General features: G+C 66.8%; 92 protein-coding genes (1 of these 92 running past the window's edge). 39 read left to right on the plus strand and 53 right to left on the minus strand.

All coding sequences use genetic code 11. The annotated features are described in order from the left end of the window. Positions 1 to 93, plus strand: the end of a protein-coding gene (locus tag ACZLZY_RS16455; RefSeq protein ID WP_472935285.1) for an aminotransferase class V-fold PLP-dependent enzyme. 1,083 nt of this gene lie to the left of the window's left edge; the window shows 93 of its 1,176 coding nt (coding positions 1,084–1,176); the start codon falls outside the window, past its left edge; its stop codon occupies positions 91 to 93. Positions 94 to 111: 18 nt separating this feature from the next. On the opposite strand, the gene ACZLZY_RS16460 is transcribed toward ACZLZY_RS16455, so the two are convergent. Beyond that, the gene (locus ACZLZY_RS16460; protein ID WP_472935286.1) at positions 112 to 390 is read right to left on the minus strand and encodes a hypothetical protein; all 279 of its coding nucleotides are present in this window, start codon (positions 388 to 390) and stop codon (positions 112 to 114) included. Positions 391 to 897: 507 nt separating this feature from the next. Between ACZLZY_RS16460 and ACZLZY_RS16465 the strand changes: the two genes are divergently transcribed. Together ACZLZY_RS16465 and ACZLZY_RS16470 are read left to right on the plus strand one after the other, a co-directional pair. Then, the gene (locus ACZLZY_RS16465) at positions 898 to 1,632 is read left to right on the plus strand and encodes a hypothetical protein (protein WP_472935287.1); all 735 of its coding nucleotides are present in this window, start codon (positions 898 to 900) and stop codon (positions 1,630 to 1,632) included. Positions 1,633 to 1,943: 311 nt separating this feature from the next. Beyond that, positions 1,944 to 3,509, plus strand: coding sequence for an amino acid permease (locus ACZLZY_RS16470; RefSeq protein WP_472935288.1), 1,566 nt, complete (start codon positions 1,944 to 1,946; stop codon positions 3,507 to 3,509). A gap of 99 nt (positions 3,510 to 3,608) precedes the next feature. On the opposite strand, the gene ACZLZY_RS16475 is transcribed toward ACZLZY_RS16470, so the two are convergent. Genes ACZLZY_RS16475 through ACZLZY_RS16490 form a run of 4 tightly spaced genes read right to left on the minus strand, consistent with a single transcriptional unit; the run spans position 3,609 to position 8,780 of the window. Then, complete coding sequence (locus ACZLZY_RS16475) at positions 3,609 to 4,211, minus strand: sarcosine oxidase subunit gamma (RefSeq protein WP_472935289.1); 603 nt, start codon at positions 4,209 to 4,211, stop codon at positions 3,609 to 3,611. Next, the gene (locus ACZLZY_RS16480) at positions 4,204 to 7,188 is read right to left on the minus strand and encodes a sarcosine oxidase subunit alpha family protein (protein ID WP_472935290.1); all 2,985 of its coding nucleotides are present in this window, start codon (positions 7,186 to 7,188) and stop codon (positions 4,204 to 4,206) included. The genes ACZLZY_RS16475 and ACZLZY_RS16480 overlap by 8 nt, the downstream gene beginning before the upstream one ends. After that, positions 7,185 to 7,469 (minus strand): sarcosine oxidase subunit delta, encoded by a 285-nt coding sequence (locus ACZLZY_RS16485; protein ID WP_472935291.1) that lies wholly within the window; start codon positions 7,467 to 7,469, stop codon positions 7,185 to 7,187. The genes ACZLZY_RS16480 and ACZLZY_RS16485 overlap by 4 nt, the downstream gene beginning before the upstream one ends. A 57-nt stretch (positions 7,470 to 7,526) precedes the next feature. Next, positions 7,527 to 8,780, minus strand: a complete 1,254-nt coding sequence (locus ACZLZY_RS16490; RefSeq protein WP_472935292.1) for a sarcosine oxidase subunit beta family protein — start codon at positions 8,778 to 8,780, stop codon at positions 7,527 to 7,529. Positions 8,781 to 8,932: 152 nt separating this feature from the next. On the opposite strand from ACZLZY_RS16490, the gene ACZLZY_RS16495 reads away from it, so the two are divergent. Next, positions 8,933 to 9,874, plus strand: a complete 942-nt coding sequence (locus ACZLZY_RS16495; protein ID WP_472935293.1) for a GlxA family transcriptional regulator — start codon at positions 8,933 to 8,935, stop codon at positions 9,872 to 9,874. After that, positions 9,871 to 10,749: a LysR family transcriptional regulator gene (locus ACZLZY_RS16500; protein WP_472935294.1), complete on the plus strand. Its 879-nt coding sequence runs from the start codon at positions 9,871 to 9,873 to the stop codon at positions 10,747 to 10,749. The genes ACZLZY_RS16495 and ACZLZY_RS16500 overlap by 4 nt, the downstream gene beginning before the upstream one ends. A gap of 30 nt (positions 10,750 to 10,779) precedes the next feature. Here ACZLZY_RS16500 and ACZLZY_RS16505 read toward each other — a convergent pair whose 3' ends face one another. Then, entirely contained in the window at positions 10,780 to 11,937 is a 1,158-nt protein-coding gene (locus ACZLZY_RS16505) for a TDT family transporter (protein ID WP_472935295.1), read from the minus strand. Between the two features lie 100 nt (positions 11,938 to 12,037). After that, positions 12,038 to 12,895, minus strand: coding sequence for a phosphate/phosphite/phosphonate ABC transporter substrate-binding protein (locus ACZLZY_RS16510; RefSeq protein ID WP_472935296.1), 858 nt, complete (start codon positions 12,893 to 12,895; stop codon positions 12,038 to 12,040). A gap of 307 nt (positions 12,896 to 13,202) precedes the next feature. On the opposite strand from ACZLZY_RS16510, the gene ACZLZY_RS16515 reads away from it, so the two are divergent. Further along, a complete protein-coding gene (locus ACZLZY_RS16515; RefSeq protein ID WP_472935297.1) occupies positions 13,203 to 14,132 on the plus strand; it encodes a fatty acid desaturase in 930 nt (309 codons plus the stop codon). On the opposite strand, the gene ACZLZY_RS16520 is transcribed toward ACZLZY_RS16515, so the two are convergent. Then, a complete protein-coding gene (locus tag ACZLZY_RS16520; protein WP_472935298.1) occupies positions 14,133 to 14,993 on the minus strand; it encodes a helix-turn-helix domain-containing protein in 861 nt (286 codons plus the stop codon). Between the two features lie 276 nt (positions 14,994 to 15,269). Between ACZLZY_RS16520 and ACZLZY_RS16525 the strand changes: the two genes are divergently transcribed. Continuing rightward, positions 15,270 to 16,823 carry an HAL/PAL/TAL family ammonia-lyase gene (locus tag ACZLZY_RS16525; protein WP_472935299.1) on the plus strand — a complete coding sequence of 518 codons (1,554 nt, stop codon included), beginning with the start codon at positions 15,270 to 15,272 and terminating at the stop codon, positions 16,821 to 16,823. A gap of 10 nt (positions 16,824 to 16,833) precedes the next feature. Here ACZLZY_RS16525 and hutC read toward each other — a convergent pair whose 3' ends face one another. The 6 genes from hutC to ACZLZY_RS16555 form a co-directional block, all read right to left on the minus strand. Beyond that, positions 16,834 to 17,577, minus strand: a complete 744-nt coding sequence (hutC, locus tag ACZLZY_RS16530) for a histidine utilization transcriptional repressor HutC (protein WP_472935377.1) — start codon at positions 17,575 to 17,577, stop codon at positions 16,834 to 16,836. Positions 17,578 to 17,647: 70 nt separating this feature from the next. Next, a complete protein-coding gene (locus ACZLZY_RS16535) occupies positions 17,648 to 18,439 on the minus strand; it encodes an amino acid ABC transporter ATP-binding protein (RefSeq protein ID WP_472935378.1) in 792 nt (263 codons plus the stop codon). Positions 18,440 to 18,465: 26 nt separating this feature from the next. Next, positions 18,466 to 19,134, minus strand: a complete 669-nt coding sequence (locus ACZLZY_RS16540; protein WP_472935300.1) for an amino acid ABC transporter permease — start codon at positions 19,132 to 19,134, stop codon at positions 18,466 to 18,468. After that, positions 19,131 to 19,772 (minus strand): amino acid ABC transporter permease, encoded by a 642-nt coding sequence (locus tag ACZLZY_RS16545; RefSeq protein ID WP_472935301.1) that lies wholly within the window; start codon positions 19,770 to 19,772, stop codon positions 19,131 to 19,133. Before ACZLZY_RS16545 ends, ACZLZY_RS16540 begins: the two co-directional genes overlap by 4 nt. 76 nt (positions 19,773 to 19,848) lie before the next feature. Further along, complete coding sequence (locus ACZLZY_RS16550; protein ID WP_472935379.1) at positions 19,849 to 20,664, minus strand: transporter substrate-binding domain-containing protein; 816 nt, start codon at positions 20,662 to 20,664, stop codon at positions 19,849 to 19,851. 364 nt (positions 20,665 to 21,028) lie between these two features. Further along, positions 21,029 to 22,390 (minus strand): formimidoylglutamate deiminase, encoded by a 1,362-nt coding sequence (locus ACZLZY_RS16555; RefSeq protein WP_472935302.1) that lies wholly within the window; start codon positions 22,388 to 22,390, stop codon positions 21,029 to 21,031. A 93-nt stretch (positions 22,391 to 22,483) separates the two neighbouring features. Here ACZLZY_RS16555 and hutI point away from each other — a divergent pair, with 93 nt between their 5' ends. The 8 genes from hutI (at position 22,484) to secD (ending at position 31,545) form a co-directional block, all read left to right on the plus strand. Next, the gene (gene hutI / locus ACZLZY_RS16560) at positions 22,484 to 23,710 is read left to right on the plus strand and encodes an imidazolonepropionase (RefSeq protein ID WP_472935303.1); all 1,227 of its coding nucleotides are present in this window, start codon (positions 22,484 to 22,486) and stop codon (positions 23,708 to 23,710) included. After that, positions 23,707 to 25,248: a histidine ammonia-lyase gene (gene hutH, locus ACZLZY_RS16565; RefSeq protein ID WP_472935304.1), complete on the plus strand. Its 1,542-nt coding sequence runs from the start codon at positions 23,707 to 23,709 to the stop codon at positions 25,246 to 25,248. Before hutI ends, hutH begins: the two co-directional genes overlap by 4 nt. 41 nt (positions 25,249 to 25,289) lie before the next feature. Then, positions 25,290 to 26,969, plus strand: a complete 1,680-nt coding sequence (gene hutU, locus ACZLZY_RS16570) for a urocanate hydratase (protein WP_472935305.1) — start codon at positions 25,290 to 25,292, stop codon at positions 26,967 to 26,969. A gap of 17 nt (positions 26,970 to 26,986) precedes the next feature. After that, a complete protein-coding gene (locus ACZLZY_RS16575) occupies positions 26,987 to 27,562 on the plus strand; it encodes a HutD/Ves family protein (RefSeq protein WP_472935306.1) in 576 nt (191 codons plus the stop codon). A gap of 115 nt (positions 27,563 to 27,677) precedes the next feature. Further along, positions 27,678 to 27,947 carry a hypothetical protein gene (locus tag ACZLZY_RS16580; RefSeq protein WP_472935307.1) on the plus strand — a complete coding sequence of 90 codons (270 nt, stop codon included), beginning with the start codon at positions 27,678 to 27,680 and terminating at the stop codon, positions 27,945 to 27,947. 2 nt (positions 27,948 to 27,949) lie between these two features. Beyond that, positions 27,950 to 28,345, plus strand: coding sequence for a type II toxin-antitoxin system death-on-curing family toxin (locus ACZLZY_RS16585; protein ID WP_472935308.1), 396 nt, complete (start codon positions 27,950 to 27,952; stop codon positions 28,343 to 28,345). A 228-nt stretch (positions 28,346 to 28,573) separates the two neighbouring features. After that, positions 28,574 to 28,897 (plus strand): hypothetical protein, encoded by a 324-nt coding sequence (locus tag ACZLZY_RS16590; protein WP_472935309.1) that lies wholly within the window; start codon positions 28,574 to 28,576, stop codon positions 28,895 to 28,897. A 113-nt stretch (positions 28,898 to 29,010) separates the two neighbouring features. Continuing rightward, a complete protein-coding gene (gene secD, locus ACZLZY_RS16595) occupies positions 29,011 to 31,545 on the plus strand; it encodes a protein translocase subunit SecD (protein WP_472935310.1) in 2,535 nt (844 codons plus the stop codon). A 100-nt stretch (positions 31,546 to 31,645) separates the two neighbouring features. Here secD and ACZLZY_RS16600 read toward each other — a convergent pair whose 3' ends face one another. The 5 genes from ACZLZY_RS16600 to ACZLZY_RS16620 all read right to left on the minus strand — a co-directional run bounded on the left by ACZLZY_RS16600 (position 31,646) and on the right by ACZLZY_RS16620 (position 35,560). Beyond that, a complete protein-coding gene (locus ACZLZY_RS16600) occupies positions 31,646 to 32,077 on the minus strand; it encodes a GNAT family N-acetyltransferase (protein WP_472935311.1) in 432 nt (143 codons plus the stop codon). A 5-nt stretch (positions 32,078 to 32,082) separates the two neighbouring features. Further along, positions 32,083 to 33,141 (minus strand): NAD(P)-dependent alcohol dehydrogenase, encoded by a 1,059-nt coding sequence (locus tag ACZLZY_RS16605; RefSeq protein WP_472935312.1) that lies wholly within the window; start codon positions 33,139 to 33,141, stop codon positions 32,083 to 32,085. Positions 33,142 to 33,231: 90 nt separating this feature from the next. Beyond that, on the minus strand, positions 33,232 to 34,359 hold the full coding sequence (gene ribB / locus ACZLZY_RS16610) for a 3,4-dihydroxy-2-butanone-4-phosphate synthase (RefSeq protein WP_472935313.1): 1,128 nt from the start codon (positions 34,357 to 34,359) through the stop codon (positions 33,232 to 33,234). Between the two features lie 93 nt (positions 34,360 to 34,452). Further along, a complete protein-coding gene (gene queF, locus ACZLZY_RS16615; RefSeq protein ID WP_472935314.1) occupies positions 34,453 to 34,902 on the minus strand; it encodes a preQ(1) synthase in 450 nt (149 codons plus the stop codon). 22 nt (positions 34,903 to 34,924) lie between these two features. Continuing rightward, positions 34,925 to 35,560 carry a YjbE family putative metal transport protein gene (locus tag ACZLZY_RS16620; RefSeq protein WP_472935315.1) on the minus strand — a complete coding sequence of 212 codons (636 nt, stop codon included), beginning with the start codon at positions 35,558 to 35,560 and terminating at the stop codon, positions 34,925 to 34,927. Between the two features lie 174 nt (positions 35,561 to 35,734). Between ACZLZY_RS16620 and ACZLZY_RS16625 the strand changes: the two genes are divergently transcribed. The 6 genes from ACZLZY_RS16625 (at position 35,735) to ACZLZY_RS16650 (ending at position 42,716) form a co-directional block, all read left to right on the plus strand. Continuing rightward, positions 35,735 to 36,616, plus strand: coding sequence for a LysR family transcriptional regulator (locus tag ACZLZY_RS16625; protein WP_472935316.1), 882 nt, complete (start codon positions 35,735 to 35,737; stop codon positions 36,614 to 36,616). Between the two features lie 98 nt (positions 36,617 to 36,714). Next, positions 36,715 to 37,188, plus strand: coding sequence for a formate dehydrogenase subunit gamma (locus tag ACZLZY_RS16630; protein WP_472935317.1), 474 nt, complete (start codon positions 36,715 to 36,717; stop codon positions 37,186 to 37,188). Next, positions 37,185 to 38,738, plus strand: coding sequence for a formate dehydrogenase beta subunit (locus tag ACZLZY_RS16635; RefSeq protein WP_472935318.1), 1,554 nt, complete (start codon positions 37,185 to 37,187; stop codon positions 38,736 to 38,738). Before ACZLZY_RS16630 ends, ACZLZY_RS16635 begins: the two co-directional genes overlap by 4 nt. Before the next feature lie 49 nt (positions 38,739 to 38,787). Next, entirely contained in the window at positions 38,788 to 41,634 is a 2,847-nt protein-coding gene (gene fdhF / locus ACZLZY_RS16640; protein ID WP_472935319.1) for a formate dehydrogenase subunit alpha, read from the plus strand. 1 nt (position 41,635) lies between these two features. Next, the gene (gene fdhD, locus ACZLZY_RS16645) at positions 41,636 to 42,481 is read left to right on the plus strand and encodes a formate dehydrogenase accessory sulfurtransferase FdhD (RefSeq protein ID WP_472935320.1); all 846 of its coding nucleotides are present in this window, start codon (positions 41,636 to 41,638) and stop codon (positions 42,479 to 42,481) included. After that, a complete protein-coding gene (locus tag ACZLZY_RS16650) occupies positions 42,471 to 42,716 on the plus strand; it encodes a formate dehydrogenase subunit delta (protein ID WP_472935321.1) in 246 nt (81 codons plus the stop codon). Before fdhD ends, ACZLZY_RS16650 begins: the two co-directional genes overlap by 11 nt. 222 nt (positions 42,717 to 42,938) lie before the next feature. Here the strand turns inward: ACZLZY_RS16650 and ACZLZY_RS16655 are convergent, their stop codons facing one another. The 7 genes from ACZLZY_RS16655 to gph form a co-directional block, all read right to left on the minus strand. Continuing rightward, positions 42,939 to 43,169 carry a helix-turn-helix domain-containing protein gene (locus tag ACZLZY_RS16655; protein ID WP_472935322.1) on the minus strand — a complete coding sequence of 77 codons (231 nt, stop codon included), beginning with the start codon at positions 43,167 to 43,169 and terminating at the stop codon, positions 42,939 to 42,941. A 92-nt stretch (positions 43,170 to 43,261) separates the two neighbouring features. Further along, a complete protein-coding gene (locus ACZLZY_RS16660) occupies positions 43,262 to 43,450 on the minus strand; it encodes a hypothetical protein (protein WP_472935323.1) in 189 nt (62 codons plus the stop codon). Then, entirely contained in the window at positions 43,447 to 44,148 is a 702-nt protein-coding gene (locus tag ACZLZY_RS16665) for an acyl-homoserine-lactone synthase (RefSeq protein WP_472935324.1), read from the minus strand. Before ACZLZY_RS16665 ends, ACZLZY_RS16660 begins: the two co-directional genes overlap by 4 nt. Before the next feature lie 295 nt (positions 44,149 to 44,443). Next, positions 44,444 to 45,166, minus strand: a complete 723-nt coding sequence (locus ACZLZY_RS16670; RefSeq protein WP_472935325.1) for a helix-turn-helix transcriptional regulator — start codon at positions 45,164 to 45,166, stop codon at positions 44,444 to 44,446. A gap of 280 nt (positions 45,167 to 45,446) precedes the next feature. Then, entirely contained in the window at positions 45,447 to 45,689 is a 243-nt protein-coding gene (locus ACZLZY_RS16675) for a DUF2188 domain-containing protein (protein ID WP_472935326.1), read from the minus strand. Positions 45,690 to 45,805: 116 nt separating this feature from the next. Beyond that, positions 45,806 to 46,510, minus strand: a complete 705-nt coding sequence (locus ACZLZY_RS16680; RefSeq protein WP_472935327.1) for an HAD-IA family hydrolase — start codon at positions 46,508 to 46,510, stop codon at positions 45,806 to 45,808. Continuing rightward, entirely contained in the window at positions 46,507 to 47,214 is a 708-nt protein-coding gene (gph, locus tag ACZLZY_RS16685; RefSeq protein ID WP_472935328.1) for a phosphoglycolate phosphatase, read from the minus strand. Before gph ends, ACZLZY_RS16680 begins: the two co-directional genes overlap by 4 nt. A gap of 171 nt (positions 47,215 to 47,385) precedes the next feature. Between gph and ACZLZY_RS16690 the strand changes: the two genes are divergently transcribed. Continuing rightward, positions 47,386 to 48,222 carry a transglutaminase-like domain-containing protein gene (locus tag ACZLZY_RS16690; protein WP_472935329.1) on the plus strand — a complete coding sequence of 279 codons (837 nt, stop codon included), beginning with the start codon at positions 47,386 to 47,388 and terminating at the stop codon, positions 48,220 to 48,222. A 30-nt stretch (positions 48,223 to 48,252) separates the two neighbouring features. Here ACZLZY_RS16690 and ACZLZY_RS16695 read toward each other — a convergent pair whose 3' ends face one another. Beyond that, positions 48,253 to 48,768, minus strand: a complete 516-nt coding sequence (locus tag ACZLZY_RS16695) for a MaoC family dehydratase (RefSeq protein WP_472935330.1) — start codon at positions 48,766 to 48,768, stop codon at positions 48,253 to 48,255. A gap of 2 nt (positions 48,769 to 48,770) precedes the next feature. After that, positions 48,771 to 49,589, minus strand: coding sequence for an SDR family oxidoreductase (locus tag ACZLZY_RS16700; RefSeq protein ID WP_472935331.1), 819 nt, complete (start codon positions 49,587 to 49,589; stop codon positions 48,771 to 48,773). Between the two features lie 114 nt (positions 49,590 to 49,703). On the opposite strand from ACZLZY_RS16700, the gene ACZLZY_RS16705 reads away from it, so the two are divergent. After that, on the plus strand, positions 49,704 to 50,426 hold the full coding sequence (locus tag ACZLZY_RS16705) for a TetR/AcrR family transcriptional regulator (protein WP_472935332.1): 723 nt from the start codon (positions 49,704 to 49,706) through the stop codon (positions 50,424 to 50,426). Between the two features lie 96 nt (positions 50,427 to 50,522). Here the strand turns inward: ACZLZY_RS16705 and mntR are convergent, their stop codons facing one another. Continuing rightward, a complete protein-coding gene (mntR, locus tag ACZLZY_RS16710) occupies positions 50,523 to 50,960 on the minus strand; it encodes a manganese-binding transcriptional regulator MntR (protein ID WP_472935333.1) in 438 nt (145 codons plus the stop codon). A gap of 201 nt (positions 50,961 to 51,161) precedes the next feature. Between mntR and ACZLZY_RS16715 the strand changes: the two genes are divergently transcribed. Beyond that, on the plus strand, positions 51,162 to 52,502 hold the full coding sequence (locus tag ACZLZY_RS16715) for an Nramp family divalent metal transporter (protein ID WP_472935334.1): 1,341 nt from the start codon (positions 51,162 to 51,164) through the stop codon (positions 52,500 to 52,502). 34 nt (positions 52,503 to 52,536) lie between these two features. Here ACZLZY_RS16715 and ACZLZY_RS16720 read toward each other — a convergent pair whose 3' ends face one another. Beyond that, positions 52,537 to 53,736 (minus strand): DUF2778 domain-containing protein, encoded by a 1,200-nt coding sequence (locus tag ACZLZY_RS16720; RefSeq protein ID WP_472935335.1) that lies wholly within the window; start codon positions 53,734 to 53,736, stop codon positions 52,537 to 52,539. Continuing rightward, positions 53,733 to 53,990, minus strand: a complete 258-nt coding sequence (locus ACZLZY_RS16725; protein WP_472935336.1) for a hypothetical protein — start codon at positions 53,988 to 53,990, stop codon at positions 53,733 to 53,735. Before ACZLZY_RS16725 ends, ACZLZY_RS16720 begins: the two co-directional genes overlap by 4 nt. A gap of 211 nt (positions 53,991 to 54,201) precedes the next feature. On the opposite strand from ACZLZY_RS16725, the gene ACZLZY_RS16730 reads away from it, so the two are divergent. Further along, positions 54,202 to 54,489: a hypothetical protein gene (locus tag ACZLZY_RS16730; RefSeq protein ID WP_472935337.1), complete on the plus strand. Its 288-nt coding sequence runs from the start codon at positions 54,202 to 54,204 to the stop codon at positions 54,487 to 54,489. A 109-nt stretch (positions 54,490 to 54,598) separates the two neighbouring features. Here ACZLZY_RS16730 and ACZLZY_RS16735 read toward each other — a convergent pair whose 3' ends face one another. Both ACZLZY_RS16735 and ACZLZY_RS16740 read right to left on the minus strand, forming a co-directional pair. Further along, a complete protein-coding gene (locus ACZLZY_RS16735) occupies positions 54,599 to 54,823 on the minus strand; it encodes a hypothetical protein (RefSeq protein WP_472935338.1) in 225 nt (74 codons plus the stop codon). A 183-nt stretch (positions 54,824 to 55,006) separates the two neighbouring features. Next, entirely contained in the window at positions 55,007 to 56,254 is a 1,248-nt protein-coding gene (locus ACZLZY_RS16740) for an enolase C-terminal domain-like protein (protein WP_472935339.1), read from the minus strand. A gap of 222 nt (positions 56,255 to 56,476) precedes the next feature. Here ACZLZY_RS16740 and ACZLZY_RS16745 point away from each other — a divergent pair, with 222 nt between their 5' ends. The 3 genes from ACZLZY_RS16745 to ACZLZY_RS16755 all read left to right on the plus strand — a co-directional run bounded on the left by ACZLZY_RS16745 (position 56,477) and on the right by ACZLZY_RS16755 (position 59,480). Next, positions 56,477 to 57,217, plus strand: a complete 741-nt coding sequence (locus tag ACZLZY_RS16745) for a GntR family transcriptional regulator (protein ID WP_472935340.1) — start codon at positions 56,477 to 56,479, stop codon at positions 57,215 to 57,217. Between the two features lie 647 nt (positions 57,218 to 57,864). Beyond that, positions 57,865 to 58,716 carry an ABC transporter permease gene (locus tag ACZLZY_RS16750; protein ID WP_472935341.1) on the plus strand — a complete coding sequence of 284 codons (852 nt, stop codon included), beginning with the start codon at positions 57,865 to 57,867 and terminating at the stop codon, positions 58,714 to 58,716. Between the two features lie 2 nt (positions 58,717 to 58,718). After that, positions 58,719 to 59,480 carry an ABC transporter ATP-binding protein gene (locus ACZLZY_RS16755; RefSeq protein ID WP_472935342.1) on the plus strand — a complete coding sequence of 254 codons (762 nt, stop codon included), beginning with the start codon at positions 58,719 to 58,721 and terminating at the stop codon, positions 59,478 to 59,480. A 124-nt stretch (positions 59,481 to 59,604) separates the two neighbouring features. Here ACZLZY_RS16755 and ACZLZY_RS16760 read toward each other — a convergent pair whose 3' ends face one another. Further along, entirely contained in the window at positions 59,605 to 60,675 is a 1,071-nt protein-coding gene (locus ACZLZY_RS16760) for a glycosyltransferase family 2 protein (protein ID WP_472935343.1), read from the minus strand. Positions 60,676 to 60,706: 31 nt separating this feature from the next. Here ACZLZY_RS16760 and ACZLZY_RS16765 point away from each other — a divergent pair, with 31 nt between their 5' ends. After that, positions 60,707 to 61,159: a hypothetical protein gene (locus ACZLZY_RS16765; RefSeq protein ID WP_472935344.1), complete on the plus strand. Its 453-nt coding sequence runs from the start codon at positions 60,707 to 60,709 to the stop codon at positions 61,157 to 61,159. Between the two features lie 11 nt (positions 61,160 to 61,170). Here ACZLZY_RS16765 and ACZLZY_RS16770 read toward each other — a convergent pair whose 3' ends face one another. The 4 genes from ACZLZY_RS16770 to ACZLZY_RS16785 form a co-directional block, all read right to left on the minus strand. After that, entirely contained in the window at positions 61,171 to 62,346 is a 1,176-nt protein-coding gene (locus ACZLZY_RS16770; protein WP_472935345.1) for a glycosyltransferase family 4 protein, read from the minus strand. Then, positions 62,336 to 64,981, minus strand: a complete 2,646-nt coding sequence (locus ACZLZY_RS16775; protein WP_472935346.1) for a sulfotransferase family protein — start codon at positions 64,979 to 64,981, stop codon at positions 62,336 to 62,338. Before ACZLZY_RS16775 ends, ACZLZY_RS16770 begins: the two co-directional genes overlap by 11 nt. Before the next feature lie 102 nt (positions 64,982 to 65,083). Then, positions 65,084 to 65,803 carry a class I SAM-dependent methyltransferase gene (locus ACZLZY_RS16780; protein ID WP_472935347.1) on the minus strand — a complete coding sequence of 240 codons (720 nt, stop codon included), beginning with the start codon at positions 65,801 to 65,803 and terminating at the stop codon, positions 65,084 to 65,086. Positions 65,804 to 65,872: 69 nt separating this feature from the next. Next, positions 65,873 to 66,373: a hypothetical protein gene (locus ACZLZY_RS16785; protein ID WP_472935348.1), complete on the minus strand. Its 501-nt coding sequence runs from the start codon at positions 66,371 to 66,373 to the stop codon at positions 65,873 to 65,875. Between the two features lie 300 nt (positions 66,374 to 66,673). Here ACZLZY_RS16785 and ACZLZY_RS16790 point away from each other — a divergent pair, with 300 nt between their 5' ends. Next, on the plus strand, positions 66,674 to 66,889 hold the full coding sequence (locus tag ACZLZY_RS16790) for a hypothetical protein (protein WP_472935349.1): 216 nt from the start codon (positions 66,674 to 66,676) through the stop codon (positions 66,887 to 66,889). A gap of 125 nt (positions 66,890 to 67,014) precedes the next feature. Here the strand turns inward: ACZLZY_RS16790 and ACZLZY_RS16795 are convergent, their stop codons facing one another. Beyond that, on the minus strand, positions 67,015 to 68,070 hold the full coding sequence (locus tag ACZLZY_RS16795) for an acyltransferase family protein (protein ID WP_472935350.1): 1,056 nt from the start codon (positions 68,068 to 68,070) through the stop codon (positions 67,015 to 67,017). A gap of 443 nt (positions 68,071 to 68,513) precedes the next feature. On the opposite strand from ACZLZY_RS16795, the gene ACZLZY_RS16800 reads away from it, so the two are divergent. Further along, complete coding sequence (locus ACZLZY_RS16800; RefSeq protein WP_472935351.1) at positions 68,514 to 69,893, plus strand: O-antigen ligase family protein; 1,380 nt, start codon at positions 68,514 to 68,516, stop codon at positions 69,891 to 69,893. A gap of 31 nt (positions 69,894 to 69,924) precedes the next feature. Here ACZLZY_RS16800 and ACZLZY_RS16805 read toward each other — a convergent pair whose 3' ends face one another. After that, positions 69,925 to 71,352 carry a right-handed parallel beta-helix repeat-containing protein gene (locus tag ACZLZY_RS16805; protein ID WP_472935352.1) on the minus strand — a complete coding sequence of 476 codons (1,428 nt, stop codon included), beginning with the start codon at positions 71,350 to 71,352 and terminating at the stop codon, positions 69,925 to 69,927. 372 nt (positions 71,353 to 71,724) lie between these two features. Here ACZLZY_RS16805 and ACZLZY_RS16810 point away from each other — a divergent pair, with 372 nt between their 5' ends. Next, complete coding sequence (locus tag ACZLZY_RS16810) at positions 71,725 to 73,080, plus strand: glycosyltransferase family 4 protein (protein ID WP_472935353.1); 1,356 nt, start codon at positions 71,725 to 71,727, stop codon at positions 73,078 to 73,080. Between the two features lie 108 nt (positions 73,081 to 73,188). Here ACZLZY_RS16810 and ACZLZY_RS16815 read toward each other — a convergent pair whose 3' ends face one another. From ACZLZY_RS16815 to ACZLZY_RS16835, 5 genes are read right to left on the minus strand one after another with little or no spacing between them, the layout of a single operon-like run. Continuing rightward, positions 73,189 to 74,001, minus strand: a complete 813-nt coding sequence (locus ACZLZY_RS16815; RefSeq protein WP_472935354.1) for a glycosyltransferase family 2 protein — start codon at positions 73,999 to 74,001, stop codon at positions 73,189 to 73,191. Between the two features lie 41 nt (positions 74,002 to 74,042). Continuing rightward, on the minus strand, positions 74,043 to 75,371 hold the full coding sequence (locus ACZLZY_RS16820) for an oligosaccharide flippase family protein (protein ID WP_472935355.1): 1,329 nt from the start codon (positions 75,369 to 75,371) through the stop codon (positions 74,043 to 74,045). After that, a complete protein-coding gene (locus ACZLZY_RS16825; RefSeq protein WP_472935356.1) occupies positions 75,368 to 76,645 on the minus strand; it encodes a glycosyltransferase family 4 protein in 1,278 nt (425 codons plus the stop codon). The genes ACZLZY_RS16820 and ACZLZY_RS16825 overlap by 4 nt, the downstream gene beginning before the upstream one ends. After that, entirely contained in the window at positions 76,642 to 77,598 is a 957-nt protein-coding gene (locus ACZLZY_RS16830; RefSeq protein WP_472935357.1) for an NAD-dependent epimerase/dehydratase family protein, read from the minus strand. Before ACZLZY_RS16830 ends, ACZLZY_RS16825 begins: the two co-directional genes overlap by 4 nt. A 59-nt stretch (positions 77,599 to 77,657) precedes the next feature. Continuing rightward, positions 77,658 to 79,904, minus strand: a complete 2,247-nt coding sequence (locus ACZLZY_RS16835; protein WP_472935358.1) for a GumC family protein — start codon at positions 79,902 to 79,904, stop codon at positions 77,658 to 77,660. 874 nt (positions 79,905 to 80,778) lie between these two features. Between ACZLZY_RS16835 and ACZLZY_RS16840 the strand changes: the two genes are divergently transcribed. Next, entirely contained in the window at positions 80,779 to 82,005 is a 1,227-nt protein-coding gene (locus ACZLZY_RS16840) for a GNAT family N-acetyltransferase (protein WP_472935359.1), read from the plus strand. Positions 82,006 to 82,071: 66 nt separating this feature from the next. Here the strand turns inward: ACZLZY_RS16840 and ACZLZY_RS16845 are convergent, their stop codons facing one another. From ACZLZY_RS16845 to ACZLZY_RS16860, 4 genes are all read right to left on the minus strand, one after another. Beyond that, positions 82,072 to 83,388: an HlyD family type I secretion periplasmic adaptor subunit gene (locus ACZLZY_RS16845; RefSeq protein WP_472935360.1), complete on the minus strand. Its 1,317-nt coding sequence runs from the start codon at positions 83,386 to 83,388 to the stop codon at positions 82,072 to 82,074. A 90-nt stretch (positions 83,389 to 83,478) separates the two neighbouring features. Continuing rightward, positions 83,479 to 85,251 carry a type I secretion system permease/ATPase gene (locus ACZLZY_RS16850; RefSeq protein ID WP_472935361.1) on the minus strand — a complete coding sequence of 591 codons (1,773 nt, stop codon included), beginning with the start codon at positions 85,249 to 85,251 and terminating at the stop codon, positions 83,479 to 83,481. 121 nt (positions 85,252 to 85,372) lie between these two features. Further along, positions 85,373 to 86,809, minus strand: a complete 1,437-nt coding sequence (locus ACZLZY_RS16855) for a mannose-1-phosphate guanylyltransferase/mannose-6-phosphate isomerase (RefSeq protein ID WP_472935362.1) — start codon at positions 86,807 to 86,809, stop codon at positions 85,373 to 85,375. A gap of 46 nt (positions 86,810 to 86,855) precedes the next feature. Further along, entirely contained in the window at positions 86,856 to 88,262 is a 1,407-nt protein-coding gene (locus tag ACZLZY_RS16860; protein WP_472935363.1) for a polysaccharide biosynthesis/export family protein, read from the minus strand. A gap of 337 nt (positions 88,263 to 88,599) precedes the next feature. On the opposite strand from ACZLZY_RS16860, the gene ACZLZY_RS16865 reads away from it, so the two are divergent. Then, a complete protein-coding gene (locus tag ACZLZY_RS16865; protein WP_472935364.1) occupies positions 88,600 to 89,934 on the plus strand; it encodes a GNAT family N-acetyltransferase in 1,335 nt (444 codons plus the stop codon). Next, a complete protein-coding gene (locus ACZLZY_RS16870; protein ID WP_472935365.1) occupies positions 89,931 to 91,214 on the plus strand; it encodes a GNAT family N-acetyltransferase in 1,284 nt (427 codons plus the stop codon). The genes ACZLZY_RS16865 and ACZLZY_RS16870 overlap by 4 nt, the downstream gene beginning before the upstream one ends. Before the next feature lie 105 nt (positions 91,215 to 91,319). Here the strand turns inward: ACZLZY_RS16870 and ACZLZY_RS16875 are convergent, their stop codons facing one another. The 3 genes from ACZLZY_RS16875 to ACZLZY_RS16885 all read right to left on the minus strand — a co-directional run bounded on the left by ACZLZY_RS16875 (position 91,320) and on the right by ACZLZY_RS16885 (position 94,666). After that, the gene (locus tag ACZLZY_RS16875) at positions 91,320 to 92,705 is read right to left on the minus strand and encodes a UDP-glucose dehydrogenase family protein (protein ID WP_472935367.1); all 1,386 of its coding nucleotides are present in this window, start codon (positions 92,703 to 92,705) and stop codon (positions 91,320 to 91,322) included. Positions 92,706 to 92,758: 53 nt separating this feature from the next. Further along, positions 92,759 to 93,526 carry a sugar transferase gene (locus tag ACZLZY_RS16880; RefSeq protein WP_472935368.1) on the minus strand — a complete coding sequence of 256 codons (768 nt, stop codon included), beginning with the start codon at positions 93,524 to 93,526 and terminating at the stop codon, positions 92,759 to 92,761. Positions 93,527 to 93,649: 123 nt separating this feature from the next. Then, complete coding sequence (locus tag ACZLZY_RS16885; protein WP_472935369.1) at positions 93,650 to 94,666, minus strand: NAD-dependent epimerase/dehydratase family protein; 1,017 nt, start codon at positions 94,664 to 94,666, stop codon at positions 93,650 to 93,652. A gap of 337 nt (positions 94,667 to 95,003) precedes the next feature. Between ACZLZY_RS16885 and ACZLZY_RS16890 the strand changes: the two genes are divergently transcribed. The 4 genes from ACZLZY_RS16890 to ACZLZY_RS16905 all read left to right on the plus strand — a co-directional run bounded on the left by ACZLZY_RS16890 (position 95,004) and on the right by ACZLZY_RS16905 (position 100,089). Further along, complete coding sequence (locus ACZLZY_RS16890) at positions 95,004 to 96,005, plus strand: UDP-glucuronic acid decarboxylase family protein (RefSeq protein ID WP_472935370.1); 1,002 nt, start codon at positions 95,004 to 95,006, stop codon at positions 96,003 to 96,005. A gap of 88 nt (positions 96,006 to 96,093) precedes the next feature. Continuing rightward, complete coding sequence (locus tag ACZLZY_RS16895) at positions 96,094 to 96,849, plus strand: WecB/TagA/CpsF family glycosyltransferase (protein WP_472935371.1); 756 nt, start codon at positions 96,094 to 96,096, stop codon at positions 96,847 to 96,849. A 182-nt stretch (positions 96,850 to 97,031) separates the two neighbouring features. Further along, positions 97,032 to 98,039: a LuxR C-terminal-related transcriptional regulator gene (locus ACZLZY_RS16900; protein ID WP_472935372.1), complete on the plus strand. Its 1,008-nt coding sequence runs from the start codon at positions 97,032 to 97,034 to the stop codon at positions 98,037 to 98,039. A gap of 592 nt (positions 98,040 to 98,631) precedes the next feature. After that, the gene (locus ACZLZY_RS16905) at positions 98,632 to 100,089 is read left to right on the plus strand and encodes a phosphomannomutase (RefSeq protein ID WP_472935373.1); all 1,458 of its coding nucleotides are present in this window, start codon (positions 98,632 to 98,634) and stop codon (positions 100,087 to 100,089) included. A 45-nt stretch (positions 100,090 to 100,134) separates the two neighbouring features. Here ACZLZY_RS16905 and ACZLZY_RS16910 read toward each other — a convergent pair whose 3' ends face one another. After that, positions 100,135 to 101,907, minus strand: coding sequence for a right-handed parallel beta-helix repeat-containing protein (locus ACZLZY_RS16910; protein ID WP_472935374.1), 1,773 nt, complete (start codon positions 101,905 to 101,907; stop codon positions 100,135 to 100,137). Between the last annotated feature and the right edge of the window lie 1,207 nt (positions 101,908 to 103,114).

The raw sequence follows: 103,114 nt of genomic DNA on the forward strand, positions 1-103,114 counted from the left end.
GGGCTGCCGAACCTCGTGCGGGCATCGCCGCACTATTACAACGACGCGGCCGAGATCGCGGCGCTCGTCGATGTGGTGCGCGGCCTGCGCTGATGCAGGCGCGCGTCGCGTTTACTTTACGAGGGTGAGCTTCGGGCCGTGCGCGCGGTTGCGGAAGGTGACGCGGACAGCATCCGGCGTCACCGTCTCGATATCGGCGAGGTGGTAGCCGAGCTTCTGGCCGAGCGCGCGGGCTTGGTCGACATTGTCGGCGCCGATCTGGCGGGCGAAATCCCGCAGGCCCTGCACCATCATCGCACCGAGCATGCCAATCTCGACGCCGGCGGCGAACTTCTCGTCCTGGCCCGGAAACCGGATCCGCAGGCTCTCTTCCAGATGTATGGTCCTCACGACTGAAATCTCCGATTCGCTCGGCCTTCAAGGTCGCCTTTCATGGTTAAGATCCGGTAAATCGCGGCCATCTCAGCATCCGGTCGAAGCGGCGGCGCAGGTTTTTTTCCGGCGGTGAGATGCCGGCTATTAATTTTATGTTACCGTCTTTCAACGGTGCCGAATCACCCTTGCCCACTTAGTTTTTGCCGCTCGTTTCGGCATGTCGGGCGACTTGTGGCGGGCCGGCGACAGGCGGGCGCCGACCGGGAATCCACTGGTTCGGCGATCGCGGACGGCGACGGCCTTGGGCGGGGACCTCACCAACGGGCCGCGCGCTCCGAGGGCAGGCAGGCAGTATCCCGCGTAGCATGACCCGGCGTTCCGGCCATCTTTACCGCTGATCGTTTCCCGTCCGGGCGTCCGGGAAGGGTCAGTCCAGCCGGTTGGGGGTATCGACGTTTTGAAAGTGCAGCAGGCGGGCGTCGACGACGCCGCGCCATTTCTCAACCCCACGAGGATTCTGCCATGTCCCCATCCGATACCCCCCCCAGCCAGATGCTGACCGCCTTCTTTGGCAGCCGCATGGACGCCGAGATCGCCATTGCCCGGATCGTCGACGCGGGCGTTGCCCGCGATGAGATCATGCTGGTCGAAGGCACCGACACGCGCAGCGAGCGACACCGCAAGGGCTTTTTCGAGATGCTCGGCGACCTGTTCGTGCCGCATGACGAGCGCGAGGCCATTGCAGAGGAGGGACAGCGGACCGGCTATATCGTCACGGTGCCGGCGCGCGCTGCCGGCCTCGGCCGGGTCCGCGACATTCTCGGCGAGCGCGGTGCGCTCGAGACGCCCGCCAGCGTCGACAGATGGCGTGGCGTTGGGGCGAGCGACCGGCGGACGGTGCCAGGCACGGCCCGGCAGGACCGTCATTCGCCGGGAGAAAGCCGCGTCGACCGCTCGGCGCTGTTCGTGCCGGCGCCGAGCCCCGGCCCATCCGGTACCGGTCGCGCCAGCCTCGTCGCCGACCGGGCCGGGCGGCGGCGGGGTCGCTCGGCCTCGGCGCGGCCGGGTGGCACCAGCTTCGACGACTTCGTGGCGCAGGACCCCGTGAACCGGGCAGAGGAGGAGGCTCTCGGCTATCGCACGGTGGAGGCGGACGCCCCAGCCCCCGAGCGGCTTGCGGATCCCTACCAGGTCGAACTCGACGACGAGCGCCAAGCCGAGATCGAACCGCGCCGTGCCGGCGAACGCGAGAGCTAGAGGAGCCAATCCGGCCTCTCTCGCGGCAGGCATGCTAAGTGCCTGCCGCAGGCAACAAGCCTCCCGGAATGACTGACGGCGGAAGCATTCGGTCAAATGTCACCGGTTCACGCTGATGACATTAAAGGCAGCGAGTCCAACTGCCGATTAAATCGCCTCGTAACCGCGGATGGCCCCGGTAGATCGCTTGGATTCCCCTGATAACTCTGATTTGATCCAATTCGGGCGAAAAAGTGGCAACAGGAGCGTCTCCGAAAAGGGGTTCTCCGCGGCCTTGCCCGGTTGTTTCACTCCTTCAAAGGCAGGGCAGCATGGCGGATATCGTGGAACCGAGGGGCTACTCCGACAAGGAGAAGCACTCCGACATGCAGGTCCTGCATTCGATGGGCTATGCGCAGGAACTGGAGCGCCGGATGGGCGGCTTCTCCAACTTCGCGATCTCCTTCTCGATCATCTGCATCCTGTCGGGCGGCATCAACTCGCTAGCGCAAGCGACCTCGGGCGCCGGCGGTGCGGCGATCGGCATCGGCTGGCCGCTCGGCTGCCTGATCTCGGCCGTCTTCGCCATCGCGATGGCACAGATTGCCTCGGCCTATCCGACAGCCGGCGGCCTCTACCACTGGGGCTCGATCCTTGGAAATCGCTTCATCGGCTGGCTGACCGCCTGGTTCAACCTGCTGGGCCTCGTCACCGTGCTCGGCGCCATCAATGTCGGCACCTACTACTTCTTCTTCGGCTCTTTCGGCCCGATGCTCGGCATGGAAGACACGATCGGCACGCGGATCGGCTTCATCGTGGTGATCACCAGCCTGCAGGCGGTGATCAACCATGTCGGCATCGGCCTGACCGCGAAACTGACCGACTTTTCCGGCTCGCTGATCTTCGTTACGGCCATCGCGCTGTCGCTGGCCTGCCTTGCCTTTGCGCCATCCTACGACGTGGCCCGGTTGTTCACCTTCCACAACTACTCCGGTGCGGCCGGCGGCAATGTCTGGCCGGAGGTCTCGACCGGCTGGGCATTCCTCCTTGGCCTCCTGCTGCCGATCTACACCATCACCGGCTACGACGCCTCGGCCCACACCTCCGAGGAAACCCGCGATGCCGCCCGCTCGGTGCCGCGCGGCATGATCTCGGCCGTCCTCTGGTCGAGCCTTGCCGGCTACATCATGCTCTGCTCCTTCGTGCTGCTCATCCCCGACATGGATGCGGCGGCCGCGCAGGGCTGGAACGTGTTCTTCTGGGCAATGGACACCCAGGTGCCCGCCGCCATCCGCAACGTGCTCTACGCCGCGATCTTCCTCTCGCAGTTCCTCTGCGGCCTCGCCACGGTGACCTCGGTGTCGCGGATGATCTTCGCCTTCTCGCGCGATGGCGGCTTGCCGGCCTCGCGGGCGCTGGCCAAGGTCAATCCACGCTTCCGCACGCCGGTCGCGGCTATCTGGGCCGGATCGATCGCCTCCGTGCTGTTCGTCTGGGGCACCTCGCTAATCAGTTTCGGCGAGGCGTCGGCCTATGCGATCGTCGTTTCCTGCACGGTGATCTTCCTGTTCTTCTCCTTCGCCATCCCGATCGCCTGCGGCCTGTTCGCCTACGGCACGGCCAAATGGCCGGCGATGGGCCCCTGGAGCATCGGCCGCGGCGCCTTCATGGCGGTCGCGGTGCTGTCGATCCTCGCGATGGCGCTGATCTTCGTCCTCGGCGTCCAGCCGCCGAACGGCAATGCCCTTTACATCACCCTCGGCTTCCTCGTCGTCGCCGCCGTGGTCTGGTTCGCCTTCGAGCAGAAGCGCTTTGCCGGCCCGCCGATCGGCGCCGAAATCGAGAAGCGTCGCGCGACGATCATCGCGGCGGAAAAGGCCGTCGGCGAGACGCACTGACGAGCGGCCTCGCGCCGGGACTGACGTGAAACGAAAACACCCGGGGCCGCGAGGTCCCGGGTGTTTTCTTGTGTGTGTGGGGAGAGGCGCTCGGCCCGGTCAGTCGATCGGGCTGGCGACGGCGAGGCCGAATTCGGCCGCGCTCGCTTCCAGCCAGTGCCAGAAGCTCGCGGCATAGCTGCGGGAGACCGCGACGTCGAAGGTCGGGGCGGCGTCGACTTGCCAGAGCACGCTACCGACATGGCCGGCGAGCGTCACCGCCGCGTCGCCGGGCCGGAAGGCCGAAGGGTGCAGGTCGATCGGCACGCCTTTGGCGAGCGTGGCACGCAGACTGGGTCCCGCGAGCCGCAGCACGGCATAGCCGGAGGACTGGTCGGCGACGGCGGCGATCCCATCGAGTTCTGCGGCGAGGCTGCGGGCGAAACGCCAGCCACCGCCCGGCTGGACGGCGAGCCAACTGCGCGGGCCCGTGCCGACGAGGGCGAGGTCTTTCCCGCCGGAGACCACGGGGCCGTCGGACAACGCCAGGCCATGGGCCGAGGCGAGGGTGTCGGCAAAACCCTGGCGGGCATCGCGCCGCAGCGTGACGGTGGCCAGGCCGAGGCCGAGCCGCTCGGCGGCGGTGACGCCGGCGGTGCCGCCCGGCGGGGTCGGCCGCGCGAGGGCGGAGAAGGCCGAGACGGGGTCGAGCGGCTCAAGCATGGTGGCGCGTCCCTTCGGGGTCAACGAAGTGCGGCGAGCAGATCTCGATCTCGACCTCGGTCCGGCGCAGGAGATCGACGGCGCGCATCCGCTCGCCGATCCGCTCCGGCCCGCGCTTGAGAAGGCCGAGGCCGATCCATTGTCCGAGTGCCGGCGAGAAGGCGGTGGAGGTGACGTAGCCGTCGTCGTTGGCGGTCGTCGGCGCCGCCCCGGTCCGCACGAAATGGACGCCACCCGACACCTTCTGAGCGGGATCGATCGGTCGGAAGCCGACGAGGCGCAGGCGATCCTCGGCGACGAGGCCTTCGCGCGCGGCGAGCCGCTTGCCGATGAAATCCTTCTTCGCCGACATCATCCGGCCGAAACCGAGATCGCCGGTGGTCGTGGTGCCGGAAAGCTCGTTGCCGGAGACGTGCCCCTTCTCGACGCGGAGCATGCCGAGCGCCTCTGTGCCGTAGGGCATGGCGCCGAAAGGCTTGCCGGCCTGCAGGAGACGGCGCGAGAGGGCGTCGCCGTAGTTCGCGGGGACGGCGACCTCGTAGGCGAGCTCGCCGGAGAACGAGATGCGGAACAGCCGGACCGGCACGCCGGCCCAGTCGAAGCCGGCGACCGCCATAAAGGGGAAGGCAGCGTTGGAGAGATCCACGGCGTCGCCGAACAGCTGCTCCAGCAGGGCGCGGGATTTCGGACCGGCGACGGCCATCGCCGCCCAGGCATCGGTGACCGAGGCAAGCTGCACGTCGAGATCCGGCCACAGCACGTCGGACGCGAAGGTCATGTGCTTCATGATCCGCGCCGCATTGGCGGTGGTGGTCGAGACGAGGAAGTGCTCGGCGCCGAGCCTTGCGGTGGTGCCGTCATCGAGCACGAAGCCGTCCTCGCGCAGCATGACGCCGTAGCGCGCCCTGCCGACGGGAAGGACCGCAAAGCCGTTGATGTAGAGGCGGTCGAGGAAAATGGCGGCGTCGGGGCCCTGGACGTCGATCTTGCCGAGGGTCGAGACGTCGGTGATGCCGACGGCCGCGCGCACGTTCCGCGCCTCCCGCGTCACCGTCTCCAGCCAGTCTTTTTCGCCAGTCCGCGCGAACCATTGCGGCCGCAGCCAGAGACCGGCCTCGACCAAGCTGGCGCCTTGCTCGGCGGCATGGGCGTGGCCGGGCGTGATGCGCGTCGGCTTGAACGACCGGCCGCGGGCGTGACCGGCGAAGGCGGCGATCGCCACCGGCGCATAGGGCGGCCGCGCCACGGTGGTGCCGACCTCGGGGATCGGGCGCCCGGCAAGCTCGGCCATGATGGCGTGGCCGTTGACATTGGACAGCCGTCCCTGATCGGTCGCCATGCCGAGCGTCGTGTAGCGCTTGAGCAGCTCGACCGAGCGAAATCCTTCGCGGTGGGCGAGGGCGATGTCGTCGGTGGTGACGTCGTGCTGGAAGTCGACGAAGGCCTTGCCCCGGCCTGCGACGTGCCAGAAGGCGGTGAGCGCGGTGGGTTCGTCGGCCGCCGTCGGGGCATCGCCGGGATCGGCGCCGAAGCCGAGGCTCCGGGCAGCGTCGACGCCGGCGGCATGTCCTTCGTTCAGGCCGCGCCCGAGCGACATCGTGCCGTTGGCAGCGCCGGCGACGGCCATCCCCGTCGGCAGGGCGGCACCGGGCACGAAGGCGGCGATGGCGTCCGACCAGGCGGGGCGGCCGCCGAGATGGGTCGAGAGGGCGAGCGTCGGGTTCCAGCCGCCGCTGACGGCGAGGAGATCGCTCGGGATGCGCCGCGTCATGCCGTCGGCGCCCGTAATGGCGATCTCGCCGAGCGCCTTGCCGCCGTGCGTCGCCGTCACGCGGCCGCCAAGGACGATCCGCGCGCCGAGGCGGCTCGCCCGCTCGACCAGCGCCGGGTCGACCGCGCCGCGGACGTCGACGATCGCTTCCACCGTGGCGCCGGCCTCAGCAAGGTCGAAGGCGGTGCGCCAGCCGTCGTCACCATTGGTGAAGACCGAGGCCTGTCGGCCCGGGACGACCCCGAAGCGCTGGAGATAGATCCGCACCGCCGATGCCAGCATGACGCCCGGCCGGTCATTGCCGGCAAACACCAGCGGCCGCTCGACGGCGCCGGCCGCGAGCACCGTGCGCCGGGCGACGATCTGCCAGAGCCGCTGCCGCGGCTGGCCGGCGGCGGGGACGGGAAGGTGGTCCGAGACCTTTTCGATGGCGCCGAAAGTGCCGCCGTCATAGGCGCCGAACACCGCAGTGCGCGGCATCAGCGTGACGTTCGGCAGCGCCTGCAACTCTACCACCGCACGGCGCGCGAAGGCTGCGGCGGACAGGCCGTCCACCGCGTCGCGCTCGGCGAGAAGGCGGCCGCCGAGGACGAAATCCTCCTCGCAGAGGATCGTGCGGGCACCGGCGCGGCCGGCGGCGAGCGCCGCGGCAAGGCCCGCCGGGCCGGCGCCGATGACCAGCACGTCGGCGAAGGCGAAGGCCTTCTCGTAGGTGTCGGGATCGGCGAGCCCGCTCAAGCGGCCGAGCCCCGCCGCGCGGCGGATCGCCGGCTCGTAGAGCTTCTCCCACAGGGCGGCCGGCCATTTGAACGTCTTGTAGTAGAAGCCGGCCACCAGCAGCGGCGAGACAAGGCCGTTGACCGCGCCGACGTCGAAAGCGAGCGATGGCCAGCGGTTCTGGCTGCGGGCGACGAGGCCGTCGTAGAGCTCGATCGTCGTCGCCTTGCAGTTCGGCTCGCGGCGCGCGCCCTCGCGCAGCTCGACCAGCGCGTTCGGCTCCTCCGGTCCCGCGGTCATCACGCCGCGCGGCCGGTGGTACTTGAACGAGCGGCCGACATGTTTGACCCCGGCACGCAGGAGCGCGGAGGCCAGCGTATCACCGGCATAACCGCAATAGGGCTTGCCATCGAAGGTGAGGCCGAGTGGCCGGCTGCTGTCGATGAGGCCGGTCGTGATAAGCCGGCTTATCTCCTGTGTGCCGCTCATGCCGATGTTCCCCGTCGCGCGAGTTCGACAGCGAAAATCTCATGCGTCCGGGTATCGCGCTCGACGGCGAGCCAGGCCCGGCAGCCGGCCTCGTGGTACCATAGGCCGCGGTGCCGGCCGGCGGGATTGGCACGGTGGTAGACCCGCGCCGCCTCATTCGCGCCAGCGTCCCCGGCGGCCGGGCTGGCGTCGGCAAGGCCGGTTCCGGTGGCCTCGGCATCGCCGAGGAAACTGAACTCGCGCAAATCGCGCGGGCCGCAATAGGGACAGTCTATGCGCATGTCAGGACTCCCCGGGAACAGGAAAGGCGGGGCGGGGCCGTGTCGCGGCGCGCCGGGTCAATGCAGGTTCGCTTGGGCGCCTTGGCCCTTCTCGTCGATGGTGTAGCCGCGCTCGAAGCGGTCGAGGCGGTAGGCGGTTGCGACGGGATGCGGCGCGCCGGTCGCGATCAGCTGCGCGAAGCAGTGCCCGGATGCGGGCGTCGCCTTGAAGCCGCCATAGCACCAGCCGGCATTGAGATAGAGGCCCTCGACCGGCGCCTTGTCGATGATCGGCGAGCCGTCCATCGTCATGTCCATGATGCCGCCCCAGGAGCGCAGCATGCGCACCCGGCCGATCGCCGGCATCAGCGCCATGCCGCCCTCGCAGACGTCCTCGACGGTCGGCAGGTTGCCGCGCTGGGCGTAGGAATTGTAGCCGTCGATGTCGCCGCCGAAGACGAGGCCGCCTTTGTCCGACTGCGAGATGTAGAAGTGTCCGGCGCCGAACGTCACGACGGTGTCGATGAACGGCTTGATCGCCTCGGAGACGAAAGCCTGCAGCACGTGGCTCTCGATCGGCAGGCGCAGGCCGGCCATCTCGGCGACGCGCGAGGAGTTGCCTGCGACCACCATGCCGACCTTCCCGGCGCGGATCGCGCCGCGGCTGGTCTCGACGCCGGTGACCGCGCCGGCGGCGTTGCGGATGAAGCCGGTGACCTCGCAGTTCTCGATGATGTCGACGCCGCAGTCGGAGGCGGCGCGCGCATAGCCCCAGACCACCGCGTCGTGCCGGGCGGTGCCGCCGCGGCGCTGGGCAAGGCCGCCTTTGATCGGGAAGCGCGCATCGTCGAAGGCGAGGAAGGGCAGTTCGCGCTGGAGGTCGCGGCGTTCCAGAAGCTCGGCGTCGATCCCCTCCATCATCATCGCATTGCCGCGCCGGATGTAGGCGTCGCGCTGCGCGTCGGAGTGGAAGAGGTTGATGACGCCGCGCTGCGAGACCATGGCGTTGTAGTCGAGGTCCTGCTCCAGCCCCTCCCAGAGCTTCATCGACAGCTCGTAGAAGGCGGAATTGCCGGGCAACATGTAGTTGGAGCGGATGATGGTGGTGTTGCGCCCGGCATTGCCGGAGCCGATCCAGCCCTTCTCGAGGACGGCGACGCGGGTGATCCCGTGGTTCCGCGCGAGATAATGCGCGGTGGCGAGGCCGTGGCCGCCGCCGCCGACGATGATGACGTCGTATTCCGCTTGCGGTGCCGCCTTTCGCCAGGCCGGCTGCCAGCGGCGATGGCCGCTCAGCGCATTCAACGCCAGCGAGAAGATGGAATAGCGCATGAGCCCCCGAAGAACGTGCTTGTGCTGACTGGCATCATGCGGCACTCCGGCACGGGATCTTGTCTAGGGGCGCCGGTTTTTTGATCCAGAAGGACATCAAAGCGAATGAAGCGCAGTGCGCTGCGGCGGTATCGGCGCCGGCGGAAGAGCGGGTGACGCTGCTGCTCGTGCCGGGCTTCGCCTTGATGTCTTATGCCGCGGCACTGGAGCCGCTGCGCGCGGCCAACACGCTGGCGAAGCGGGACCTCTACCGCTGGCGGCACGTCTCGATCGATGGGAAGCCGGTCGCGGCCTCGAACGGCATGGAATTTTCCGTCGATGGCGGCCTCGATCCGCGCGAGGATGCTGGCATGGTCCTGGTCTGCGCCGGCGGAAATCCAACGGTCTACGACGAACCCGCGGCCTTTGCCTGGCTGCGGGCGATGGCCCGCCGCGGCGCCACCGTCGGCGGCGTTTCGGGCGGACCGTACATTCTTGCCAATGCGGGCCTTCTCGACGGCCGGCGGGCGACGGTGCACTGGGAGCACGCGCCGTCGTTTCGCGAGGCGTTTCCGGCGGTGCAGCTGGTCGCCTCGCTTTACGCGATCGACGGGCGGCGGATGACCTCTGCCGGGGGCGTCGCGGCGCTCGACATGATGCATGCGGTGATCGCCGCGGCACACGGGCCGGCGTTGGCGCGGGCGGTGAGCGACTGGTTCCTCCAGGCGCATGTGCGTCCGGGGAGCGGCGACCAGCGGCTGGGGCCTCGCGCCCGGCTCGGCATCGTCAACCGCAAGCTGGAGGACCTGGTCGTCCAGATGGAGGCGGCGCTGGAGCAGCCGCATTCGCGTGCCGCGCTGGCGGCCTCGGCCGGCCTCTCGCTGCGCCAGCTCGACCGGCTGTTCCAGGCGCATCTCGGTACCAGCCCCGAGCGCTTCTACCTCGGCCTGCGGCTCGACCGGGCGCGCGACCTCTTGCGCCAGACCAGCCTGCCGGTGACCGAGGTGGGGCTGGCGACCGGTTTCGCCAGCGCAAGCCATTTCTCCCGCAGCTACCGCGACCGTTTCGGCGTGTCGCCGCGCGGCGAACGGACACCGGACAGGAGCACGCCATGACGCTGGAGCAGCTGCGGATCTTCGTCGCGGTCGCCGAACTCGAGCACGTGACCGAGGCGTCGAAACGTCTGAACCTCACGCAATCGGCGACGTCGAGCGCGGTGGCGGCGCTGGAGGAGCGGCACGACGTGAAACTGTTCGACCGGATCGGCCGGCGGATCGCACTGACCGAGGCCGGTCGTTTGTTCCTCGCCGAAGCGCGCGCGGTGCTGGCACGGGCGGAGGAGGCGGCGCTGGTGCTCGACGACCTCACCGGCCTGCGCCGCGGACAGCTGGCGCTCGCCGCCAGCCAGACGGTGGCGAACTATGTCCTGCCGGCGGTGATGCACCGCTTTCGCCAGCGGCATTCGGGCATTGTGGCGACCCTCGTCATCGCCAATACAAGCCGGGTCTGCGCCGCGGTCGCGGAGGGCGAAGCCGATCTCGGCTTCATCGAGGATGCCGTGGAATCGCCGGAGCTGCAGCTGCAGCGCGTGGCGGTGGACCGGCTGGCGCTGGTGGTGGCGGCAGGCCACCGGCTCGCTCAGCACTCCTTGGTGGAGCCCAGCGATCTCGCCGGCGAGGACTTCGTCATGCGCGAGCGGGGCTCGGGCACCCGCGCCATCCTCGAGGCGGCGCTGGCGGGCTGGGGTGTTCCGCCGGTCACCGTCGCGCTGGAGCTGCCGTCGAACGAGGCGGTACGGGCGGCGGTGGAGGCGGGGGCGGGCATCAGCCTGCTCTCCAGCCTCGTCGTCTCCGCGCAGGTGCGGGCGGGGACGCTGGTGGTGCTGCCGATCGCACTGCCCGAGCGCGGCTTCCACGCGGTCCGCCCGGTGCGGCGGCACCAGAGCAGGGCGGCGACGGCTTTTCTCGCCGCAGTCACGGAAAGCGGCTGAGACTGTGCTCCCCGGCACGCGGCCGGTCGATTACGGCGTAGCCGCAAGGCAAGGCGCCTGGAACAGATCACCGCGCCAGGCACCACGGAGGGTGCGGGCCGCGACGATGAGCCAGATCGCGGAGAGGAGGCAGACCAGGAGGACGCCGAAACCGTGCAGAGCGGGGATCGGCAGGAGGGCGGCGAGCTTCAGGCTCGCGAGCGTGTAAACGCCGAGCGGGAAGACATAGCCCCACCAGCCGAGATTGAACGGCACGCCTTCGCCGAAATGGCGGGCGCTGACGAGCAGCGCGATCGCCAGCCACCAGAGGCCGTAGCCCCAGAGCAGCAGCCCACCGATCAGGCCGATGCTCTCGGCGACGGGGCCGGCGGCAGCGAGCGGCGCCGAGCCGCTGGCGGCGAAGATCGCGGGTGCCGCGCCGCCCAGCAGCATCAGCGCGAGCGCCCCGGTGCCGATCGGCCCCATGGCCAGCCAGCTCGACGCGGCCATCGCCGTCGGCGGCAGCTTGTGCACCGCCATCCGCAAGAGCAGCACCACCAGGATGCTGAGGGCGATCGGCACCGACAGCGCCCAGAGCACGTAGCCGGCCGCCAGCACTGCGAGCGCTGCCTGCGGATCGGTGAGATGCGGGGCAAGGAGGCCAGCGGAGGCCGCAGCGACCTCCGACGCCACCACCGGCAGCAGCCAGACCGCGGTCATCTGCTCGACCGAATGGATCTGGCGGGTGAACATCAGAAAGGGCACGGCGATGCCGACGACGACGGCGAGGGCGGCATCCACCCACCACAGCGCATGCGCGACAGTCACCGCGACGGCGCCGAAATGCGGCACGGCGAAGACGAGGATGCCGTTGATCACCGTCGCCAGCGCCATCGGGATGCAGCCGAGATACATCGATACGATGGAATGCCCGAAGATGCGCCTGGCCTCGGCCGTGAACAGGATCCAGCGGGCGGCATAGAGGCCGCAGGCGACGAGGAAGAGCAGCGTCGCGGCGATCCAAAGCCCTTCGCCGAGGACTGGCATCAGCGGATGGAGACCGCCGAGCTGTGCCAGCGCCAGACCGAGAATGCCGGTTCCCATCGGGACCGCGAACCAGTTGGGCGTGAACTGGCGGACGATCTCGAGCGGACGGTCGATCCCGGCGAGAAAGCCGGAGCGGGGTGAGATGGACAAGGGGACGGACATGGACGGCTCTCCTGGCGTGCGAGAAAAACCTATCGTCGGACCTTTGATCTATCCAATGGATTGATCAGCTCTCATCGTTCGTCTCAGTCGATTGATTTGCTCACGCCGGCCTGTCGTAGCCGGCAACCCGTGCTTCGGTGTCCCAGCTGAGCGTTTGGGCAAAGGCCGCCTGGTCGACGGCCGCGAAGCCGTCGAGGCAGAGCGGCTGCGCGAGTTCGGTGAACCAGGGGCGGGCCGCGGCCTCGACGAGGGCGGCGCGAAGGGCGGCGATGGCGGCGGCGTCTGCCCCCGCGGCGGCGACGAAGGCCGGCATCGGGGCGGTCTCGGTGGAGGCGATGACGCGGATGCCGTCGAGCCGCGCGGGATCGGCGCGGCGAATGAGAAGGTGCCAGTAGGCGTCGAGCGGGCCGACGTCGATCGTGCCGTCGAGCACGGCGTCGAGCACACCGCGCGGGGTGACCAGCGGTCCGACCGAGCCGGCATAGAGCGCCGGGCGCGCCGGCGTGCGGTAGGCGAGAAGGTGGTGGCGCACGGCGTTGAAGCCGGAATGCGAGTGCTCGACCGTCCAGCCGATGCGGGTGCCGAAGCTGTCCTCCAGCGTGCGGAAGGGGGCGTCGCGCCGGACGATCAGGTCGGTGCGGTAGACCGCGCGCCCGGCGGCCCAAGGCGCCGAGGGCACGGGCGCGGCGATCGGCACCACCGGCGACAGGCCGAGGGCGATGGGGTAGCCGCACATCAGCGCGCAGCCGAGATCGGGACGGGCCCAGAGCACGTCCATCGGCGCCGGCGCCGGATAGGGGGTGTAGGCGAGTGGCACGCCGGCATCCTTGGCGACGTGCTCCAGCAGCGCGCGCCAGGCGTCCTCGATGGCGGGCGTTGCCGCATACATCCGTGCATTGGCAATCGCGGCGGCGGGAGGACAGGCGGGTGCTGGGGTAGTCGGGGCACTGACGGTCATAGACGGGTTCCCGGTGCGATCTAGGTTATGGACCATCCAGCGCGTCCGGAAGAAACGGAAGAGCCGCGACCCGCAGCCGTTTCCGTCAGCGGCAAGTCCGCTCCAGTGCTGCCTTGCGCGGCGCTGACGCGCCAGAGCGGGAGGAAGTCTGAATACCCAATGCCGTATAGTGAACCATACATGTGGCTACTAATCGAGAGAACTGATGCCTGATCGCTCATAACGTCGCGATATGTCGCCGTATCATCGTTGCGTCGCTGCTCCTTGCACTGCACCCTGACATCGACCTCACGGGAAAGTGTGATTCATGGGTGGAACGATTCGGATGGGAAGAGCGGCGCCGCGGCGCGGGGTGGAGTGGCCGACGGTGGCGTTGGCGGCCTTTATCTACGGTGGTTTCTTCACCCTGACATTCTTCCACGCGTCGATGCCGCTCTTCGTCTTTGCGCCGCTCTGCGCCTGGCTGGTGGCTTGGCACTCCTCCCTGCAGCACGAGATCCTGCACGGCCACCCCACCCGGTCGCGGACCATCAACCGGATGCTGGCGGTGATCCCGCTCTCTCTGTGGATGCCCTACGAGACCTACCGGCTGGCGCATCTGCGCCATCACTGCGACGACCGGCTGACCGATCCGCTGGACGATCCGGAATCGCGCTACGTCACCGCCGAGGATTTTGCGACGCTCGGCCCGTTCGGCCGCTATCTCCTGAAGCTGCAGAAGACGCTGCTCGGCCGGCTGGTGATCGGCCCGGTCTGGGCGGTCGGCCATTTCTTTGCAGATGAAGCGGTGAAGCTGCGCCAGGGCGACAAGGTGGCGGCGCGGGCCTGGGGGGAGCATCTCATCGGCGTCGCGGCGGTCGTGTTCTGGCTGGTCGAGGTCTGCAAACTTCCGATCGGCGTCTATCTCGGTCTTGTCCTCTATCCCGCGATCTCGCTCCTCCTGATCCGCTCCTTTGCCGAGCACAAGGCGGCGGATGGCGTTGCCGAGCGCACGGCGATCGTCGAGAATTCCTGGATTCTCGGGCCGCTCTTCCTGTTCAATAACCTGCACGCCGTGCACCATGAGCGGCCGGCCATGCCCTGGTACGAAATACCCGCCTGGTACCGCACGAACCGCGACCGGCTGATCCGCGAGAACGGCGGCCACGTCTATGACGGCTATGTCGACGTCGCCCGCCGCTTCCTTCTCAGCGGGCATGACAGCGTCGTGCATCCGCGCGCGCTGCGGGCGGCCTAGCTATTTTACCTCGCCGATCAACTCGGTCAGGAAGGCGGTGATCTGGTGTGGCTGGACGACGGCCAGCCGGATCAGCTCGTCGAAGCGCCGGCCGAACAGGCGGACGTGATCAACCGAGTTGAGGACGAGGTAGCTGTTGCCGAGAAAAAGCGCGACACGCTTCGCCCCGAACACCGTGAACGGGCTCGAATAGACCTCGCTCAGCGTGTAGCAGTAGATCCGAAGGCTCGGGTAGAACTCGGCATAGAGTGCGATGAGGTGCTCGAGCTGCGCACGGCGCATCGCCCGCGGCAGGCCGTCCCATTTGCCCTGGCCGGTGGCGAGCGTCGCGAAGGCCTGGACCGAGGTGCAGACCTCCAGCTCGCTGTCCGGCCGCCGCATCACCGACAGCCGCGCGTCGACCGCCTCCACTGCATTGTCGGGCGTGCCGAAACTCTTGCTGCGGTATTCGTAGCGCAGCACGTCCTCGGTCTTCAGAAAGTCCGGAAAGGTCTCGGGCACCGTGCGGATGCGCAGGCCCTCGGCCTCGCGCAGCCAGAGCACGAACTGTTCGTCGATCGGGCCGCGGGTGTGCGGCTCGATCTGCAGCATGGCCTCGATGATCTCGGCGCCCACTTCCTCGCGTTGGGTGAGGCCGAGCAGCCAGTCGACCGAGATGCGGCAGGCCGAGGCGATGGCGATCAGCGTGTCGGCCCGCGGCAGGCGCGGGCTGTCGGCCGTCAGCAGTTGCGACAGCGTCGAGCGGTCGACGCCGGTGAAACGCGAAAAGGCGGCTTGGTTCAAGCCGGAGCGCGCGATCACCTGCTGAAGGCGCTGGCGGAAGAGATCGGACGTCGCCGGCTTGTCGGCAGGTGAGATCATGGTTCGAATCCACAACAGATGTTCGTTTGAACAGCATAGCAAGGGATTGCGAAACGAGACAGGCACAGCCGTTCCCGAGAGCCTTCTTGGCTTGAACTCCGGGCCGGTGTGCGGATGTTGCAGGGCCCCGCCGACTGGTCGTATGCCTGCCGGCAGCGCGGCGGTGATCGCCAGGGCCAGCCGGTTCCGGCCGATAAGCCAAAGCGGGCTCGCCGTGCTGCGGAGGACCGCTTCGGCCAGGCCGGCGACGCGGGACAGCCGACAGGGAGCAGCGGCATGAGCATCTTCACCATCGGCGACGGACCGGTCGACCTTGCCTTCCTCGCGCGGGCCTCCGCGCCGGAAGCGCGGCTGGCGCTCGATCCGGCGGCGCGGGCGCGGGTGGCGGCGGCACGGGCGATCGTCGACCGCTATGCCGAAGGCGACGAGCCGATCTACGGCCTCAACACCGGCCTTGGCGGCAATCTCGGCTTCCGCCTGTCGCGCGAGGAGATCGATGCCTTCCAGGTCCAGGTAGTGCGCGGCCGCTGCATCGGCATGGGCGAGCCTTTCGGGGAGACCGTCTCGCGGGCGATGTTCCTCTGCCGCATCATCGGCCTCACCACCGGCGGCGCCGGCATCTCTCCGGCGGTGCTCGATGCGGTGATGGCGATGTACGATGCCGGGCTGACGCCGGTGATCCCCGGCCGCGGCTCGATCGGCGGCGGCGATCTTGGCCTATGCGCCCACATGGCTGCGGCGGTGATCGGCCTCGGCGAATTCTGGGTCGGCGGCATCCGTACGCCCGCCACTGACGCGCTGGCGGCCGCGGGACTCGCGCCAGCCGTGCTCGGGCCGAAGGACGGGCTCGGCCTCCTCAACAGCAGCGCGCCGGCCGCCGCCTACGGCGGGGCGGTTCTGCGCGATCTTGCCGACGTCGTGCTCCTGTCCAGCGTCACTGCCGGGCTGTCGTTCGAGGGCTATGCCGGCAATCCCGCGATCTTCGACCCCCGGCTCGCCGCCGCCCGTCCGGCAGCGGGACAAGCGCGGGCAGCCGCGGTGTTCCGGGCGATCCTCGCCGGCAGCGCTCTCGGCGAACCCGGCGCCGCACGCAAGATCCAGGACGCGCTGAGCTTTCGCGTGCTGTCGCAGATCACCGGGCCGATGCTGGCGAGCCTCAAGACGGCGGTCATCGCCGTCGAGACCGAGATCAACGGCGCACCGGACAACCCGCTGGTGCTGGTCGAGGAAGGGCTGATTCTCTCGTCGGGGAATTTCCACACGCCGTCGATCGCGCTCGCCTTCGATACGGCGGCGATCGCGATGACGCATTTGGCGACCGCCAGCTTCTATCGCACGACCAAGCTCATGAACCCGGCGCTGTCGGGCCTGCCGAAATACCTGTCGCCGGTCGGCGGGGCATCGAACGGGCTGAACTCGCTGCAGAAGACGGCGGCCGCCCTCCACGCCGAGATCCGCCTGAAGGCCATGCCCGCCAGCCTCGATGCGCTGCCGGTGTCGGAGGGCGTCGAGGACCACGCGCCGCACACCCACCTCGCCATCCGCAAGCTGGAAGAGCAGCTGGTGCTGTTCCGCCTGCTGATGGCAATCGAGGCACTGACGGCGGCGCAGGCCGTCGACCTCCGCGGTTTGCCGCAGCTGGCGCCGGCGACGCAGGCACTGTTCGCGGCAATCCGGGACGTGGTGCCGGTGATGACGGAGGACCGGGGGCCCGGACGCGATGCCGAGGCGGTCGCCGCGGTGCTGAGCGAGCCGGCGCTGCTGGTCGCGCTCTGCGCCGCAATCCGGCCGGGCGCCGGCGGCGCGCTGGCGGTGCTCGCCGGCAGCTGACGCGGCCGGTTCAAGCCTGCGACGGCGCGAAACGGGCGAGCACCTCGTGGCCGTCGCCGGGATAGGTCAGGCGGACGAAGGTGACGGGCCTGTCGGTGCGCCAGGTCCGGCGCTCGATCGACAGGCACGGCGTGCCGACGGCGATGCCGAGCGCCTCGGCCGCCGCCTTGTCGGCCCCGATGGCGCGGATCTTGTGCTCGGCCATGGTCCACGGCACTTCCGCGACCAGCCAGGCGCCGGGCGAAAGCGTGGTGAAATCGGCCGCAGCCGCGTCCGGCACGACGTCGAGATTGATCAGCCGGTCCTCGACGCAGAACGGCTGATCGGCGGCGAAATGGCGGCAGACGATATCCAGCATTTCCGCCGGCGCCCGCAACTCCAGCCGGGACGCATCGAGCCGGGTGCTGGGGCGGCGGTGCGCGTGGGTGATCTCGAAGCGGTAGGGAAGGCCAAGCGCCTCGACCTCCTTGCCGATGTCGATGATCTCCAGCACCGCGGAGTAGGATTGCGGCCGCCGCACAAAGCTGCCGGCCTTGCGCCGCCGCTCGATCAGCCCGGCGGCGGCGAGCTGCGTCATCACCTTGTTGACGGTCATCCGCGAGCAGCCGTAGTGGACGGCAAGGTCCTGCTCGAACGGGATCTGCCGGCCGGGCGGCCATTCCGCCGAGAGGATCCGGCCCTCGATATCGGCGAGAATGCGCTGGTGCAGCGATTCCGGCTTCGGTTTGTCGGCGGTGACCTCGGCGGCGGTCATGTCGATGCTGCGGCGTCCATGGCGCATTCCTTCCTCGGCACTGTCCTGTCGGGCTCGCTGGAGACGCGCCTCACAGGAGCGTCGCCGCGCCCCTGTCCAGATAGGTTTCGAGGAACTGCTGGAGGCGGGGATGCTGCGGCTTGGAGAACACGTCCTGCGGCGTGCCGTTGAGGAGGAGCTTGCCGTGGTCGAGGAAGGCGATGCGCTGCCCGACGGAAGCGGCAAAGCCGATCTCGTGCGTGACGACGACCATGGTCATCCCGTCCGCGGCGAGCGCCCGCATGACGTTCAACACCTCGCCGGTGAGCTCGGGGTCGAGCGAGGAGGTCGGCTCGTCGAAGAGGAGGATGCGCGGCTGCAGCGTCAGCGCGCGGGCGATGGCGACGCGCTGCTGCTGGCCGCCGGAGAGCTGCGAGGGGAGATGATGGGCGCGGTTTTCGAGGCCGACCTTCCTCAGCTGCTCCATGCCGCGCTCCTCTGCATCCCGGCGGGCCATTTTCTGCACCGTCACCAGGGCCTCGCAGACATTGCCGAGCGCTGTCATGTGCGGCCAGAGATTGAACTGCTGAAACACCATGCCGATCTGCGAGCGCACCGAGCGCACGTTCTGCGCCGGCAGCTTCACCCGCTTGCCCCCCGTCCCTTCGGAGAAGCCCAGCGGCTGGCCGTGCACGGTGATGAAGCCGGACGTCGCCTCCTCGAGGAAGGCGATGCAGCGCAGGAGCGTGCTCTTGCCGGAGCCGGACGGGCCGATCAGGCAGGTCGTCGCGCCCTCGGCTATCTCGAGGTCGATGCCATGCAGCACCTCGGTCTCGCCATAGCGCTTGCTGAGGTTCGCGACGGAGACGGCGGGACCGGCCACGGCACCGGCGGCGGAAGGGGCGGGGGTCATGAATGCGCGAACCTGAATTTGGACAGTCGGCTTTCCGCCAGCCGCCCGAGGGCGCCGGTGATCTCGACAAGGGCCCAGTAGAAGAGGGCGAGCAGGAACAGCGCCTCGACGAAGGCATATTGCTGCGAGCCGATGGCGGAGATCACCATGGTCATCTCCGGGACGGTGATGATCGAGAGGACCGCGGTCTCCTTGATCAGGATGATGGCAAGGTTCACCAGCTGCGGCAGGACGAGCACCGTCATCTCCGGCACCAGGATGCGGCGCAGGATCTGCATCTGGCTGAGGCCGACGCATTCGGCCGCCTCGACATGGCCTTTCGGCACCGCCTTGAAGCCGGCGCGGAAGATTTCGCTGAAATAGGCGGCGCCGTAGACGGTGAGGCCGAGCAGGCCGCAGGGGATCGGGTCGAGCGAGATGCCGATGAAAGGCCCGCCGAAATAGAGCAGGAACAGCTGCACCAGGAAGGGCGTGCCGCGGAACACGTCGACATAGGCCTTCAGCAGCCAGTCGAGCGGCCGCGGCCCGAAACGGCGCAGCGCCGCCACGACGAAGCCGAGCATCAGGCCGAGAAAGGTGGAGACGAGCCAGAGGCCGATGGTGACCGAAAGGCCGGCAAGGATCGCCGGCATCTCTTGGCCGATCAAGGCGACGTCGAGGGTCATGCGCGCTCCGTCCGCAGGCGGCGTTCGAGAGCCAGGCCGCCCGAGGAGACCACCCAGTTGATCAGGAAGTAGAAGGCGCCGGCGACGGCGTAATAGAGCAGCGGCTTGTAGGTGCTGGCGGAGAGGTTCTGCGCCATGCGCGTCAGCTCGATTACGCCGACCACCGAGATCAGCGAGGACGCCTTGAGGATCAGGATCGCCTCGTTGACGAGGGCCGGCAGCGTCAGGCGGATGGCGATCGGGGCGCGGATGCGGCGCAGCTGCTGCGCCGGCGACAGGCCGACCATTTCGGCCGCCTCGAGCAGGCCCCGCGGCACGCTGTTGAAGCCGCCGCGCAGGTTCTCGGCTTGATAGGCGGCGGTGCAGAGCGACATGCCGACGATCGCCGCGACGACGCTCGGCACGGAAAGGCCGAGCAGCGGGAGAAGATTGTAGATCAGCAGCAGCTGCACCAGCATCGGCACGCCGCGGAAGAAGCTGATGAAGACAGTCGCGGGCACACTGAGCCAGCGGCTGGCGGAGAGCTTCGCTGCACAGACGCCGATGCCGATCACCAGGCCGATGGCGATCGAGACGAAGCTGATGACGACGGTGTAGCCGGCGGCCCAGAGCATCAGCTCGAACAGTTTTGCGGGCATGCGCCTACGACCCTCTCGCTCGGTCGGTCAGAAAAAAGGGCCGCACGGGAAAGCCCGCGCGGCCCTGCAGCGATGATCAGAGGGCGGGAGTGGGTACTTCGTTCGGCGTGTCGAACGCGGTGCCGAACCACTTCTCCTGGGCGGTCTTCATCCGGCCGTCGCCCTTGATCTTGACCAGCGCGGCCTGCACTGCGTCGAGGAGGGCCGCGTCTTCCGGCTTCTTGGTGCCGATGAAGCCGAAATAGGTCTTGGTGCCGAAGGAGGGCAGGACGACCTCGAACGTGTCGGGCTTCTGGCTCGCGACATAGGCAATGTTCGGCAGCGAGTTGGCAACGGCGGCGATGCGGCCGGTGGCGAGATCGGCATAGGCCTCGTTGAAGCCGACATATTCGCGCGTCTCGACGCCGCCGGGCAGCGTCGCGCCGAAGGTCTTGACCTGCTCCAGCTGCGAGGTCGCCTTGCCGGCGCCGACCAGCTTGCCGGCGATGTCTTCCGGCTTCATCACCGCCGTGTTGCCCTTCTGCTTCAGCAGCGCGACGGTCGCCTCGGCGATCGGCGACAGGAAGCGGAAGGTCTCCGAGCGCTTCTTGGTGATGGTGGCGGGGCCCGCGACCATGTCGAACTGGCCGGCCTCGAGTGCCGGGAAGACGCCGTCCCACGGCAGCTCAACCCATTCGATCTTGACGCCGAGCTCCTTGCCGATCTCCTCGAACAGGTCGACGTTGAGGCCGGCATGCTCGCCCGCCTCGTCGATGAAGTCGAACGGCGCGAAGGCGGTCTCGGTGCCGACCTTCATCACGCCAGCGGCCTTGACCCGCGCCAGCGCATCCTCGGCCTGTGCCGAGACCGCCGGCAGCGAGAGGGCCAGCGACAGGCCGAGCACGGCTTTCATCAGGAAGCGTTTGTTCATGGCGGTCTCCGGTGTTGCGCGGACCGCACAGCGGCCAGGCGATCGGGCGAAGGGATGGGTTGATTAAGCCTAGACATAACAAGCGGGGCTGACCGGCGATGTCAATCATTGAGCAGATGGAAAAACGCGAAAAATTTCATCAGCGGTTTGGGGTGGCCAAGGCTCCTCGGACCATTCTCGGCTTTTCAGTTTCGTCATCCTCGCGCTTTTGCGCGGGGACCCATGGCTTCGCTTTCGTAGTCTGGTCCCGCTTAATTTGATGCGGCGGCATGGATCCTCGGGGCTAAAGCCCCGTGGATGACGAAATCCAACGCAGCTTTATGAGAACCTTTGAGGTTCGCATCGATCAGTGCCGCGCCGCCAGCGCTTGCGTCGTCGCCTTGAAGCGGCGGTAGATCGCGTTGCGGTCGCGGTGGCGGCCGCCCTCGACCTGCTGGATGCCGGCGACCCAGACGGCGTCGACGGCGGGGCGCGAGGCGCCGAAGATCCAGGCGTCTAGGATCTGGTCGCCTTGCCGGCCGAGGAGGGCGGGATGGTCGGCATCGAGGGCGACGAGGTCGGCGGCGGCCCCGACGCGAAGGCCCGCCGGGCCGGCGCCGAGCGCCGTTGCTCCGCCGGCGAGAGCTACGTCGAAGAGCGCCCGGCCGGTGGAGCCGCCCGGCGCGGCAAGGACGTTGCGGCGGCGCTGATCGAGCCGGAGGGAATATTCCAGCTGGCGCAGCTCGTCGGCGACGCCGATCAGCACGTTGGAATCCGAGCCGACACCGTACCGGCCGCCGGCGGCGAGAAAGTCGCTGGCGCGGAATGTGCCGTCGCCGAGATTGGCCTCGGTGACCGGGCAGAGGCCGGCGACAGCCCCCGTCGCGGCCATGCCGCGGGCCTCGGCCTCGGTCATGTGCGTGGCGTGGATGAGGCACCAGCGACGGTCGATGCTGGCGTGGGCGAGCAGCCATTCGACCGGGCGCTGGCCGGACCAGGCGAGGCAGTCCTCGACCTCCTTCTCTTGCTCGGCGATGTGGATGTGGAAGGGATCGTTCGGGCGAAGGCGGGCGACGTCGTCCAGCTCCTCGGGCGTGACGGCGCGCAGGCTGTGCGCGGCGACGCCCAGCACCGACGTCGGCAAGGATTTCAGCGCCGCGGTGCAGCCGTCGAGTAGGCGGGCGAAGCCATCGAGGCCGTTGACGAAGCGGCGCTGGCCCTCGTTCGGCGCGGCGCCGCCGAAACCGGAATGGGCGTAGAAGACCGGCAGCAGGGTCAGGCCGATGCCGGTGGCGGACGCGGCCGCGGCGATCGACGACGCCATCTCGGCGATGTCGGCATAGGGGCGGCCGTCGGTGTCGTGGTGGAGGTAGTGGAACTCGCCGACGCGGGCAAAGCCCGCCTCCAGCATCTCGACATAGAGCTGGGCGGCGACGGCCGCGACGTCGTCCGGCGTCATCGACAGCGCGAAGCGGTACATCGTCTCGCGCCAACTCCAGAAGCTGTCGACGCCCGGGCCACGGCTTTCGGCAAGCCCCGCCATCCCGCGCTGGAAGGCGTGGCTGTGGAGGTTCGGCATGGCCGGCACGAGGATGGAATGGCGCGCGTCGCCGGCTTCGGGCGCGGTGCCGACGGTGACGGCGGTGATGCGGCCATCGGCGATCACGAGGCGGACATCGGCTTTCCAGCCCTCGGGGAGAAGGGCATGCTCGGCATGGATCGTCGTCATCGAAGGTCCTTTCCCGCGGCGTCGCGGCTTGCGTGCAGGCATAATATGTCTATACATGATCGCAGGCGAGACATTTTTGAGCGAGTGTTCCCCATGCCGAACGATCAGGCAAATGCGGCCTCCCGGCGCCGCCTCTGGCGCAATGCCCGGCTGGCGACGATGGCGGGGCAAGGCCTCGGCCTCGTCGAGGACGGCGCGCTGGCGACCGAGGGCGAGCGCATCCTCTACGCCGGGCCGGCGGCGGTCCTGCCGGCTGACATGGTCGAGGGTGCCGAGGTCGTCGACGCCGAGGGGCGCTGGATCACGCCGGGCCTGATCGACTGCCACACCCACCTAGTCTATGCCGGCGACCGCGCGCGCGAGTTCGAGCAGCGGCTGGCCGGCGCGAGCTACGAGGAAGTGGCGCGGGCCGGGGGCGGCATCGTCTCCTCGGTGAAGGCGGTGCGCGCGGCGTCCGAGGACGAGATCGTCCGGCAGTCGTTGCGCCGGCTAGATGCGCTTCTGGCGGAAGGCGTCACCACCGCCGAGGTGAAGTCCGGCTACGGCCTTGATCTTGCGAACGAGCAGAAGCTCTTGCGAGCGGCGCGAAGGCTCGGGCAGGAGCGGCCGGTCGACATCCGCACCACCTTCCTCGGCGCGCACGCGCTGCCGCACGAGGCGGGAGGCGACAAGGCGGCCTATATCGATGCCGTCTGCGCCATGCTGCCGGCGATCGCGGCCGAGGGCCTCGCCGATGCCGTCGACGGATTCTGCGAGGGCATCGCGTTCTCGCCCGAGGAAATGGAGAGGGTCTTCACCGCCGCAACGGCGCTCGACCTGCCGGTCAAGCTGCATGCCGACCAGCTGTCCAACCTCCACGGTGCGGCGCTCGCCGCCCGCTTCAAGGCGCTGTCGGCCGATCACCTCGAATATACCGACGACGCCGGCGCCATCGCCATGGCCGCGGCCGGCACCGTCGCGGTGCTGCTGCCCGGCGCCTACTACTTCATCCGCGAGACGAAGTTGCCCCCGCTCGGCCTGTTCCGCCAGCACGGCGTTGCGATCGCGCTGGCGACGGACAGCAATCCCGGCACCTCGCCGCTGACCTCGCTGCTCCTGACGATGAATCTCGCCGCCACGCTGTTCCGCATGACCGTCGAAGAGTGCCTTGCCGGCGTCACCCGCGAAGCCGCCAAGGCGCTGGGGCTGCAGCACGAGACCGGCACGCTGGAGGCCGGCAAGCGCGCCGACTTCTGCCTCTGGGACATCGAGCGGCCGGCCGAGCTCGTCTACCGCATGGGCTTCAACCCGCTTCATCAACGCATCTGGAGAGGCCAGTGACCGACATCGTTCTGAAGCCCGGTGCCGCAACCCTCGACGACTGGCGGGCGATCTACCGCGGCGCCGTGCCGCGGCTCGACCCGGCCTGCATGCCCGCGGTTGAAGCTTCGGCCGCCGCGGTGGCGCGGATCCTCGCCCGCGGCGAGCCGGTCTATGGCATCAATACCGGTTTCGGAAAGCTCGCCAGCGTGCGCATCGGCGATCACGAGCTCGAAACGCTCCAACGCAACATCGTGCTGTCTCATGCCGCCGGCATCGGCGCGGCGATGCCGGTGCCGATCGCCCGGCTGATGATGGCGCTGAAGCTCGCCTCGCTGGCGCAAGGGGCGTCCGGCGTCCAGCCGGCGACGATCGCGCTCCTCGAGGCGCTGCTGGTCAAGGGCCTGACGCCGGTGGTGCCGTGCCAGGGCTCGGTCGGTGCCTCCGGCGACCTTGCGCCGCTCTCGCACATGACGGCGGCGATGATCGGCGTCGGCTCCTTCATCGTCGGCGGCGTGGAGGTCGAGGCGATTAAGGCGCTCGCCGAAGCCGGTCTGAAGCCGCTGGTGCTCGGCGCCAAGGAGGGGCTGGCGCTGCTCAACGGCACGCAGTTCTCCACCGCCAACGCGCTGGCCGGCCTGTTCGCGGCGGAACTCCTGTTCCGCTCGGCGCTGGTCACCGGGGCGCTGTCGACCGATGCCGCGCGCGGCTCCGACACGCCGTTCGACCCGCGCATCCACGCCTTGCGCGGCCACCGCGGGCAGATCGAGACGGCGGCGACGCTGCGCGCCCTGATGGACGGCTCGGCGATCCGCGCGGCGCACCGTACCGACGATCCGCGGGTGCAGGATCCTTATTGCCTGCGCTGCCAGCCGCAGGTGATGGGCGCCGCGCTCGACGTTCTCAGGCAGGCCGCGACGATGCTGGCGATCGAGGCGAACGGCGTCTCCGACAACCCGCTGATCTTCGCCGACACCGACGAGGCGCTGTCCGGCGGCAATTTCCACGCCGAGCCGGTGGCCTTTGCCGCCGACATGATCGCGCTCGCCATCTGCGAGATCGGCTCGATCGCCGAGCGGCGCATCGCCATGCTGGTCGACCCCGCGCTGTCGGGCCTGCCGGCCTTCCTGACGCCGAAGCCCGGCCTCAACTCCGGCTTCATGATCCCGCAGGTCACCGCCGCGGCGCTGGTCTCGGAGAACAAGCAGCAGGCCTACCCCGCCAGCGTCGACTCGATCCCGACCTCCGCCAACCAGGAGGACCACGTCTCGATGGCCGCGCACGGCGCGCGACGGCTGCCGGGCATGGCGGAGAACGCGTTCGGCGTCATCGCCATCGAGCTGCTCGCCGCCGCGCAAGGCTGCGACCTCGGCGGCACGCTGACGTCGAGCGTTCCGCTGGAGGCGGCGCGCGCGCTGATCCGGGCGCGGGTGCCGCGGCTCGACGACGACCGGCATTTCCACCCCGACATTGCGGCGGCCCTCGACATCGTGCGCAGCGGCGCGCTGGCCGAGGCCGTCGCGCCGATGGCGCTGCCTTCCGTCGACCCGCGCGCCTGATCGCACCACCGTTCCGCCCGCCTGAGCCCAAGGATCGCCCGATGACCCGCATCGACAACACCCGCACCATCCGCGCCGACCACGGCAGCACGCTCACCGCCAAGAGCTGGCTGACCGAGGCGCCGCTGCGCATGCTGATGAACAATCTCGATCCCGACGTCGCCGAGAACCCGCAGGAGCTCGTCGTCTACGGCGGCATCGGCCGGGCGGCACGAACCTGGGATGATTTCGACAGGATCGTCGCGGCGCTGCGGGCGCTGGAGGCGGACGAGACGCTGCTCGTCCAGTCCGGCAAGCCGGTCGGCGTGTTCCGCACCCATGCGGATGCGCCCCGCGTCCTGATCGCCAATTCCAACCTCGTGCCGCAATGGGCGACCTGGGACCATTTTAACGAGCTGGATCAGAAGGGGCTGGCCATGTACGGCCAGATGACCGCCGGCTCCTGGATCTACATCGGCACGCAGGGCATCGTGCAAGGCACCTACGAGACCTTCGTCGAGGCCGGCCGACAGCACTATGGCGGCAGCCTGAAGGGCAAATGGATCCTCACCGGCGGCCTCGGCGGCATGGGCGGCGCGCAGCCGCTCGCCGCCGTCATGGCCGGCGCCTGCTGCTTGGCCGTCGAGTGCGACGAGACCCGCATCGATTTCCGCCTGCGCACCCGATACGTCGACGCGAAGGCCCAGACGCTCGACGAGGCGCTGGCGATGATCGACCAGTGGACGAAGGCCGGCGAGGCGAAGTCGGTCGGGCTCGTTGGCAATGCGGCGGAAATCTTCCCGGAGCTGGTCAAGCGGATGAAGCAAGGCGGCCCGCGCCCCGACATCGTCACCGACCAGACCTCGGCGCACGATCCGCGCAACGGCTACCTGCCGGTCGGCTGGACGGTCGAGCATGCGAAGGCGGCGCGCGAAAGCGATCCGAAGTCGGTGGAGGTGGCCGCGCGCGCCTCGATGCGGACCCATGTCGAGGCGATGGTCGCCTTCTGGGACGCGGGCGTCCCGACGCTCGATTACGGCAACAATATCCGCCAGGTCGCCAAGGACGAGGGCTTGGAAAACGCCTTCGCCTTTCCGGGCTTCGTGCCGGCCTATATCCGCCCGTTGTTCTGCCGCGGCATCGGCCCGTTCCGCTGGGCGGCTCTCTCCGGCGATCCGGAGGACATTTACAAGACCGACGCCAAGGTGAAGGAGCTGCTGCCTGACAATGCGCACCTCCACCGCTGGCTCGACATGGCGCGCGAGCGCATCGCCTTCCAGGGCCTGCCGGCGCGGATCTGCTGGGTCGGCCTCGGCGACCGCCACAAGCTCGGCCTCGCCTTCAACGAGATGGTGCGCTCGGGCGAGCTGAAGGCGCCGGTGGTCATCGGCCGCGATCACCTCGACTCCGGCTCGGTCGCCTCGCCGAACCGCGAAACCGAGGCGATGAAGGACGGCTCGGATGCCGTCTCCGACTGGCCGCTGCTGAATGCGCTGCTCAACACCGCCTCGGGGGCCACCTGGGTGTCGCTGCACCATGGCGGCGGCGTCGGCATGGGGTTCTCGCAGCATTCGGGCATGGTGATCGTCGCCGACGGCACCGACGACGCGGCGCGCCGCCTCGAGCGCGTTCTGTGGAACGACCCGGCGACGGGCGTCATGCGCCATGCCGATGCCGGCTACGAGACCGCGCTCGATTGCGCCCGCGAGATGCAGCTGAACCTGCCGGGCATCCTCGGCTGAGCGGGGAGGGCGCGGGCATGCGGCATCTGAAGGCCGGCGGGCATCGTGTGATGCCGTGGAAGAACGGCCTCGGCTCAACCACCGAGATCGCCGTGTATCCGCCGGGCGCCGGCATCGAGGATTTTGGCTGGCGGGTGAGCATGGCCCGCGTCGCCGCGGACGGTCCGTTCTCGGGCTTTCCCGGCATCGACCGGACGCTCAGCCTCCTTGAGGGAGACGGCCTGATGCTTTTCGTCGGCGATGCGCCCGGCCAGTCGCTGACGCAGGACTCGGCGCCCTTCGCCTTTCCCGCCGACGTACCGACCTCGGCCGACCTCCTGGGCGGGCCGATTACCGATCTCAACGTGATGACGCGGCGGGGCGTCTTCCGGCACAGTGTCGAGCGGCTGGTGGTGGAAGGCGAGCGGGTGGTCTCGGCGGCCTCTGCGATTGTGCTGGTCTATACCACCGCCCAGCTGCATCTGTCGGCGAGCGGGACCGAAATGGATCTTTCTGACGGCGACGCGGTGCTGATCGAGGGCGGAAGGCAGCTGACGCTTGCCGCTGCCGCAAGCGCAACCGTCTACATCATCGGCATCGCGGAGGCTGGCTAAGCGCTTTCGGCCGAAGCTGTGACGGGGCATTACGGGGTCACCCTTGGCTGGGGCAAAATTGGACACCACGTAACCAGAGGCCCTATGTTCGCGGTACCGGCCGAAGGGGCACGACATGAGCAGCCGCAAAACAGGCAACACTCCCGCTCTCCAGAGCTCGAAGACATGCGGCATCAGCGCGACCGAGTCCGCCAGCGCCCGTGGAGGGGCAGACGTCTCCGCTGCAAAGGTCACCGTGGACCCGGCAGCGGTATCCGACAAGACCGCTCTCGCCTTAAACGGAAACGCACGTCAACCGACCATCGCCGACCGACAGGCTGCCCTAGAGGTCGCGAAGCGGATCATGCAAGAGAATGAAGATGTCCTCGCCGCCCTTGCCAAGTAGATTTGGCCACCGGCTTCGTCTTCCTTGATATCCGAACCATCATTGACATCCACGACATCGAGAGCCGTCATCGCGGAACGGTTGAGGGCATCCGCGATATCGGCCTGCTGGAGTCTGCGGTCGCCCGCGCGCAGGCGCACGCAACCTATGCCGAAGTGGTCACGCCCTTCTCCATTTCCGCAAGCCTCGCATATGGCATTGCAAGAAATCATCCTTTCATCGATGGCAACAAACGGACCAGCTTTACCGCAGCGCTGACCGTTCTGGCTTTAAATGGCTACGAATTGCGCTGCTCTGTTGATATGAAGATCAGCATGTGGCGACGTTTGGCCAAAGGGGGCGTCCGCGAAGACACGCTCGCCGAATGGCTGGAGAAGCATTGCAGCGAAGCGTCTTAAGGTGGCGCTCCCATCCATGCCTACGGAGCCTTCCGCATCGTTCTTCTGCCAGTGCCCAAAAAGCGCCGCCGTGATCGTGACGTGCAAAGCGCCTTAACCTTTGCTATAGGCCGGAAAACCCGATCAACCGGCAAGATGCCGTCAGGACCGATGCCCCCATTCGCCGCTCTCAGGGAACTTCGAAGGGGTCGCGCCGCGCGCGGCGCTGGTTCGCTGTGGCTGTTGGCCTTGCTGCTCCTGCTGCAGTGGAGCGTTCCGGGGCTCGCGCAATCCATTGAACAGCGTGCCGGGCAAGGTGAAACCTTCGGCGGTTTCGCGGCCCAGCCGCTGGCCAAGCTGCGCGATGCCGGCAAGCTGGCGGGCACGGAGCTGCGGGCCAAGGACGGCAAGCAGCAGACTGCGCCGGCTGGCGGGGATCCGGCTTTCGTTTCCGCTCCTGGCGCCTCGCTCTGTGCTTTGGCCTCCGCGACCGTACCGGCGGCCGCCGAGCAGATCGCGCCCGGCCGCATCGCGCGCCTCGCCTTCGAGGCCCGGGCACCGCCCGCCGCCTGAGACTTTGCGCAGCGCGACCGCTGCGACCTGCCGCGCGATGCGGCAATTCCATTCTCCCGCTTTTCTCCGCCATGCCGCCAAAGTCGGCAGGCGTTTCATGTCTGGACCCTGCCATGCGCACATCCCGCTGGGTGCTCGCGATCTACGCGATCCTCATCTTTATCGGCGTCCTCGCGGCGATGCCGAACCTCTTCTCGAAGGAGCAGCTCGCCTCTTTCCCGAGCTGGCTGCCGAAGCACGGCGTCAATCTCGGCCTTGACCTGTCCGGCGGCTCGCACCTCGTGCTGGAGGTGGACGCCGCGGGCCTCAAGGCCGACCGCCTGCGCGCCATGCAGGACAGCGTGCGCTCGGCGCTGCGCGACGCCAAGATCCCCATTCGCTCCGTGCGCAACGACGGCAGTGCGGTCATTGCGACGCTGGTGAACGCCGACGACGTCGAGAAGGCCCGGCCGCTGATCACGGCGCTGTCGACTCCCCTGTCGAGCAGCGGCTTCGGCGGGACCAATTCCGACATCGCGGTCACCAACACGGCGGACCAGTTCCGCATCGAGCTGACCCAGGCAGGCCTTGCCGACAAGACAAACCTTGCGATCCAGCAGAGCCTCGAGATCGTCCGCCAGCGCATCGATCAGGTCGGCGTCTCCGAGCCGACGATCCAGCGCGTCGGCGCCGACCGCATCCTCGTCCAGTTGCCGGGCGTCCAGGACCCGGCGCGGCTGCGCGAACTGCTCGGCTCGACCGCGCAGATGAGCTTCCACATGCTGGCCGAAGACGGCAACCAGAACGCCCCCGGCGTCACCATGCTGCCCGACCAGGACGGCAGCCGCAGCTATCCGATCGAGGACCGCGTCGCTTTGTCCGGCGAGCGGCTGACGGATGCCCGTCCCGGCTTCAACCAGCAGTCCAACGAGCCGATCGTCTCCTTCACCTTCGACAGCGCCGGCGCGCGCCAGTTCGCCGACATCACCCGCGCCAATGTCGGCCGGCCCTTTGCCATCGTGCTCGACGGCAAGGTGCTGAGCGCCCCCGTCATCCGCGAGCCGATCACCGGCGGCCAGGGACAGATCAGCGGCAACTTCACCGTCGAGCAGTCGACCGTGCTCTCGGCGCTCTTGCGCGCCGGCGCGTTGCCGGCACCGCTGACGGTGATCGAGGAGCGCACCGTTGGTGCCGATCTCGGCGCCGACGCGATCGAGCGCGGCGTGCTGTCCGGCTTGGTCGGCTTCGGCCTCGTCTTCATGTTCATGTTCGTGCTCTACGGGCGCTGGGGCCTTCTGGCCAACCTCGCGCTCGCGCTTAACGTCATCCTGACCTTCGGCGCGCTCAGCATCCTCGGCGCCACGCTGACGCTGCCCGGCATTGCCGGCATCGTGCTCGGCATCGGCCTGGCGGTCGACGCCAACGTCCTCATCAACGAGCGCATCCGCGAGGAGAACCGCAAGGGGCTCAGCGTCTATGCGGCGATGGATGCGGGCTTCAATAAGGCCTATTCGACCATCGTCGATTCCAACGTCACCGCGCTGATCGCCACCGCCCTCCTGTTCTACTTCGGCTCGGGCCCGGTCCGCGGCTTTGCCGTCACCATGTTCCTCGGCATCGCCATCTCGATGTTCACGGCCGTTGCCATCGTGCGCGTCGTCATGGTGCTGATCGTGCGGCGCTGGAAGCTGAAGGCGATCCGCATCGAGCCGCTTTTCGGCATCAAGCTTATCCCGGAAGGCACCAAGATCCGCTTCATGCGCGGCCGCTTCATCGGCATCGGCGTCTCCGTGCTGCTGTCGGTCGCCTCGATCATCCTGTTCTTTACGCCGGGCCTCAATTACGGCGTCGACTTCAAGGGCGGCATCCAAATGGAGGTCCGCACTGCGGGGCCGACCGACATGGCCAAGCTGCGTTCGGGCCTCGAGGGCCTCGGGCTCGGCGAGATCGGCCTGCAGCAGTTCGGCGAGGCCAACACCGTGCTGCTGCGCGCCGAGCGCCAGCCCGGCGAGGAAGAAGCGCAGAACCAGGCGGTCGCCAAGATCCGCACCGAGGTCGTGAAGATCGACAGCACGGCGACGATCGAGCGCACCGAGGTGGTGGGCCCGAAGGTCTCGGGCGAACTCGCGCGGGCCGGCTGGATCTCCAGCATCCTCGCCAGTCTCGCGATGATGTTCTACATCTGGTACCGGTTTGAATGGCCGTTCGCGGTCGGCGCCATTGCGACGCTGATCCTCGACGTAACCAAGACCATCGGCTTCTTCGCGTTGACGGGCATTGACTTCAACCTCACCGCCATCGCCGCGCTGCTGACGCTGATCGGCTACTCCGTCAACGATAAGGTGGTCGTCTACGACCGCATGCGAGAAAACATGCGGCTCTACAAGGCGATGCCGATGCGCGACATGATCGACAAGTCGATCAACGAGACGCTGGCACGCTCGATCTATACCTCCATCACCGCCTTCCTCGCCATGCTGCCGCTGGCGATCTGGGGCGGCAGCGCGGTCGAGAGCTTTGCCGTGCCGATGGTGTTCGGCATCGCGGTCGCGGCGCTCTCCTCGGTGTTCATCGCGGCGCCGATCCTGCTCTTCCTCGGCGACTGGCGCACCAAGCACCGCAAGGCGCATCCGGTGACAACCGTCGGAACGCCGGCCGCCAGCGCCTGAGGCGATTGGCGATAACCGACATGCAAAAGGCCCGCTTGGTGCGAACCAAGCGGGCCTTTTGCTTTTCAGGACGGGCCGGTACGGCGCGTTGGCGAAGGTGTCAGTAAGTCTTCATCGCCAAGTGTGGCAGGCCGCCGTCGAGGAACTCGATGCCATAGGCGGTGAAGCCGAACTTTTCGTAGAGGGCGATTTTGTCGGCCTGGGCGTCAAGGTGGAAGCGGGTGATGCCGGCGGCGCGGCGCTCGTCCATGGCGGCGGAGATCATCTGCCGGGCGACGCTGCGGCCTCGCCAGCCGGCGTGGACGACGATCCGCCCGAGCTTCGTGTGCTCGGGCGACGCGATCACCCGCAACGTGCCGACGACCTCGCCGGCCCCGACGGCGACCCAGTGGGCGGCCGTCAGGTCGTGCGCATCGAACTCCTCCTCCTCGGGGATCTTCTGCTCGCCGACGAACACCGCCCGCCGGAGGGCGAAGCCGAGATTGCAGAGGCTGCTGAACACCGGGACGGGGAAAACGACGACGCCGGCCATCCCGGTTACTTCCCGGGCAGGCCCATGGTGATCTGCATCTTCACCTCGCCCGCGGGGGCGCTGGCGGCAAGTTCGAAGGCTTCGACGCTGTTCTCGAAGGCGAAGGTGCGGGTGATTAGCGGCGCGACGTCGATCGTGCCGGAGGCGAGCATGGCGACGCAGCGCGGGAAGACGTGGGCGTAGCGGAAGACGTGCTCGACGCGGGCCTCCTTCAGCATGGCCGCTGCCACGTCGTAGGCCGCAGGCTTCAGCGGAATGCCGACAAGGACGACGACGCCGCCGGGGCAGAGCGCCTCGAAGATCGAGGTGATCGCGCGCTCGTTGCCGGAGCACTCGTAGATCGCATCTGCCCCCCAGCCCTCGGTCGCGGCCTTCACGGCCTCGGCAAGGTTTTCGCGCGTGACGTTGACGGTGGAGACGGCGCCGAGGCCGCGGGCGATCTCGAGCTTGGTGTCGTCGACGTCGGAGACGATGACGTGGGCAGCGCCGCCGGCGAGCGCCGCCAGCACGGTGACGAGGCCGATCGGGCCGGCGCCGATGACGACGGCGATATGGCCAGGCGCGGCGCACGCCTTGGTGACGGCGTGGACGCCGACGGCGAGCGGCTCGACCATCGCCGCCGCGGCGAAGGAGACGCTGTCCGGCAGCTTGAAGGTGAAGGCCTCGGGATGGACGACGCTCGAGCGCAGCACGCCGTGCACCGGCGGCGTCGCCCAAAACTGCACCGCCGGGTCGAGGTTGTAGAGACCGAGACGCGTCGCCTTCGAGGTCGGGTTCGGAATGCCCGGCTCCATGCAGACGCGGTCGCCGACCTTCAAGCTCGTCACCGCGGCGCCAACCTCGCTGACGACGCCGGACGCCTCATGGCCGAGGATCATCGGTTCGCGCACGACGAAGGAGCCGATGGCGCCGTGGGTGTAGTAGTGGACGTCCGAGCCGCAGATGCCGACGGTGTGGATGGAAATGCGCACGTCTTCCGGCCCGAGCGGCTGGTCGATCGGGAAGTCGCGCAGCGAGAGCTTGTGCTGCTCTTCGAGGACGAGGGCGCGGGTATCTGCGGTCATGAGGCCGTTCCTTTGCTGTGCCGCGCGCGCATCGCAGCGCGGGTCGATGTCACGGCCGGTCTCCTCCCAGCCGAAGTACTGCTCGCCGCTTCAGTCCTCGACGAGGATGGTGCCGGCGACCTCGATGCCGAAGCCGGTGAGGCCGACATAGGAGCGCTCCTGCGTCGCCAGCACCGAGATCGAACGGACGTCGAGATCGCGCAGGATCTGCGCGCCCATTCCGACCTCCCGCCAGCGCTGCAGGCGCGTCCGCGCGCTGGCGTGCCGTTCGCCGTCGGTCGGTGCCTCGACATCGTCGGCCGCCCCGATGGTGGAGGCCTCGAAGTCGTCGACATTGGGCTGGCGCAGCAGCATCAGGACGCCCTTGCCGTGCGCCTTGATGGTCTCGACGGCGACGTCGACCCAGTTGCGCGTGCTGTCGCTGCGGCCGAAAAGGTCGACGATCGGCTGCTCGCGGTGGATGCGGGTCGGCACCTTCTCGTGGCCGCGGACATCGCCGAAGACGGCGACGACATGCTGCATGGCATCGAAGGGCGTCTCGTAGATCCGTACCTTTCCTTCCATGCCGCCGATCGTCATCGTCTCCTCGCCGACGCAAGACACGAAGGACTCGCGCCGGATGCGGTAGGAGATGAGGTCCTCGATCGAGATGATCTTGAGGCCATGCTCGCGGGCGAAGGGGATGAGCTCGCCGAGCCGCTTCACCGTACCGTCGTCATTGACCACCTCGGCCAGCACGCCCACCGGGTCGAGCCCGGCGAGTTCGGCAAGGTCGCAGCCGGCCTCGGTATGGCCGGAGCGGGTGAGGACGCCGCCGGCGCGGGCGATCAGTGGGAAGATGTGGCCGGGGCGAAGGAAGTCGCCGCCGCTGCAGTTGCTGTTGGCCAGCGCCCGCACGGTGTTGGTGCGCTCCTCGGCGGAGATGCCGGTGGTCATGCCGATCTTGTAGTCGACCGACACGGTGAAGGCGGTGCGCATCGGGTCGAGATTGTTGGCGACCATCGGCGGCAGGTTGAGCGCGTCGGCGCGGGCACCGGTCATCGGCACGCAGATGATGCCGCTGGTGTGGCGCACCATGAAGGCCATCTTCTCCGGCGTCGCCTTGGCGGCGGCCATGATCAGGTCGCCCTCGTTCTCGCGGTCGGTATCGTCGACCACCACGACCAGTTCGCCGGCGGCGATCGCGGCGATCGCGTCTTCGATGCTGTCGAGTTCCATTGCCTTCACTCCTGCTGCCATGCCCGCCTTCGGCCTAGCTCGTAAGCTTTGCCGGCGCTCCGATCAACGTCCGTGGTGCGGCCGACGCGCGGTTTATCCGCGGCCGCGGTAGGTCGGCACGCCCTGGTCCGGCAGGAACACGCCCTCCGGCGGGGCGCCGGTCTGCCAGAACACGTCGATCGGAATGCCGCCGCGTGGATACCAGTAGCCCCCGATCCGCAGCCAGAGCGGCTGCGTCACCTCGACGATGCGCCGCGCCACCTCGACCGTGCAGGATTCGTGGAAGGCGCCATGGTTGCGGAAGCTCGTCAGGAAGAGTTTCAGCGACTTCGATTCGACGAGCCTTTCGTCCGGCGCATAGTCGATGACGAGGTGGGCAAAATCCGGCTGGCCGGTGACCGGGCAGAGCGAGGTGAACTCCGGGCAGGTGAAGCGCACGATGGTCGGCGGCCCGTCGATCCTGTCGTAGGGCACGGTCTCGAGAACGGCTTCGTCGGGAGAGGCGGCGGGGCGGGCATCCGCGCCGAGCTGGGAAAGGGTCATGTCGGGACTTTCACGGGACAGTTCAGTTCGGGAGGGGGAGGGCGGGCAGGATGCCGGCATCGGCCACCTCGAAATAGCCGTTCCAGATCATCTGGACGGCGACGAAGACGATCACCGCAAGGCCAAGCCAGGCGATGATGCGGTAGCGGTGCAGCAGCCGCGCGATGAGGGTGGCGGCAGCTCCCATCAGCACGACCGAGATCAGGAGGCCGACGACCAGCACCTCGGCATGGTCGCGCGCCGCGCCGGCGACGGCGAGAACATTGTCGAGCGACATCGAGAGGTCGGCGAGTATGATCTGGAACAGCGCCTGGCCGAAACTCTTGTGCGGGGCCTTCGCGTCAAGCGACAGTGCGTCGGGGTCTTGGTTGCCCTCGCGGATCTCGCGGAACATCTTGTAGCAGACGTAGAGCAGCAGCAGGCCGCCCGCGAGCGTCAGCCCGACGATGTCGAGAAGCTGCACCGCGACGAGCGCCAGCGCGATGCGCAGCACCACGGCGGCAGCGATGCCCCAGAAGATGACGCGGGCGCGAATCGCGGGATCGACACCGGCAGCCGCCATGCCGACGACGATGGCGTTGTCGCCGGCGAGCGCCACGTCGATCAGCAGCACCTGGAGAAGCGCCGCGAATTCGGCCGCCCAGAATGTTTCGGTCATGCGGTCTCGCGGTCGGGAAAGGGGGATGGCGCATCCTGCGCGATGCGCCGGCAGGCGACAAGCCGAAGCCGCGCCCTTCCTAGCGCCTCGAAATGCCGACGGGAAGCCATGGCATCACCGGGAGCCGCCGGAGCGACGCCATGACCACGCAAGGGGCGTGGTCTAGGGTAAGGCATGATCGACAAACTCGAATACTTCATCGCCCTGGCCGCCGAGCGCCATTTCGGCCGCGCGGCCGAGCGGCTTGGGGTGACGCAGCCGACGCTGTCGGCCGGCATCAAGCAGCTGGAGGAGCAACTCGGCGTGACGCTCGCCAACCGTGGTTCGCGCTTCCAGGGCATTACCGACGAGGGCGACCGGGTGCTGGTCTGGGCGCGGCGGATCGTCGAGGATGTCAGGACCATGCAGGAGGAACTGCGGGCCCTGCGGTCTGGCATCTCCGGCCATATGCGGATCGCCGTCATTCCGACGGCGCTGGCGGTGGTGTCACGGCTGACGACGCCGTTCTTCGAGAAGCATCCGGGCGTCACCTTCGAGATCGTCTCGCGCACCTCGAGCGAGATCATCACCGGCATCGAGAATTTCGAGATCGACCTCGGCATCACCTATCTCGAGGACGACAGGCTCGACCGCATCGACTGCCAGCCGCTCTACGCCGAGCGCTACTGCCTGGTGACGACAGCGGGCAACCCCTTCGCCGACCAGGCCAGTGTCACCTGGGCGGAAGCGGCGTCGATCCCGCTGTGCCTCCTGTCCAACACGATGCAGAACCGTAAGATCCTCAACCGCCTGCTCGGCGCTGCCGGCGTTCCCTTCGCGACCGTCCTCGAATCCAATTCGATGATCGCGCTGATCGCGCATGTGCGCACCGGCAAGTTCGCGACGATCATGCCGTTCCGCTCGGCCGAGATCCTCGGCCTCGCCGAACCGGTGCGGGCGATCCCGATCGGGACGCCGGATGTCAGCTATTCCATCGGCCTTGTCGCCGCCCGCCGAGATCCCCGTCCGCCGCTGTTGGCGGCCTTCTGGGACGAAGCCAGCTGGGCAGCGCTCTGACGATAGAGAAGTCCTATCGAGGAACGGGGTTCCACCATTGATTTTGGCGTAAGAAAAGCTTTTCCTGTTTGAAACCGTTCTAAGGGAGGCGACGACCGGTGACCTATCATGCGGCGTTCAGCGCCGAGGACTGCAGCGAGATCATCAACGAGCTGAAAAGCCTGGAGGGGCCGCTGCTGCCGATCCTCCACGCCCTGCAGGAACGCTACGGCCATGTCGACGAGGCGATGGTCCGACTGATTTCCGCAGGCCTCAACCTGTCGCGCGCCGAGGTCTACGGCGTCCTCTCCTTCTACCACGACTACCGCCAGGAGCCGCACGGCCGACACGTGTTGAAGGTCTGCCGGGCCGAAGCCTGTCAGTCCAAGGGCAGCGATGCTTTAGCCGCGTCGATCGAGGCAGCGCTCGGTATCAAGTTCGGCGAGACCACCAGTGACCGCCAGGTGACGCTCGAGGCCGTCTATTGCCTCGGCCTCTGCGCCACCGCCCCGTCGGCCATGCTCGACGGACGGCTGATCGGCCGCCTGTCGCAGAAGAAGGTCGACGCCATCGTCGACGAGGTACGCCTATGACCCGGGTTTTCATTCCGCTGGACTCCTTCGCCGTCGCCTGCGGTGCCGACGAGATCGCTGATGAGCTGACGCTGGCTGCTTCGCGCGGTGGTCACGACGTCGCTATCACACGCAACGGATCGCGCGGCATGGCCTGGCTGGAGCCGATGCTGGAGGTCGAGACGGATGAGGGGCGCATCGCCTACGGCCCGATCGAGCCGGGCGAGATCGCCGAGCTCCTGTCCGCCGGCTTCCTGACCGGCGGTGCGCATGCCAAGCGGCTCGGCCCGACCGAGAAAATCCCTTTCCTTGCCAAGCAGACCCGCCTGACCTTCAAGCGCTGCGGCATCACCGATCCGCTGTCGCTCGACGACTACCGCGCGCATGGCGGCTTCGACGGCTTGACGCGCGCCCTGGCGATGACGCCGCAGGCGATCGTGCAGGAAGTGACCGATTCCGGCCTGCGCGGCCGCGGCGGCGCAGGCTTTCCGACCGGCATCAAGTGGAAGACGGTGCTGGAGACCGAGGACGACCGCAAGTACATCGTCGTCAATGCCGACGAGGGCGACAGCGGCACCTTCGCCGACCGGATGATCATGGAAGGCGACCCGTTCTGCCTGATCGAGGGCATGGCGATCGCCGGCCTCGCGACCAAGGCGACCAAGGGCTACATCTACACCCGCTCGGAATATCCGGTGGCGATCCGCGTCGTCGAGGCGGCGATCGCCAAGGCCTATGAGGCCGGCATCATCGGCGCGTCGGTGATGGGGTCCGACCATGTCTTCGACATCGAGATGCGGGTCGGCGCCGGCGCCTATGTCTGTGGCGAGGAGACGGCGCTCTTGGAAAGCCTCGAGGGCAAGCGCGGCCAGGTCCGTGCCAAGCCACCGCTGCCGGCGCACAAGGGTCTGTTCGGCAAGCCGACGGTGATCAACAACATCATCTCGATCACCTCGGTGCCGGTGATCATGGCCGAGGGTGCCGAGCAGTACAAGAATTTCGGCATCGGCCGTTCGCGCGGCACGATCCCGATCCAGATCGGCGGCAATGCGAAATACGGCGGCGTCTACGAGACGGCCTTTGGCCTGACGCTCGGCGAGATCGTCGACGGCATCGCCGGCGGCACCGCCTCGGGCCGTCCGGTGCGGGCGGTGCAGGTGGGCGGGCCGCTCGGCGCCTATTTCCCGCGCGAACTGTTCGACACGCCGTTCGACTACGAGGCCTTCGCCGCGCGCGACGGGCTGATCGGCCATGCCGGCATCGTCGTCTTCGACGACAGCGTCGACATGCTGAAGCAGGCGCGCTTCGCCTTCGAGTTCTGCGCGGTGGAATCCTGCGGCAAGTGCACGCCTTGCCGGATCGGCGCGGTGCGCGGTCGCGAGACCATGGACAAGATCATCGAAGGGCAGAACCCGGCGGACAACCTGACGCTGGTCGAGGACCTCTGCAATACCATGAAGTTCGGTTCGCTCTGCGCACTCGGCGGCTTCACGCCATATCCCGTCATGAGCGCCATCACCCATTTCCCCGAAGATTTCCACGGGACCCCGATGCGCGAGGCGGCGGAATGACCGCCCTTCGCGCGACCATCGCGTTTTCCGGATCGACAGGAGCCCGGCCATGAGCCTCGTCCACGAAATCGACTACGGTACCCCGAAATCCAAGGCGGAGAAGGAAGTCTCCGTCACCATCGACGGCTTCGAGATCAAGGTGCCGGAAGGCACGTCGATCATGCGGGCAGCGATGGATGCCGGCATCCAGGTACCGAAACTCTGCGCCACCGATATGCTCGACAGCTTCGGCTCCTGCCGCGTCTGCGTCGTCGAGATCCAGGGCCGCAACGGCACGCCGGCCTCCTGCACGACGCCGGTGATGGAGGGCATGAAGGTCTCCACCCAGACCGAGCGGCTGAAGCGCATCCGCAAGGGCGTGATGGAGCTCTACATCTCCGACCACCCGCTGGACTGCCTGACCTGCGCGGCCAATGGCGACTGCGAACTGCAGGACATGGCCGGCGCCGTTGGCCTGCGCGACGTGCGCTACGGCTATGAGGGCGAGAACCACCTGAAGAAGGAGAAGGACCAGTCCAACCCCTACTTCCAGTTCGACCCCGCCAAATGCATCGTCTGCTCGCGCTGCGTCCGCGCCTGCGAGGAGGTGCAAGGCACCTTCGCGCTGACGATCGAGGGCAGGGGCTTCGGCAGCCAGGTCTCCGCCGGCCTGATGTCGGACAATTTCTTCTCTTCGGAATGCGTCTCCTGCGGCGCCTGCGTGCAGGCTTGCCCGACCGCGACGCTGGAAGAGAAGTCGGTGATCCAGATCGGCTTGCCCGAGCACTCGGTGGTGACGACCTGCGCCTATTGCGGCGTTGGCTGCTCGTTCAAGGCGGAAATGCGCGGCGAAGAACTCGTCCGCATGGTCCCCTCCAAGGACGGCAAGGCCAACCGAGGCCATAGCTGCGTCAAGGGTCGCTTCGCGGTCGGCTACGCCACCCACAAAGACCGCATCCTGAAGCCGATGATCCGCCCGACCTACAAGGACGAGTGGCAGGAGGTTTCCTGGGACGAGGCGCTGACCTTTGCAGCGACCAAGATCAAGGACATCCAGCGCCGCTATGGCCGCGGCTCGGTCGGCGCGATCTCGTCGTCGCGCTGCACCAATGAGGAGGTCTACCTCGTTCAGAAGCTGGTGCGCGCGGGCTTCGGCAACAACAACATCGACACCTGCGCCCGCGTCTGCCATTCGCCGACCGGCTACGGCCTGTCGACCACGTTCGGTACCTCTGCCGGCACGCAGGACTTCGACAGCGTCGAGGACAGCGACGTCATCCTGGTGATCGGCGCCAACCCGACCGACGGCCATCCGGTCTTCGCGTCACGCATGAAGAAGCGGCTGCGCGAGGGCGCCAAGCTCATCGTCATCGATCCCCGCCGCATCGACCTCGTGCGCACCCCGCACATCGAGGCCGAGTATCATCTGCCGCTGAAGCCTGGCACCAACGTCGCGATGATGACGGCGATCGCCCATGTCATCGTCACCGAGGGGCTGATGGCCGAGGCTTTCATCCGCGAGCGCTGCGACTGGGACGAGTTCCAGGAGTGGGCGTCCTTCGTCGCCGAGGACCGGCATTCGCCGGAGGCTGTCGCCGGCGTCACCGGCGTCGACGCCGAGCTGGTCCGCAAGGCGGCACGGCTCTACGCCACCGGCGGTAATGGCGCGATCTATTACGGCCTCGGCGTCACCGAGCACAGCCAAGGCTCGACGACGGTCATGTCGATCGCCAACCTTGCCATGGCCACCGGCAACATCGGCCGGCGCGGCGTCGGCGTGAACCCGCTGCGCGGCCAGAACAACGTGCAGGGCGCCTGCGACATGGGCTCGTTCCCGCATGAGTTCACCGGCTACCGCCACGTCTCCAGCGACGAGGTGCGCGAGACCTTCGAGAGCCTGTGGAAGGTGAAGATCGACCACGAGCCGGGCCTGCGCATCCCCAACATGTTCGACGCCGCCGTCGACGGCACGTTCAAGGGCCTCTACGTCCAGGGCGAGGACATCCTGCAGTCCGACCCGGACACCAAGCACGTGTCGGCCGGCCTCGACGCGCTGGAGCTCCTGATCGTCCAGGACCTCTTCCTGAACGAGACGGCGAACTACGCCAACGTCTTCCTGCCGGGCTCGTCCTTCCTCGAGAAGGACGGAACCTTCACCAATGCCGAGCGCCGCATCAACCGCGTGCGCAAGGTGATGTCGCCGAAGGCCGGCTATGCCGACTGGGAGGTGACGCAGCTGCTCGCGCAGGCGATCGGCATGGAGATGAACTACACCCATCCGAGCCAGATTATGGACGAGATCGCCTCGGTGACCCCGACCTTCAAGAACGTCAGCTATGCGCTCCTGGAGGAGAAGGGCTCGGTGCAGTGGCCGTGCAATGAGGATCATCCGGAGGGCACGCCGACAATGCACATCGGCGAGTTCATGCGCGGCAAGGGCAAGTTCGTCATCACCGAATATGTCGCGACCGACGAGCGCACCGGGCCGCGTTTCCCGCTGCTGCTGACGACGGGGCGCATCCTGTCGCAGTACAATGTGGGTGCCCAGACGCGGCGGACCGACAACGTCGTCTGGCACGACCAGGATCTCCTCGAGATCCACCCGCACGATGCCGAGATGCGCGGCGTGCGGGACGGCGACTGGGTGAAGCTCGACAGCCGCGCCGGCTCGACATCGCTGCGAGCCAAGGTCACGGACCGCGTCGCCGTCGGCGTCGTCTACACGACCTTCCATCACCCGATGACCCAGGTGAACGTCATCACCACGGACTTCTCGGACTGGGCGACCAACTGCCCGGAATACAAGGTGACCGCGGTGCAGATCTCGCCGTCCAACGGCCCGACCGAGTGGCAGGAGGAATACCGCGAGCTGACCGAGGAAAGCCGCCGCATCGCCGTGCTCGACGCGGCGGAATAAGATGGCGCCGACAATTCCCGCGGCGTCCGCGCCGCGGGTGGCAACTATCTCGTACCGGGGCGGTGCGTTCGTCTCGGGCGAGCGGGCCGTGCCGGCGGAGGTGGCGATTGCCATCTCGATCGACGGCTCGACCCATGCCGTAATGATGGCGACGCCTGATCACGTCGAAGAGCTCGGCCTTGGCCTCGCGCTGAACGAGCGGATCGTGGCATCGCGCGCCGAGATCGAGCGCATTGAGGTTGTCGAGACCGAACTCGGTCTCGACTGCCAGATCCGCCTCTCCGACGCGCGCGGCGCGACCTACACCGCCCGGCGGCGGCAGATGACGGGGCCCGTCGGCTGCGGCCTCTGTGGCGTCGAGTCGCTGGAACTCGCCGCGCCCGCCTTGCCGGTCGTGACCGCCGATACGGTTTTCGGCCCTGCCGAAATTGTCGCCGGGATGGAAGCGATGGCACGGCTGCAGACGCTCGGGCGGGAGACCCGGGCCGTTCATGCGGCAGCGTTTCATGACCCGTCCGGCCGGACGGTGACCCGCGAGGACGTCGGCCGCCACAATGCGCTGGACAAGGTTGCCGGCGCGCTGGCGATGTCGGGAGTCAACCCGGCCGAGGGCTTCCTCACCATCACCAGCCGCGTCTCGGTCGAGCTGATCCAGAAGGCGGCGATCATGGGCGTCGGTCTCATCGCCGCGGTCTCGGTGCCCACGGCGCTGGCGATCCGCGAGGCCGAAGCCGCCGGCGTGACGCTCGTCGCTATCGCGCGCGGCGACGAGTTCGAGATCTTCACCCACCCCATCCGCGTTTCCGGCGCCAGCGCCGCAGCCCCGAGAGCCAGCCATGCAGCGTGACAAACTCATCCACATGGCGAACCAGATCGCCGCCTTCTGCGAGACCAATCCGCGTGGCGCCCGCCAGACCGCGGATGTCGCCGACCACATCAACAAGTTCTGGGAGCCGCGCATGCGGCGCAAGCTGCTGGAGCGGCTGGAGGGCGGCGAGACCGAGGGCGTCCACCCGCTGGTGCTGGACGCGGTCGCCCATATCCGCCGGCCGCCGCCGATCGAGATCCTGCCGGAGGCATAAGGCCCAAAGGTCTCTCAGTATCGTGAAGGGCGGAGGCGTCTGCGTCCGTCCCTATGCCATTTGAGGGGACGCAAGTCCCGTGCGCGTTTGGAGAGATTGAGCGGGCTTTGCCGATAAAATCGATCAGAGGATCGATTGCTGCCCGTTCCCCACTGCTCTGGCAGCATCGGCAGAGGGGCGGCTTGCCCCGCAACAGCGGGATCAATCCACACCGCCTGAGGATCAGGGGTCGACCTGCTCCAGGCCTTCGAAGAACCAGCCGGGCGCGACCGAGAACTGCACGGCAATCCAGTAGAGCCGGCTCGCGCTGATGCGGTTGGCGCCGGTCTCGTATTTTTGGATCTGCTGGTAGCTCACGCCGATGCGCTCGCCCAGCTCTTCCTGCGTCTGGTTGCAGAGGATCCGCATGTATCTGACGCGGCGTCCCACATGAACATCGATGACATCAGGCACTACACGCAAAGGGCCTTACCTCCGAGGACTTCACTCTGAGGTAAACCGCTTTCGTCCCAGACTCAACGCCAATTTGCGGACACGCTTTCGAATTAGTTGTGCGGCAAGGCAGACAACAACTCACTCTGCATGACCCGGGCTTTTTCCGCAGCCGCAGGCAGGCCCAGCCGTCGGGCTTCTCGCGCGATATAGGCGGAGAAATGCACCAGCGCTGCAACGTCGGCAGCATAGCGATCGTCGTCATTGTCGGCGATCTGGCAATGGTTCTTCGAGGGGGTCATGACAAGACTTTCGGGAGCCCATCGATCCTCGATCTGACGGGCGGTTGGAGCGGAATGCGCGGCTGCGTAAGAGCGGTCACAAAGTCGCGATGCGGACCGAAGTGAAGGATCTGGTTGCCCTCGATACCGGCGGCGCGACGGGCTGCCGAGAGGGCACGCGGCGTCACGTCGAACATCGCCGCGATGCAGGACTGCCCGTTGACGTCCTGCGGCAGCCCAAGCGGCGAAACCTGCCAGCCGAAATCGGTCCAGCGCGGTAGCCAGTAGGTTTCCTGAATGCCCCCGAGCCGGGAGACGCCGGCATCGAGGCAGTATTCCATGACGGCACAGCACATCGAACTGGCGACGCTCCGACGGCCGCGACCACGCGCTGTAGGGACGACGAACATGCGGGTCCATTCGGCCTCGGTCGGACCGGACGGCATCGGCTTGGCGACGAGATGGGGAAACACCTCCCCAAGAAGAGTCGGTGTGGAGAAGGGACGCAGCCGGCTGCCCGCCACGAATTCTGCATCGCGGAAGGCGAGCAGATAGGTTGCGTCGTCGGTATCGAACTGGTCGGTCTCGAGACCCGTCGGCTTCGGCGGCATCCAGTGTTTCTCCTCGACATAGATTCGGTACCGCCACTGGAAGAACACCTCCATCTCGTCTTCGTAGGCGGTCCGGTTGGCGGCGGTCACAACATGCACTTGCAGCATCGACACCTCCCAGGTTGGGAGGAGGTTAGTGAGTGACTGACTTCGGTCCCATCCGCGCAACGGAGGGGATTGACGCTGCGGCCGGATGACTTCAGCGGACGTCGCTATCGGCCGCCTTCGCCAGTGGCATCGTGTCCCGCGCCCGTAAGCCGGCTATCAAATAGATCGGCCTTCTCAAACGGATGGCGTCTTTGAAATCTCTTTCAGCACTATTGGCCAGCGGCCCTTAACCCCGACTGGCAGTTTGGAACCGGAGTGATCCATGCTTGACGCGGGCGTTCGCGCCCCGGCGGTGTCAGGGGCGGATTTCGCCGCGGCGGATGCCCTCGGAAACGGCATGGGCGAGCGTCGCGACATCGAGCTTGGCGCGAATGCTGCTGAAATAGCCGCGGACGGTGTGCTGGCCGAGCCCAAGAATGACCGAGATGTCCCAGCTGGACTTGCCGGCGGCAGCCCACGTGAGGCACTCGCGTTCGCGCTTGGACAGGATGGGCTTGGCGTCGCGCGGCGGATCCAGCAGCTGGCGTACCGCATCGGCGGCAAAGATGCCCATGAGCTGCAGCGCCGAGAGGTCCCGCGGCGAGGCGCTCGAGGTTTCCGACGAAGCGAAGGCGACCGCCGTCTGCCAGTGCCGGGCGGAGTACATCGGCACCACGTACCCATCGACAAAGCCGTTCTCACGCGCCTCGCCGTTGACCTGAAGGGCGCCTTTGGACTGCGCAAGCGGTGCTGGAACGTCGCGCCAGAGGTAGGGTCGCGTGGTCTTCAGCGACCATTGCGCGACGCCGTCGATGGCGAAGTAGTTGGACTCGGTATAGCGGTCGTACCACTCTTCCGGCCACGCGTTGATCATCACTAGTGGCGCCAGATCTTCCATTTTCATGGGCAGGCCGGTGATGAGGAAATGCTCGAATCCGAGCGCCGCGCTCTCGGCTTGGAGGTTCGCCAGAATCTCCTTCGGGTCCGTCAGTTCCCGGGTCTTATCGATGAATTCGAACGCTGCCAGCTCGACGCACATTGCGAAAGGGGCTCCACTACATACCGTGATGGCGCCGGCAGACGGCACTATCCCTCATGACGTAAGGTCAAAACAGACCTTTTTGAAAGTAGGTCGGTATGTGTCACGGTAAATAATTACGGGCCAGCCAAATTCGGCAAATTCACGGCAAAATGGCGGCTTCGCTGTGGCAAATGACGTGCCCTATTGCGGTGGTTGTAGCCTCGCCCAAGAATCTGTTCGGCATAACAAGCGCCTGTAGCGCCGCGGGCAGGACGCCTGCCCGCGGCGGCTGCCACCCTCAGTTGTCGGTGACGTGGGTCTGTGGGCGATCAGTGCCGTCGGCAACCTCCTCGTGCCATTTGCCGGCCTTGTCCTGGTAGACAATGCCGTCGGTCTCGCCCGAAAGGCCCTGGCGCGCGGCGGCATCCTTCGCAGCTTCCAGCGCATGGTCGTGCGTCGGGAACGTTTCGGAGAAAACGTCGTCGACCTTGTAGGCCCAGCCGCCATCGTGCTGCACGATTTTATAGTCCAGTTCGCTCATGTCGCTTCCTCTGTTCGGGGCAGCCGATCAACCGATCGGCCGTCTTGTCCTGTCGCAAAAACGTCCGGCTGTCCGGCCCGTTCCCGCCGCGGGGCGTCTGCCGCAAGAGGCGCAGTCTAGTCCTTCCGGGCGCCGCCGTCGTCCCCGAGGAGCGCGAATATCGCGGCCTGGCCGGTGAGGTCGTCCAGGACCAGATCGGCGTCGGTGAAATCCTCGTCGGCGGTATAGAGGGCCGGCGTCACGATGCAGCGCAGCCCTGCTGCCTTGGCGGCGCGAAGGCCGTTGCTGGAATCCTCGAAAGCGAGGCAAGCGGAAGCCGGCAGGCCGAGTTCGCGCAGCGCCAGTTCGTAGACGTCGGGCGCCGGCTTCTTGGCGGGCACCATGTCGCCGCAGGCGATCACCTCGAAGATGCCGCTCTCGCCGGGAAAGACCGCTTGGAGCAGCGCATCGACGTTGTCGCGGGTGGTGGTGGTAGCGATCGCCAGCCGCACGCCGCGGCGCCGAGCCTCGGCGATTAAAGCGGCGACGCCCGGCTTCAGGGCGAGCGCGCCGTCCCGCACCGCCTGGGTATAGACCTCTGTCTTCGTGCGGTGCAGGTGCTCGACCAGTTCGTCGAGCGGCGTTGCCGGCGTGATCTCCTCCTCGTCGACGAAGGCCCGCATCCGCTCCTTGCCGCCGGAGACTTTCAGCAGTTCCTTGTAGCGGTAGGTATCCCAGTGCCAGGAGAGGTTCGCTTTGCCGAAAGCTTCGTTGAAGGCGTTACGGTGAAGCTCCTCGCTCTCCACCAGCGTGCCGTCGACGTCGAAGATCAAGGCGGTCATGCCTTGGACCCGGATGACCCGGCGTGTGCGCTCAGCGTCTCCAGCGCGCCCGGCAGATCGTCGAGCCGGGCGATGACGAGATCAGCCCCGAGCCCGTCGGCGCCAACCTTGGTGTAGCCGCCCCGCACCGCCACGACCAGCATGCCAGCGGCCTTGGCGGCCATGACGTCGTTCTCGCTGTCGCCGACGAAGACGGCCTCCGACGGTTCGATCGAGAGCAGCTGGCAAGCGTGCAGGATGAGGCCGGGCGCCGGCTTGGTCGCGGGGCCCGCATCGCCGCCGACGACGACGTCCATCAAGTCGGCGAGGCCGAAATGGGTCAGGATGTCATGCGTCTCGGCGCCGGGCTTGTTGGTGACGACGCCGACCTTGACGCCCCCGGCGGAGAGGTCGCGCGTGGTGTCGCTGGCGCCGGGATTCAGCGTCGTCAGCTCGGTAGAGCGCGGGGTGTAGATCGAGCGGAAGCGCTCGACGATCCGCTCGCGCGTCGCCGGGTCGAGGTCCTTGCCGAGACCGGCATAGGCACGCTCGATCAGCTTGTGCACGCCGGCACCGATCATGCCGGTCACCGCCTCCAGCGTGTAGGGCGGCTCGCCATAGCTCTCCAGCGTCTGATTGAGCGCGGCGTGGAGGTCGGGGGCGGAATCGATCAGCGTTCCGTCGAGGTCGAACAGCACGGCTTTCGGCCAGGTCAAAGGGGGCATGGGGCGAAATCCTTTCCATGGGCGCGCCTTCATCCGCGCGCCACACCGGCCGGTGAAACTGCCGGCGGATCGCTTGCCGGCCCAGGGCCATCTTTACACGATTGCGCGCTGCACCTAAGGCCGTCAATGTCATCGCGATGCTGCACTGCCCTCGAACGCCGGAACCATCCCATGAAATTCAAGGTCGGCTGCTATCTCGCCTACGAGGCGCACGAGCGGTGTCTTTTCACCTTCAACGTCCAGGCCTTCGAGGCTGAGAATCAGCGGGTGATCGAGGAGACGCTGACCGTCTCGCCGTCATCGCTCCTCGAGCACTATGTCATGCCGGAAACCGGCAATCGCTGCGTGCGCTTCGAGGCCGGGCCAGGTCCGCTGTCGGTGCGCTACGACGCGCTGGTCGAACTGACGCCGCTGCGCGCCACCGCGACGCCGATCCGCGAGATCGACATCGAGAAACTGCCGCCCGCGGTTCTCGCCTATCTCTACCCGAGCCGCTACTGCGAGGCGGACCGGCTGGCGCATTTCGCCAATGTCGAGTTCGGCGCGATGGACCGCGGGCATGACCGCGTCACCGGCATCTGCAACTGGATCTACGCGCATCTCGGCTACGTCGCGGGCTCCAGCGACGAGCACACATCGGCGCTCGACAGCTTGGTTGACCGGGCCGGCGTCTGCCGCGACTTCGCCCATCTCGGCATTGCGCTCTGCCGCGCGCTCGGCATTCCCGCACGGTACGTCAGCGTCTACGCCTGGCGCCTGCAGCCGCCGGATTTCCACGCGGTGTTCGAGGCCTATCTCGGCGGCCGCTGGTACTTGTTCGACCCGACAAGGCAAGCGGCGATCGAGGGCCTGGTACGCATCGGCGTCGGCCGGGACGCGGCCGAGGTCGCGTTTTCCAACTATACCGGCATGGTGTCGCCGACCGACATGTCGGTGCGGATCGAGGCGCTCGACGGCCCAGACTGGTACGTGCCGACGACGGATGCGATCAGCGTGTCCGCCGTCTGAGTCGCGCACTGGCCTCGGCCGTCTTCGGCGTCAGTCGGCTGCGTCCGGATCGAGCACGGCGAGCGTGATCCAGTGCGCGACGAGCGCCGGCTTCAGCGCGCCTTCGATCTCGACCGTCGCGCTCCAGGCCGACTGCACGGAGACCGCGCGCTCGGTCAGCCCGACCAGCTGGAATTTGCCGCGGACCCGGGCGCCGGATTTGACCGGGTTCATGAAGCGGACGCGGTCGAATCCGTAATTGATGCCCATGCGCGTCTTGCGCACGCCCGGCAACGCTCCGAAGGCGAGGACCGACAGCAGCGACAGGGTCAGAAAGCCATGCGCGATGGTGCCACCGAACGGCGTCTCGGCCAGCGCGCGGGCGGGGTCGACGTGGATGAACTGGTGGTCGAGCGTCGCATCGGCGAAGGTGTCGATCATCGACTGGTCGACCGTCAGCCAGTCCGAGACGAACTCCTCGCCGTCGACGAGGGCCCGGTAGTCCTCCAGCGGGATCAGCTTGCGGCGGATGGCCTCGGCCTCTGCGGCCCGTTCTGCTTCTGACAAGTTTAGCTTTCCTCGAACAATCCGCGCCCGGTCTGGACGCCGATCCCGCCGTCGAGCGGCAGGATCGCACCGGTCATATACGCGCCCGAGCGCCCACAAAGAAACAGCACAAGCGCAGCGATATCGTCGGGCGTCCCGAGCCGGCCGAGCGGCACATTGCCGCCGACGGCCGCAGCCTTCTCGGCGGTGCCGGTGGCAAACGCCGTCATCCGGCTCTGGAAGACACCGGGCGCGATGGCGTTGACGGTGATGGACCGGCCGGCGAGTTCCTTGGCGAGGATTTTCGTCAGGTGGTGCACCGCCGCCTTGGAGGCCGCATAGGAATAGGCGCCGTCGCCAAGCGGGGCGGCGCCCATGACCGAGCCGATGTTGACGATGCGGGCGGGATCGCCGGCGGAGGCGGAAGCCTCCAGCTGCGGCAACAGGCGCTGTGTCAGCGTGAACAGGCCGGCGACGTTGACGTCCATGACCTTCGACCAGGCGGCATGCGGGAACGCGCCGAGCGGCGCGCCCCACGAGACGCCGGCATTGTTGACGAGGATGTCGAGACGGTCGCTCGCCGCGCCGACTGCTTTAGCGAGGGCGTCGACGCCCGCCTCGGTCGCGACGTCGCCCGGCAGCGTCTCGACACGGCCGGGAAGGCCGGCGGCGTTGATCTCGGCGGCGGCGGCCTCGCAGACCTCGCGCTTGCGCGAGGCGATCAGCACCCGCGCGCCCGCGGCCGCCAGGCCTTCGGAGATCATCCGGCCGATGCCGGTGCCGCCGCCGGTGACGAGGGCGGTCTTGCCCTCGACCGAAAACAATCGCTGGAGGATCTGCATCCGCGTCTCCCTTGCCCCTCATCGCCGTCCCTCAACGCGAGGCGGCCTTTCCGAAATTGACAGCATACCGCTCCGTATGTCCAGCTGGAGCGGACCCCTTCAGGAGCACGTGCGATGGCGGATCAACCGGCTTCTTCCCCTGGCTCCGTAGACAGCCAGCAGCGTTTGGGCTCTGCACGGCATAGTCGTTTCATCGAGGGGCGGCGCGAGACGGTCAGCGATAGCGGGGCGGTCTCACGCGACGCGCTTCTCACGGCCGCCGCGTCGACATTTCGCGAGGACGGCTTCGAGCGGACGTCGATCGATGCCTTGGCGCGCCGGATGGGAGCGACAAAAGGACTCGTCTACCACCACTACCGGTCCAAGGACGATCTGTACGGCGACGTCTGCCGGCGCGGGTTCGCCCTCGCCTTTGCGACCGTCTTGCCCGCAGCGAGCGCACGCGACCGGGCCGTCAGCCGGCTGCGCCGGATGATCGAGGCGCATGTCGGCGCGGTGTTGGAGCACGCGGCCGTGCAGCAGGCGATGCTGCACGGCTATGGCAGGCGGGGCAGTGCTCTCGCCGGAAACCCAGCGGTGACGACAGAATTAGACGCCGAGCGCGCCCGCTATGTCGCGCTGTTCGGCAAGACGCTGGCGGCAGCGGTCGCCGAGGGCGACCTCGTTTCCCCGATCGCCGCTCCATTGGCGCTCGGCGCGCTGATGGCCGTGATCGATGCGCCCGTGTTCTGGCCGGCGAACGCATCCGGTGCACCGAAGCATCCCGCCCGCGACCTCGCTTTGTTTGCGCTGCGCGGTGCAGGGGCGGGGGCTGGCATCATCGAAGAGGAATTCTGACACGCCGCGAAGCCGCGTCGACGACGCCTGACGGCAGGGGTGCCCTGTTCGTCCCGAGGGCCGGACTGCCCAGCGCTTGTCCGTCAGCCGGGGCCGCTAGCGCCCAAGGTGGCGGCGGAAGGCGGCGAGCGTTTCCGGCCCGACATGGTGCTCGATACCCTCGGCGTCGAGTTCGGCAGCCTCCGCGCTGACGCCGAGCGCGATCAGGAAATCATGGACAAGATGATGGCGCGTGCGGGCCTCGGCGGCGATCGCCTTGCCCTTCTCGGTGAGGAAGATCGCGCGGTAAGGCTCGCTCGCGGCCAGGCCGTCGCGCACCAGCCGCTGCACCGTGCGCGCGACCGTGCCGGGCGACACGCCGAAGCATTCGGCGAGATCCGCCGCGCGGGCCTCGCCGTGCCGGACGATGAGATCGTCGATCATCTCGACATAGTCCTCGGCCAGCTCGGACTGGTGCGCCTCGCGAACCCTTGCGAAACGCGCGGCGAGGCGGGTCACGGCGACATTGCGCACTGGTTCGTCCTCGCCCGCCATCCGTGGTCCTCTCCCGCGTTTCCTGCTCCTGCATAAGCGGACAGTACCCGAGACGCAAAGTTTGTCACTGGACAAACTTCAATGCCGGTGCATAGATATTCGCAAATGAGCCTTCCTTTCTCCCAGCCATGGGGTCGTCGCCATGGTGTCGGGCGGGCGAAGGGGGCGCGCGCCGCGGGCCATGCTGGAAGGATGATCGCCATGACGTCGAATGCCGAGGTTGCCAACCCGAGGGGCTGGCGCCACGATCGCGGCGACGGATCGCTGGCGGACGTCCACCGCAGCGTGAAGATCGACCCGCGGGCGCCGAACTGGCGCAAGGCGGCAAGCTTCCTCGGCCCCGGCTATCTCGTCGCCGTCGGCTACATGGATCCCGGCAACTGGGCGACGTCGATCGCCGGCGGCTCGCGCTTCGGCTACACGCTGCTGGTCGTGGCGCTCGTCTCCAACATCATGGCGATCGTCCTTCAGTCGCTGTGCGCCCGGCTTGCCATCGCCTCGGGCCGCGACCTGGCACAGGCTTGCCGCGACGCCTATCCCCGGCCGGTCACCTACGTGCTCTGGGCGATGGCCGAGGTTGCGATCATCGCCACTGACATCGCCGAGGTCATCGGCACGGCGATCGGCCTCAACCTCATCTTCGGCATTCCGCTGGAGATCGGCGTCCTTATCACCGCGGTCGACGTGTTCCTGATCCTCTATCTGCAGAAGGTCGGCTTCCGCTGGGTCGAGGCGCTGATCATCACGCTGCTCGGCGTCATCGCCGTCTGCTTCGCCGTGCAGATCGCCATGGCCGATCCGAACTGGGGCGACGTCATCCGCGGTTTTGCGCCGACGACCGAGATCGTCACCAATCCGGAAATGCTCTACCTTGCGCTCGGCATTCTCGGCGCGACGGTGATGCCGCATAACCTCTATCTGCATTCGGGCATCGTGCAGACCCGCGAGATCGGCACGACGATCCCGGATAAGCGCCAGGCGTTGAAATACGCGACGATCGACAGCACCGTCGCGCTGATGTTCGCGCTGCTGATCAACGCCGCGATCCTGATCCTGGCGGCGGCGACCTTCTACGCCAGCGGCCGCACCGAGATCGCCGAGATCGGCGAGGCGCACAGCCTGCTCGCGCCGCTGCTCGGCCTTGCCATCGCGCCGACCCTCTTCGGCGTCGCGCTGCTCTGCTGCGGCATCAACTCGACGGTGACGGCGACGATCGCCGGGCAGATCGTCATGGAAGGGTTTCTGCGCATCAAGCTGGCGCCGTGGCTGCGCCGGCTGATCACCCGCGGAATCGCCATCGTGCCGGCGGCCGGCGTGACCATCTGGTACGGCAATTCCGGCACCGGCAAGCTTCTGGTGCTGACGCAGGTGGTGCTGAGCCTGCAGCTCTCCTTCGCCGTCTTCCCGCTGGTGATGTTCACCTCCAACCGCGCCAAGATGGGCGCGCTGGTGGCGCCGCTCTGGCTGGTGGTCTCGGCCTTCGCCATCGCGATCGTGATCGCGCTGCTCAACATCAAGCTGCTGGTCGACTTCGTGCTGTAGCGACAGGCGCGTACGGGGGCGCCTGTCGCTTCCGTCAGCTCTTCCTGGAGAACAGGCTGGCGATCAGCGATTTCGGCCGGGCGAGGCGGGAGGAGCGCATGCTCGAGACCACTACCAGCCGCTTCACGTCGCCGCGCTTGAAAGCGGCAAGGAAGCGCTTGTAGTCCTTGAAGGAAACGCAGCCGTTGGAATCGCCGCCCTTGCCCAGCATGTAGGTATGGGCAAGCAGGCCATCGCGGTTGTGGATCTTCTGCTGGCCGCCGATCGGGTTCAGGCGGATCGCCTCGACGCCGTGAAACAGGCTCTCGCGCATCTTCAGATCATAGGTGTGGGGCGGGGTCGGTCCGCGGTTCTTCTGGTGCACTTGGCTCGGGTCGTCGCGCATCCGGCCGAGGCCCGAATGCGCTTCGAGCTTCTCGCCATTCGGCAGATACACCGTCGCTGCCGAGATGTCGTAGACCGCGACGCCGCGGCCGAGGCCTTGCATCGGCGCCGTCTCCTCGACGTCCGGCACGGCCTCGATACCGGCATCGGGCCGGGCGTAGGCGAGGACGTTCGGGCTTGGCAGTCCGCGGCGGCGGGGCGGGATCGGCAGGATCCGCTCGGGTCGTGCCGCCGGCAGTGGGATCGCGGCATCGTCGATCGCCTGCGTCAGCGCCGCGACCGCCGATTCCGGCTTCAGCTCCGGCAGCTGCGTCTCGACATGGTCCTCGACGACTTCCGGCCGCAGCGGCGCCTTGACGGCGGTCGAGAGGCTGGCGAGGACGACAGGGGATTCTGCGGCGAGGGCTGCCACCCGGACCGGGGCCGGCAGCGGAACGGCGACGGGCGCGACGAAGGAGGCTGCCGCCGCCGCGTCGAGGGCGGCGAGGTGCGACAGTGGCAGCGGCGACGTCGGCGCCGCGGGGCGTGGGATCGCCGCCGTCAGGGTCGTCAGCCGCTGGCTCCTGATGGCCGCCTCCTGATGATGCGGTCGGGCGGCCGGGTGTGGCGTGACGACGGCGACCTTCGGGGTGTGGACGCGCGCCTCCTTGGCCGCCACAGGGACGGTCGGCAGCGACGGTGCGACCCAGGCGGCCGTCGGCACGGCGGGCGATCGGTGCGGGGCGGGGGCGGCGAGGATGGCCGCAACGACGGCGGTGCCGCCGCCGAACGTGCCGATCAGCGCGCAGGAGCGCAGAAGGGATTTCCGGGCGCTTGGCTTGCGGACGGGTTGGGCTGCGTGTCGTGTCATCTGGGGCGCCGGCTTCTGCTCGCGAGAGCGGGATGATGTGCGAGAACCCGCTGGGGAACGCCGGAGCTGACTTCAGTCATCGCACCCTCAGCATGGCTGCTTATGGTTACCAAAGTCCTTTCGCCGCGCGATTTCAGGCCGTTGGTAATTTCGATCGCCCGCATGCCTTGTCGGCGGCGGGCGTCCGATACGCCGAGGATGGGATCGAAGAAAGGCAGACGTCGGTCGGAAATACGGCCGGCGATCAGCGCCATAAGGCAAGCCGCGGCGTGAGCCGGCGACGCTGGAAGGGGACGTGCGCGTCGGTGAGGGCCGTCGGCGGACCCAGGTTAAATCGCACGGGATCTCGGGCGGCGAATGAGCCGGCCGACACCTCTATTCTGGGAGAGGCGAGAGCTTCCCCTAGGTCAGTCCGGTGCAAGCCATTTCTGGCAGGGTCAATGCGGGAACTTTGCGGTGGAGCAGATGAGCAGCATCGAATCCTTTCTCACCCCGGCCACGGCCGCAGCGAAATACGTGTCGATGCTCGACACCAACCAGGATCTGGTGGTTGCACCGGAAGAGCTGGTCCTGCCACAGGAGCCGGTCGCTCCCGACGCGGTCCAGGAGCGACCGACGCTCTCTTCCGCCGAGACCTTGACCGATCCGGTCGCGGCCGCTCTTCTCAGCGTGCACGCGGCCGAAGATCCAGCAGCGCCGGTGGCGGACGCCAGGGCGGCCTACCGCTCCGATGAGCGATCTGCCACCAATTAACGCCCCTCGCTGACGACCAAACGCGTTCCGTCGTCATGCGGGCTGCGAGCTGAAGTGAAGTCGGCGAGCCGCGTGCGACCGGCGGATGAAACCAACCGGTCCGTCCGGACTAGTCCCGAGGCTTCAGCGGGGTGATGCCGCCTTCGTCATTGTCGGGGATCGCGCCGGCCTCGCTGTCGGCGACCGCGTTGGCAAGCGCCTCGGGGTGATAATCCGGATCGGGCGAGCCCTTGCTGCCAACCAGCGTGTCGGCGGTGCGGGGCATGCCGCCTTCTGCCGGTACCCTGTCGTTCTCGGCGGAAGAGTTTCTGGAAAAGATGTGGGGGGTGGCCATCAAATGTCCTTTGTGAAGGGGCGGGCGAGGGCAGTTTTAGCGCCCGAAGTGTCCCGATGCGCCGCAAGCCGTTTGGCCGACGTCGCGGAAGGCTAACCCCGGGCGCCGACTGCTGTTCCCTCAGCCCCTTCCGTCCGGTCTTCCGCCTGGTTCTGCCTGCCGGCGACCGCGGCCCGCTTCGCCTCAGCCCAGGCCGAGGTCGGGGCTCATCGCCACGCGGTGATCGGCGAAATCGGAATTGGGCAGCAGTGGATACCAGCCGGGCCGGCCGGGATCGCGGTCGTAGGGATAGCCGCCGAGCGAGCGGTAGAGCTCGGCATAGGTGCCGAGCTTCTCGCGGTCGAGCGTAACGCCGAGCCCAGGACCTTCCGGCACCGCGATGGCGCCGTCCTTGTAAGCCATCTTGCCGCCGACGATGACGTCGTCCTTCAGGTGGTGATAGTGCGCATCGGCGGTAAAGACGAGGTTCGGCAGGACGGCGCCGAGATGCAGCATGGAGGCAAGCTGGATCCCGAGTTCGCCGGACGAGTGGACGGCGATGCCGAGGCCGAAAGTGTCGCAGATCTGGCCGGCACGGATGCAGGCGCGGATGCCGCCCCAGAAGGTCGTATCGAGCAGGATGACGTCGACGGCGGGATCGCGGACATTGGTCGCCAGCTGCTCGAAGTCGACGACGATGGTGTTGGTGGCCAGCGGGATCGACAGCTTCTCGCGCAGCCGGCGCATGCCGGCAAAGCCCCAGGTCGGGTCTTCGAAATAATCGTTCCGCAGGCCCTCGATGGCCTGGCCGAAGCGGAGCGCCTGCTCGACCGACAGCGCTGCGTTCGGGTCGTAGCGCAGCGTGTCCTCGGGAAACTCCGCGGCGAGGGCCCGGTAGCATTCCAGCTCGTAGTCGGGATGGAACACGCCGGCCTTCAGCTTGTGGGCGGTGAAGCCATGCTCCGCCTTCAGCTGATGGGCGTGCGCCAGCAGCTGCTCGACCGTCCGAACCTCGCCCTCGCCGGTGCGCCGGTCGGGATAGCGGAAGAACAGATAGCTGGCGAAGCCGACGGTCTCGCGTACCCGGCCCCCAAGGAGTTGGTAGACGGGCACGCCGAGCTTCTTGCCCATGATGTCGAGGCAAGCAAACTCCAGCGCGGCATGCAGCTGCGTCCGGTTGTTGTAGAGCGAGGCCGTCGGGTTGCAGATGGCATAGCGCATGCGGTTGAGATCGAAGGGATCGTGGCCGACGAGGTAGGATTTCAGCCCGGCAAAGGCGAGCGCCGCGCTCTCGCCGCCACCGCCCATTTCGCCAAGGCCGGTGATCCCCTCATCCGTGTCGACCTCGACGATGGTCCGCACGAACCGCCCCCAATGGGTGCCGTTGCTGTGCCGCAGCGCGGCCTCGAGCGGGACCGTGATCGTCGTTGCCCTGATGTCGGTAATCTTCACGCCACGCTCCCCGGCTTGCTGTCTCCAGCTGCCATGGTAGCATGGTAGGAGGGAATAGCGTAGCCGTCGCGAGCATCCTATCGGTGTCGATCGGTCCGCATTGACCATTGCACCCGGCAAGTCGACAGGCTTTCGCTGTCTTATTCGCGAAAGACGCTTTCCCCTTTCGCCCGTCAAATTCTAGGGTTCCTGCGTCATGCCGGACAAGCCGAGGGACTGTTGATGACCACCAGGAATGTCCAGCGGCGGCCGGAAACGTCAGGGGGGCCGGTCTTGCCGAACTGGGCGAGCGAGCCGGTCAATCCGAGGCTTCCCATCGCGCCGCAGATCTACGAGCGGCTGCGACGGTCGATCACCACGTTGGCGATCCTTCCCTCGGAAGCCTTGAGCGAGAAGGATCTGGCCGAGCACTTCAGCGTCAGCCGGACGCCGATCCGCGAGGCGCTGATCCGGCTGGCCGACGAGGGGCTGATCGACATCCTTCCGCAGCGCGGCAGCTTCGTCGCCCCGATCCGGCTCGGCGATGTCGAGGAAGCACAGTTCATCCGCGAGGCGCTCGAGGTCTGCGTGATCCGCCGCCTGACGGGTAGGGCTTCCGCAGCCTTCCTCGACGCCGGGCGGCGAAACCTTGCCGATCAGGCCGGGGCAGTGGCGCAAGGCGACCGCGAGCGGTTTCTCGCGCTCGATGAGGATTTTCACCGGAGCTTTTGCGAGGAGGCCGGGCTTCCCCGCAGCTGGCGCGTGGTGCAGTCGGTGAAATTGCAGATGGACCGGGTGCGCTACCTCAGCCTTCCGGATGACGGGCACCTGCAGCACCTCCACCAGCAGCACACCTCCATCCTGAATGCTGTGGAAGAGGGCGCCGCCGACACGGCCGCCGCCGGCATGACCGCGCATCTCCAGGAAGTCCTCCGGACGGTTCGTCGCTTGAACGAGACCCGGCCGGACCTTTTCGGCTGCTGATGCGAAGCCGAGGGTCTCAGCGACCGCGCATGAGGTAGGTGGATACGGACCGAAGGGGCTGCGTCAAGCGCCATGACTAGGAGTGATGGAGCGCCACGATGTCGCGGTCCCGGGCGTCGAGCTCCCGCGCTAGGTCGTCACGGGCCGCGAGCGAGCCTTGAAGTTCGCTTGTCGCTGCCGCAAGCCTCGACCGCATCTCCGCCAGTTCTGCGTCCCGGCGAGATTTCTCTTCCAGCGTGCTCGTCAGACCCCCCCCGGCGCGGGCGCGCTCCGCCTTTGCGTTTCGAGCTCCTCCAGAAGAGCCGCATGCTGCCGGCTGGAAACCGTCTGCTCGTCGAGGATGGTCTCCATCAGTTGGAGGCGCGAGCGTTTGCCGGGGAGGCTGTCCGGAGTGCTCGTCCGGGACGGTGAGGATCGGCCTGCCGTTCTCTGCGCCGGCCGCATCGAGATCTGTCATGGCCCACAGGAACGAAAAGGAGGCGAGCCGGTGCGGAAGGGCGGCCGCCGGAACGCGATCGCCTTTCTGCCGTAAGGCGAGCCCGCAGGCGTCGGTGCGGCCGTCTCGGCGGGGCCGCAAGCGTCGCCTTGCTACCGCCCAAGCGTCGGAGTATCCAGCAGCCCAATATGAACTGGATACCCGTCACATCATGATGACATCCCCGAACATGGTTGCAGACGCTTCCTCGCCGGCCGCCAGCGGCGTTTCGCGATCCGACCGCCTCGTCGCGGCCTATGAGGATATCCGCAATGGCCTCGGGCTCTACGAGCTCTGGCTGTTTCTCGGCTGGCGCGACACCAAGAAGCACTACAGCCGCTCGGTGCTGGGGCCGCTCTGGCTGACGCTTTCCATGGGTATCATGGTGGCGGCGCTCGGCGTCCTCTACTCCACCATCTTCAAGATGGACATCAGCACCTATCTGCCGTTCCTCGCGATCGGTTTCATCATGTGGGGGCTGATCGGGAACTCCATCACGGCGGCTTGCAACGTCTTCTCCAGCGCGGCACCGTCGATCCGGCAGATCAAGCTGCCGTACAGCGTCTACATCTTCCAGTTCGTCTGGATGCAGTTCGTCACTTTCGGGCACAACTTCATCATCTACATCCTCGTTGCACTGTTCTTCGGGATCTGGCCGACACTGACGACTCTGCTGCTGTTCCCCGCTCTGCTATTGATCCTCCTGAACTGCGTCTTCGTCGCGATGATCCTCGGGCCGCTCTGCGCCCGCTTCCGCGACATCCCGATGATCATCGCAAGCATCATCCAGGTGACCTTCTTCATGACGCCGATCCTGTGGAGCGCCAGCCAGGTGCCCGAGCGGGCGATCTTCGTCGGCGCCAACCCGTTCTACCACTTCATCGAGATCGCGCGTGATCCGCTGCTCGGCGGAACGGGCACGCTCGGCAACTGGCTGACCTGCCTCGGGATCACCCTCGGCATGGGCACCATCGCCTTCCTGTTTTTTGCCCGCTACCGCGCGCGCATCGCCTATTGGGCTTGAACATGGCTTCTATCCAGCTCGACGCCGTCTCGGTCGACATTCCGATCTTCAACATCAGCGACCGGTCGCTGAAGAACAACATCATCTCGGCGGCGACCGGCGGTCAGATCCGGCCGCGCGCCGGCGCGACCGGGCGGGCGATCGTGCGTGCCATCGATGCGCTGACACTTAACCTGGAGCACGGCGAGCGCCTCGGCCTTCTCGGCCATAACGGCGCCGGCAAGTCGACGCTGCTGCGCGTCCTGGCGGGCATCTACGAGCCCACTAGCGGACGCCTGAAGATCAGCGGTTCCGTCGCCTCGATGTTCGACCTCGGTTTTGGCTTCGATCCCGACGCGACCGGCTGGGACAACATCGTCCTGCGGGGCATGCTGCTTGGCTATTCCCGACGCGAAATCGACCGGTTGTCGAGCGATATCGGCGAAGCCTCGGGGCTCGGCGAATTCCTGGACATGCCGCTGCGCACCTATTCGACCGGCATGTCGACGCGCCTCGCCTTCGCGGTGTCGACCTCCATCACGCCGGAAATCCTCCTGATCGACGAGGGCATCGGCGCCGGCGACGCGGCATTCCACGCGCACGCGAAGGAGCGTCTGAAGACGTTCATCGGCGAGGCCGGCCTCCTCGTCATGGCCTCGCACTCCAACGGTCTCTTGCGGCAATGGTGCAGCACGGGCCTCTGGATGGAGCATGGCCGGGTGCGGATGCACGGCGCGATCGAGGACGTGATCGCGGCGTACGAGGCATCCGTCGCGCAAGGCTAACCGCTAGCCCGGGTCTCTCCGGGCCGAAACTGTGACGCGAGCGGTTCATGCATCGCGCACTGCCCTTGCAGACAGAGGCAGCCCCCGGGTGCTGTTGCTGACGCTGCCATGCGAGGTGGGCGGTCTACCGAAAGGACCGACCGAGTCTGCGGCCGACGTGCCGAGCCCTGCTTAGCAGGGGATAGAGCTCGTAGAGACGCTGCCAGCGCGGGCTGGTAAGCAGGCGCATCCGCATTCTTGCACGCGCCTTGAACAGCCGCGAAACGGTCGGCGTCGCGCAGACGATGTCGGTGTATTTCTGGGCAATCGCAATGTACTCGTCGCGGTAGGTCGCGAACTTGCCGCTGCTCGCGCCGACCGCGGCAATCGCCTCGCTGATGAACTGATGGTTGAATCGCGGGATCAGCGCATCGCGCATGTAGAAGCGTTCCTTGACGTCATCGTCCGGAAAGGCGGCGGCGAGCTTCTCGAAATAGCGCAGGCGCGAGCGCGCCATGCGGATGCCGTAGGACGTGCTCTCCGTGTGAATGCACCAGACGGTAACGGGCTTGGCGGTGAAGTGGTTGGTGAAACCCGCCCGGAAAATGCGCAGGAAGAGGTCGTCGTCCTCATAGCCCATGAACTGCACGTCGAACCCGCCGACGGCTTCGAAGGCCTTGCGCGAGATCAGGGAGGCGGAGGGAAGGACGAACATGTCCCGCGACAGCAGTTCGAAAATGTTCGCCTTCGGGTTCTTCGAATTGCGGGCGACGATGCTGGTGCGGACGATCTCGCCATTGCCCTCGGCCTCGAACAGTTCGCCGTAGACCCAGCCAAAATGCGGCTCGTTCTCCGGCATCGCTTCCACAAGGCTCTCGATGTGGTTCCGCAGATAGAAGTCGTCTTGGTCGAGGAAGCAGATGTAGTCGGCGCTGCTGGCGGCAACGCCGGCATTGCGGGCCGAGCCTTGTCCGCCATTCTGCTTGTGGAGAACCCGAAACCCCATGTCGGCGGCGATCTCGTCCAGACGCTCGGCCTCCGCCGGGCTCGAGCCATCATCGACGACGATGAATTCCGCCGGCGGGACCGTCTGCTCGAGGACGCTTCGCACCGAGCGCTCGATGAAGCTCGAGCCGTTGTAATAGGGAATGATGACGGCGACGCGGGTCTTATCCAGACGTTCCTGCCGTCTGTCGGCTTGGTAGGCGCTTTGCATCTCTTAGGCTTCCGCTTGTCCAAAGTCCGCGATGCTGCTGTTCAGCGGCGCGAACGACAATGTTGGCTGGGCCCAGATTGCTTCGTCGGACATCAAAGTCCGCAGGCCGGATTGGATTACAAAAGCATCTTATATCACTAAGAAAGCCATAATGTGCCAGCCCGCCTTCCGGGTAAACTACGTGGTTGTCGATGCCTTGATCCGCCCTTGCGAAAATTCATCTTACCGTTTGTTGCGCAACGGAAGAGAGGCGAAATGTCGGCGCATATACAATGCGTTGGCGGGAAACGAGCGTCAGGAAGAATGGCCCCAAACGCCGTTATTTGCTTTCTTCCAAAGGCAGCAGGCCGGTGTCCGCGAAAGGCCCGTACACACCGCTATGCTGTCCATGTCCCTGCCGCCAAAAGGATCGGCTGAACCCGGCGAGCAGGGCGCCGCCTGCCACCGCTGGTGCCCGGGAAAAAGCAACAGGGGGATCCGGTGAATGCGCTCTTTCTAGATCGCCAGCGCTCTGCGGATGGCCTCGCCCTGCTGGTGCCAGCCGTAGCGTAGATCCGCATCGGCGACCGCGCGTTCGGCCATGTCCCGGTAGAGCTGAGGGTGGGTCTCGAGATCCTCGATCGTCGCCGTGATCATCTCTTCCCACTGGTGGGCTGCGGCAAGGCGGGCGTTGTCGCCATGCCGGATCGCGCTCGCGAAGGTGAAGGTCGGCGTCGCAACGGTCGCGGTTCCGGTGATCGCCGCCTCGAAGTATTTCAGTTCGGACTTGCAGTTGGTGAACCGGTTGTCCTGCAAGGGGGCGATGTTGATCTCGGTCGAGCCGATCAGCCGCTGCAGGTTGACGTAGTCATGAAACGGCTCACGGTCGATGCGGCCGAGATGATCGAGCAGCGGTCCTGCCGGCTCGAGATAGCCGACCATGCGGATGCGCACCTGCGGAAACCGCTTGAGAAGCTTCGCCAGCGCGCTCTCGACGAGGGCGAAGTCCTTGATGTGCGTTGGTGATCCGCTGAAATAGCCGACATGCAGGTGCTCGTCCCGGGCATAGCCCGAGGCCTGCTTCGCGGCCCAGATGGCGCGCGAATAGTCGAGCTGTGCCTGGTTGATGAAGTTCGGGACGATCGCGGTCTCGACTCCGGCAAAGTCGGTGATGCGGGCGGCGAGGAACGGATTGGTCGTGATCGCGCGGTCGCACATGCGCAAAGTCGCCCCGATGCGCCCGATATAGGCGAACCAGAAATCCCATTCCTGCTCCGTCGTGCCTTTCTGCGCGAGCGAGTCCATCACGAGATGCGCGTAGCCGGTGTCGAAGACGAGGTCATCGACGTCGAATACGACGGGAATGCCCCGGCGTTTGGCGCGAAGCACGAAGCGGTTGACGTCCTGGCAATAGCGGGCCCGGCAGATCACGACGATGTCGGCGCTGTCGGCCACCTTGTCGAGCAGCGCATTATCGTCATCGACGAAGAAGGCCGCGGCCGATGCCTCCGGCCAGGTCGCGTCGATCACTTCGATCATGTTGTGGATGCGGTACCGGAACGTGCTGTTGTCCGGCCGTTCGTAGAGATAGGCGATGCGAAGATCGGTGCGCAGCAGCGAGAGCAGCCGCGTCTCGCCCGACAGGAACCAGGGGTCCTGATGCTCGACCGGCGCCGGCAGATCAACGAACATGGGCGGCGCTCTCGGCGAGGCGGTCGAAGACCGGGGCGAAGGAGGCGGCCCAGTCGCGGCCGATGCCGCTGTTGGAGAGGGCTGCTCCGCGTCCGTCGTCGTCGAGCGCCTGCGCCACGCCTTCGCGCAGTCCCTCGACCAGGGCCTCCAGCTCGCTGTCGACGCAGACGATCGAGCGGCTGTAGCCGGAGAGGTCGGTTTTGACGCCGAAGCGGTTGGTCACCGCGACACCGCCGCAGGCGGCAACGTCAAGCGGCGGATAGCTCGGATGCGGCGTAAACATCAGCGTCAGCGCCAGATCGACCGAGCGCACGAAGGCGGCGTAGTCCTCCCACGCCATGTTCTGCAGAAGGATCGGCTCGATGCCGCCGGCGAGCTGCATCGGCTGGAGATCCTTGCCGACGAAATGGATGTTCCAGAGTGCGGGGTCGAGAATGCCGCGCTCGATCGCCGTCTCGATGACGGCAACGCCCCGGTCGTAGAGATTCCGCGCATTGTAGGGGCGGGCATAGAAGAGGAAGTTGCGCTTGCCGTCGGCATCCGAGTCCGGCGAAGGAAAATAGATCCGGGATGGGAAGGACGGCTCGAAGAACGGCGTCGCCTCGTCGATCACGCCGTCCTCGACCAGATGGCGGTGCAGCAGCCCGGAATTGATCACTTTGGCAATCGACCGGTCGCCTAGCGTTTCGGCGCAGGCGAGATAGTCGTCGCCGAAGGGATAAAACATGCGCTCATCCTCCTGGAGGATGTAGAGGATCTGCGCATCGGCGACCGACTGGCGCGTCGCACGGGTCGTCCACCAGGAGGTCGTGACGAAGATTTCGTCCGCATTCGTCTCGATCCGGCTGTCCGCGTCGGAGATGTCCGCGAAGACGAACTCGATGTTGTCAGTCCATTCAATGCCGTGCGCCCGGAACACCGCCGCGACGTTCTCAGCGGCCGGGGCCTGGGTGCGGGTGACGATCCGCAGGCGCCGTCCGTTGCGCTTGGCGAAGAGGGCGGTGAAGATCAGCGCCGTCGCAACGCCGCCGAACAGGCTGCCCTCGTTGATGCTGTCGGTGACCATCGAAACGCGCGGCTGCAGCGTCGGCACCTCGAACAGGCCGAGCGCGGGCAGCGAGTTGGTGGCCCGCCGCGGGCCGGCCGGGGTGGAGGGCAGCGGCGGGGCGGCTGTGGCTCCCACCGCGGAATGCCCGTCGAAGCCGGCGGGACGCTGCTCGCGTTCCCGCAGGAAACGCAGACGTGCTGGCATGCGCCAAGGTGTCACCAGCCACCAGCCTGCCTTGGCGAGCCGCCGGATCTGCCCGCGCATCGACAGCGGCAAGGCGCTGGCGGCACGGCGGAACGGGCCGGTCAGGCGCCAGGCCGTGGACCCTTCGAGGGCGTTGAGGGCGACCGCATGCGCATGCGCCTCCTGCCGCAGCCGGAACGCGTCGGCCTCGAGTTCGGCGGTGCGTCGCTCGAACAAGGCGGCGCGGTCGGCAGCCTGCTGAGCCGTCGGACGGAGCACCTGCAGCTCGCGCTCGACCTTGTCCATGGCCTGGCGGTAGCTGCGCTGCTCGCTCGCCATCAGCTGGCGGTGCGTCGCCTCCGCCTTCTCGGCGGCCTGCGACGCCTTGGCGTGATCCTCGGCGCGCTGGCTTTCCGCAGCCTGCCTCTCCTTGTGGATCTCGGCGAAATAGTCGGCGTTCTGCGCGCGGACGACGCGTTCGATCTCCTCCAGGAGGGCGGTGCGCTCACGGCTGTCTTGGAGCGCCTTGAACTCCCAGGCGACATAGGGGGCGAACACCTCCGAGGCCGCCGCGAGCGTTCCGGCGATGCGGTCGAGCTCCGCCATGGCCTCGCTGTCGTCGCGGTTGACGGAGAGCGCCTGGAAGGCATCCCAGGCATCGGCGACCAGCGCATCGAAGCGCGTCGAGCGGCCGATCTGGGCGGTGACGGCGTGATGGCGCAGGTCGGATGTCAGGAAGCCGTCGATCACGGCCTCGATGCGGCCGCGCTCTTTCGGGAAGCTGATGCCAAGTTCCAGCGCCAGACGGTCCGCCGTGCCGCGCCAGTCTTCGAGCAGTGCGTCGTAGGAGACGAAGCTGCGGGAGAGCGCGCGCGTTTCCCGCTCGGCATTCAGCATGTGCGCCAGCCAGAGAAGCAGGCTCTTGGCGCGCGGGAAGCCGTCGCGCCGCGACAGCGAACCGGCCACCTCCAGCGGATGGCGCAAGGCGATGATCGCGCGCGGTTCAGTTTCAGTCTTCTCCAATGCCGCCTTCCACAGAGGAACGAAGCGGCACATGCGCGGGTCCTTGACCGAGAACAGGGCCGTGGTGGCGAGAAGCTCGGTGCGGACAATTGCTGCGAGTTCAGCAACGAAACCCTGTCCCGCTTCCGTGTCCACGAAACCGTTGGAGAGCGGCATCGGGTCGTCCCAGCGAGAACCGAGATAGTCCAGCAAGCGGTTGTGGAAGGCATTGACGGACTTGTTCTCGAACAGGCCCTTCTCGTTGTAGCTCTCGGCGGCCAAAAGCTCGCCGGCGGCGGGAAGGCCCAGTTCATCGAGGACGCCGGTCAGCGCCGATGTTCCGCTGCGGTGCATGCCGAGCACCAGAATGCCGACTGACTGACCGACCTTATCCACCATCATCATCGCTTCCCTTGTGACGGGGACGCCATAGCAAGCCCTGCCTGAACTGTCATCCGATAGACGGCACGCGCCCTATACGGGGGGCCCGCGCCAGACGAGACTTCACGTGGCGCGGAAGCGCGCGATCTTCTGTCCGCGCGGATGCTGCCAGTCGAAGACACCTTCGATCGCCCAGCCAAGCCCGATCGCCGCAAAGTCGAGGTCGCCGCGGTAATAGTGGAAGGGATCCTGGTAGCCGAAAGTCGTCACCTCGGCCTTGGTCAGCTCGCCCTCCCAATGGATGGCCTCCCCACCCGAGGGGACCTGGGTAAAAGGGGCGTTCAGCGCGTGCCCGTCCGGAACGGTGAAGAACGTCGCGTGGAAGATGCCGCCCAGGCGCATGCGGGGGCGCAGGTTGGCAAGACAAAGCCGGAGATGGTTGATCGGCAGATGGCTGAACAGCGACTGCGCCAAGGCGTGGTCGAAAACCGTGTCCCCGAAGGGGATCTGAAACGCGTCGGCCACTGCAAGGTTTTCCCGCGGCAACCGAGCCTCGAGACCGAGCGGGACGATCTCCTTGGCGTATCCTTCTTCGAGCAGGGCCGGCATCAGGTCGATGCCGAAATAATGGCCGGGGTCGAGGAAAGGCACGAGCTTCACCCCGGCGCGCAGGCTGCCGCAGCCGATATCCAGGAGGAAATCGCTGGGTGAAAGTCCCTGCGCCACGAGGTAAGCGCGCTGGTGCTCACCCATTTCCTCCCAAAGCCCACCGATGATCTGCCGGTGCCCATCAGCTTGGCCCATCACCTTCGACAGATCGGCCTCGTAGGGATTGAGCGTCATGATCTAAACGTCCTCTGCCCTTGCGAGCACCCGGTCGTCTTCAGCGCGCCGACGGAGCTGCCCCGGCGATCAGGCAACGATATGGCCGGTGTTCGATACGATCGCTCCCCCGGGAACCAGGGCCATGTTGAACCACCGGCTGACTTCGGCATTCGTCTGCAACGGACGAGCCGCGGCAATGCGGTTGCGCATCGAAAGAACAGTACCAAGCGTGCCCGAGGCGTAGGCGGCATCGATCTGCGCGGCCAATCCATTCAGGATCCGTCCGGCATAGGCTGCTCCGGCATTGTTCGCCGTCTTGGCTTCCAGGCGAAGCGCATCGAGCAGAGGCTGGTGATTGCTGGCAAGGGCTGTGCCGCCAGTCAGAATGCTTCTTGCCTCCGGGCTCTGATGCGGCATGACGTTTTCGGCAAACCGGTTCAGTCTGGCGACCTCCTCGTCCGCGCGCGCGGGATCGATGATCTCGATCGATCGCAGCGCCTCCGAGGCCTTCGTCACCAGGGATGCCCAAAGCGGGCGCCCGTTCTCGATCATGGTGTCATGCGCATTCTGTCGATCGGCAGGGCTCAAGGATGTCTCCAGATTTCTATTTGCATGTGACGGTCGCGCGCTTTGGTAGGTGCCGTCAAGTTCGGGAGGGATACCGCTAGTCGCAGAATTTCCGCGGTCGCGCCGGCAGGGCGCGACCGCGGAGCCGATCTAATTTTGGGCTCCACCGCCGAACCAGGTTCGCGAAGCGATGGCCAGCCGCATGACCGCCGAGCCCCAGGCGGGAGCGAAGGAGGTAAGCCCTATCCCATCTCGCAGAAAGCGAGCGCGTTCCGCCATACTCGGGGCATGCCAAGGCTCACTCCCGGACAGCGTTATTGGATGACAGGGCTGCGCGATCAGCCCGGTTTCGATCGGATCTTCGAGCCGAGCGCGCACACGGCGCTGTCCTGCGTGCGCCGAGGGTGGACGGAGTATCGTCTGGGGGTCGACGGCAAGGGGCATTGGGAGCTGACGGCCGAGGGCGTCGCGGCATTGATGATCGTCGCCATAAAGCCGAGGCGGCGGCGACGGTCCCCGAAGGCCGTGAGCGTCTGATCTGGCATAGCTTGCGGGACCGTGGAGCGTTCCGCTTCACCGCTCCTGCACGGTGACTGTGCCCGTGACTCCTACCATTCTCAACCAGAACGCGGCGTACGAGGACGGCGACGGGCGTCGGCTTGTCAGGTGGCGGGCACCAGGCCAGCCGCCGCCTTGCGCTGTCCGCGCAGCCGGCGGTCCAGCGGGCGCTCCAGCTTGACGAAGAAGACCCAGCCGACGGCCAGGGCGACGAGACAGCCTGCGATCCGGACCGCGACGTCGGCGTCCGCGGGGAGATCGAGGCGGCCAAAGACTTTTCCAAGCGCCGAGAGCACGAACCAGTGGCAGAGGTAGATGCTGTAGGAGGCCTCGCCGATGCTTGCGATGATCCGGTTGACGGTGCCGGTTCGGGCGAGAAGGGGGCGGAGGGCCAGCATGGCGGCGACGAAACCGCCTGCGGCCAGGCTGCGCGGCAACACCACCGCATCGTGGTTTTCGGCGATGGCGAGCCCGGTTACCGCCAGGCCGGTGAAAACGAGAAGCGCCGGGCCAGCGGCTCTCAGCCCGGCATTCGGGGCGCTGTGCAGCAGCCAGCCCAAGCCGAAGGCGAACATATAGGGGGTCAGGATGTGGGTCAGGACCGGACTGGCCCTCAGCGCATCCGGCAGGCACACGCCGAGGAGCCCGAGCAGCGCCAGGAAGACGCCGAAGTGCGCCCGCGCCCGGGGCGCCCGCGACATGGCCGTGGCGATGAAGGCGACGACGATGAGGTAGAAGACGATCTCGTATTCGAGCGTCCACCCGACCGTCAGGATCGGATAGCCTTGCTGGGGCCAGAGCAACAACGATCCGGCAATGCTGCCGGCGGAAAGGCTGAACCCGCCGAGATGCCAGTCCGGATTGACGAGGTAGACGCCGATCACCAGGAGGGTGAAGGCCCAGTAGAGCGGAAAAATCCGCCGGATGCGGCCGATGAGGAACGGTTTCGGGCCGGGGATGGACTGGCTGATGAAGCTCATCAGGAAGCCGGAGACGACGAAGAAGACCTCGACGCCGATGCCGCCGAGCGGCCGGTAGGCGGAGGTCTGGATCGAGAACGCCGAAAAGCCCTTGGCAACGAGGTCCGAGTGCCAGACCATGACCTCGGTCGCCGCCAGTGCCCGCAGCCATTGAATGGCCTCGTTCCGGTCCGCCCGCATCAGCCGGCGCCACCCGCGGGGACGCGGCAGGATGGTGTCGCCGCAACCCTTAGCGGGTTGAACGCCGCCCGGTACGGGAACTCAACAAACGCCATCGACCAGCCTTTCCGACAACCGCGATCCCGGCCGGCGCTCTGAGCTCGGTCGCGGGCCTTGATCAGCCTAGCAGCTGCCGTCCCGGGCATGGGGGACGCAAGCGGACTACCCCCGCAAAGCGTTTCTCCGTGCCGAGGCCGCAGCCTAGAACATGCACGGTCCGGCCGCTTTATCGCTGGCGCCAACGTTGCTCCGGAAGGCGTACTTCTCCTCCCCGCGGTGAATCCGGCGCACGACGGTGTCAGATCTGGAAGGGAGGCCCGGCGCGCTCAGCGCCGCGAAGGCGGGGCGCCGGAACTGGCGGAACTGGCGGAGCAAGGCCCCGGCACGGGGCGGAAAGGCATGGCATGAGCGTCAGCACGCCCGCCGCATTCGGCCAGCCGGCATCGACGGGTCTGCGCGATCGCTATCTCGGTGCCTTGCTCCTGGCCATCGCCGCCTACGCTTTCACCGGCAAGGGTTTCGCCTATGCGGGCATCCCGCCGCTCTTCCCCGCTGAAGTGCTGCTGCTGTTCGGACTGGTCACGCTGTTCTGGCCGACGCCCTCGGCCGCCGTCCTGTCCGCCCTTCCGCTGCAGATCCTGCTGGTGATGATCGGCTGGACCTTGCTGCGGACGGTTCCCTTCGTCGGCACCTACGGCATCGACGCCCTGCGCGACAGCGTGATCGTCGTCTACGGCCTCTTCGCCTTCGTCGTCGCCAATCTGATCCTCGAGAACCCGGCGCGGATTGACCGGGCGGTCCACCATGCCGGCCGCTTCTTCACGGTGTTCGGGGCCATTGCCTTCGTCCTCTACATTGTGCCGAAACAGCTCAGCCACGTCATCCCGGCCTGGCCGCGGTCCGGCGCGCCGATGATGCTGCTGCGCGCTGGCGAGGTGGCCGTGCACGTGGCCGGCGCAGCAGTGTTCGCGCTGGTGGGTTTGAAGCGATTCCCGACCTGGTGGGTCGTGCTTCTGGTGTCCGGCATCCTCGTCGTCTCCGCCCAGAGCCGCGGCGGCATGCTCGCCATCGCCGTTCCCCTGATGCTTGCCACAGCCTTGTCCGGACGGTTCAAGCCAGCTGTTATGACGATCTCAGCGGCCATCCCGATCATCGCCGTGCTCTATCTCTCCAATTTCGAGGTACAGCTGCCGCCGGACTACCGCACGATGCGCGTCGGCCAGCTGATGGAGAATGTGACCAGCATCTTCACCTCTTCCTCGAACAGCGATCTCGACGGCACGAAGGTCTGGCGGATGCGCTGGTGGCAGGCGATCACCGACTACACCGTCCACGGCGACTATTTCTGGAGCGGCAAGGGTTTTGGAGTTAACCTCGCGATTTCCGACGGCTTCGTCGTCGGCGATGGCGACGGGCCGCCGCTGCGCAGTCCGCACAGCGCCCACATGACCATCCTCGCCCGGAGCGGCGTGCCAGGCATTGCGCTGTGGGTGACGGTCAATCTCAGCTGGATGGCGATGATGCTCGCCACCATCTACCGCGCCCGGTTAAATGGCGACCGGGACTGGTCGAACCTCCTGATCTTCGTCCTCTGCTATCTCGTGGCCGGGCTCGTCAATGCGAGCTTCGACGTCGCGCTCGAGGGGCCGATGATGGGGGTGATCTTCTGGGTCCTGTTCGGCACCGGCGTCGGGCTCTGCATGACCTATCGCCGGCTGGCGCAGGCCCGCGAAAAAGCCTGGTGGCGCCAGCACGCCGACTCGCTCGGCCGGTTCGGCGGCTGACCACCCGGCGACCCGGTGCTCGGGCCGCGGGTCACCAGGTGCTGGTGTCCGGTAGATCGTTGCTGAGGCTGGAGCCGGCGTCCTGTCCGGTGTCGCGCCGGTAGGCCTGCCAGCCATCGCCGCTTGGAAAGTCTCCCCACCACCAGTGGTTTCCATCGGCCATGAAATAGCGGTTGGCGGCAAAGCTGTTGCCGCCGCGCAGGAGGCCGGGCTCGTCGTGATCGGCAGCGCCCCCCGTCCGCCCCTCGCCGCTGCGGGAGACGAGGACGTTGTCCCGCACGAGGTTGCTGATGGTGCGGTAGGGGCCGAAAGCGCCGATGCCGCGGTCCTGCTGGATCAGCGAAATGCCGTTGAGGCCGCCGGTCATGTCGATGCGGTTGCCGGTGATCTCGACGTTCTGGGAATTCTGGATCTGGATCGCGGCGCCCCACATCCAGTTTCCGCGCGCCGCCGCGCCGTTGCCGATGAAGACGTTGTCGCGGATCACCGCGTCGTAGGAGATCTCGTGGTTGATGCCGCCGCCGTCATTGCCGACGAGCCGGTTTCCCTCATAGAGCGTGCCGATGTTGTCGATATCGGTCCAGAGGCCGAACCCATGATTGCCGTGGGAGTAGTTGTCGCGGACGACGAGGTTCTCGGTTACCGCGAACTTGCTGCCGCCGCCCTCCCAGTAGACGTCGATGCCAGACCAGAAGCCGTTGGCGTGAAGGGCGTTGCGCTCGACGAGGATGCCGCGGCCATTGCCGCCAATGCCCATCTGGCCGTTGTCGTGGACGTCGTTGCCGGTGATGCGCCCGCCGTCCTTGACGATGATGCCGACGCCGTAGTTCAGCCGCACCTCGTTGTTCTCGACCGTCCAGTTCTCGCCGCCCTGGATCGCGCCGTGCTGGGCGGGGGCGTTGAATTGCTCGACGGTCAGGTTGGAGATCCTGACGCCGGTCGCGCGCGAGGCGAAGGCGGCGGCGCTGACCCCCGCCTCGACCTTGCGGCCGGAAGGGTCGTCGGCGATGACGATGACATCGGCATCATAGTCGAAATAGAAGCTGCCAGGCTTCACCGCGTCGCGCGAGGCGACCGGCCGCAACGGTTTGCCGTCGACGAACAGCGTTTCGGGAAAGCCGGCCCGGACGGCGCCGGGGGCGGCCTCCTCTGTGGCCAGCCGCTGACCTTGCTGGTCCTGATGCGCGGCGCTGAACAGGCCGTCCGCCGAGCGGGAGAAGTCGCGGAGCGCCCGGGAGCCGTCGATGACTGCCCCCCTGACGCCGGTAAAGGACTGGCCGTCCTTCGGCTCGATCGGCCGCGTCAGGCGATACTCGCCGGCATCGGCGAAGACGAAGGCGGTGCCCGCGGGGGCGGCCGCGACGATGGCGGGGCAGTCATCCCCGAGCGACAGCACGATGGCCGCTTTCGGCATCTGGATGTCGACCGGACCGAAACTTGCGTCCGCGGCGATGGGCATCGTCGCCTCCTTAACTTCATCGAATGGCAGGCGCTGAGATGGCGGCCAAGCGCCTGGCGAGGCAGCGACCGGCCTTGAGTTTAAGCCGCGGCGGTCGGGCCCGTCAGGCATGCAGGTGACGTAAGCCGCAAGGTTCGGCCGCCGCCTTGCTGGTCCGATGAAGCGGCGGGTGCAAGCGGGAGATCCCGGACGGCAACAAAGTTCACCAGCGCAGCTACCCCTTAAAACCGCCGCCGCCCCCCTTATGAGCACTCGCGCCGGCGCCGGAATCCCGCAACGGATGAAGGGATCTACCCCAGGAGCCTGAGGCTCGGTCCGGAGGCATCGCGATCATGCAGAGTCACCGCAAACCCACCCTGTCGGAGCCTCGGCGTGAACGTTGAGGTCGGCCAGGTGCTGACGGCCCATGGCGCGGCCAAGCCGAGGCTGCGGGTGCTGGTCTCAGCCTTCGCGGTGTCGCCGATAGGCGGCTCGGAGCCGGGGCTCGGCTGGAACGTCGTGTCGCGGCTGGCCCGCTGGCACGATGTGACGGTCATCTGCTCGCCGGGCATGCCGGACGAGCGTAATTTCCGGGAGGAGGTGACGGCGGCGCTGGTAAAGCAGCCGATCCCCGGTCTCGTCTTCCACTTCGTCGAGCCACCCTTCCTGTCCCGCCTGCTGCAGCGCGAGACGCTGATGCGCCGCCGGACGGTCTACTACCTCGGCTACCGCGCCTGGCACCGCGCGGTCCTGACGGCCGCGCAGTCGCTGCACGCGGCCGAGCCCTTCGACATCGTCCACCAGCTCAACATCACCGGCTACCGGGAGCCGGGCGACCTCTGGCGCCTGCCGATCCCCTTCGTCTGGGGGCCGATCGACGGGGCCGCCAATCTCGCCTGGTCCTTCTTCCCGATGATGGGGCTCGGCGAGATCTCGTTCTATGCCCTCAGGAACCTCACCAACATCGTTCAGAAACGGGTTCCCTTCCGGTCGCGCGCAGCGGCGCACCGGGCCAGCCACATCTGGGCGATCGGTGGGATGAATGCCGAGATGGTTCGCCGTCACTGGCATCGCGAGGCCGAGAGCGTCATCGAGAGCGGCGCCAAGCCGGTGACCGACGGCATCCGCCGCTATGACCGGAAACGGCCGCTGCGGCTGGTCTGGAACGGTCTGCACATCGGCCGCAAAGCGCTGCCGATCCTCCTTCATGCACTGAGCGGGATTGAGGGGCGGTGCGAGGTGGTGGTGCTCGGGGAGGGGCCGGCGACGCGGCACTGGCAGCGCCTGGCGGCCCGGCTCGGCATCGCCGGGCGGATCCGCTGGACCGGCTTCGTGCCGCACGACCAGGCGATGGCGGAGCTCAGCCAAGCCGATGCGCTGGTCCACACGAGCCTTCTGGAGGGAACGCCCGCCGTGGTGCTCGAGGCGCTCGTCAAGGGCATTCCGGTGCTCTGCCATGACAGCTGCGGCATGGGCGTTGCGGTGACCGACCGGTGCGGGATCAAAATCCCCCTCATCGATCCCAGCACGAGCATCGAGGGTTTTCGCCGTGCCATCGAGCGGCTCATCGACGAGGATGGTCTGGTCGAGCGGCTGTCGGCAGGCGCGATCGCGCGCGCGGAGGCGCTGTCCTGGGACCTGATGGTCGAGCGTTTCGCCCGGCGCTATGCCGAGGTCGTCGCGCGCTGCGCGGGCGAGGGGTGCCATCTCGCGGCGGCGTTGCCGGAACGGGCGGCTTCTCCCGCCTGAGCTGGGGGTCGGCACCGCTACAAAAAGGCCGCCGATCCTGCAGGGTTCGGCGGCCTTTCTGTAGCAGCAGGTTGGCGCGCCAGCGCTTCGCCAGCGCGCCTTTCATTGTCAAAAGTAGTTCGGCAAGGCCGGGTCGAGGCGCAGGCGTACGGCGGTGGAGGCCTTTACTGCCAGCCAGCGCGGATTGCGGAGGTTGAACCAGGCCTTCAACACCTGCCGCCAGAGCGCCCGCTCGAGGGCGCTTTCGGGTCCGAAGGTCTTCAGCACCGCTCGCGCTTCGGCCCCGGCACGCTCGGCGTTGACGACACTGTTGTTGACGCGGGTACGGCGGAAGCAGGTCAGCGGCTTGTCGATCCGCCCATAGGGCTGCCGCGAGAGGGCGCGTGCAAACAGTTCGTAGTCGCCGGCGTCCTTGTAGGCGATGTTGAAGCCGCCGAGCGCCATGAACAGCTCCCGCGAAAAATAGGTCGACATGTGCATGATCGGGTTCCAGCCGAGGCAGGCATGGATGCGCGGTGTCATCCAGTGCGGCGGCGCCGCCAGCGAGCCGAGGTCCTCGCCCCGCTCGCCGATCCAGCGGATGCCGCCGACAATCCAGCCCGGCCGGCTCGCCCGATAGAGGGTGGCGATCTCGAGCAAGGCGCCTTCCAGCATCAGGTCATCGGCGCCGAGGAAGCCGAGGAGATCGCCGTCGGAGTTGAACGAGCCCTTGTTGATGGCATCGAAGATGCCCTGGTCCTTGCCCTGGATGATGCGCAGGCCGTTTTCGCGGGCGATCTCGACGGTGCCGTCGGTGCTGCCGGCGTCGACGATGACATGGTCGACGGCATAGCTCGGATGGTGGTTGCGCTTCACCGAGGCGATGCATTCCCTGAGGTAGGCGGCGCCGTTGAGGGTGGGGGTCACGACGGTGATGATCATGAGGATGCTCCTGTTTCGGGATGGGTGATGGAAAACGGAGGCTAACGGGACGCGGCCGCGCTGACCTGCAAGGGACCGTCGTCCGCCGCCGTCTCGGCCAGACGTCGCACGATGCTGGCGATGAGGAAGACGGTGCGGGCGGCAAGGGCCGCAGCCAGCGCCAGGCACCCGCCGGCAAGGCCGTAGGCGACGGTCAGCGGGACGGCGAGCACCAGCATCACGACGGTCGAGGCGAGGTCCGCGAGGAGGCCATCGCGGCCGCCATTCACCCCGTGCAGGAACGCGCAGGCAGCCGACGAGGCATAGGCAAAGATGGCGCCGCCCGCGAGCACGCGGATGCCGGCCGCGATCGCGTCGCTGCGCATGGCGTCGCCGTAGAAGAGCGCGACGAAGGCGTGCGGGGCGATCAGCATGGCCGTGCTGCCGAGGAGGATGATCGGCGCCCCGGTCGCGATCAGCGGCCAGGAAGCCTGCCAGGCGGCGCGATAGCCTTGCGGCAAGGCGCGCGCCGCCATCTGGGGCACGATGTTGCAGATGCCGATGACGATCGGCGTGGTGAGGTTGAAGATGTTCATCGCGATCTGGAAGGCGCCGGCGGCGGCAGGGCCGGACAGCGCGCCGAGCAGCCAGGGCAGGCACTGCGTGCGGGCGATGCCGAGCACGTTGCTGGTCAGCGACCACTGGCCGAGGCGCCAGAAATCGCGGGCGAGCGGCAGGAGAGCCAGCAGCCGGGCACCGCCGATCCGGCTCTGCGCGAGCTGGATGCCGGCGCCGACGAGGCTTGCCACTGCCATCACATAGAGGGCGGCCGGCAGGTGCAGCGGGAGCCAATGCGCGGTCGCGGCGAGCAGCGCGACCTGGCCGAGATAGCGAACGCTGTCCCCGATGATCGCGGTGCCGTGGCGCAGCCCCGAAAGCAGTCCGCGCCGCACCGCCTCTTGCAACTGTCCCGCGGCCAGCACAGCAAAGGCCGGCAACAGAAGCGACGTATCGATCAGCCACCAGAGCAGCGTGCCGAGGAGCAGCGTCATCGGCACGCACACCAGCGCCGTCAGGAGCAGGCTCGACAAAACCAGATCCCGTCGCCGCTGGTCGTCGGCAACGGCGGCATAGATCGACAGCGGATAGAAGATCAGCGAGCTGGAGGCAGCCTGCATCAGCAAGAGGATGCCGAGCGCCATCGCGTAGTGACCATACTCGGACAGCGATATGCTGCGGGCGAGGACGATGTTGAACAGGAAGGTGCCGAGGCTGATGATGCCCTGGTCCAGCAGCGGAAAGCTTGCTGCCGGCAGCCGCGCGGCGGCTTGGTGCCACCGCCGCAGGGGCGGGGCGGGCAGGATGCCGCCGTCCTCGGTCAGTTGTGTCATCGCGGCCTCGCCGTGACGCCGGCCAGAACGGGGGACGCCGGCGCCGGGCGCGCGGCGCTGCCGCGGACGGCCGAGGTTCTCGCCAGCACGGCTTCATAGCCGCTGAAGGCAATTTCCGCCGCCCGCTCCCAGGTGAACTCCGCCTGTGCCCGCGCCCTGCCTGCAGCGCCAAGGCGGGCCGCCCGCGCCGGGTCGGCGATCAGCGCATCCAGCGCCGCGGCAAGGGCTGCCGGATCGCCGGGCTCGACGAGCAGGCCGTGCTCGCGTCCGATCTGGTGGGGAATGCCGCCGACGCGCGAGGCGACGACCGGCAGGCCAGCCGCCATCGCTTCGAGGACCACCAGCGGAAACGTGTCGGCGAGTGTCGGGAAGACGAAGATGTCGGCGCGGCGGAAACAGGCCGCGGCCTCGGCGTCCGACAGGCGGCCGGTGACGGCGATCGCCTGGCCGGGACGGCAGGCCGCGATGTGCTCGGCATAGGCCACCCCATCCCGTTGTTCGCCGCCGAGGATCAGCTGGAAAGGCTGCCCGAGCCGGCGACACGCCTCGAGCAGCACCGGCAGTCCCTTGTTCGGCGTGTGGTTGGCGAGGAAGAGCAAGGTCGGCGGCGCTCCCGCACCCCGCGGGCGAAGGCCGAAGCGCTGCAGCAGGCGATCGTCGGCCGCAGCGTCTCCGGGCGCCGGCATCGGGACGCCATTGCTGACGATGGTCACGTTGTCGGTGCGCTGCCCGAGCTGCCGCAGGAGGTCGATGTCATCAGGCGACAAGGCGAAGACCTCGGCGGCATGGGCGACGACCTCGCGGACCGGATCGACCACCAGCTTCTGCCAGACGATCTTCTGCCAGCGGTTGAAGCCGTAGATGCGCAGTCCGTTGGTCACTTCGTTGAAGCCGTGCGTCGAGACGACGTAGGGAATGCCGCGGGCGCGGCAGGCGCGGGCGATGCGGCGCATCTCCAGCGCTGGCATCGGATTGTGCAGGTGCACCAGATCGTAGGACTGCGCGCGGATGTGCCGGTCGATGTCCGAGCGGTAGAACAGGGTGCGAAAGCGGTTGGGCACGCGCGACAAGCCGAGGCCCGGCGGCAGCCATGTGCGGGTGGGGATGCGGGCGAGCGGCCCATTGCCGCTGGCCGGCCGGTCGCCGCCGGCGATCATCGTCGCCAGCGCGATGTCGCAGTGCCCCGCAAGGGCGGTGCTGAGGTTCTCGGCCGCCCGCGCCGCGCCGCTGACGCTGAGGTGGGAGGGGACGACGACAGCGGCGAGGACCTTCATACGTTGTACCTCGCCGTCAGCGACGCCGAGAGCTCCGGCTCGCGCCAGAGATCGGCCATCGCGTCGTCGATCGTGAAACGCGGGCTCCAGTCGAACAGGGCCCGGATGCGCGAGGTATCGGCGGCCAGGAACGGGCGGTCGACCTTCCGGGTGCGGTCGGGATCTTCCTCGATGGCGAAATCGGTCTGCGACACCGTCCGCAGCTTTTCCAGCACCTCGATGACGGAATAGGCGTTGGAGGTGCCGAGGTTGACGGTGGTCACCTCGCCGAAAGAGGTGCTGCCCTTCAGCGCGATCGCCCGGAAGCCGAGCGCGGCATCCTTGACGTGGATGTAGTCGCGCTTCGGCCAGAGGTTGCCGAGCCGGATGGTCTGCCGCCCTGCCTTCAGCTGCGCCACGAGTTCGGGCAGCAGATGCGGGTTGGTCTCGCCGGGGCCGACGACGTTGAAGAGGCGGACGACGGCCGCGTCGAGGGAGCGCTTGGCGGCGAAGTTCGCGACGTAATGTTCGCCGTGCAGCTTCGACAGCCCGTAGATGTCGGAGGGCTGCTGGAGGCTCGTTTCCCCGTGCGGGTCCCCGGCCGGCTTGTACACCGCGCCGCTGCTGGCGAAGACGATGCGGCACCGCTCGGGCAGGTGCTTCAGCACGGCGACCGTGCCGAGAACATTGGTGCCCAGCGCCATCAGCGGCTCGTCTTCGCATTGCGGGATGTAATGCACCGCCGCGAGATGGACGACGACGTCCGGGACGATCGCCGCCATCGCCTGCCCGACCGCCGCTTCGTCGATCAGGTCGACCTGGGTGAAGTGGAATTTCGAGCGTTCTTCGCTCCGGAAGCGCAAGGCGTCCGGTGCGACCTTGTCCAGCACGTGGACCTCGTGCTCGTCGTACAAGAGGCGCACGAGTTCGCGCCCGACATAGCCATTGCCACCCGTGACGATAATCCGCTTCACGTTGTTCTCCTGTTGATTGAGCATGGGGACGGCGGTGCAAGGCGGAAATGGCCGGCCCGTTAGGCCGTCTCCGGATGCGCCGCGGACCGGTGCAGCGTTTCGCGTTTTTCGACATAGCGGCGGTGGAAATAGAGGTTGTCCTTGAGGCCAAGCGCCTTGTGGCGGATCAGGTCGACCTGGTTGAGGACGACGCCGATCTCCGCCTTCGATCCGTTGAGCTGCGCGTAGGCGTTGGCGACCGCAGCCTTCGGCGTGGCGTTCCACTTGACGACCAGCATGACGAGGTCGGCCAGGCGAGTCAGGATCAGCGCGTCGGCATTGGTGAGGATTGGCGGGGCCTCGACGATCACCACGTCGAAATGCGCGCCGTTCGTCTCGAGCCAGTTCTGCAGGCGGTCATGGCTCTCGAAGACGCTGCGCAGGTCTGTCGAGGTGCGGTAGTAGCCGGCGATCTTGCTGCCGGCACTGTGCACCTGCATCGTTAGCGCCGTCTGGTGGCTCGTCTCCGCTTCCGCCCTGTCCTGGCTATCCCAGGTGTAGACCGGCTGCCGGCGGACGACGTTCTCGATGGTCAGGACACGCTGGTCGAGGGTTGCGAGCGTCTGGGCGAGGTCGCGCACGAGATCGGTCTTGCCCTCGGCAGGGACGGAGGAGGTGACGACGAGGATGGTGTTGTTGCCTCGGTGCCGGGTCAGGCCGGCCTGGATCGCCAGCGATTTCAGCGCTTCCTCGCGGAAGTGGCGCGAGGGGGCGCCGATGCGGAAATTGATCGCCGGGACGGTGGCGATGCAGCGGGCGCCGAGGTCGGCCGCCAGCTGGGGCGCGGCGCGAAAGCCGGTGTCGCGCAGTTCGAGGAGCAGTACCAGGCCGATGCCGGCACCGAGGCTGATGATGCCGGACAGGATGGCGATGAGCGACATTTTCGGCGATGCCGGGACGTTGAGGGACTCCGCCGGGCTCACGAGCTTCGCCCCGATCGGCTTCAGGTCGGCGAGGGCCAAGGCCTGACGGTAGCTCTCCTGCAGGCGCACCAGCCCGCCGCGCGCGGTCTCGGCCTCGGCCTCGAACTGGCTCAGCCGCTGTCTCGCCGCCTGGCTCTCGAGCGCGGTGCGCTTGGTCTCCTCGAGCTGCTGGGAAAGGCTCGCCTCGGATGTCCTGGCGCTCGCGACCTCGGCTTCGGTGATCCCGATGGCGGAGGTGACGGCGCTGGACAGCTGTTCACGGGCCTCGCGCCGGGCAGTGTTGGCGCGGGCGACGAGGGGGTTCTTCTCGCCCAGCGTCGAGCCAAGACGCGCCGCCTCCTGCCGGCTGGTCACCTCCGCCTCGATCAGCCGGGGCGCATCGGTCGATCCCGCGAGGTCAAGCGCGGACGGCGTCAGGCCTGCGGTCACCGCGCTGCGCAGCCGCGAGAGGCGGGCTTCGAGGTTCAACCGGTCCAGCCGCACGCCGGACAACTGGCCGACGAGGTCGGCGAGTTGCTTCTCCATCGTCTGGCTGTTGCCGATGTCGGCCGCGCCGCGGCCGGTACCCGTCAGGCGGAGGGCGCTGACCTTCTGCTCGGCCTCGGCCAGAGTCGCTTTGGCGGCCGCGACCTGCGACGCCAGCCACTCGCTGGTGCGCCGGGCGGAGCCGACGCTGACCTCCACCCGGCTCTGCAGGTAGGTTTCAGCGAAGGCGTTGGCGACCTTGGCGGCTTGCGCCGGATCGGCGGCGGTATAGGCGATGCGGATCAGGTAGGACTTTGCGTCGTTCCGCACACCGAGACGGCTCTGGAGTTCCAGAACCTCACGATCCAGCGCCGGCACGGGCGGCGGTGCGAAGCGCGCGCGCAGGTCCGCCGCCAGCTCGCTCATATAGGACTGCGCCTTGCCGCTCGATCCGGCGGCGTCCTCTGCGCGCTGGGTCGCCGACAGGCGCGGACCGGTCAGATCCCCGGTTGGATCGTCGGCTGCCCAGTGGCTGCTGGCCACCCGCCGGGCGATCGCACGGGAGCGGATGATCTCCGCCTCGCCCTCGACGATGGCCGTGGGGTCGACGGCGGCGCTGGTGCCGCCGGTCGCCCCGCTGGCCGCAACGCCTTCGCCCTCGAACGACAGCTGGACCAAGGCCTCCCCGACATAGCTCTTCGGCATCAGCGAGGCTGCGCCGAGGGCCCCGGCAACGCCTGTCACCATCACCGTGCCGATCAGCAGCTTCCGGCGCCACAGCGTCCGCAGCATATTGAACAGGGTGGCGTCGTAAGGCGGCCTGAAATCCTCCGGTGGCTGCGTCAACCGGGCGAATTCGCGGGGAGGGACAGAGTTCATGCGAAGTTCCGTCTAGGTCGGAGGGCACGGGGCGGCGTGGGATCCGTCAAATCCGGCGTTGGCAATGCGGCCGGCGCAAAGGAGGCCTTTGCTGCCCAGAGTAGAAAGGCCGTCGTGTCGGAATTGAAGTATGATTTGGTGAGTAATCCGTCTGGTCCCCGGCAAGCCGTTGCTGCCGGAAGCAACGCAAAGCCATCGCGCCCTCGGCCTCGCCCATGACGTGCCTCATGCCATGGTGCGTCGCCCAGACACCGGCCGGCGTTCCGTTGCGGAGCCGCTGCCGGCCCAATGCTGCCTCGACAGCCTGAGGACCAGGGGTTCGACCGAGCACCGCCGCCATGGCCAGCGCCTGACCAAGCGGAGTAGCGCGTTTTAAGATTTAGAACTCTGGGTAGCACGCGATACCGTCGATCCCGAGCCACCCACCGGCCGAGCAGGCTTAACCAACCCATGCTGTGGTCATGGAGAAAGTATCAGGCTCATCAGATTGGGGAGGATTCGAGAAATGTTCTCTGGAGGGGCAGTATCGGATGAATCCTATAGTGTTGTGGACGTTGCGCCGATCGACCTGCCGTTTCGGCGACGGGGGTAAGACGACCCGATCCGTCTTGCCGGGGCGGAAGGGGTATTGGACTGACGCGTCCGAGGGGCTCACGACGAAACATGTAGTCCGGGCGTTTCGACCTCAGCGGTTAGGGCTCTTCGCGGTCAGTTCGCGCCATCCGATGCCCGCATTGGGCTCCCACAGGCAAACCCTCTCCAACAAGCTCCAAACCGGTCTGCCGTCCTGCGATGCCCTTTCCGGGTCAAGCGGAGCATCCCGCTGCCGCGAGATCACCGCAGTGCAACAACCCCTCCTGGAAAAGAAGCTTTGATGCAGATCGTGCAAACCGAGACGGAGCTTTCCGTCAACCAAGGATTGCCGAAACCGGTTCGGCCGAGCCTCTGCCTGATCCCTCCCGCCGCGCCAGGCGTCAGCGTCGGGTCGTTGCGGGTCTCGACCGAGCGTGCGCTGGCAAGCCTCAGGCACCCCTGGCAGGATCTGCACAGGCGCGTGCCGGGGGCGACGCTCTACCAGAGCCATGGCTGGTGCGAGGCGTGGGTCGAGGCCTGCGCCGGGCTCGGCCGTCCGGTGGATGTCAGGATCATCACGGTCTTCGAGGAGGGGCGGCTGGTGCTGCTGTGGCCGTTGGCGGTGCGCTCCCTCGGGCCGGTGGGTATCCTGCATGCCCTTGCCGAACCGGCGACGCAGTACTGTGATCTGCTGGTCGAAAGATCGCCGCGATCGGCGGAATGGGTGGATCTCGCCCTGCGGCAGGTAAGGGTCGAGCCCGGCGTCGACCTCGTCCATCTGCACAATGTGCGAGAGGGCGGGGGGCTCGACAGCTTCGGCAGGTCTCATCTCGGTCAGCACCTGTTCTCGCAGGACGAGGCGCCGTTTCTCTGGCTCAGCGGCGAGGCGGAAGGCGAGGAGTTGGGCCGGCCGAAGACGCGCAGCGGCCGCAGCGTCAATGCGCTGAAGCGGCACTGGCGCAACCTCGAACGGCACGGGCGGGTGGAGTTCCAGTCCGTCCCGCGCTGCCGGCACGTCGCGGCGGTTGCCGAGGCGCTCGAGTTGAAGCGCGCCTGGCTGCAGGAGCGGGGCGGCGTCAGCGCCGGCTATGACCACCCCGCCAACGGCGCCGCCATTTCCGAGATCGCCCGCCGGGGGCTGTTCATGGTCACCCGCCTGTCCGTCGGCGGCGAGACCGCGGCGGTCGAGATCGGGTTGATCGAGCGCGGGCGCTATTACTCGCTGATCCAGAGCTACGACCGGCGCTACGCCGCCCATGCCCCCGGCCGACTGCTGCTCTGGAAACTGTTTGCCGAAACGGGACTGGGGATCGAGGTCTTCGATTTTCTGGCTCCGACGCATCCGCACAAGACCGAGTGGACCGACGCCGTGATCGTGGTGACCGACTATGCCATTCCGCTCAATCTGAAGGGCCGGCTGGCCGTCTCCTATCTGCGCACCGGCAAGCCTTGGCTGAAACGCGCTTTCGGCACCTTGCCGATGCCGGTTCGCAAACGCGTCATCGGTCTTGCCCACCGGTTCTATTGACACCCCCGGTATGGGCGGCAGCCCGCGGCCTCACCGACCGTTGCGCCGCGCCCACGAACCTCCGGGCTATTCCTCGCGGAAGGCGCGGTTGAAGCTGTCGAGGATGGGCTTGCCGAGATACTGGAGGAAGGTGCGCTCCCCGGTCTTGATGAAGGCCTCGACAGGCATGCCGGGATAGATCTGGGCCTTTCGAATCTCGGCCGGCAGGTCGCCGGAAATCTTCAGGCGGGCGATGTAGTAGGGCTGGCGGCTGGCTTCGTCGATCAGCCGGTCGGCCGAGATATAGGTCACCGTGGCAGGCACGGTCGGCGTCGTGCGGGCGTTGAGGGCGCTGAAGCGCAGGCTCGCCGCCTGTCCGATCGAGATCGCGTCGATGTCATTCGGCGAGAGCCGTGCCTCGATCACCAGATCGTCGTTCGTCGGCAGGAGTTCCAGCATCGTGTCGCCGGCGCGCACCACGCTGCCGGGCGTGTTGAACGGCGTGCTGACGACGATGCCGTTCGAAGGCGAGCGGATCTGCAGGCGGGCGAGAATGGCGCTGGCGGCGCGCAATTGCTCCCGGGCACTGGAAATCTGCGTGCGCACGTCGTTCAGCTGGGTCGCCGCGGTCTCAACGCGCTGCGTCGTCAGCCGCTGAAACTGCTCCTCGGCCTCGACGATCTCGATCTTGGCGGCAAGGACGCTGGATTTCACTTGCCCCAGCTGGCCGACCAGTTCCGCCTCGCTGCGCAGCAGCAAGGTGTACTCCGAGCGGTCCGTCAGCCCCTTGTCGAGCAGCGCTCGCTTGCGCGCTGTCTCTTCGGCGACGACGGCCAGTTGCTGTTCGACGGCCCCCTGCTGCGACAACAGGCCGGAGATCTGCTCGTTCAGCGCATTCACCCGCTGGCGCAGGATCACCCCCTCCTGGCGGTGGCGGTCCAGTCGGACCGCAAATTCCTTCTGCTGCTCGTCTAGAGTGCCGTCGACGCCTTGCGCCCGTGCGGCGTCTTTCAGATCGTCCGGGAAGACGAGGCGCTCGCCGCCGTCGCGCTCGGCGACGAGGCGAATGGCGCGGGCGGCGAGCGACACCCCCTGCTGCTCCAGTTGGTTGCGCTGCGCCTCGGCGGCCGTCGGGTCCAGTTCGAACAGGATGTCGCCGGCCTTGACCGCCTGGCCTTCCTGGACGTGGATCTTCTCGACGATGCCGCCTTCGAGGTGCTGGATCCGCTGGTTCTGACCGGCGGCGGCGACGAAGCCGGACGCCACCGCCGCGCCTTCGAGCGGGGCCGAGGCCGCCCACGACCCGAAGACCAGCCCGAAGGCGCCGACGGAGGCGAGGCCGGTCAAGGTCAGGCGGCGCGTGCCGACGCTGACGCCCGCAGCCCAGCTGTTGCGGTCGACCATGGCCTCACGTCCTCCGATCCTGAAGCGGTTGCAGCGGAACCGCCGCTGCCGCGCGCGATCCCTGATGGCTGGTCAAAGAGAACGACATCGTCACGCCGGGCCCGCCTGTCCGCCGGCCAAGGATTGCTGCCGCGCGATCACCTCGGCGCGCGGACCGTAATCGACCAGCGAGCCGGCCCGCATCACCATGATCTTGTCGGCCTGCTCGGCGATCGGCCGGCGCTGGGTGACGATGAGAACCGTGGTGGCGGCATCTCGGGCGTCCCGCACCGCCTGTTCCAGCGCGCGCTCTCCGTCGGAATCAAGGTTGGCGTTCGGCTCGTCGAGCACGAGGATCCGGGGCGAGCCGTAGAAGGCGCGGGCAAGGCCGACACGCTGGCGCTGGCCGCCCGACAACTGATGCCCCGCCGGCCCGATCACGGTGTCGTAGCCTTTGGGAAGTCCGAGGATGAGGGCGTGCACATGGGCGTTGCGGGCTGCGGCGATCACCGCCTCGTCGGTACGGCCCGGGGAAAAGCGGGCGATATTGTCGGCCACCGTGCCCGGCAAGAGGTCCGCCTCCTGCGCGAGATAGCCGACGTGACGGCCAAGGCGCTCGCGGTCCCAGGTGCGGATGTCGGCGCCGTCGATGCGTATCGCGCCGCTGCTAAGCTCGAGGGTGCCGACGATCGCCCGCATCAACGTCGACTTGCCCGAGCCGGATGGCCCGATGATGGCGACGCACTCTCCAGCCGGAATGTCTGCCGAAATCCGGTTGAGGATCGGCGCCGGCGCGGCAGCCGCCGTCCCCCGCGGGGGAAAGACGACGGCCTGTTCGATGCGGATGCGGCCGGCAGGGGCGGGGAGATCGATCAGCGGGACGTCCGCAGGGCTCCGCGCCAGCGCGAGCTTCAGCCGGCTCCAGGCCTTGCGAGTGTCGATGAAGCCGCGCCAGCCGGCGATCACCTGGTCGATCGGCTGCAGGCCCCTTGCCGAGATCAGCGACGAGGCGAAGATCATGCCCGCCGTCATCTCGCCCATGAGAACGAGATAGCCGCCATAGCCGAGGATGGCGATCTGCAGGCCGAGACGCACGATGCGCGAGCCGCCGGCAAACGCGCCGTTGATCCGGTTCACGCGGTCTTGCGCCTGGAGCGAGACCGCCTCGCTGCGGCCCCAGGCGCCGACGACGTCGCTGGTCATGCCCATCGCCTTGATCGTCTCGGCGCTGCGGGCAAAGGCCTGCGCCGATAGCATCGCGTTCACCGAGGCGTCGCTGGCCTGAGAGGAGGCAGCCTGCGTGGCAGCCTGGTTGGCCCAGGCGATCAGCGCCAGCACCACCGCGCCGAGGGCGGTGAGCACGAAGAGATGCGGGTGGACGAGATAGAGGAGGAGGATGAACAGCGGCGCGAAGGGCAGGTCGAGATAGGCGAGAATGCCCTTGCCGGAAATGAAGCCGCGGACCGTGCCGAGGTCCCGCAGGGGCTGCACGTCGCCCAGCCGCGCGCGCGGCCCGTCCAGCGACGCGATCAGCGTATCGGCGCCCGCCTCCACCGCAAGGGCCGCGGCAAGACGGCTCGCCAGAATGCTGCGAATAGTGTCGACGACGCCGAGGAGGATCAGTGCGCTCGCCGCCAGCAGCGAGATGTAGATGAGCGTCTCGACCGAGCGGGAGGGCAGCACCCGGTCGTAGACCTGCAGCATGTAGAGCGGCTGCACCAGCATCAGCACGTCGACCACGAGGGTGAAGCCGAAAAGCCCGGCGAGTCCCTTCTGCACCTGCCGTCTGATGTGGCTCTCGGGCATCGCCGAGGAGGGCGCCGCAGGTCCCTGTTCCGGCGAAACAAGAAGGCTTCGCTTCGACTGGCGCGTCTCGCGCGGCATCGTCCCACCTGCGGTTCGACCTTCAAATGCTGACAGGCATGATCGACATGGGCCCCGGCCGCGAAACCCGAGAGCTTGCGGCCGGGATGCGCCCGTGCCGGTCATGCCGGGTGGGGGCGGATTACTCCGCGGCTTCCTGCATGGGAGCGATCCGGTCGTAGATGTCCTCGATCCGGATGATGTCGTCCTCGCCGAGATAGCTGCCGTGCTGGACCTCGACGATTTCGAGGAGCGAACTGCCTGCATTCTCCAGCCGGTGCACCGCGCCCAGCGGAATCTCGGCATGCTCGTTCGGCTGGAGGATGTAGATCGCGGCATCGACGGTGACGCGCGCGGTGCCGGTCACCACCACCCAGTGCTCGGCGCGGAACTGATGCTTCTGCAGCGAGAGCCGGCCACCGGGATAGACGGCGATCCGCTTCACCTGGAAATTGCTGCCGAGATCGCGCACCTCGTACCAGCCCCAGGGGCGGTGCACCCGCTGATGCGCCGATGCCTGCGGCACCGACCGGCGCTTCATGTCCTCGACCAGCAGCTTGACGTCGCCGGCCCGCTTGCGGTCGACCACCAGGACGGAGTCCGGCTCGACGATGACGACGAGATCCTTGGTTCCGACCACCGAGGTCAACTGGCCGCTGGAGCGGATGTAGCAGCCCTCGCTGCCGAGCACCTGGATGTCGCCGCGCAACGCGTTGCCGTGGTCGTCGCGCGGGGAGATTTCCCAGAGCGCGTCCCAGGTGCCGACATCCGACCAGCCCCAGGCCGAGCGCACCACGCTGGCGCGGTCGGTCTCTTCCATGACGGCGTAGTCGATCGAGATCTTTCGCGCCTGCTGGTAGGCGCTGCGGTCGAGCGCCAGGGCGCCGGACCGGTTGGTCCGGTCGGCGACGGCATGCTGCACAGCGGCGAAGTCCTGCGGCTGCAGCCGCGCATATTCGCTGATCAGCGTTTCCGGAAGGGTCAGGAAATTGCCGGAGTTCCAGAGGTAGCCGTTCTCGATGTAAGTCGTGGCGGTGGCCGCGTCCGGCTTCTCAATGAAGCGTTGCACCGGCGGCAGTCCGGGCGGGATCGCGGGACCCGGCTCGATGTAGCCGTAGCCGGTGGCCGGATGGGTCGGAGCGATGCCGAAAGTGACGATCCGCCCCTCCAACGCCGCGGCGCGGCCCGCGATCATGCTGGCGACGAAGGCCCGGCTGTCCTCGATGACGTGGTCCGAGGCCAGCACGGCAACGCAGCAGCCGGGGCTCTGCTCGGCGACCAGCAGGAGGCCGGCGAGGATAGCGGGGCCTGAATCGCGAGCCTCCGGCTCCAAGATGAGAGTCGCGTCCATGTCGATGGCGCGCAGCTGGCGCTCGACCTCGAAACGCTGGCTCTCGGCCGTGACGATGACCGGAAAGCCGAACACGGCATCGTCGGAAACCCGCAGCAAGGTTTGCTGGAAGGACGACAGTTCGCCGGTCAGCGGGATGAACTGCTTCGGCATGGAGTCGCGGGAGACCGGCCAGAGCCGGGTTCCGGAGCCTCCGCAGAGGATGAGGGGTCGGATGTCCGCAGTCATGCTGTTCGCTCCTGGTGAGAGAAAGGAAGAGGGGCTATCGGCGGGACTATTTCCGGCTGATGCGCTCGTGCCGCTGCGTGTCGGGAACCGCGTCGACGTCCGGGGTCGCGGGGATGAACGAAGAGGCATCGCCGGATGCGGGGTCTTGCGGCGGCGCCAGTTGCAGCGAACCGAGGCCCGCCGTCGCCGGCGCGGCGACGCCGCCAGTGCTGGCGCTTCCAGATCCCGCCTGGAGGATGTCGCCCGGCCAGAGCGCCGTCGTCATCGTCGCATCGAAGACGTCCATGCGCCCCTGGCGGTAGCGGGAAATCCGCAAGGTCAGCGCGCCTGCAGCCGATTGCGCGTCGAACGGCATCTGGTCGAGCTTGATCTGCCGCGCCTCGGTGACGAGGGGAAGCCCGCCTTCCGCTTCCGCCAGCTTTAGCTTGGTTTCCTGGAGGTCGGTCATCAGCCGGCTGCGATAGGAGGTGTCGAGTTCCGCGAGCTTAAGGTTGATTTCCGCCAGCGAGGACTTCGAGCGGGCGAGGTCGCTCATGATCCGCGACAGGTCCGAGCGGCTCTTCGACTTCTCGCGCTGGAGGTCGATGACCGAGGACTTCTTGGTCAACCCGTTGACCAGAAGGCCCTTGAAATCCTTGATCTGGACGTCGAGGTAGTCGATCTGCTCCTGCTGCAGTTCGCTTTGCTCCTGGAAGGCGGCGACGTCGCCTTCGACTTGCCGGCTCTGCTGTTGCAGCAGGCCGAGCTGACGGTTCTGCGAAGTCGACTGGAAGGCGAGGATTTCCCGCTCGCCCTCGATCAGCCGCCGCATCATGTCGGCATCGGCAATGCCGACATCGGGCGCCTCGATCGTCGCCGAACCGCCGAGCTGGGCGTCGAGACGCGCCTTGCGGGCGAGCTGTCCGAGATAGGCGAGCTTGAGACTCTTTAGACGCTCGTCGGTCTGGAGGAAATCCGAGCGCTGGGCGACCGTTTCGTTGGTCAGTCGCGCCATGCCGCCGGCCAGCGCCAGCGCCGTCTCGATCGTCATGCCGTCGATATAGGCGTAACGGCCCGGTGCCCGCACGCTGCCGACGATGGTCAGCGGCCGCAGTTCCGTAAGGCGGACGCTGATTACCGGATTTTGCAGATAGCCGCTGCCGAAGCGCTGGACGAGATCGGCCTGCAGACCTTCCGGCGTGAACTGGGTGACGTCGATCGGCCCGACCAGCGGTAAGGTGATCGTGCCCATCGGCTCGACGAGGTAAGTGCCGGAGATCTCGGTCTGGTCGAAGACGGTGATCGAGACCCGGTCGCCGGGCGCCAGCAGGTATGGCTCGGCTTCCGCAGGTTGCGCCTTGCCGGCTTGAACGGTGGCCGCTTGCGCACTGGCCTGCTCACCCGCCGCCTGTGCGGCATGGCCGTGGATGGGCCCGAGCACCATGGCGGTGGACAGCAGCCAAAGACCTGGCACCCGCCATCCACCACGACCACGCCTCAGCCACCTCTCGAGTATCGGCTTGTCCATCTGCGCCCCGCATCTGACTGATCGGTTGATTGATCAGTGCCGAGCGTAAGCAGTTTCCCAAGAAGGAAGGGAAACGATTGTGGCTACAGACGCCCTCCGCAAGGATTACTTCCTCCTGCCGTCGAAACCTTTCCGCGGAACGAATGATGTTTTGCTGCCAAGATGGCGAAAATTGCCGCCCAGCTTGCTCGGAGACGAGGCGGGAAGAGGGTTACTCCCGATCGCCCCGTCTCTTCGGCGCCGTCGCACTTTAGAGTTGCCGCGAGCAACAGGGTGCCGAACGATGTCTGCCGAGCCCAGCAAGAACCTTATCGAATTGGCGCGGGCTTTCGGCGGCGGCCGGTCCATGGTCGCCGCTGCGGACGCGTCGGAACGTGCGATCACCGTCGAGGTCGCGACGCCTGAACGGTTCCTCGCCGTGGAAGCGCAATTCCGCGACCTTGCCGGCCGGGCGCTGGCCGCCAATGCTTTCATGGAGCCGTCGCTGGTCGCCGCCGCGGCCGGCTGGCAGCGAGACCCGGTCTATGTGCTTCTGGCCTGGGCGGCCCCCTCTGGTCCCTCGCCGATGCGGTTGCTGGGGGCCTGGGCCTTCACCGCCTGCCGCGCGTCGCCGCTGCTTCCGATCAGCGTCCTGAAGACGCCGGTCCACGGTCATGCCGCGCTCGGAACGCCGGTGGTCGATGACGTCCGTTCGCTGGCCGTCGTCGATCGGCTGATCGCCGCCATCGCCGATGCGCCGCAGCTGCCGAAACTGCTGCAGATCCATGCGCTGCATCTGTCCGGCCCGCTCGGCGAGGTGATGCGGCAGGTGTTCCGGTCGCGGCGGATCCGCGTGCTCCTGATCGATTCCCGCCGGCGTCCCCGGCTCGATGCGCTGGCACGGCCGGCGCCTCTGTCGCGCAGCCGCAGCAAGGCGCTGCGGCAGAAACGCCGGCGGCTGGCAGAACAAGGCGAGGTTTGCTGTACGCACGCGGTGCACCCTGTGGCTTTCGGTGCGGTGCTCGAGGAGTTTCTGGCGCTGGAGGCCTCCGGCTGGAAAGGGCAGGGCGCCAGACGCGGGCGGGCGATCCTTCGGCATCGCGCCCTCAGTGGATTTTTCCGGGATGCGCTGACCGCCTTGTCCGCCCGGGGCCTTGCCGACATCGCCGTGCTCCGCAGTGCCGGGCGGCCGGTCGCCATGCAGGTGACGCTGACCTCCGGCCAGACCGCCTTCACCTGGAAAACGGCCTATGACGAGGCGTTCAAGCCCTGCGGCCCCGGCCTCCTGCTGCTTGAGGAGGTGACGGCACTCTTTATTGACGACATCCGCATCGAGTCTGCCGATTCCTGCAATCACCGGGACGATGGCTACATGGCGGAGTTCTGGAGCGGGCGGCTGGATGTGGCCGACGCCGTTCTCGACGTCCGCACCGGGGTTTCCGCGGGCTTCTGTCTTCTGGGCTCCACCGCGTATCTAGCCTTTCAGGCAAAGCACCGGGCGAGGTCGACGATGGCCGCCTGGCGCGCCCGTCCGCCGTGGCGGCGGGGTCTGGAGGCGGCCCGCCGAAAGCTGCGAGATTGGCGCGACGGCGGCAAGCCGAGCGTCGCTCGCAAGGGCGAAGGCGGTCAGGTCCGATGAGTGTCGGTCATTGGCAAGGCGACCGGATGGGCGGCATTTCGGTTGATCCGCAAGCCGCGGCGCATGCCTTGGACCTTCGTGCGACCACGGCTGCGACCGTCGAGGGTCGGGCGCTCTCGGTATCGGTCGTCGATGCCACGCAGTTTGCGGCTCATGCCGGCGAATGGCAGTGCCTCTGCCGGCGCGCCGCTGTCGCCAACGTCTTCATGGACCCGGCCGTGGCGCTGGGCGTCGAGGCCGCCTCGTCGCTGTCCTTGCGCGTGCTCCTCGTATGGCATGCCGCGACGGCGTCGGAGCCCGAGCCCTTCCTGGTCGGCGCATGGCTCGGGGCGTTGCGCGCCAGCCGGCTGACCTCGCCGTTCCGGGGCTTCGTCAGCCCGACGACGCCGGTGGCCTATCTCGGGACGCCAGTCGTCGACGCGGCGTTCGCCGAGCCGGTGTTCTCTCTTCTGCTTGCCGAACTGCGCGACAACCCGGGGCTTCCGGGCTTTGCCGAGATCGGCGATTTCAGCGCCGGGCTGGTCCCCGCGCTCACCGCGGCGCTTGAGCGGCACAAGATGCCCTGTGCCATCGTCGAGAGACGGCGCCGGGCACATCTCCTTCCCAAGCCAGATCCCGAAGGGTTCTGGGCGAAGACCGGGTCGCGGGCTCATATCAAGAACCTCGCCCGTCAGCGGCGAAAGCTCGGGGAGATGGGCCACCTCGAATTCGCGGCGGGCGTCAGCGTCGCTGAGATCGAGCGGCAGCTGGAAGAGTTTCTGGTGATCGAGGCTTCCGGCTGGAAAGGCTCGCGCGGCAGCGCGCTGGCGTCGAATGCCGAAACGGCCGCGACGGTTCGAAAAATGATCCAGGGTCTTGCCCTGCGCGATGGGGTGAGGATCCACGCGTTGCGGGTCGACGGCAGGCCAGTGGTGATGAGCGTCCTGCTCTGCGCCGGACGGGAAGCCTTCACCTGGCGGATTGCCTTCGACGAGAGCTATCGGCGTTACTCCCCGGGGATCCAGTTGCTCGAAGACCTGACGCTGGAGCTTCTGCGCGACCCCGGCGTCGAGCGCACCGATTCCTGTAACCACCGCGATACGGGTTTTCAGGCCGAGCGCTGGTCCGAGCGGCACGAGCTCGTCGATATCCTGATTGGCACCCGTCGGCACTCGGCGGTGGTGGTGTGGTGCCTTGCCGCCCGTGAGCGCTTCCTCCGCCGCGCCAAGGACTTGGCGCGGCATGCCTTCCAAGCGGCCCGTCATCGACTGGTGTCGGGGAAGGAGAAGCCGAAAGGGTGAGGGGGCGGCAGCGGATGCGATGGCGCGACCGCCGCGAATCGCACCGCATCCGGCGGGCCCTTGCGGTCGCGCCGGATGCGGTGGGACAGATGCCCTTTGGCTTGGCTACTCCGCGGCGATCGGCTGCTGCAGGCTGTCGGCCAGCGTGGTCTCGGGCGGAAGGGGTGTGTGGCCGAGGCCGAGATACTCGTAGCCCAGCGCTCTCAGCAACGTGCCGTCGAGATGGTTGCGCAAGTCGATGACGAGGGGCCGTGCCATCGTCTGACGTAGTTCTGCCCATGGCAGCTGCGCGTAGTCGGCCCATTCGGTGAGGAGCACGACGGCGTCGGCGTCGAGCAGCGCCTCTTCGGCCGTGCCGGCCATCTCGACATCGGGCAGCAGGTGGGCGAAATTGGCCATCGCCGCGGGATCGTGGGCGACGACCTCGGCGCCGGCGTCGATCAGGCCGTCGATCACCGTGATCGCCGGCGCCTCGCGCACGTCGTCCGTGCCGGCCTTGAAGCTGAGACCGAGCGCCGCGATCCGCAGATGGCGGACATCGCCGTCCAGCCGATCAATGATGCGGTTGACCATGGCCAGTTTCTGCCGCTCGTTCGAGAGGATCACTGCCTCAGCGATCGGCATGGAATTGCCGGCGTCGCTCGCCGTGCGCACCAGCGCGCGCAGATCCTTGGGAAAGCACGATCCGCCGAAGCCCGGCCCGGCTTTCAGGCCGGCGGCACCGATCCGCTTGTCGAGCCCGACGCCGATGGCGAGATCCTCCACGTCGGCACCGACCTTCTCGCACAGCAGCGCGAACTCGTTGATGAGGCCAATCTTCGTGGCGAGAAAGATGTTCGACGCATACTTGATCATCTCCGACGTTTCGATCGCATCGAACGCCAGCAGGCGGTGGCCGCGCAAGGTTAGGGGCGCGTAGACCCGGCGCATCAGTGCCAGCCCCTCCGGCGAACCCGAGCCGATGACGATCCTGTCCGGCACCAGGAAATCCATCATGGCGCAACCTTCGCGCAGGAACTCCGGATTGGACACGATCGCAAAGCGCTCACGTGGCAAGTGGGCGGCAACCAGGGCGTCGAGGCTGGCGCAGGTGCCGACCGGCACGGTCGACTTGATCACCATCGCGACGAAGCCGTCCGCACCGCTCTCCGCCCGGCAGCGCGCGGCGTTCTGGACGGCGGCAACCAGTGGGCCGATCTCGGCATTCGGCCCACCGGCGGCGGTCGGGGTGCCGATGGCAAAGAACAGCGCCAGCGTCTCGCTGGCCATTGCCTCGGCGAAGTCGACACTGAAGCTCAGCCGTCCCTCGGCCATGTTGCGGGCGACGAGCTGGTCGAGCCCGGGCTCGTAGATCGGGATGTCGCCCGCTTGGAGCCGCGCAATTTTCTGAGCATTGGTATCGACGCACAGCACGCTGTGCCCGAGTTCGGCGAGGCAAGCTCCGGTCACGAGGCCGACATAGCCCGTTCCGATAACGCAAATTTTCAGCATATGGCCTCCGGAGGAAGAAACGGTTGGCGAGATCGCTTATCGTCGTCGCCGCGTCAGCGTGCACCGCGGGCGGAAAGCACCGCAGGCAAGGTGCGGAGCAGGATGACGAGATCGAGGCTCAGGCAGCGGTCGCGGATGTAGGTCTTGTCCCAGCTCTCCTGGTCGGAGAGGTCGCCATCGCTGCGGGACTGGATCTGCCAGAGCCCGGTGAGGCCCGGCAGCACGCTGCAGCGCAGCTGGCGGAATTCCGCGCTGAAACTGTCGAGATGATAGGACGGGAAGGGGCGCGGGCCGACCAGGCTCATTTCGCCGCAGAGGATGTTCCAGAGCTGCGGCAGTTCGTCGAGGCTGCTGCGGCGGATGAAGTTTCCGATCCAGGGCAGAATGCGCGGATCGTCCTTCAGTTTGAAGCAGCGCTGCCATTCGGCAGCGGCTGCGGGGTTTTCGTTGAGATGGCGCGCCAGACGGCTGTCGGCGTCGATGAACATGCTGCGCAGCTTCCAGACTCGGAAGGGGACGCCGTGCCGTCCGACGCGCGTCTGGGCGTAGAAGGGGGAGTGGCGGTCGACGCTCCAGATCGCGGCGGCGAGGACGAGGATGAACGGCAGCGCGGCGAGAAGCAGCGCGCCGGCGACGAGGAAATCGAACACCGATTTCGCCAGCGGGCCAAGCGCGAGGGCGCCACGCCGCGCTGCCCCCGTCGCCTCGGCCAGCACCATGGTGGCGGCCGGCGGTTCCAGGCCGATGCTGTTCGGCGCGCCCCCCAGCCGGAGACCGGGCCGTTCGGCGCTGATGTCGATTTCGGGATCGGCAAGCGACATGACGTAACTCCACCTTGCGTCGTGCCGGCTGGCACGACGTTTTCATGGAAGGGGTCGAGAAGGCTGGGGGAAAACCAGGCGTGTCGCCGGAGCGGTAACCCGGCGACGTCGCTGGCGGGGCGGTCAGCGCGGGGCGGCGACCGCCGACAGCGGGGCGTGGTGTCCCCCGGCGTGCTGCAACTGCTTCTCGATCCAGCGGTAGGTCGGGACGATGCCGGCATGGAGGCCGATGGTGGGTTCCCAGCCCAGCACGTTGCGCAGCCGCGTGTTGTCGCTGTTGCGCCCGCGAACGCCCTGTGGCCTCGACAGCTCGTGGCGCTTGACGAGTTGTTTGCCGGCCGCGGCGGAGACGATGTCGACGAGATCGTTGATGGTGACGAGCTCATCCGTGCCGAGGTTCAGCGGTTGCGAATAGTCGGAGCGCATGAGCCGCACCAGGCCTTCGACGCAATCGTCGATGTACATGAACGAGCGGGTCTGTTGGCCATCGCCCCAAATCTCGATCTCGTCTCCGTTGCGGGCCTTCGCCACCTTGCGGGCGATCGCCGCCGGTGCCTTCTCGCGGCCGCCGTCATAAGTGCCGAGCGGACCGTAGACGTTGTGAAAGCGCACGACACGGGTCTCGAAACCGTAGTCCTGCGTGTAGTATTCACAAAGTTTCTCAGTGTAGAGCTTCTCCAGGCCGTAGCCCTCCTCGGGCGCCGCCGGAAAAGCGTCTTCCTCGCGCAGCGGCACGACGTCGGGATTGTGCTGCAGGTGCGAAGGATAGACGCAAGCCGAGGAAGAGTAGAGGAAGCGCTTAACCCCAGCCTTGTGCGCCGCCTCGATCATGCCGATGTCCATGCGGGTGTTGTTGAGGGTGATCTCGGCATGCGACTGGCTGATGTAGCCGATGCCGCCCATGTCGGCCGCGAGGTGGTAGACCTCGTCCATTCCCGCCGTGGCCGCCGCGCAGTTGTCGCGTTCCCGCAGGTCGACTTTCAGGAATTCATCGGCGCGGCTGGCGCCGTATTCCGGCATCTTGATGTCGGCAGCGCGGACCCAGTGTCCCATCTCCTTCAACCGGGAGGTCAGGTGATGGGCGATGAAGCCACCGGCTCCGGTGACCAGGATCTTCTTCTCTCGATTGCGTTCCAGCATCGTTCTTTCCCTTCGTTGACGATGCGCCAACGCTGCGTCTCCGTCGGGCGGAATGTAAGATCCCCAAAGGTGATAGCTCTCTTTACCGGTGAAGAGGTTCGTTTACCTGAGCGATAGTCTCGGGCGACTGTCCTGATTATTTGATGCAGGACGAAGGAAGAGCGCTCGTTTCGAAACAGATAGTTGCCGACATCGTATGATGACATTCGCTAGCCAATCGGATTGCTCACATTGCGCTGCAGCATTCGCATTGACCCTGCTTCCGGCCTGATGATCATCTGACGCCAGTCCCCTCCGGCGCAGGACTGGCCTAGCGTGGCTTTCACCACCGGAGCGGATGAAGATTCACCCTGAGGAACGCGCGATGAACAGGATACTTGTTACTGGCGGATCAGGCTTTGTCGGCGCCAACCTTTGTGAGTTTTTGTTGAGATATGGTCACGAAGTGATTTGCCTCGACAATTTCTCGACGTCGAGCCGCGAGAACATCGCGCATCTGGAGCCACATCCGCGGTTTCATGTGATCGTCGGCGACGTGCGCTCGGCCATTCGGCTCGAGGCAACGCAAATCTACCATCTGGCCTGTCCGGCTTCGCCCCCCAAATACCAGGCGGACCCGGTCTTCACCATGGAAACGTCGGTTCTCGGTGCCATCAACGTCCTGGAAATGGCGCGGCGAACCGGGGCGCGGGCCTTGATGGCCTCGACCAGCGAGATCTATGGAGAGCCGGAGATCTCGCCGCAGCCCGAGACCTACCGCGGCAACGTCAACTGCTGGGGCCCCCGCGCCTGCTACGACGAAGGCAAGCGCAGCGCCGAGGCCCTGTTTTACGACTACCGTCACCAGTACGGCGTCGATGTGCGGGTGGCCCGGATCTTCAACACCTATGGCCCTCGCATGGCCCCGGCCGACGGGCGGGTGGTGTCGAACCTCATCGTCCAGGCGCTGAGTGGCGAGCCGATGACCGTCTACGGGGATGGCAGCCAGACGCGGTCGCTGTGCTATGTCGACGATCTCGTGCTCGGGCTGTACCGCCTGATGAACCGACCGGGCTTGCCCGGGCCGGTCAATCTCGGCAACGAGCACGAAAGCCGGGTCCTCGACGTCGCAGAAGAGATCCGTTCGCTCGTCGGCCATGCCTCGACCATCTCCTTCCGGCCGCTGCCGGTGGATGATCCGACGCACCGCCGCCCCGACATCTCGCTGGCCCGCCAGCATCTCGACTGGGAGCCGATGGTGCCACTGGCGGAAGGCCTGCGCCGAACAGTCCAGTACTTCGCCGAGCTGCTCCGCTCGGACCTTGCCGTCAGCGGCGCCGTTGCCGAAGCGGCAGAGTGATGGGAGCGCTGCAGGCGTCTTGCGAAATTCCTCAGCGAGGGGTTGAGAGGTCATGACCATTCAAGAACGCGTGCACGCTGGTCGACCGATGGCCTTCTTGGCAAAACCACCGAGTTTCAAGGTGCTTGGCGTGCCGATCAGCGCGATCGATCCGCGCAAGGCCATCGAGGCGATCGAGGCCTGGATCGAGGCGCGCGATCCAACCTTTGTCTGCATCACCGGCGTGCACGGCGTCATTGAGTGCGGACGCGACGAAGCGCTGCGCCGTATCCATGAGGAGGCGGGCATGGTGACGCCGGACGGCATGCCCCTCGTCTGGGTCGCGCATTCACGCGGCCTTTCGGCCGTGCAGCGGGTCTACGGACCTGAACTGATGCTGAAGCTCAGCGCGCGTGCCGCCACGACCGGTCATCGGCATTTCTACTATGGCGGCGCCGAGGGGGTTGCCGACGAGTTGAAGCAACGGCTGCAGGCGTTGATTCCGGGCCTGCAGGTGGTGGGCACGCTGACGCCGCCGTTCCGGGCGATGACCCCTGAGGAGGACGCGGCGACGGTGGAGCGTATCAACCAGGCGCGGCCGGACATCCTTTGGGTCGGCCTCAGCACGCCGAAGCAGGAGCGCTGGATGAGCAGCCATCGCAGCCGCCTCGAGGTGCCGGTCATGATCGGCGTCGGCGCCGCCTTCGATTTCCTGTCCGGCCGTAAGCGTCAGGCACCGCATTGGATGCGCAGATCGGGGCTGGAATGGCTGTTCCGTCTTCTCAGCGAACCGAGGCGCCTCTATCGGCGATACCTCGTGATCATCCCGACATTCATGTTCAGGATTTTATTCGATAAGCGCTGATTACAATGTCAGAACTACAAATGTTTGGCTTGTTTGTTTGCCACCAAAATAGATGATGACTGCGCAGTAGCATTCAATGAGCACCATAAGTCATCCTTTGATTGGCAGTGTGCCGGCTGATCAAGCCGCATAAAAATTTCCCAACCTTCGGATTGGCAAAATGATCGGCGAATAAAACGCCAATGAAAATAGGCAGTGCATGTATACAGAATAGCGCTGAAATTAAATGGGGGTATGAAATGCGTGGGCGTGCAGGGATCATCATCTGTGACAAGAGCCGATTGTTCCGGGAGGGGCTGGTATCACTCCTGAAAGAGTCTCAGTTCAAGATTCAGTCTGTCTGCACGGATTTGGAGGAAGTGCAGCAGCTTCAGACGAGGTCAACGAAGGGGATGACATTCCTGCTAGGCGCCAATTCTGCTGCCGAGTTCGATCTGCTGGAGGTCGCCAACCTCAAGCAGACCTATCCCGGCAGTCATGTCGTTCTGCTTATCAATTCCTGTTCGGAGGAGCAGCGCTGGCAGGCGGCGCATTACGGCATTGATGGCGTGCTGCTGAAGTCGATCTCGACCGAGGTGCTGTGCCTCAGCCTGGAACTTGTGCTGAAGAGCCAGAGCGTCTTCATCGTCAACGCCGATTCCGGTGCCGAAGAGCCGCCGCGGCGCGTTGAGATCGAGGCGGCGATCCCGGTAGCGCCGGGGGAGGGGGATGGCACGCCGGCAGACAAGAATGCCGACCGATGGACGCTTGCGCCCGCAAGCCCTGTGCCGGCCCCCGTCCACGCCGCACCGACCATGATCTCCTCGCGCCGAGAGGGGCTGTCCGATCGCGAGCTCGAAATCCTCGATTGTCTGGTCAACGGGCATTCCAACAAGCTGATCGCCCGCCGTTGCAACATCACCGAGGCGACCGTGAAGGTGCATCTCAAGGCGATCTTGCGCAAGATCAGCGTCGCCAACCGTACCCAGGCCGCGGTGTGGGCGATCAATAAGATGCACCGTTCGTCGGCGCAGATCGATGCGCCGGTCGCCTTGAATATCGATCGCGGCCATCTGGCGGCCGTGCCGCCGTCGACCACCACCGTCGAGGCTGACGATGGCGATAGCGGGGCCGAAGAGGCTGTCGATCCTCCTGTCGCTTTGGCGCTGGTTCATAGCCGCGCGGGTGATGTGCGGTTGGGGACCGTCTAGGAGTCCGCGCGGCCTGACTGGATAACAACGGGACGCTCTCCTCCTTCGATCGGTCTGTTTTACTTTGAGGGAAGCGTGTTCGTTACATCGGTAAAAATAGCCCAGGGCGCGAATGGCCTGGGCTCGCCGCTGTCTCCACTGCCCCGCCATATAGACCGCCTGTTCCGTGCGACGAAAGTCACGGCCTGTTGCGGACGCGAGATGACCATGCACTGTCGACGTCTTAGGCATCGTTCAGGGTAGGGCCCGCTTTAGGACAAGGCCGCCCGGAAGGATGCGCTCGCCCACTCCGCCGTTACTCCTGTCGCATCCATGCCGGGCACGCCGGCAGGAGGAGGGCGTGCCCTTGCTTGCGGATCGGTTATCTTCGAGGCCCGCTCTAAATATAGCCGGTCCAAACTCTATTAACACTTTGTTACATTACGATGAACGATGGTGTTAAGACCGTTTCTACATTGACCTCAGAACTAGAAATACTGGATCGTGCGCTGGTTCGGGCCAGCATGCGCTGGCGGCCGGGCACAATGTCCGCCATCGCGCCCGGCTCCTCAAAGACCTAGCTCGCGCGATGACTTCGTCTGAGGCCAACGCGATGAGCAGTTTGAAATTTGGAACCAGTGGGTTGCGCGGGCTCGTGTCCGACTTGGCGGGATGGCCGAGCTACGCCTACGTGCTGGCCTTTCTCCGGCATCTCGACAGAACCGAGAGGCCGGACGCGAAACGCGTGGTGCTGTTCGGTCGCGACCTGCGGGCCAGCAGCCCGGACATCGTCGGCAACTGCCTGGCGTCGGCGCTGCACGCCGGGTACGAGGCGATCGACTGCGGCGCGCTGCCGACACCGGCTTTAGCTTTGGCGGCGCTCGAAAATGGCTGTCCGGCGGTGATGGTCACCGGAAGCCATATCCCCGACGATCGAAACGGCCTGAAGTTCTATCGCCGGGATGGCGAGATCACCAAGGCTGATGAAGAGGGCATCCATGCCCAGTTCGAAGCGATCACCAGCGGCGGCGGGCCGATCCGCTTGCTGCGCAGCGTCGGGCCGCTGGAACGCAACACCGAGTGCATCGCGCGATACCGCAAGCGCTACCTCGATTTCTTTCCTGGCAATTGCCTGTCAGGCCTGCAGGTGGGCGTGTTCACCCACAGCTCTGTTGCCCGTGACATTCTCCTCGACGTGCTCGTTGCCCTCGGCGCTGCCGTGGAGGAGCTCGGCCGCTCCGAAATGTTTATACCCGTCGATACCGAAGCGCATCGGCCGGAGGACCTTGCCCAGCTCGGCGCCTGGGGGCGTCGCAATCGCTATGATGCGATCGTCTCAACCGATGGCGACGCCGATCGGCCGCTGGTCGCCGACGAAAGCGGGGTGGTGATCCGCGGCGACTTGCTCGGCCTTATCACCGCCCGGCATCTCGGCCTTCGCACCCTCGTCACCCCCGTCACCTCGAGCACCGCCGTCGAGACATCGGGCATCGGCCAGTCGGTGATCCGCACCAAGGTCGGCTCGCCCTTCGTAATTCAGGGGATGGTCGAAGCCGCCGCCCGCGGCGATGCCGGCATTGGCGGCTTCGAGGCGAATGGCGGCTTCCTGCACCTGAAGGACATTCACTGGCAGGGCCGCACCTTGAGGGCGCTGCCGACACGCGATGCCTTGCTGCCCATTCTGGCAAGCCTTGCCGAAGCGCGCGCGCTGGAAGTGCCGCTGAGCGCGTTGATTGCCCAGCTGCACGCCGGATACGCCGCGGCGCACCGGCTGCAGAACGTTCACGCGAGTCAAAGCTTCATGTTCATGCAGAAGCTCGCGACCGACGCCTTTTTTCTCGGCGAGTTCTTCGCCCCGATCGGCACGCTGGCCAGCATCAACGTGATCGATGGCTTCAAAGCCACCTTCGCCAGCGGCTGCTCGGTGCACTTCCGTCCTTCCGGCAACGCGCCGGAGCTTCGGTGCTACGTCGAGGCCGGCTCGCAGGCCGACGCCGATCAGTTGCTGCGCTGGAGCCTTGCCCAGGCGCGGGATCACATCAGCGGTCTGTCGCGGCTACAGACAGCGTGATGAAGGCGGCCGGCCCGCGGCTTTTCCATGGCCGGCCGCCGGTGCTCACGCGAAGGCGAAGTCGTTCGCGTGCAGGTCGGCGATGCTTGCCTCGTTGATCAGCAGATGGCTGCTGCCGAACTCGATCATCACGTCTTCGCCGGAAGGGCTGGCGGCATCCAGCACATCGTCGAACGATCCGAAGAAATCCGCCGGCAGGACGATCTGGTCATGCTGCTGGCCGCCAAGGCTCATGTCCTCGATCGAGTCGGTGCTGCCGTCATCGTTGAAAACGAAGATGTCGGCCCCGGCGCCACCGAACAACAGCTCGTTGCCGGTGCCGGCATGGATCGTGTCATTGCCGCCCATCGCATGAATCTCCAGCGCGCCGGCTTGGCCGGTGAGAACATCTGCTGAAGCGCTGCCGACGATGTCCGACCCGTCCGTGCTGACGTTAGGGGCGGGCTGGGGCGCTGTGTCAACGGCCGGTGCCTCGGTAACAATCGGTGCTGCGGGAGCCGCCGGCGCCGCAGAAACCGGCGTCGCCGCACCGGAACCGGTCGCTGTCGAACCGTCCCCGGTCAGCCAGGCCGACGTATCGGGGGGCGTCGCCGAGCTGAGGGTCGAGCCGTTGTCCTGATCGGTATCGGACTGATAGGCGGCCCAGGTGTCGCCGCTTGGCAGATCGCCCCACCACCAGTGGTTTCCGCCGTCCATGAAGTACTGGTTGTCGCTGAAGACATTGCCGCCGTTGAGGAGGCCCGCTTCGTTGAAGTCGGCAACGGCGCCGGACCGGCCGTCGCCGCCGGTCGAGACGAGCACGTTGTCGTGCACGGTGTTGCCGGTGGTGGTGTACGCGCCATAGGCCCCGCTGCCGCGATCCTGCTGGATCAGACCGATGCCGTTGAGCCCGTCCGACATGTCGATCTTGTTGCCGTAGACATCGACATTCTGCGCGTTCTGCAGCTGGATCGCCGCTCCCCACAGCCAGTCGCCCTGCGCCGCCTCGCCATTGCCGGCAAAGGTGTTGTTGCGGATTACCGCGTCGTAGGAGATCTCGTGGTTGATGCCGCCGCCGTCATTGTTGACGACCAGATTGCCCTCGTAGAGCGTGTCGATGTTGTCGACGTCGGTCCACAGGCCGAAGCCGTGATTGTCGTGGCTGTAATTGTCGCGGACGACGAGGTTGGTGGTCTGCGCAAACTTGCTGCCGCCGCCTTCCCAGAAGGGGTCGATGCCGGACCAGCCGCCATTCGCGCCGATGTCGTTGCCCTCGACGAGGATGTTGGCGCCGTTGCCGCCGATGCCCATCTGGCCATTGTCGTGCACATTGTTGCCGATGATCTTGCCGCCGTCCTGAACGGTGATGCCGACGCCGTAGTTCAGCTTCACCTCGTTGTTCTCGACGGTCCAGTTCTCGCCGCCCTGGATGGCGCCGTGCTGGGTCGGTGCATTGAAGTGCTGGATGACGAGGTTGGAGATCGTCACGCCGCTGGCATCAGACTCGAAAGCAGCGCTCGCAATGCCGGCCTCGACGGTGTGTCCGGCCGGGTTGTCCGCAAGGTAGATCTTGTCCGCGGCGTAGTCGAAATAGAAGCTGCCGGGCTTAACCGCGTCCAGACTGGAAACGGGTTTCAGGGGATGGCCGTCAACGAAGACGGTTTCAGGAAAGCCGCCGCGCTCGGCAACAGCCTCGCTTGTGGCGATGCGCAGGCCCTCCTGGGTCTGGCCGGACGCGACATAGAGCGAGCCTTGCTGGGTGAAGCTGGTGAGGACCGCTCCGCCATCGAGGACGGCGCCTTGCTGGCCGATAAACGTCTGGCCATCCTTCGGATCCAATGGCTGCGTGAGGCGGTGGACACCTTCTTCGAAGACAAAAACCGCATTGGGTGCCGCATTCCCAACTATACTTTGATAGTTGTCACCAACCGAAATTTGAATCGCGCCGTTGGGAATTTCGACAGACGTCGGTCCGCTTCGAAGTGTATTGGTTGCTGGCATTTAAATCACTTTGAATGTTGAACACCAGGTCAAAGTGATTTCAGAAATAGTCAGGAATGTGTCTCCCCGCCATAATCGCGGCCAGGTTGTATGAAGGGGGCTTGGAATTCAAGGTAGACATCTTGCAACGCACTTTCCACTTCGCGTCGCCCATGCGTTCGGGTTCAGTCGTCGGTTGCAGAGATGAGGTGCTTAACGAGTTTTGACCACTTTTGAGGTTTGCCGCATCCGTTCGGCGAAAGCGATCGGCTGACATCAGTTTCCGAGCCAGTCTATTCGAGCGGAGAGCTTGAAAATCATACTTATTATATCGTTAAATTTAGTAAAAAACATTCAATATTATTAAGTTGTTGGTTCGAAATATTTCTGCTTTGTTTTTGAATAGGAGAGCCTTGGATTGAATTGGAGGGCATGGGCGGTGTCGTCAGGAATGAAAGAGTTGGCTAATACACTATCCTCGAAAGAGTCCGCCTTTCGCCGCGATGGCGAATGCGCAAGGCGTCGCGCGTCCGCGATCGCCAAGGCTCGTCCGCTTCAGCGTTTGATGGGCGTTGCAATCGGCGGCCGCTGCGGAACGGCAGATCTGGCTGGCTCCCTCTTTTTTGATGTGGGGGCAGGTCCGTACAACGCCTACTGCAATGCACAGTCTTCGCATCATCTTCGACGAAGGCTGCTCGTCTAGCTCTCGCTCCCGGCGCAGAAGAGGCTCCACAGTTCTCTTCCCACCGTTGCGAGTCAAATAAACATGAGGTTTTGCAGCAGGATTTCATCGCTCTGATGCCGGAAGACATTGCCTTCAGAGTGTGCAAAGTATGAACTGGAAAAAGAAAATAATGATTTTGTACAAACGACGATTGCAATAGAAGAAAACACAATCTCTAGAACATAATATTTGTAAACAACACTGCGTATGCAAGGAAGGAGCAGAAACGGGTTCGGCGATAGGGTGAAAGGTATCGAACGTACTGTAAGGAAGATAGCGAACTACATAAGTGATGGGATTGAGATGAACCAGGTGGTTAACGGAGTGATGAGTCTCCATGAT

This window comes from Mesocryomonas lacus (assembly GCF_055730135.2).

Excerpts from the sequence above, each read along its gene's own strand:
- ACZLZY_RS16465 (WP_472935287.1), top strand. The coding sequence starts at position 898 with ATGTCCCCATCCGATACCCCCCCCAGCCAGATGCTGACCGCCTTCTTT.
- ACZLZY_RS16470 (WP_472935288.1), top strand. The coding sequence starts at position 1,944 with ATGGCGGATATCGTGGAACCGAGGGGCTACTCCGACAAGGAGAAGCAC.
- ACZLZY_RS16475 (WP_472935289.1), bottom strand. The coding sequence starts at position 4,211 with ATGCTTGAGCCGCTCGACCCCGTCTCGGCCTTCTCCGCCCTCGCGCGG.
- ACZLZY_RS16480 (WP_472935290.1), bottom strand. The coding sequence starts at position 7,188 with ATGAGCGGCACACAGGAGATAAGCCGGCTTATCACGACCGGCCTCATC.
- ACZLZY_RS16485 (WP_472935291.1), bottom strand. The coding sequence starts at position 7,469 with ATGCGCATAGACTGTCCCTATTGCGGCCCGCGCGATTTGCGCGAGTTC.
- ACZLZY_RS16490 (WP_472935292.1), bottom strand. The coding sequence starts at position 8,780 with ATGCGCTATTCCATCTTCTCGCTGGCGTTGAATGCGCTGAGCGGCCAT.
- ACZLZY_RS16500 (WP_472935294.1), top strand. The coding sequence starts at position 9,871 with ATGACGCTGGAGCAGCTGCGGATCTTCGTCGCGGTCGCCGAACTCGAG.
- ACZLZY_RS16505 (WP_472935295.1), bottom strand. The coding sequence starts at position 11,937 with ATGTCCGTCCCCTTGTCCATCTCACCCCGCTCCGGCTTTCTCGCCGGG.
- ACZLZY_RS16510 (WP_472935296.1), bottom strand. The coding sequence starts at position 12,895 with ATGACCGTCAGTGCCCCGACTACCCCAGCACCCGCCTGTCCTCCCGCC.
- ACZLZY_RS16515 (WP_472935297.1), top strand. The coding sequence starts at position 13,203 with ATGGGTGGAACGATTCGGATGGGAAGAGCGGCGCCGCGGCGCGGGGTG.
- ACZLZY_RS16520 (WP_472935298.1), bottom strand. The coding sequence starts at position 14,993 with ATGATCTCACCTGCCGACAAGCCGGCGACGTCCGATCTCTTCCGCCAG.
- ACZLZY_RS16525 (WP_472935299.1), top strand. The coding sequence starts at position 15,270 with ATGAGCATCTTCACCATCGGCGACGGACCGGTCGACCTTGCCTTCCTC.
- hutC (WP_472935377.1), bottom strand. The coding sequence starts at position 17,577 with ATGACCGCCGCCGAGGTCACCGCCGACAAACCGAAGCCGGAATCGCTG.
- ACZLZY_RS16540 (WP_472935300.1), bottom strand. The coding sequence starts at position 19,134 with ATGACCCTCGACGTCGCCTTGATCGGCCAAGAGATGCCGGCGATCCTT.
- ACZLZY_RS16545 (WP_472935301.1), bottom strand. The coding sequence starts at position 19,772 with ATGCCCGCAAAACTGTTCGAGCTGATGCTCTGGGCCGCCGGCTACACC.
- ACZLZY_RS16550 (WP_472935379.1), bottom strand. The coding sequence starts at position 20,664 with ATGAAAGCCGTGCTCGGCCTGTCGCTGGCCCTCTCGCTGCCGGCGGTC.
- ACZLZY_RS16555 (WP_472935302.1), bottom strand. The coding sequence starts at position 22,390 with ATGACGACGATCCATGCCGAGCATGCCCTTCTCCCCGAGGGCTGGAAA.
- hutI (WP_472935303.1), top strand. The coding sequence starts at position 22,484 with ATGCCGAACGATCAGGCAAATGCGGCCTCCCGGCGCCGCCTCTGGCGC.
- hutU (WP_472935305.1), top strand. The coding sequence starts at position 25,290 with ATGACCCGCATCGACAACACCCGCACCATCCGCGCCGACCACGGCAGC.
- ACZLZY_RS16575 (WP_472935306.1), top strand. The coding sequence starts at position 26,987 with ATGCGGCATCTGAAGGCCGGCGGGCATCGTGTGATGCCGTGGAAGAAC.
- ACZLZY_RS16580 (WP_472935307.1), top strand. The coding sequence starts at position 27,678 with ATGAGCAGCCGCAAAACAGGCAACACTCCCGCTCTCCAGAGCTCGAAG.
- secD (WP_472935310.1), top strand. The coding sequence starts at position 29,011 with ATGCGCACATCCCGCTGGGTGCTCGCGATCTACGCGATCCTCATCTTT.
- ACZLZY_RS16600 (WP_472935311.1), bottom strand. The coding sequence starts at position 32,077 with ATGGCCGGCGTCGTCGTTTTCCCCGTCCCGGTGTTCAGCAGCCTCTGC.
- ACZLZY_RS16605 (WP_472935312.1), bottom strand. The coding sequence starts at position 33,141 with ATGACCGCAGATACCCGCGCCCTCGTCCTCGAAGAGCAGCACAAGCTC.
- ribB (WP_472935313.1), bottom strand. The coding sequence starts at position 34,359 with ATGGAACTCGACAGCATCGAAGACGCGATCGCCGCGATCGCCGCCGGC.
- queF (WP_472935314.1), bottom strand. The coding sequence starts at position 34,902 with ATGACCCTTTCCCAGCTCGGCGCGGATGCCCGCCCCGCCGCCTCTCCC.
- ACZLZY_RS16620 (WP_472935315.1), bottom strand. The coding sequence starts at position 35,560 with ATGACCGAAACATTCTGGGCGGCCGAATTCGCGGCGCTTCTCCAGGTG.
- ACZLZY_RS16625 (WP_472935316.1), top strand. The coding sequence starts at position 35,735 with ATGATCGACAAACTCGAATACTTCATCGCCCTGGCCGCCGAGCGCCAT.
- ACZLZY_RS16635 (WP_472935318.1), top strand. The coding sequence starts at position 37,185 with ATGACCCGGGTTTTCATTCCGCTGGACTCCTTCGCCGTCGCCTGCGGT.
- fdhF (WP_472935319.1), top strand. The coding sequence starts at position 38,788 with ATGAGCCTCGTCCACGAAATCGACTACGGTACCCCGAAATCCAAGGCG.
- fdhD (WP_472935320.1), top strand. The coding sequence starts at position 41,636 with ATGGCGCCGACAATTCCCGCGGCGTCCGCGCCGCGGGTGGCAACTATC.
- ACZLZY_RS16650 (WP_472935321.1), top strand. The coding sequence starts at position 42,471 with ATGCAGCGTGACAAACTCATCCACATGGCGAACCAGATCGCCGCCTTC.
- ACZLZY_RS16660 (WP_472935323.1), bottom strand. The coding sequence starts at position 43,450 with ATGACCCCCTCGAAGAACCATTGCCAGATCGCCGACAATGACGACGAT.
- ACZLZY_RS16665 (WP_472935324.1), bottom strand. The coding sequence starts at position 44,148 with ATGCTGCAAGTGCATGTTGTGACCGCCGCCAACCGGACCGCCTACGAA.
- ACZLZY_RS16670 (WP_472935325.1), bottom strand. The coding sequence starts at position 45,166 with ATGTGCGTCGAGCTGGCAGCGTTCGAATTCATCGATAAGACCCGGGAA.
- ACZLZY_RS16675 (WP_472935326.1), bottom strand. The coding sequence starts at position 45,689 with ATGAGCGAACTGGACTATAAAATCGTGCAGCACGATGGCGGCTGGGCC.
- ACZLZY_RS16680 (WP_472935327.1), bottom strand. The coding sequence starts at position 46,510 with ATGACCGCCTTGATCTTCGACGTCGACGGCACGCTGGTGGAGAGCGAG.
- gph (WP_472935328.1), bottom strand. The coding sequence starts at position 47,214 with ATGCCCCCTTTGACCTGGCCGAAAGCCGTGCTGTTCGACCTCGACGGA.
- ACZLZY_RS16690 (WP_472935329.1), top strand. The coding sequence starts at position 47,386 with ATGAAATTCAAGGTCGGCTGCTATCTCGCCTACGAGGCGCACGAGCGG.
- ACZLZY_RS16700 (WP_472935331.1), bottom strand. The coding sequence starts at position 49,589 with ATGCAGATCCTCCAGCGATTGTTTTCGGTCGAGGGCAAGACCGCCCTC.
- ACZLZY_RS16705 (WP_472935332.1), top strand. The coding sequence starts at position 49,704 with ATGGCGGATCAACCGGCTTCTTCCCCTGGCTCCGTAGACAGCCAGCAG.
- mntR (WP_472935333.1), bottom strand. The coding sequence starts at position 50,960 with ATGGCGGGCGAGGACGAACCAGTGCGCAATGTCGCCGTGACCCGCCTC.
- ACZLZY_RS16715 (WP_472935334.1), top strand. The coding sequence starts at position 51,162 with ATGACGTCGAATGCCGAGGTTGCCAACCCGAGGGGCTGGCGCCACGAT.
- ACZLZY_RS16720 (WP_472935335.1), bottom strand. The coding sequence starts at position 53,736 with ATGACACGACACGCAGCCCAACCCGTCCGCAAGCCAAGCGCCCGGAAA.
- ACZLZY_RS16725 (WP_472935336.1), bottom strand. The coding sequence starts at position 53,990 with ATGGCGCTGATCGCCGGCCGTATTTCCGACCGACGTCTGCCTTTCTTC.
- ACZLZY_RS16730 (WP_472935337.1), top strand. The coding sequence starts at position 54,202 with ATGAGCAGCATCGAATCCTTTCTCACCCCGGCCACGGCCGCAGCGAAA.
- ACZLZY_RS16735 (WP_472935338.1), bottom strand. The coding sequence starts at position 54,823 with ATGGCCACCCCCCACATCTTTTCCAGAAACTCTTCCGCCGAGAACGAC.
- ACZLZY_RS16745 (WP_472935340.1), top strand. The coding sequence starts at position 56,477 with ATGACCACCAGGAATGTCCAGCGGCGGCCGGAAACGTCAGGGGGGCCG.
- ACZLZY_RS16750 (WP_472935341.1), top strand. The coding sequence starts at position 57,865 with ATGATGACATCCCCGAACATGGTTGCAGACGCTTCCTCGCCGGCCGCC.
- ACZLZY_RS16755 (WP_472935342.1), top strand. The coding sequence starts at position 58,719 with ATGGCTTCTATCCAGCTCGACGCCGTCTCGGTCGACATTCCGATCTTC.
- ACZLZY_RS16760 (WP_472935343.1), bottom strand. The coding sequence starts at position 60,675 with ATGCAAAGCGCCTACCAAGCCGACAGACGGCAGGAACGTCTGGATAAG.
- ACZLZY_RS16765 (WP_472935344.1), top strand. The coding sequence starts at position 60,707 with ATGCTGCTGTTCAGCGGCGCGAACGACAATGTTGGCTGGGCCCAGATT.
- ACZLZY_RS16770 (WP_472935345.1), bottom strand. The coding sequence starts at position 62,346 with ATGTTCGTTGATCTGCCGGCGCCGGTCGAGCATCAGGACCCCTGGTTC.
- ACZLZY_RS16775 (WP_472935346.1), bottom strand. The coding sequence starts at position 64,981 with ATGATGGTGGATAAGGTCGGTCAGTCAGTCGGCATTCTGGTGCTCGGC.
- ACZLZY_RS16780 (WP_472935347.1), bottom strand. The coding sequence starts at position 65,803 with ATGACGCTCAATCCCTACGAGGCCGATCTGTCGAAGGTGATGGGCCAA.
- ACZLZY_RS16790 (WP_472935349.1), top strand. The coding sequence starts at position 66,674 with ATGACAGGGCTGCGCGATCAGCCCGGTTTCGATCGGATCTTCGAGCCG.
- ACZLZY_RS16795 (WP_472935350.1), bottom strand. The coding sequence starts at position 68,070 with ATGCGGGCGGACCGGAACGAGGCCATTCAATGGCTGCGGGCACTGGCG.
- ACZLZY_RS16800 (WP_472935351.1), top strand. The coding sequence starts at position 68,514 with ATGAGCGTCAGCACGCCCGCCGCATTCGGCCAGCCGGCATCGACGGGT.
- ACZLZY_RS16805 (WP_472935352.1), bottom strand. The coding sequence starts at position 71,352 with ATGCCCATCGCCGCGGACGCAAGTTTCGGTCCGGTCGACATCCAGATG.
- ACZLZY_RS16815 (WP_472935354.1), bottom strand. The coding sequence starts at position 74,001 with ATGATCATCACCGTCGTGACCCCCACCCTCAACGGCGCCGCCTACCTC.
- ACZLZY_RS16820 (WP_472935355.1), bottom strand. The coding sequence starts at position 75,371 with ATGACACAACTGACCGAGGACGGCGGCATCCTGCCCGCCCCGCCCCTG.
- ACZLZY_RS16825 (WP_472935356.1), bottom strand. The coding sequence starts at position 76,645 with ATGAAGGTCCTCGCCGCTGTCGTCGTCCCCTCCCACCTCAGCGTCAGC.
- ACZLZY_RS16835 (WP_472935358.1), bottom strand. The coding sequence starts at position 79,904 with ATGAACTCTGTCCCTCCCCGCGAATTCGCCCGGTTGACGCAGCCACCG.
- ACZLZY_RS16840 (WP_472935359.1), top strand. The coding sequence starts at position 80,779 with ATGCAGATCGTGCAAACCGAGACGGAGCTTTCCGTCAACCAAGGATTG.
- ACZLZY_RS16845 (WP_472935360.1), bottom strand. The coding sequence starts at position 83,388 with ATGGTCGACCGCAACAGCTGGGCTGCGGGCGTCAGCGTCGGCACGCGC.
- ACZLZY_RS16850 (WP_472935361.1), bottom strand. The coding sequence starts at position 85,251 with ATGCCGCGCGAGACGCGCCAGTCGAAGCGAAGCCTTCTTGTTTCGCCG.
- ACZLZY_RS16855 (WP_472935362.1), bottom strand. The coding sequence starts at position 86,809 with ATGACTGCGGACATCCGACCCCTCATCCTCTGCGGAGGCTCCGGAACC.
- ACZLZY_RS16865 (WP_472935364.1), top strand. The coding sequence starts at position 88,600 with ATGTCTGCCGAGCCCAGCAAGAACCTTATCGAATTGGCGCGGGCTTTC.
- ACZLZY_RS16870 (WP_472935365.1), top strand. The coding sequence starts at position 89,931 with ATGAGTGTCGGTCATTGGCAAGGCGACCGGATGGGCGGCATTTCGGTT.
- ACZLZY_RS16875 (WP_472935367.1), bottom strand. The coding sequence starts at position 92,705 with ATGCTGAAAATTTGCGTTATCGGAACGGGCTATGTCGGCCTCGTGACC.
- ACZLZY_RS16880 (WP_472935368.1), bottom strand. The coding sequence starts at position 93,526 with ATGTCGCTTGCCGATCCCGAAATCGACATCAGCGCCGAACGGCCCGGT.
- ACZLZY_RS16885 (WP_472935369.1), bottom strand. The coding sequence starts at position 94,666 with ATGCTGGAACGCAATCGAGAGAAGAAGATCCTGGTCACCGGAGCCGGT.
- ACZLZY_RS16890 (WP_472935370.1), top strand. The coding sequence starts at position 95,004 with ATGAAGATTCACCCTGAGGAACGCGCGATGAACAGGATACTTGTTACT.
- ACZLZY_RS16895 (WP_472935371.1), top strand. The coding sequence starts at position 96,094 with ATGGCCTTCTTGGCAAAACCACCGAGTTTCAAGGTGCTTGGCGTGCCG.
- ACZLZY_RS16900 (WP_472935372.1), top strand. The coding sequence starts at position 97,032 with ATGAAAATAGGCAGTGCATGTATACAGAATAGCGCTGAAATTAAATGG.
- ACZLZY_RS16905 (WP_472935373.1), top strand. The coding sequence starts at position 98,632 with ATGAGCAGTTTGAAATTTGGAACCAGTGGGTTGCGCGGGCTCGTGTCC.